Raw genomic sequence first — 113136 nt, 5'->3', positions numbered from 1 at the left:
AAATATGACGACAGCGAAACCACTTTCGCCGAGTTGCAAGCCTTGCTCACCAAGGTCCTCGCCTTTATCGACAGCATTCGTCCCGAGCAGATCGACGGCAAGGAAAACATCGAAATCGTGACCCGTCCGGGCACGCCCAAGGAAAAGCGTTTCACCGGCCAGAACTACCTGCTGACCTACGGCCTGCCGCAGTTCTTCTTCCATGTCACCACCACTTATGCGCTGCTGCGCCACAACGGCGTGGAAATCGGCAAGCGCGACTACATGGGCGCGTTCTAAACCCGCCGATGTAAAAAAGCCCGGGACGGTGTGGGCCGTTCCGGGCTTTTTTTGCCTGTTGGGTCGTTGCTGGATGTGCCGCCGCTATCGCGAGCAGACTCGCTCCCATAGATCCAGGGCGGATGTATGTCCTGAGACCACTCCAGAGCCATGTGGGAGCGAGCCTGCTCGCGATGAGGCCCGTACAGCCGACCGCGTCTTATGCCGTACGCGCGAGCTTCTCTTCCTCACCCAGACAAGCCGCCGCCGTGAACAGCACGTCAGTGGACGAGTTCAGCGCCGTTTCCGCCGAGTCCTGCAATACGCCAATGATGAAGCCCACGGCTACCACCTGCATGGCGATCTCGCTGGGAATGCCGAACAGGCTGCACGCCAGAGGAATCAGCAGCAGCGATCCGCCGGCCACTCCAGACGCGCCACAGGCGCAAATGGCCGCGACGACGCTCAGCAGTACCGCAGTCGGCACGTCCACGACGATACCCAGGGTATGTACCGCCGCCAGGGTCAGTACGGTAATGGTGATGGCGGCGCCGGCCATGTTGATGGTGGCGCCCAGCGGGATCGAGACCGAGTACGTGTCTTCGTGCAGACCCAGGCGTTTGCTCAGTTCCAGGTTCACCGGGATATTCGCCGCCGAGCTGCGGGTGAAGAATGCGGTGATGCCGCTCTCGCGCAGGCAGGTAAACACCAGGGGGAAGGGGTTGCGACGCAGTTTCCAGAACACGATGAGCGGGTTGACCACCAGGGCGACGAACAACATGCAACCGATCAGCACAGTCAGCAGTTGCAGGTAGCCGAGCAGGGCACTGAAGCCGGAGGTGGCGAGGGTCGAGGCCACTAGGCCGAAGATCCCCAGTGGTGCGAAGCTGATTACCAGACGCACGATTACCGTTACGCCATTGGAGAGATCCTCCAGCACGTTGCGGGTGGTCTGGCCGGCATGGCGAATGGCGATGCCCATGCCAATGGCCCAGGCCAGGATACCGATGAAGTTGCCCTCCATCAGTGCCCGGACGGGATTGTCCACGACGCTGAGCAGCAGGCTCTGCAACACTTCGCCGATGCCGCCGGGAGCAGTGACAGCGACGTCCTGGGTGGACAGCACCAGGCTGGACGGAAACAGTGTGCTGGCCACGACCGCCACCACGGCTGCCGCAAAGGTCCCCAGCAGGTACAGGAACAGGATCGGGCGGATATGGGTTTCCTGGCCGTGCTTGTGGTTGGCGATCGACGCCATGACCAGCACGAACACTAGGATGGGAGCCACCGCTTTGAGAGCGGACACGAAGACCTTGCCAATGAAGGCCGTGGACTTCGCCACGTCGGGCGCGAGCCAGGCCAGGGCAATACCGGCAATCAGACCAATGATGATCTGTGTCACCAGGCTGGTGCGTTTCAAGCGTTGCAACAGGGAAGGGGATAAAGCAGTCATAACGACCATCCGTTTGTTTTTTTGAGTAACGGTCGACGATCAGGGCGACAAGCGGGCAGGCCACATGAGCGGGACCGGAAGCGGTACAACAGTTGCGGGGCGCGGACTTTAGCACAGCCCGCTGAAGAATCTGACGGACCTGTGACGATCCGCCACCCATGTTTCAATCGGCGTTTGTCTGCCACGTACATTCTGTTAGGCTTTGAACCTCTCACTTCTCTATTCCTCCAGCGGGCCCTTGGGTTCACGCTGGTGTCGTTGTTTTGCCGGAGTCATGCATGTTGTTACCCATTTTCCTGTTGTCGGCCGCCGGCTTCACGGTACTGACCACGGAATTCATCATCGTCGGCCTGCTGCCTTCCATCGCCCGTGACCTGGACGTCAGCATCTCCCAAGCCGGGTTACTGGTGACGTTGTTCGCGTTTACGGTGGCAGCGTTCGGGCCGTTCCTGACAGCCTGGTTCGCCCGTTTCGAGCGGCGCAGGCTGTTCATCAGCGTACTGATGATGTTCGGCCTGGCCAACACATTGGCGGCCGTTGCCCCGGATATCTGGGTCATGGCCATTGCCCGTTTGATTCCGGCGCTGGGCTTGCCGGTGTTCTGGGCATTGGCGAGTGAAACGGCGGTGGACATTGTCGGGCCACAATATGCCGGGCGCGCCATTGCCCGGATCGGCTTCGGCATTGTCTGCGCCACGGTGTTCGGTATTCCGGTGGGCACGCTGATTTCCGATGCGTTCGGCTGGCGCAGCGCTTTTGCGATCCTGGCAGTCATTGCGTTTGCCAAGGCGTTGTTACTGTTCATCTACTTGCCAAAGACCGCCCTGCACCTGCAGCAGGTGAGTTTGCGTTCGCAGTTCAAGATCCTGCGCAGCCCGTTGATGCAGGGGCACGTGCTGTTGTCGATCCTGGTGTTCAGTGGCATGTTCACCGCCTACACCTATCTGGCCGATATCCTCGAGCGTCTGGCCGGGTTCGATGGCACGTTGGTAGGTTGGTGCCTAATGGGCTTCGGCGCTGTGGGATTGGTGGGCAACTCGCTGGGTGGTCGTGCGGTGGACCGGCATCCGCTGATCGCGTCGATGGTGTTCTGCCTGTTCATGATCGGCGGCATGGTGGCGCTGGTGCCGAGCATTCATTCAGCCCTGGGCCTGGCTGCGGCGATGGGGATCTGGGGCGTGACCCAGGCTGCCCTGTTCCTGGTCAGCCATGTGCGCCTGATGAAGGCTGCCCCCGAGGCGCCTGCTTTCGCTGCCTCTCTGAACATCGCGGGTGCCAACCTAGGGATTGGCCTGGGGGCGATGATCGGTGGGCGGGTCATCGACACCCTGGGCCTGGGCAGCGTCGGATTCGCGGCGGCCGGATTCATCCTGGTGTCGATCCTGCTGGCGATGCTGTTGATGACGTTTAAGCCTCGCACCACTTGCGCAGGCCGTTAGGCTCTGTCTGAAAAGCCTTGATACTCGTTCATGCTGCGTTGAAAACCGGCTCGGAATGCTCATTTACTCCAGTAAACTGCGCTTCCTCGCCGGTTTTCGCCTTGCCTGACCTTCGTCTCAAGACTTTTCAAACAGAGCCTAAGCGCTGAACAGCTCGCGCCGCGCCCCTTCGGCAATGGCGACAATCCCCGGATGGCTGACTTTGCGTTCCACGGAAATGGCATAGAACGACTCGCTCACCGCGTCGGTCTGGCCGATTTCCCGCACGCCGTACTGGCGTTTGACCTCATCGGCAATCACGCTCGGGCCGATGAAGATCCCGCTGCCTGACTGACCGAAGGCCTGCATCAATGCGCTGTCGTCGAACTCGCCGACGATGCGTGGCTGGATCTGCTGTTCGGCGAACCAGCGTTGCAGGCGACTGCGCACCACGGTTTCCGGGCCGGGAATCAGCAGCGGCGCGTCATGCAGGCTGCGGGGGAAATCCTGCCCGTAATGCTCGGCCAGCGCGGCGGTGGCGAAGAAACTGATACCGCATTCTCCCAGCTTCTGACTGTAGCCCTTGATGTCCAGGTGAGTCGGCATCGGGCTGTCGGAAATCACCAGGTCCAGGCGTTGGATCGCCAGGTCGGCCAGCAGCCGTTCGAGTTTGTCTTCGCGGCAGGTGATGCGCAGGGGCTCGCTCAGCTCCATGGTGGGCGCCAGCAACCGATAGACGATGGATTTGGGCACCACATCTGCCACGCCGACCCGGAACAGTGTCTGTTGTTCATTGGGCTGGGCCCGCAGCATGAGCTCCAGTTCGCCACCCAACTGAAACATATGTTCGGCGTAGGGCAGCGTCTGGCGTCCGGCTTCCGTCAGCTCCAGTTGGCGTCCGACGCGACGAAACAATTTGATGTTATACGTCTGCTCGAACAGGGAGATCTGCCCGCTGATGGTTTGTGGGGTCAGGTTCAGTTGCTCGCAGGCCCGCACGATGCTGCCGGTCTTGGCCACTACCCAGAAGTAATGCAGTTGTCGGTAATTGAGCATGGAATGACTTCGGTTCGTAAAAAACGAAGTATAACCGCTGAAAATACGAATTTTCCTGAAGTATCCGCGTCCCTAGAATGCTGAGCCATTGGTGAGCCATCTTCGCGCTCTGTCCATTTCGAGAGGCATTTTATCCATGACATACAAAAACTTGGGGCTTGCTGCCTTGCTGGCTGTGTCGGTCCTGACATTGTCAGGTTGCGAACAGGCCGAAAAAAGCGCTCAGCACTTGGCCGAGCAATTGAAGGAACAAGCGGTCGAAACCGCCAAAAAAGCGATCGATGACACCCACAAGGCTGCCGAGAAAGCGTTGAGCGAGGCAACGGGCGGTTTGATCAGCCCCGAGAAAGAACCGGCGCCCGACGCCGACGAATCCAAGCCTTCCACCCAAACCCTCTAACCCCGTCATATCGAGTCAGGACTGACCCATGGATTATCTTTTACAACTTGTCGCCAGCCCCACCGCCTGGATCGCCCTGGCGACCCTCGTCGTCATGGAAATCGTGCTCGGCATCGATAACCTGATCTTCATTTCGATCCTGACCAACAAGCTGCCCGAACAACATCGTGCCAAGGCACGTCGGATCGGTATCGGCATGGCGTTGATCCTGCGCCTGGGCTTGCTGAGCACCATCGCGTTCATCGTGCAGTTGACCGAGCCGGTCATCGAGATCCTGGGCCAGGCGTTCTCCTGGAAGGACATGATCCTGATCGCCGGTGGTCTGTTCCTGCTGTGGAAGGCGACGACCGAGATCCATCACAGCATGGACCCCGCGCCGGATGATCCCAAGACAGCCACATCTGGCGTGACCCTCGGATTTGCCGCCGCGATCGGTCAGATCCTGATGCTGGACCTGGTGTTCTCCATCGACAGCATTATCACGGCTGTGGGCATGACCGAGCACTTGCCGATCATGATCATTGCCGTGGTGGTCTCGGTACTGGTGATGCTGCTGGCAGCCGAGCCGCTGGCCAAGTTCATCCATGACAACCCGACGGTGGTCATGCTGGCCCTGGGCTTCCTGATCATGATCGGCATGACGCTGATTGCTGAAGGTTTCGGTGCCCATGTGCCCAAGGGCTACGTCTACGCGGCCATGGCGTTCTCTGCCGCGATTGAAGTGCTGAACATGATGGCCCGTCGCGCCCGGCAAAAGGCGTTGGGTCGCGAGGCCTGATAACAGGCAGGAAGAAGCCGCCCGGGTTCAGGCCCGGGCGGTTTTTTTGGTGGGGAATCAGTGCGCGGTGGCGGGGCGCCTTGTGGTTTTTGTGTTTTTCTGCGTTTGCGCCGGTGTCACATGATGATGGCGGCGGGTGATCCGCAGGACCCCCCAGAGCATGGCGGTCGCTACACTCAGCCAGCCGAATATCAGCATCACAATAGTCGTCGTCAGGCTCATCAGGGCCTCCCTCTGCCCCGGTCCGGGGCAACACACTCAGTTCAATTGACAGTCTAGTCGTTCAAGTGTTGCAGGCAGTCGATCGAAGCGCTCGGCCACGCAACAGTTGGTTCTATCGCGGCGTCGCAACTGCAGTTCAGGCTATACCCGGACCGGTGGGCGCTTTATGATCGACGGCCCCAACCCGACCCGAACATCGGGTATCTGAAATAGAGAGTCATCATGTTGCCGGTCATTCCCTCTTTTCGATCACTGGTATTGGCCACTGCTTGCCTTGTCGCCCTGGTCGGTTGCGCAGGCAGCGTGTCGCCGCAAATCCAGCGCCTGCCCGAACGGGTGGAGCTCAACGGCGTGCCGTTCTATCGGGGAGATCTCTACCAGGGCGCTCCGCAGTCACTGGCCGCCCTGCTGACGTTGCAAGGTACGGTGATCACGCCGGGGTTGCTGGAGAAGCCACTGCATCTGCCGGGCGGCGAAGCCAAACTGCAGCAGAATATGCAGACGGCGGCGCGTGAATACGGGTTGGTGGTGTATCCGCTCGACAGCCGGCTGGACGCGCTGCTGACGCAGGTCGGGGCGGGTAACCCGGTGTTGCTGCGTTACACCGAAGGCGCCGCCTTCTGGTCCGGGCCCCGATACGCGATTCTTGCCGGTTATGACCGGCAGAAGCAGACGGTCTTGCTGCGCTCGGGCATGAACCGGCGGCTGTCGATGAGCTTCAGTGGGTTCGAATCGGCTTTCAAGGATGCGGGGGGCTGGGCCGTATTGCTCCAGCGCCCGACGCAGCTTCCTGCCAACGTCGACTCGCAGCGTTGGCTGAAGGCCGCCGACGAACTGGCCGGGGCAGGACGGGAGCAGGCGGCGGCGCGGGCCATCAAGGCCCTGGATACGGCGCATTGATGGTCTGCCCCGTTCGTCACTTGCCGGGCACGACCTGACTCTCCCGAGGCTCTTATCGTCAGGGTCCATTGTCCGGGCCCTGATTCGAGGAGGCAGGTATGGCACAGTCGAAAACACCCACGGGACCCCATTCATCCGAGCACTCGTCCGCCGATGACGACTTGGGATTCGATCCGGATTCGCCGGACCTCGATGACCCGCAAGTTGACCCGATAGGGCCGGCCAAGGCCCCACGGGACGAGAAACGCGAGCAGGATCCGCCATCTTCCAAGGCCTATGATCCGCTGGGCAAGCTCAAGCCCTGAACGCAAACAGCCCCGAATGATCGGGGCTGTCGATTTATTTAACGAGCGCTTATTGAGAGGCTTCCACCACGCCGCTCTGGCGGCTCTTGAGATTTTTCGCGGCCTTGTACTGCAGGGCCACGGCCGGAGCACGGGTACTCTTGCCGGTTTCAACCCAACTGCGAATTCGGCTGGCATCAGCGAAATGTGTGTATTTGCCGAAGGCGTCGAGGATGACCAGCGCCATCGGACGATTGCCCATCCGGGTTACCAACACCAGGCAATGTCCGGCCTGGTTGGTGAAGCCGGTCTTGGTCAGCTGAATATCCCAGTTGCCCCTGTGGATCAGATGATCGGTATTGCGAAAGCCCAGGCTGTAGACCGGTTTGCGGAACGTGACGGTCTTTTCCTTGGTAGTGCTCAGCTCACTGAGCAACGGGTACTTGCGCGCGGCGATCAGCAGTTTCGTCAGGTCCCTGGCAGTGGACACGTTATGGATCGACAGGCCGGTAGGCTCGACGTAATGGGTGCTGGTCATCCCCAGTGCCTTGGCCTTGGCGTTCATCGCGGCGATAAAGGCCGCGTAACCGCCCGGGTAATGATGGGCGAGGGTGGCGGCGGCGCGGTTCTCCGAAGACATCAGGGCAATCAGCAGCACGTCGCGGCGCGACAGCTCGCTGTTGAGCTTGACCCTGGAAAACACACCTTTCATCTCCGGCGTATTGGCGATGGTGATCGGGATGTACTCATTCAGGTTCTGCTTGGCATCCAGCACGATCAGCCCGGTCATGAGTTTCGTGACCGAAGCGATCGGCACTACGACGTCCGGGTTGCTGGAATAAACGACTTTATCCGTCTGCAGGTCCAACAGCATCGCGCTGCCCGAGGCCACCTGCAGTTTTGACGTGTCTCGTGGGGTCGCGATGGTTTCCTGTGCGTTGACATCCTGCGTGATAAGAGCGCCCGAGAAAGCGAAGAACAGGCTGAGGATCGAAAGACGGATTTTCACGCGAGTAGACTCGATAGTATTGAAGGTACCGTTGAGCAACGGTTTTAAAAAAAGCGCTGCATTTTAGGAGTATGGGTGACAACGGCGCTACATGCCTGTGCCGTTGGGACGGGTGCATAAATAAAGTTTAATGCAGGGGGATAAATGCACCTGTGGGAGCGAGCAGGATCGCTCCCACAGGGCTTGCATGACTTGCGGTGCGGGTGAACGTATCAGCTATGCAGCGTCTCTGCGGCGTACAGCGTGTTCTCCAGCAGGCAGGCGCGGGTCATCGGGCCCACACCGCCTGGTACCGGAGTGATCCAGCTCGCGCGGGGCAGGGCGGTCTCGTACACCACATCGCCCACCAGCTTGCCGTCGTCCTGGCGGTTGATGCCCACGTCAATGACGATTGCGCCTTCCTTGATCCATTCGCCCTTCACCAGCCCGGGCTTGCCGGCAGCCACAACCACCAGGTCGGCGCGCCCGACATGGCCAGCCAGGTCCTTGGTGAACCGGTGGGTCACAGTGACCGTGCAGCCTGCCAGCAGCAGCTCCATGGCCATCGGCCGACCAACGATGTTGGATGCACCCACCACCACCGCGTCGAGGCCATAAAGGTCAACGCCAGTGCTTTCCAGCAGTGTCATGATCCCTTTGGGCGTGCAGGGGCGCAGCAGCGGGATGCGCTGGGCCAGGCGACCGACGTTATAAGGGTGGAAACCGTCGACGTCCTTGTCCGGGCGGATGCGCTCCAGCAGGCGGGAGGCGTCGAGGTGTTCAGGCAGGGGTAACTGAAGCAGGACCCCGTCGATGTTCGGGTCATCGTTAAGGCGATCGATCAGATCGGCCAACGCTTGCTGGGTGGTTTCGGAAGGCAGGTCGTAGGCTTGGGAGAGGAAGCCGACCTCTTCACAGTCTTTACGCTTGTGCGAGACATAAACCTGAGAGGCAGGATCGCTGCCGACCAGGATCACCGCGAGACCAGGCGTGCGCAAGCCTTGCTGGCGACGCTCGGTGACGCGTTGGGCGATCTGCTGGCGCAGGCTGGCGGCGATCGATTTGCCGTCGATAAGTTGTGCAGTCATTGCGCGTGGTTAACCATCGAGAGGGGAAAAAAAGAGAGCGCATTCTCGCATGCCAGGGCGTGAGGGCAAAGGCGCTTGGTCTGCAAATTCCCCTAACCCCTTTAATTAAATGAATTTTTTTTAGAAAAGAGTTGACGGCCTTTCGGGTCGTCTATAAGATTCGTCGCACTTGTCGGGCACAGCCTAGCACTGGTTAAGAAGGTTGAGCGGAGTTGGCAGTTTCAATTCGGCAAAACTGAAAGCACTTAGTTTGTAATCGTCAAAGAATACAGATTAAAAAGGCGCCCGTAGCTCAGCTGGATAGAGCATCCGCCTTCTAAGCGGATGGTCGCAGGTTCGAGTCCTGCCGGGTGCGCCATTAGGCAGCTTTGGCACAAGTAACGCAGTAAGGCAATATGGTGGGCGTAGCTCAGTTGGTAGAGCACGGGATTGTGACTCCCGTTGTCGTGGGTTCGATCCCCATCGTCCACCCCATATTCTAGAAAGGCGCCAGATTTAACGGTCTGGCGCCTTTGCTTTAAAAGCTTGGCGGATGTGGTGGAATTGGTAGACACACTGGATTTAGGTTCCAGCGCCGCAAGGTGTGAGAGTTCGAGTCTCTCCGTCCGCACCAAACAAGTCGCTATTTAAATAGCAGAAAACGGCGCAGTACCTGAAAGGGGCTGCGCCGTTTTTGTTTTCAAGGTTTTTATTTGATCGCCAATTGCCCGTTCCGTTTGTGGGAGGGCGTGCACGGTTGCTTCGTCGTCATTGTGTTTCTTGATGATGCGCGATATGCCGTCTGTCCCCTGGTGGGGGCGTCTGTCCTGCGCTCGGAAATGGCGCTTCTTATATAAGGAAGCGTTGATGCAGAGCCTTGGGTTGATCGACTGTTTTTGCAATCCGGTAAGGGGCGGGTCCATGTGCCCTGCCTTTGAATTCGGCGCTTATTTTCCGGCTGTTTTCAGTAGGGTGACTTCTTGAGTTTGACCTACTAGAATGCATGCCCTTGATTCTGGGGTCGGAAACGCCGGCCAACGTCTGTGCAACGAGGAATATCCATGCAAGTTTCTGTTGAAAATACTTCTGCTCTTGAGCGCCGCATGAGCATCACCGTGCCGGCTGAGCGCATCGAGACCCAGGTCAACAAGCGTCTGCAGCAGACTGCCCAAAAGGCCAAAATCCCAGGTTTCCGCCCAGGCAAAGTGCCAATGAGCGTGATCCGTCAGCGTTACGAGGCTGACGCACGTCAGGAAGCCGTGGGCGACGTTATCCAGTCTTCGTTCTACGAAGCTGTGGTCGAGCAGAAACTGAACCCGGCCGGCGCACCGTCCGTCGAGCCTAAAGTACTTGAAAAAGGCAAGGACCTGGAATACGTCGCCACGTTCGAAGTGTTCCCTGAGTTCACCGTTGCCGGCTTCGAGTCCATCGCCGTCGAGCGCCTGAGCGCCGAGGTGTCGGATGCCGACCTGGACAAGATGCTGGACATCCTGCGCAAGCAGAACACCCGTTTCGAAGTGGCCGATCGCGCCGCCCAGAACGAAGATCAACTGAACATCGACTTCGTTGGCAAGGTTGACGGTGAAGTGTTCGCCGGTGGTTCCGCCAAGGCTACCCAGCTGGTGCTGGGCTCCGGTCGCATGATTCCAGGTTTCGAAGATGGCCTGGTCGGCGCCAAGGCCGGCGAAGAGCGCGTCCTGAACGTGACCTTCCCGGAGGACTATCAGAACCTGGACCTGGCCGGTAAGCCTGCCGAGTTCACCGTGACCGTCAACAGCGTTTCCGAGCCGAAGCTGCCTGAGCTGAACGAAGAGTTCTTTGCCCAGTTCGGTATCAAGGAAGCCGGTCTCGATGGCTTCCGCGCCGAAGTTCGCAAGAACATGGAGCGCGAGCTGCGTCAGGCCATCAAGTCCAAGATCAAGAATCAGGTCATGGACGGTCTGCTGGCCTCCAACCCGATCGAAGTGCCAAAGGCCCTGCTGGACAACGAAGTGAACCGTCTGCGCGTGCAGGCTGTCCAGCAGTTCGGCGGTAACATCAAGCCGGACCAACTGCCAGCCGAGCTGTTCGAAGAGCAAGCCAAGCGCCGTGTCGTGCTGGGTCTGATCGTGGCTGAAGTGGTCAAGCAGTATGAGCTCAAGCCTGATGATGCCCGCGTCCGCGAACTGATCCAGGAAATGGCCTCGGCCTATCAGGAGCCTGAGCAAGTCGTGTCCTGGTACTACAAGAACGAGCAGCAACTGAACGAAGTCCGTTCGGTTGTGCTTGAAGAACAAGTTGTGGATACTGTTCTGCAGAAAGCTAGCGTGACCGATAAAGCGGTCTCTTACGAAGAAGCGGTCAAGCCGGTGGAAGCTCCACAAGCCGATTGATTGTTCTGCGGTAAGAAATACACACCATAAGCCAGCCTTCGCGCTGGCTTATGCGTATTCAAGACATAACTATTTGGGAGTGACTGCGAGACATGTCCCGCAATTCTTTTTATCAGCAGAGCTCTGACATCCAGGCCGCAGGCGGCCTGGTCCCGATGGTTATCGAGCAGTCCGCTCGTGGCGAGCGTGCCTATGACATCTACTCGCGTCTGCTCAAGGAACGCGTCATTTTCCTGATCGGCCCCGTTGAAGACTACATGGCCAATCTCGTGGCGGCACAACTGCTGTTCCTTGAAGCGGAAAACCCGGACAAGGATATCCATCTTTACATCAACTCACCTGGCGGTTCGGTGACTGCAGGCATGTCGATCTACGACACCATGCAATTCATCAAGCCGGACGTTTCCACCATCTGCATCGGCCAGGCCTGCAGCATGGGCGCCTTCCTGCTCGCCGGTGGCGCCGCAGGCAAGCGTCACTGCCTGCCTAACTCGCGCATGATGATCCACCAGCCATTGGGTGGCTTCCAGGGCCAGGCGTCGGACATCGACATCCATGCCAAGGAAATCCTCCATATTCGTTCGCGCCTGAACTCGCTGCTGGCCCATCACACCGGTCAAAGCCTCGAAACCATTGAGCGAGACACCGAGCGTGACAACTTCATGAGCGCCGAGCGTGCGGCCGAATACGGCCTGATCGACTCCGTGATCAACAAGCGTCAAATGCCTGCCTGAGGCCCTCAAAATGCAGGTGGTTGGGATGACCGGCCGCCTGCGGGCTTGAAAAAGCCCGCAATTGCCTTCATCTTGTGTTGCAAGCCTATCGGATTTGGATCGATCGAATGACTGACACCCGCAACGGCGAGGACAACGGCAAACTGCTTTATTGCTCCTTCTGTGGCAAAAGCCAGCATGAAGTACGCAAATTGATTGCCGGCCCCTCGGTCTTCATTTGCGACGAGTGCGTCGACCTGTGCAATGACATCATCCGCGAGGAGGTGCAGGAAGCCCAGGCCGAAAGCAGCGCGCATAAGTTGCCTTCGCCTAAAGAAATCAGCGGCATCCTCGACCAGTATGTAATTGGTCAGGAGCGTGCGAAAAAGGTACTGGCCGTAGCGGTATACAACCACTACAAGCGCCTGAACCAGCGTGACAAAAAGAATGACGAGGTCGAACTCGGCAAGAGCAACATCCTGCTGATCGGCCCGACAGGCTCGGGTAAGACCCTGCTTGCCGAAACCCTGGCTCGTTTGCTGAACGTTCCGTTCACCATCGCCGACGCAACCACGCTGACCGAGGCAGGTTATGTCGGTGAGGATGTCGAGAACATTATTCAGAAGTTGTTGCAGAAGTGCGACTACGATGTGGAAAAGGCCCAGATGGGCATTGTCTACATCGACGAAATCGACAAGATTTCCCGCAAGTCCGACAACCCGTCCATCACCCGGGATGTTTCCGGCGAGGGCGTGCAGCAGGCCTTGCTCAAGTTGATCGAAGGCACGGTCGCTTCGGTTCCACCTCAGGGTGGTCGCAAGCATCCGCAGCAGGAATTCCTGCAGGTCGACACCCGTAACATCCTGTTCATCTGTGGCGGTGCGTTCTCGGGCCTGGAAAAGGTCATCCAGAATCGCTCTACCCGCGGGGGCATCGGCTTCAACGCCGAGGTCCGCAGCAAGGAAGAGGGCAAGAAGGTCGGTGAATCCCTGCGTGAAGTCGAGCCTGACGATCTGGTCAAGTTCGGTCTGATCCCGGAATTCGTCGGTCGTTTGCCGGTCCTGGCGACACTTGACGAACTGGATGAGGCTGCACTGGTGCAGATCCTGACCGAGCCGAAGAACGCCCTGACCAAGCAGTATGCCAAGCTGTTCGAAATGGAAGGTGTAGACCTGGAGTTCCGTTCCGACGCGCTGAAATCAGTAGCCAAGCGTGCCCTGGAGCGTAAGACGGGGGCTCGTGGGTTGCGTTCGATTCTCGAAGGCGTATTGCTCGACACGATGTATGAGATTCCCTCGCAGTCCGATGTGAGTAAAGTCGTGATCGATGAAAGCGTTATAGAAGGCAAGTCCAAGCCACTGTATATCTACGAAAACAGTGAGCCGGCTGCCAAGGCTGCCCCGGACGCCTGAGCGTCCGGTCGCCGGAATAAAGGAGGGGCCTTCGGGCCCCTTTGCTTTTAGCGTGATTTAGACGTGTCTTAGCGCTTGTTTTTTTTCAAGGCTGCCCCCATCTTGGTTTCAAGCTTACATTCATCTGTTTCCGGCCTTAGTGCCGCCGTAGAGGCGAAATCATGAAGACAACCATCGAATTGCCTCTCCTGCCATTGCGCGATGTCGTGGTGTATCCGCACATGGTTATCCCGCTGTTCGTGGGGCGCGAGAAGTCCATCGAAGCCCTCGAGGCTGCGATGACGGGTGACAAGCAGATCCTTCTGCTGGCTCAGAGAAATCCTGCAGACGATGATCCCGGCGAAGACGCACTTTATCGCGTAGGTACGATTGCAACGGTTCTGCAACTGCTCAAGCTGCCTGACGGCACGGTGAAGGTTCTGGTCGAAGGCGAGCAGCGCGGAGCGGTCGAGCGCTTCAGCGAAGTGAACGGTCATTGCCGGGCCGAGGTATCGCTGATCGACGAAGCCGACGTACCCGAACGTGAATCCGAAGTATTTGTCCGCAGTCTGCTGTCTCAGTTCGAGCAGTACGTGCAATTGGGCAAAAAGGTACCCGCAGAGGTCCTGTCGTCGCTTAACAGCATCGATGAACCTGGACGCCTGGTGGATACCATGGCGGCGCACATGGCGCTGAAGATCGAGCAGAAGCAGGAGATCCTCGAGATCATTGACCTGTCTGCCCGTGTCGAGCACGTGTTGGCGTTGCTCGACGGCGAAATCGACCTGCTGCAGGTCGAAAAACGCATCCGCGGCCGCGTCAAGAAACAGATGGAGCGCAGCCAGCGCGAGTACTACCTGAATGAGCAAATGAAGGCCATTCAGAAAGAGCTGGGCGACGGCGACGAAGGCCACAACGAGATCGAAGAGCTGAAGAAGCGCATCGATGCCGCAGGCCTGCCGAAGGATGCGCTTGCCAAGGCTCAGGCCGAGCTCAACAAGCTCAAGCAGATGTCGCCGATGTCCGCCGAGGCCACCGTGGTGCGTTCCTATATCGATTGGCTGGTCCAGGTGCCATGGAAAGCCCAGAGCAAGGTTCGTCTGGACCTGGCTCGTGCCGAAGACATTCTCGATGCCGACCATTACGGTCTGGAAGAGGTCAAGGAGCGCATCCTCGAATACCTCGCCGTGCAGAAGCGCGTGAAAAAAATCCGTGGACCGGTGTTGTGCCTCGTGGGGCCTCCTGGTGTCGGTAAAACGTCTCTGGCTGAATCGATCGCCCATGCGACCAATCGCAAGTTCGTCCGGATGGCGCTGGGTGGCGTGCGTGACGAGGCGGAAATCCGTGGCCATCGCCGTACTTACATCGGGTCGATGCCAGGAAGATTGATTCAAAAGATGACAAAGGTTGGCGTGCGCAACCCACTGTTCCTTTTGGACGAAATCGACAAGATGGGCAGCGATATGCGAGGCGATCCAGCTTCCGCATTGCTCGAAGTTCTCGATCCCGAGCAGAATCATAATTTCAACGATCACTACCTGGAAGTCGACTACGACCTCTCGGACGTGATGTTCCTGTGCACCTCCAACTCCATGAACATTCCACCGGCCTTGCTGGATCGGATGGAGGTGATTCGTCTGCCCGGTTACACCGAGGACGAGAAGATCAACATCGCCGTCAAATACCTTTCGCCCAAGCAGATCCAGGCCAACGGCCTGAAAAAAGGCGAGCTGGAATTTGACGAGGAAGCGATTCGCGACATCATTCGCTACTACACCCGCGAAGCAGGTGTGCGTGGCCTGGAGCGGCAGATTGCCAAGGTCTGCCGTAAAGCGGTCAAGGAACATGCGCTGGAAAAACGCTTCTCGGTCAAGGTCACTTCGGACCTGCTGGAGCACTTCCTGGGCGTGCGCAAGTTCCGCTATGGCCTGGCCGAGCAGCAGGATCAGATCGGCCAGGTGACTGGTCTGGCATGGACTCAGGTCGGCGGCGAGCTGCTGACCATCGAAGCCGCCGTGGTACCGGGTAAGGGGCAATTGATCAAGACCGGTTCGCTGGGCGATGTGATGGTCGAATCGATCACCGCGGCCCAGACGGTCGTGCGCAGCCGCGCCCGCAGCCTGGGTATTCCCGCCGACTTTCATGAGAAGCGCGACACGCATATCCACATGCCGGAAGGGGCCACGCCCAAGGACGGCCCTAGCGCCGGCGTAGGCATGTGCACGGCCCTGGTTTCGGCATTGACCGGCATCCCGGTTCGAGCCGATGTTGCCATGACCGGCGAAATCACCCTGCGTGGTCAGGTACTGGCTATCGGTGGGTTGAAGGAAAAACTGCTGGCGGCTCATCGTGGCGGGATCAAGATCGTGATCATTCCCGAAGAGAATGTGCGCGACCTGAAGGAAATTCCCGACAACATTAAGCAGGATCTTCAGATCAAACCGGTTAAATGGATTGACGAAGTCCTGCAAATTGCGCTGCAATACGCGCCGGAGCCCTTGCCGGATGTGGCTCCGGAGATCGTCGCGAAGGATGAAAAGCGAGAGTCTGACTCTAAGGAAAGAATTAGCACGCATTAATACGCATTTGCCTGGGGGGCTTCCTTGACAGTTTTTTAGAGCCCTTGTTATAAAGCGGCTCTTAAGTGTCTGTAGGCCATTCAGCACTCGTTTTTTGCTTTCACCAAAAAAAACTTAGAATCATCTCAAATAGATATAAGGGGACTTAGAGTGAACAAGTCGGAACTGATTGATGCTATCGCTGCATCCGCTGATATCCCGAAAGCTGCTGCTGGCCGTGCGCTGGACGCTGTAATCGAATCCGTCACTGGCGCTCTCAAGGCTGGCGACTCCGTTGTTCTGGTTGGTTTCGGCACCTTCTCCGTGACTGATCGTCCGGCTCGTACCGGTCGCAACCCGCAAACTGGCGAGGCGCTGCAAATCAAGGCCGCCAAGAAGCCGAACTTCAAGGCCGGTAAAGCACTGAAAGACGCCGTCAACTAAGGTTTCATCGAGTTTATCCGGGTCGGGGTCATGCCTGGCTTGGCAGCGGAGCGGTAGTACGGCCGGTTGTAGCCGGCCTGTCGTGCCAGGGCTCGCGGGTTCGAGCCCGGTCCGCTCTGCCAGTTACGAGAAGGCGCATCCTCGGATGCGCCTTTCTTCTATCCGGATTCTACCCACGCTCCACGGTTGCCTAATTTTTGAAGTTCAACCGTTTCTGGGGGACGCATGCTGCAGAATATCAGGGACAATTCACAGGGCTGGATTGCCAAGACCATCATCGGAGTCATCGTCGCACTGATGGCGTTGACCGGTTTCGATGCCATTTTTCAAGCCACCAGGAACAGCGACGAAGCGGCCAAGGTGAACGGCGAGAAAATCAGCCAGAACGAGCTGAGTCAGGCAGTCGATATGCAACGTCGCCAGCTCATGCAACAGCTGGGCAAGGATTTCGACGCCTCCTTGCTGGACGAAAAGATGCTGCGTGATTCGGCGCTCAAGGGCCTGATCGATCGCAAGTTGCTGTTGCAGGGCGCACAGGATGCGAAGTTCGCCTTTTCTGATGCCGCGCTGGACCAGGTCATCCTGCAAACCCCTGAGTTTCAGGTCGATGGCAAGTTCAGCCCCGAGCGCTTCGACCAGGTGATCCGCCAGCTGGGCTACAGCCGTATGCAGTTCCGCCAGATGCTGGCCCAGGAAATGCTGATCGGCCAATTGCGCGCTGGCCTGGCCGGCAGTGGCTTTGTCACCGATTCTCAGGTCCTGGCGTTTGCTCGCCTGGAAAAACAGACCCGTGATTTTGCCACCCTCACCATCAAGAGCGATGCGTCGGCAGTGAAACTGACCGATGACGAGGTCAAGGCTTATTACGACAAGCACGCCAAGGAGTTCATGACGCCGGATCAGGTGGTGATCGATTACCTTGAGCTGAAAAAAGCCTCTTTCTTTGATCAGGTCAGCGTCAAGGATGAGGACTTGCAGGCGGCGTATCAGAAAGAAATCGCCAACCTGTCCGAACAACGACGGGCAGCGCATATCCTGATCGAGGTAAACGACAAGGTCTCCGAGGCCCAGGCCAAGGCCAGGATCGAGGAAGTCCAGGCTCGCCTGGCCAAGGGCGAGTCGTTCGAAGCCCTGGCGAAGGAGTTTTCCCAGGACCCAGGTTCGGCGAACAATGGCGGTGACCTCGGCTTCGCCGGTCCAGGCGTCTATGATCCGGCTTTCGAAAAGGCACTGTACGCCTTGAACAAGGATCAGGTGTCGACACCGGTGCGTACCGATTTCGGCTTCCACCTGATCAAGCTGCTGGGTGTCGAGGCGCCGGAGGTGCCTACTTTTGCCAGCCTCAAGGACAAGCTGACCCGTGAGCTGAAGACCCAGCAAGTGGAACAGCGTTTCGTAGAAGCGACCAAGCAACTGGAAGATGCCTCTTTCGAAGCTTCCGACCTGGCACAACCTGCCCAGGACCTGAAACTGACCGTCCATACGTCGGCTCCGTTCGGTCGCGAGGGTGGAGAGGGCATCGCGGCCAACCGTGCCGTTGTCACGGCTGCGTTCAGCCCGGAAGTACTGGACGAAGGCGCCAACAGCACCGCCATCGAGCTGGATCCGGAAACTGTCGTGGTGCTGCGCGCCAAGGAACACCGCAAGCCTGAGCAATTGCCGCTGGAAAGCGTGTCTGCGGCCATTCGTGCCCAGTTGACGAAGGAGCACGCCAGTGCGGCTGCCAAGACCCGGGCCGAAGAGTTGATCGCCAGCCTGCGCGAGGGCAAGACTGAATTGGACAAGCCTGTCGACGGCCAGAGCTGGAAGGCCACCGAGGCGGCGACGCGCAGCCAGGAAGGTGTCGAGCCGGCGGTATTGCAGGCGATTTTCCGCATGCCCAAGCCAGAGTCCAAAGACAAACCGACCTTCACCAGTGTGACCTTGCCAGACGGAAGCCTGATGGTAGTGCGCCTGAACGGTGTGAACGAAGGTGCGGCGCCGACTGAGGAAGAGAAGGCCGAATACCGTCGCTACCTGGCGTCCCGTGCCGGGCAACAGGACTTCGCCGCCTATCGCAAACAACTGGAAAGCGCGGCGGACATCAAGCGTTATTGATGGTTTGACGTTTGCCGAACAAAAGACCCCGACCGCAAAGTCGGGGTCTTTTGTTTCTGGGCATTGCGATTAACAGGATGTTCATCGATCTGCCTGGTTTGCGTCTTTTTCCGGCAACCATCCCCCGGTAGACTTGTAACCCCTTTGAGACAGCAATCCCTACGTTGCCGGAATGCGTTCTGCTGCACAACGCGCCCCGGACCGTTTTCTTCAGGATGTTCAATGTTCAGATCATTTCACATGCGCACCGTCGGGCTGGTACTGATGCTGGCCGTCGCAGCCGGTTGCTCGTCGAAGAAAGCCGCCATTTACGAGCATGAGAACTTCGACGACTCCGGGACGTTTTCCCGTACGTATCCCGTGAGCGATGTGGCGACCTGCGAAGCCGGCCGCCGTGCCTTGCTCAGCCAGGGCTACATCATTACCAGTAGCGATCCGAAGCTGGTCAGTGGCCACAAGAGTTTCCAGCAGGCCGGTGATACCCACATGGAGATCAGCTTCAATCTGGTCTGCGCCGAGGACAGCGGCACCGGACACCGTTCGACGATGTTCGCCAACGCTCTTCAGGACCGTTATGCGCTGAAGAAAATCAACAACTCCGCCAGCCTTGGCGTGGGCGTGTTGGGGTCGGTGTCGATGCCGATCGGTTCGTCGGACGATTCCATGGTCAAGGTCGCCAGCGAAACCGTGTCGGCTGCCAAGTTCTATGAGCGTTTCTTCGCCTTGGTGGAGGCATTCCTGCCAGCCCCAGCGAAGACGGGCACCGAGAGCGCCGATAAACCCAAGACTGAACTGGGCGTTCCGGACACCAAGGGCGAGCCGGCCACGCTGACGCCCATGCAAACGCCGGAGCCCGTGGCACCTGCACCTGTCGCGCCCACTCAGGAAACGGCGCCAGTGCCTGCCGAAACTGCCCCCGCCGCCTCGGAGCCGGTCGTGCCACCGGCGGAGCCGGCACCGATTGCGCCCAGTGAGCCGGCACCGTCAGGGGAGACCGAGCCGACGGCTGAACCGGTGCAGGAAGTCATTACGCCACCTCCGCCCAGTGATCTGCCAGCCCCGACTGCGCCCATCCAGCCACTGCCTGCCTCCTGAGCATCGTGTGGTGAGGTGGAAATACCTTGCCACAGATCAGTCTTTAATTTTCCGCCCCTGTGCTACGTTTAAAACATGAAGTCTTTACTTCATGTTTTATTCATAAAGCAGCTTTATGCTGATACCAGCGCCATCAGGCATCGGTTTCAACGATAGGGGAAGGACTCGCAATGGATGATTATCAGGAAGAGCTGCTGGAATACCAGGCATACGAGCTGGACCCGCTGGAACCCGCCGAGGACGCAACCGAGTTGTAGGGGCGGGCGGCAGCGGTGGGCTCGAGGCTCATTTGTGTCTGTGACCGCGACGGAACTCCCCCGGCGTCTGGCCGTTCCACCGCTTGAAAGCACGTTGGAACGCTTCGGCTGAAGCGAACCCCAGCAAGTAGGCTATTTCACCGAAGGCCAGTTCAGTGTCGCGAATGTAGGTCATCGCCAGGTCGCGGCGAGTGTCGTTCAGGATGGCGCGAAATTGCGTGCCTTCTTCCGCCAGTTTTCGCCGCAGCGTCCAGCTCGGTAGTTTCAGGCGTGCCGCTACTTCCTCCAGGCCAGGCTCCCGGCCACCGCTGAGCAATGGCCCCAGCAACTGAATAATGCGCTCGCGCAGGCTACGGGTGCGGGTGAGTTGCTCCAGCTCCCGCTCACACAATTGCAGCAGGTGCCGCCAGGTGCTGGGACAATGCTGCGGGTTACGTTGGGCGAGGCTTCCCAGTCCCAGGCGCAGTTGATTCTGTTCGGCGCCGAACAGGATCGGGCAATCACCCAGGGTCCGGTAGTCTTCCGGGTAGGCCGGTTCCTCGAACTCGATGTCTATGCGCTCGGCTCGCAGTACGGTGCCGCTTACGCTGGATAATTGATGGAGCCAGCCGGCAATGATCGAATCCACGACGAAGCGGTTATAGGCGTTATACGGGCTGATGGAATAGAACCGTAGCCACGCCCCCTGGGCGTCTTCGTGAAAACTCGATTGACCTCGGTAGTTGGAGCCATAGAGTGGTTCGAAGCGAACCAGGCAGCGTGCGGCTTCGCGCACGGTCGGTGCCTGGGCTGCGGTGATGCCGGCCAGTCCGGCCTGGCTCAGGCGGCTGATTCGCCCCATGCGCAACCCCAGGGCCGGATCTCCGGTCTGTTGGATCGCTGCGTGACCCAGGCGCATGTAGCGTGGAATCGACAACCGGGCGCCGGGTTCGGCCAGGCGTGCGGCATCGAGGCCGTATTGTTCGAGCAAGGGTTGGGGGTCCTGTCCGTGGCTGGCAATCGCATCGGCCAGGCTATGGACGAAGCCCACGGACAGATCGCCCAGGCGCATCGGCTGCGGTTTCATGTCACAACCACAGGTTCAGCAGGCGCGCACCACGGGCTTCGCCGTCAGGGTAGTGCTGGCCGTCGTGGCTGATGAAACTCTGGCCGGCGCTGCCGTTATCCCAGAACTGTCCACGCAAGAACACGCTGACGCCGCCCTTGGCCTGGCTGACGGGAGCCCGGCTCGTCAGTGTCAGCCGATGCCAGGCCTGGCCTTCACTCACTTCACCTGGCTTGAGACTCACCTCGCTGGGGGTGGACAGGCCCTTATACCCGCCCCAGGGTTCGTTCCAGGTGTTTCGACCGAGGACGAAGGCGGGGACGGCGATCAGTTGCGCGCCCTGTTCGTTGAGTTGGCGGTAGTAGAGCGGGTACCAGCTGTCGCTGCCGATCAGGATGCCCAGGCGTCCGGCCGGGGTATCGAAGACGTGGGTTGCGCCAGTACGGTCGGCCCCGAGTACGTCGTGCTGGCCGAATACCGGGTGCTGTTGACGCTGGGGCTGCCCGAGGGGGAGGCCATCACGGCCGAATACCAGGCTGCTGTTGTACAGCGCGCCAGGGCCCACCTTCAGTTCGCCTTCGCTGACGCTGGGTTCGGGCAATACGATGGACCCGGCCACCAGGGTCACGCCAAACTCCTTTGCCAACCCGCCGAACAAAGCCTGGTAGTCATGGGCCATTGTGTCGGCTTTCATGCGCAGGTACGCATCGTCCAGTCGATTATCGCCCCGTGCGCTGACCAAGGCGCGAATAAACGCCAGCGGGTTGCTGACGGCTAGCCAGTTCATGGCCTCCTTCAGCGTACCGGCCTGATACAGCTCATCTTTTTCACCGCTGATCATCAACCAGGTGCCGATGTGCTCGGGCAGGACCACGACAGTCTTATCACTGAGAAAGCCCTGGTCGCGGGCGGCTTGCAGGTAGGCAGCCAGTTTACGATGCAGGCGGTCCGCGTTCTGGTAGTCAGTGGGGAACAATTCTGGCTGGATGCCCAGCAAGTTGCCTTGGTCGGCGGGCGTGCCCTGGTCAACTGCCAGGTTGATGCGCAGGTCCGACAGGTAATGGCCTGCGGGACGATCCGCCGTCCACAGTGCGTAGGTGGTCAGGGCGGCAATCAGGGCCAGTGAAAACAGCAGGTACAGAACTTTGCGCATAAGGAAAACAGTCAGCGGCCGTGTGTGATTCAGGTGCTTTATCGGTGTCACGGCAGGGTACGGTAAAACCCGGGATTCGCAAAAGAATGCGTGTCTTCTCTGTTCATTGTGGGGACAAAGCTTACTCGCGAAGGAAGCTATCCAGGATCAGAACGCCTCATTTTGCCAATTCTGCGCCCAACCCGGCATGTCGTTGCGACCCCTGATCCGCGGCTCGTAGTGGCAAAGGAATGATGCTAGATTCTTCGCGTTTGACCTGTACGCTGGGGGGCTTGTCGGCCGATGACCCAAAAGCAGGTCCAGGCGATTTCTCAGCAAATCATCAGTGATATCAAGCGCGCAAAAGCCGAGTAGTGCACGCTCTTGCGGCGCCTCTATCGAAATTGGATCAGTCAATGCCAAGCAAACCCCAGGAAAGCGCACCGGTGACGGCTGCTGACATCGAGCGCTCTATCCTGGCACTCAACAAAATGGCTGAACGCCTCTGGGGCGACGGTCGGGAAGCTGAGGCAAAAGCTTTGCTGGATGCCCTGGATGCGTTGAACAGAGCACTCGACAGAATCAGGATCGGGGAGAGCCGCAGGGTACTTCATTGAGGCGTGAAGAAGTATTTCGAACACAAGCGGCAGAGTAGAAAACGGGCGACTGATGAGTCGCCCGTTTCGTTGCGCTGGGGTAAATTTGCCGAACGTTGCGTGACCCCTGTCCGTAGTGTTGGAGTGACTGCATGAAATTTTTCCTGGGTGCATCGGCCGTTGTGCTGCTGACAGGGTGTTCGACGCTTTCCGAAACCTTCGACGATCACCCGCGCTGTGGTCCACATCCCTATTGTGGGTCCGCCAGCGACATTGAGCTGATCAAGGCGGCAACGGAGGAAGACGCCGGGATCTTGCGAGCCCTGGTGCCTGTAGCCGTGATTGACCTGCCATTCAGTCTGGTTGCCGATACGTTATTGCTGCCCTATACCGCGTTTGCCGCAGAGCCTGTTCGGGACTGATCCTTGACATGCCCATGCGCGAACACCCTTACTCGAAAATCCGAGGAGCCTGAACGTGAAAGGTAAAGTGGTCGCGGGTACATGTTGTCTGTTGATCGCCCTGGCTGCCCCATTCGCCTATGGCAGCGCAGCGGATGAGTCCGAGGAGAGTGCCTCGACGCTCTGCAAAATACTGGATGGCCTGGATGCCTTGACCCAGGCTTGCGAGTTTTCGACAAAGAACCGGACCGTCAACATTGTCATCGACGGGGCGCCAACGGATGCCGAAAAGCTCTGCCCGGAAATCAACGCGCTTGTCGAGCAGAACGACTTGGCTTTTACCGAAGGCTGGGCGGTCGAGATCGTCTCATCCCGCCCCGACTACGCCGTCATCGGCACTTGTCCGCTGTAGTGGGGCGATGATTATCGTTGTTGCTTCGTCAGATGACTGCGTTCACTACGTTCATAATTCTTGAGCGAGGGCTGGGTGGCTTCCCCTGACGTCGACCAATCCTATGAAGTCGAAGTGCAGCGATAGGTCCTGTCTCGCTTCACTGGCCGGCATTTCAAAGCCACCCACAATTTGTCCATGAAGCTCGCTCAACCGAATCGACTCCTCTTCCTTTGCCTTTGCCAGTCTCGCGTGGTTCGCTGCGATTTCGTTGAGGGTTGACACGGTACATCTCCAGTGGCTGACCAAGCATTGATAATTGTGCCGCCGCGTCAGGATCACGTCGTCCTGAGGCTACAGGGATCAATGGTGCAAACCCTGAGCCAGGCGTGGCGCTGCCATGAACACCACGTTCTGCAGGTGACGAATGGCGAAACGAAGTCCGCGTGGCGTTCATTCGGCGTCCGTGACGTCGGCAACGTGTCAACCATGCCTCAACAATAAGTCACTGATAATACAGACCGACCCGTCCATGGCCGTCGTGGTGTCGGCCGCTTTGTGCATGACTTGAAATGCACCCACGGCGCGCAGTGTGATATGGAACTAATATCACTCTTGACCTCTATATGAGCAGGGGATATCCCCTTTTTAAGTGAGAACCATCATGCTCAAATCGCGCTCGTTGATTGCAGCGGTTACCTGCTTCGCCCTGGTGGTGGGTGCCGAGACGGTTGTAGCGGATCCGGGTAACGGCAAAGGAAACGCTCAGTTCGACCAAGGGCCGGGTCAAGGACAAGGCAAGGGCGGACCGGGCAACAAGGGTGGCCAGGGTAACCCCGGCAACAAGGGTAACCAGGGCGGCAAAGGTGGTGGCGGTGGGGGCGGCGATTGGCATAACGGCCCCAGCATTGACCGGAGCGGCATTATCGGCGTGATCGGCGGTTACCGTGATTATTGGAGCCCCGGTCCGGCACTGCCGCCGGGTATCCAGAAAAACCTCGCCCGGGGCAAGCCGCTGCCTCCGGGGATTGCCAAGAAGCTGGACGGGCGGCTGCTGGGGCGCCTGCCGCATTACGATGGTTACGAATGGCGGCAGGCGGGCACTGACCTGATTCTGGTAGCGATCGCCACCGGCATTATCTACGAGGTACTCAACGGCGCGTTCGATTGATACGCTGTGGGCCGGCGTCGGTCACTCCGGATCGACGCCGTAGGCCGCTGGTGCGGGTGTCGTTTTTTTAAACGCGACCACCACGGCCATGCCGATCAGGCTGGTGGCGAAGGCCAGTAGCAGGATCACATGTTGTGTACCAATGGGGGCGGCCAGCACGGCGACCAACAATCCCGCCAGCGGTTGGGACAGGTTGTTGAGCAGCGTGATGACGCCAACGGTCTTGCCGAAATCCTGGGGCGGAATGACTTGTTGGCGGATGCTGCGCATGTACACGTTGAACATCTTGTCGAAGCCGACGACTAGCAGGAAACCCACCACATAGCCCCATGCGCTGGGGCTGAATGCCGTGACGAATGCGCCTGCGGCGATGAGCGTGTACGACAGGGCTCCCAGTACCTTCAAGGGCAGCGTAACCCGTGCCAGGAAGAACAGGATAACGATGGTGGTCAGGGCACCGGCCGCTTGCACACCGGCGTAATAATCCTTGCCGGCATCGTACTGGCCGATGACCATGGCCGCCGATGTAGCGAGGGTCACGCCTATGATCAGGTTGACGCCCACGGCGAGGCTGATGACCTTCTTCAATTCCGCCAAATCGCGGATATGACCGAAAGCGATGCGCAACGGGTTCCACCAGAGATCGTGATGTTGTTCGAACGTTTCCAGGGTGACCGAGCTGCTGCGTTGCCAATACAGCATGGCAAGGTCCGCCAGCAGAAACAGCCCGGCAATCGCCAGCACCACCCAGTGCCATGCCCACACTTCAAGCATCAGCGCGGCGAGCAACGGGCCCAGCACCAGCCCCGTCTGGTCGGCGATCTGTGAATAGGACAGGGTCTTGGTGTAGGTGTAGTGCTTGAATATGTAGGGCATCACCACTTCGCGGGCCATGATGCCTTGGGTCGTGAGTACACCGCACAGCGCCGAAAGCGCCACGATCCAGTAGATACCACCCAACAGCGCATACAGAATCACTGCCGCGACACACGCCACGGCGCGGTAGACCTGGCTGATGTGCAGGATTCGGATGGGTGGGAATTTGTCGCACAGGGCACCGCAGATCGGGAACGACAGATACCGCGGCAGGGATTCGACAAAGAAAGCCAGGCCTGCCCAGGAGACGCTGTTGGTGGTCTGAAACACAATCAGCGGGACGATGAAGAGCAGTATCTGGTCGGCCAGCCGGGAGAGGAACATCGAGGTGAAAAAGGCCAGGTAATCCTTGCGCATGGTGTTCTCGTGTCGAGGAGCGGGGGAGCTGGTTGCAGCTCAATAGGCAGAGCCGGACGCGTCATTGAGATTATGTCGCTCGTCGCCCTTGAGAGGCGGATTGAAGACGCTGACCAGGATCAGATCCTGGTCTTTGCCGCCACGCAGGTAATGGCGGTCATGCTGGTCGAGTACGTAGATGTCGCCTGGGCGAATCGGGTACACGTTGCCCTCCATGTCTTCGACTTCACCCTCACCGGCAATGCAGTAGCACGCTTCGAGATGGTTACGATACTGGAGCAACGATTCTGTCCCGGCGCGCACGACGGTATGGCACACGGTGTAGCCCATGCCGTCTTTTTCGGTCAGCAACCGATGGCTGGTGCCGGCGCCCCACTCGACAAAGTGAGCGGTTTTTTCGATATCGGATTTATTGCGAACAAACATACCTGTCTCCTTGGTGAGTGTTACGGCGTGTTCAGTGGCTGGGCACAGGCCGGCGTATCGACGGCAAAGTCGGCGAAGGCCTGCATGGCGCTGTCCCAATGGAGGTCTCGGTGTGCCACCATGGCCTGCAGGTCGCGCCAATGGCGATGGAGCGTGTTGTCACGGGTCATGGACGAGGCGCCCGCATGTTCGACCAGGCGCTGGATCGCTTGAAGGCAAAGCCTTGCCACATAGGCGCGATCGCGCTTGAGTCGCAGCAGCTCATCCATGGATAACGACCGTCGTGCCTGACCGGATTCATGCAGCAGGGTCACCAGTGTCGTGTACAAGGTCGTTGCCGCCGACAGTTGCGCGGCGCTGTGAGCCAGCCGTTCCTTTGCCGGGGCGGACGCAGGCACTTTCTGCTGTCTCAGCGATTCGACATACGCGGCATAAGCCCCTTCGGCGCAGCCCAGCACAGGCCCGAGAATGGAGGTTGTTATGAAAGGAACGATGGGCACGCTGTACAGATAGTCGCCGGACAACTCGTTCGTCCGGTGCGCGAAAACATCTTCCAGGCGGAACACCTGTTCGGCGGGCACCAGGACATTCTGCAACAACACATCATGCGAACCCGTGGCAGCCATGCCGCAGGTGTCCCACGTGTCCAATATCTCCACGTCGCGGGTCGACACCACCAGCAGCATCCGTTCTGTGCCGGGAGTACCGCTGTGATCGGTCACAGGGCCGTTGAGCAATAGCCAGGTGCCTTGCTCGATCCCTGAACTGAAGCGCCAGGTGCCGTTAACCCGAATACCGTCCGAGTCAGCCGATAGCCGGCTGTGGGGACCGACCGATGCGGAGGCAAACAATTGTGGCCGATCATCCTGATACAACCTGTGTTGGCAGGCGTGGCTCAAACGACCCGCAATCGCAGCATGTCCGCCCACCAGACTGATCATCCAAGCCGTCGAAGCGCATGCAGTGGCGGCAAGTCGTGAAGCTTCCATCAACGTGGGCCAGCCGGGAGCGTCCAAGGGCTTACGACGAGGGGAGACCAGTTCAAGCAACCCATCGCTGAATAATTCGTCAAAGGTGGCTTGGCTCAACTTTCGGTTTTTCTCGGCGTCGGCCGCGCGCTGGTGCCAGCCTGCCAAGCGTTGCCGGACCCGTTCCACTGGCGTTGGCCGGAACGCTGCATCGAGGCTATGCGTGTGGTTTTCACCCATTGGCGCGTTCCTCTTCGCACGGTTGCGGGCGACTCACATAGCCGATGGCGCGAGCCTCGAAACAGAACCCTTCCGGCTGGTTGATCGGGCCCAATAAGCTGAGGAACTGCTCAAGTCGGGGCCCATCGTCCGTGGCAACGAATTCGTAAAAATTCGTGCTGTTCCACAGCAGGTAGACGTATTTGAAATGACTGGACAACGCGTCGACGAGTTCGTGCATCAACACTTGGCCGTTTTGCATTTGCTCCAGCATCTGTTGACGTTTCCAGTCAATTTCCTCTTCAGAGAAATAGCGTGTCTTGAAGCCGCTGTCCTTTACCCGCTCACGCTCCAGGTATTGCCCGAGGTCCTCGTGATTGAGCTTTTCAAGAAAGAACACCAGGGCGCCGGGTTTCAGCAAGGGCTTTATGTGATTGATCTGAGCTTTGCGGTCGCGGGTATAAAACTGGAAGGCCGCCGTTTCATAGACGTAATCGAACCCCTCGTTGAACCGTTCGTAGGGCTCCTCAGCGAACAATCTGGGGTGCAGGGTCAGGAACGACTGGGGGTAGAACAGCGAGCGCGCCGGGTCGGCATGTCGGTCGAAGTGAGGTTGATTCGCCTGGTTGGGTGAGGTGGTGAAGGTGCTGATCAAGCCCTGTGAATGCGCGGCGAGTGCGCGTCCGTTGCTGCCGTCAAACGCGTCGATCTCGAAAAAACCGAAGGTTCGGGGTTCGGTGGCCTGCCGGGCCTGGGAGAGTCGTGAGAGGGCAACGCCGACTCTTGCCATCTCCTCGAGGATATACGGGACACTGGCCAGGAAGTGCAGGAACAATGGGCCGGCGTCCTCCACCAGACGGTCGTGATAGGCCACTACGTCGGCATCGGCAATGGAGTGCCTGATATGGCTGGTCAGCGATTGCGCCGGCACCTGGGTCGCGCCAGTGGCCAAACGGTGGAAGTGATCGGCGAGCTGCAGCATTGAGCTGCTTTTCAAGTCCTGTTCCGGGCTGAACGAGGAGATCGGTTGTGCGGTGTCCATTTTATCGCTCCCTGATATCAGATCAGTCCTTTGGCCGTGATCTTTCCCGAGTCGGTTTTCGGCAACGTATCCATGAATGCCCACTGGGCAGGCACCATGTGCCAATCCAGCAAGGCCTGGCAGTGATCCAGCAGCATCTGCTCCGTTGTGTCCTGGCAATCGGCTTCCAGTACGACGCAGGCCTTGGGGACGAAGCCGGCGGCCTCGTCCGCAACGGGGACCACCACGACCTGAGCTACCGAAGGATGGGAGGCCAGGCATTGTTCGATTTCTCGAGGATTCACTTTCCAGAGATGACGGGCAAACAGATCGTCTTTCCGGCACACGTAATAGAGATATCCTTGAGCATCCTTTCGGAAGAAGTCGCCGGTACGGTAAAACCTGTCGCGACCGAAACTGTTGTATTTGAACGCCCTGGTTGTTTCTTCAGGCATCTTCCAATATTCCAGCATCAGATAGTTGCTGCTCACCAGAAGTTCGCCGACGACTTCCGGCTCTGTAATGGGCTCGTCCTGTTCGTTAACAATCAAGGCGTGAACGCCTTTGAGTGGCTTTCCTACCGAGCCCGGGCGCAGTGCAATGTCGGATGGAGGCAGATAACTGACTCGCTTGCACTCGGTAAGGCCGTAGTTGGAATAGATATCGACATTGGGCAGTGCTTCTCTTATTTGTTGGATGTGCCGTGGGTAAAGCGGTTGGCCACTGCTGGATATATAACGAAGTGAAGGTAATTGTCCTTGCCAATGCTCGCCCATGCTTGCCAAGAGGAAAAATACCGGTGGAAAAACATGCAGGCCGGTCACGTGTTCTCGCTTGATGACTTCGAGTACATCGTCGGCACAATTTGCTGTTCGGCTTTCGATCACCGCGGTACCGCCAAAGAACAACGGCATCATGATGTTGTAGACGCCGTAATCGGAGGCCAGGGTGGAATAGCTGAGGATGACATCACTGGCGGTATTGCCCAGGTAATCGATCACGCTGGTCGCGGCCGCAATCATGATGGGGTGATTCACCACCACGCCTTTGGGGTTGAAGGTGGATCCGGAGGTGTAGAAGATTGAAGTTGGCAGGTGTTCGTCGATGTCGGGAAGGGCTCTTTCCAGGTCTTGCGGCGTCAGGGTATCCAGGGCTTTCCCAAGGCTGGGCGCTTCTGCCGGAAGGTCTTGCTTTGTGCTGAAGACCAGGATCGTCTCCAGACTGGTCTGCGAGACCAGCGCCTCCGGATCCTCGTAGCGATCGGTGAATAACACCCGGGCATCGGTGTGCTTGAGTTGATAAAGCAGTTTGCTTCGGCTGTAGGTGGGGTGCGTCGCTGCAGTGATTGCACCGACTTTCAATACTGCCAGAAAAGCCGCGATCAAGTCCGCGCTGATACCGGAATACAAGGCCACACGGTCGCCACATTTGACGCCGCACTTGATTAACAAAGCGGCGATCTGTGTGGCACGCGTCTCCAGGACATCATACGGTGTGTGGACACCGTCGATGACCAGCGCTGACTTGTCAGGCGTACGACGGGCATTGTTCTCAATGAATTGATGAAAAAGAGGCATCAGCGTTCCCTTGCGTTAACTGCCTAATGTTTCGGTTAGATCGTTAATTCACCGGAGCGGTGACATCTATATGAGCGGGAAACGGGCGAGAAGAAGGACGCGCCTGTGAAGGGCTGAGGGACGTTTCAAGAAAGAATAGAACGACATAAGCTTGATCTCCTTGTTGTTTTTATTGCAATCCCTGGTGAAGCTTAAGCGTGAAGTTGCCCTGATAGTTCCATCCTGAAGTTTGAGTGTCAAGCTGGCGAGTGCTGGCCGATGCAGGGTTTTTGTCACCGTGTCGTGACAAACTCAGCCATTTGAAGAACGGTGTGGATTTGACAGCGTATTAATCTTCAAAACAAGCAAAGATGTTCTAAAGGTATGCATTCGTACAAAGCCTGAGCCTCCGCGCAGGCTGCTGGCTTATCAGTTTTCCAATTGCCTCAGACGCTTGTATAACGTGTTGCGGCTGACCCCCAGCCGTCGCGCCAGATGGGAGATATTGCCGCCCACTGCTTGCAGCTGTCTGTTCAAATCCTCCGCATCGTTCAAGTCCACCATCAGCGGCTCCGGTGCTTCCACCGGTTCCATTTCCAGGTCCACGAAGAAGTCATCCGGCAGGTGTTCCGGGCGGATGGGCTGTTCCTCGGCCATGGCAAGCGCCACTTGCAGCACGCTGCTGACCTGCCGCAGGTTGCCCGGCCAGGGATGGCGCTCGAACAGTTCCAGGACTTCGCGGCTCAAGCCGGCCCATTGGGTGGGCTCGCGGTGGTGTTCCCAGATCCGTTTGAACAGCGTTTGTTTGTCGCTGCGTTCGCGCAGGGGGGGCAGTTCCAGGGTCAGGCCGCCGATGCGGTAGTAGAGGTCTTCGCGGAAGCGCCCCAGTTGCACCTGTTCGCGCAGCGAGCGGTTGGTGGCGGAGATGATGCGGATGTCCACCGGGAACAGCTCGGCGCTGCCCACCGGTTGAACGCAACGCTCTTGCAGTACCCGTAGCAGGCGGGCCTGGGTTGGCAGTGGCATGTCGCCGATTTCGTCGAGGAACAGCGTGCCGCGGTCGGCTTTGCGGATCAGGCCGATGCTGCCTTTCTGGTTGGCCCCGGTAAAGGCGCCTTTTTCGTAACCGAACAATTCCGACTCCACCAGCTCGGCGGGGATCGCCGCGCAGTTCACGGCAATGAACGGTTGTTTGCAGCGGGAACTGGCCTGGTGCAAGGCTTTGACGAACACCTCCTTGCCGACGCCGGTCTCGCCGTGGATCAGCAGCGGGATGTCTTTCTCCAGCAAACGCTCGGCCTGGCGTACCGCTTTTTCCACGCGGCTGTCGCCGAAGTGCAGGGTATCGAGGCTAATGGCGCTACTGGCGGGGGGCGGCGCTGGCGCGGGTGTCGGCTCGGCAAACACGCGAGGCTTGATCGACACCTGGCTGGGGCGCTTGAGCATGCACTGGAAGCGGTTGCGTCCTGCTGCTTGCAACGAGAACGGCAAGCCATCGGGTTGGTTCAAAAGGTCCAGTAACGAAACCTTGAACAGGCTTTCGATGCTGACCCGCGACAGGCTCAGGCCCAACAGATTGTCGGCCCGGCGATTGGCGGACAATACCTGGCCGGTTTCATCGAAGATCAACAGTCCGGCCCACTGGCTGTCGAGGTTGTTCAATCCGGTATTGAAGGTCAGCTGGAAGTGTTCACCGCGAAACAGGTTGAGGATCAACCGGTTCTCCACGGTCTGGCTCATCATCTTGACCATGCCCAGCGTGTGGGAGGGTGGCAGGTAGCTGTCACTGGAGACATCCAGTACGGCGATGACCTTGCGCTCGGCGTCGAAGATCGGGGCGGCGGAGCCGGTCATGAAGCGGTTGGCCTTGAGAAAATGTTCATCGTGCTCGATGTGTACTGCCTGTTCACAGGCCAACGCCGTGCCGATGGCGTTGGTGCCGGTGCAGCGTTCCATCCAGCTCGCCCCGGCGCTGAAGCCGTGGGCCAGTTTCGGCTCGATGAAGCGCTGGGTCCCCCACGAGGTGAGCACCTGGCCCTGGTTGTCGGCCAGCATGATCAGGCAATTGGAATTGCTCAGGATGTTCTCGTAATACGGCAGGACTTCCTGGTGGGTGGTCTGCACCAGTGAATGCTGGCTCTCCAGTAACTGGGCGACGCCTTCGGCGGGCAGCGGTTCGAAGGAGGGCACGCTCTGATGGTCAAGGCCAAAGGCGCGGCAACGGGACCAGGAGGCCTGGATGATGGCGTCATGGGACAAGGCTGGGGCAGGTGCGGCCATGGGCACTCTCGCAGGAGCTGTTTTTATTGTTGGGCTGAGTCTCGCACATCCTCCTTGTGCTGGGGCAGGTCTGGATGACACTTAATACACATCCATTTGTGGTAGCGAGCAAGCCCGCTACCACAGGAGATCCGCGTCCGGCCCGGTTATAGCATTCCTTCAGTGTTGTTCAGATTTGTTCATTGTCAACGCTCGGACTGTTCAGTTGTTCAACCTGAATTGTTCACTTTCGTTCATCAACGAACACTTTTTTCTGAAAAATTTCAAGCAAACATAGTCAGATCAAGGACTTGCGATTTCTGGCACGGCTTTCGCTTTTAAACTCCAGTCGCTTGACTCCAAAAATAAAAAAGGCCGAGCCATGTCATTAACGCTTGAGCACATCTGTCGCACCGTCGAGGGCCAGACCTGGATCGACGATGCCAACCTGAATTTCGAACCCGGATCCTTCAACGTTCTGTTGGGCCGTACGCTGTCCGGCAAGACCAGCCTCATGCGCTTGATGGCTGGCCTGGACAAGCCCGACAGCGGTCGCATCCTGATGAACGGCGTCGACGTGACCAACCGCCCGGTGCGCTTGCGCAATGTGTCGATGGTTTATCAGCAGTTCATCAACTACCCGACCATGACCGTTTTCGAAAACATCGCTTCGCCCCTGCGCCAGGCCGGTGTGTCCGATGAAGTGATCCAGGCGAAGGTGCTGGAAACCGCCAGGATGCTGCGCATCGAGAAGTTTCTCAAGCGCCATCCGCTGGAGTTGTCCGGCGGCCAGCAGCAGCGCACCGCCATGGCCCGCGCGTTGGTCAAGGACGCCGAACTGATCCTGTTCGACGAGCCCCTGGTGAACCTGGACTACAAGCTGCGCGAAGAGCTTCGCCAGGAGATGCGCGAACTGTTCCAGGCCCGCCACACCATCGCCGTCTACGCCACCACCGAGCCCAACGAAGCGTTGGCCCTGGGGGGCACGACCACGATTCTCCACGAAGGGCGGGTGATCCAGAGCGGCAAGTCGTCCTCGGTCTATCACCAACCACAAAGCGTACTGGCCGCCGAGCTGTTCTCCGAACCGCCGATCAACCTCATGCCGGGTCGCATTGCCGGCAATGAAGTGAGCTTCGCCAATTTTGTGCACTTCCCGCTGAACGTCGACCTGCGTCCGGTGGGCGAGGGCGAGTTCCGCTTCGGCGTGCGCCCTAGCCACATTTCCCTGGTGCCGAGCAACGACGACGACCTGGAACTGGCGGTGACCGTCGAGGTGGCCGAGATCAGTGGCTCGGAAACCTTCCTGCATGTGCGCAACGAGCACTTCCTGTTAGTGCTGCACCTGCCCGGCGTGCACGAGTACGACGTGGACGCGCCGATCCGCATCTACATCCCGACCCACAAACTGTTTGTCTTCGACGCCCAGGGCAAGTTAGTCCAGGCTCCGGGCCAGCGTATTGCGAGGGTTGCCTGATGGCTGAAATACATTTGCAGAACCTCGCCCACAGCTACACCAGCACCCCGGCGGGCCCCGAGGACTACGCGATCCGCGAGATGAACCACATCTGGGAGCAGGGCGGCGCCTATGCGTTGCTGGGGCCATCGGGTTGCGGTAAATCCACCTTGCTCAACATCATTTCCGGACTGCTCAGCCCCTCCGAGGGCCAGGTGAAATTCGATGGCAAAGTCGTCAACGACCTGAGCCCTGAGCGTCGCAACATCGCCCAGGTCTTCCAGTTCCCGGTGGTGTACGACACCATGACGGTGTTCGACAACCTGGCGTTCCCGCTGCGCAACCAAGGCATGGCCGAGCCGAAAGTCCACACCAAGGTGCAGGAAATCGCCGAAGTCCTCGACCTGCAGAATCTGCTGAACAAGAAGGCCCGCAACCTCACCGCCGACGAGAAACAGAAGGTTTCCATGGGCCGCGGACTGGTGCGCGACGACGTATCGGCGATCCTGTTCGATGAACCATTGACGGTGATCGACCCGCACCTGAAATGGAAGCTGCGGCGCAAGCTCAAGCAGATCCATGAGCAGTTCAACATCACCATGGTCTACGTCACCCACGATCAGTTGGAGGCGTCCACCTTCGCCGACAAGATCGCGGTGATGTACGGCGGCCAGATCGTGCAGTTCGGCACGCCTCGGGAGTTGTTCGAGCGTCCCGGCCATACCTTTGTCGGCTATTTCATAGGCAGTCCGGGGATGAACCTGATCGACGTCACGGCGCAGCCCGGTGGCGTCGGGTTCGCGTCGACCCACTTGCCGCTCTCCGACACCCTGCAGCAACGTGTCGCCGAGGCGCAAGGCAAATTCCTGAAAGTCGGCATCCGCCCGGAATTCGTCCATGTCTGGGACGGACCCTACGACGACGCCATGCGCGCCGAGGTGGTCCATGTCGAAGACCTCGGCACCTACAAGATCCTGACCCTCAACCTCGATGGCGCGCCGCTGAAAGTGCGCCTGGCCGAAGACAAACCGGTGCCGGAAGGCACGGCGTACATCAGTTTCCCGGCGCAATGGCTGATGGTCTATGCCGATGAATACCTGCTGGAACCGATGAGCGAGGTGCAGCCATGAACAAGGTGCAGAACAACAAGGCCTGGTGGCTGGTGTTGCCGGTGTTCCTGCTGGTGGCGTTCAGTGCCGTGATCCCGATGATGACCGTGGTCAACTATTCGGTGCAGGACATCTTCGACCAGTCCAGTCGCTACTTCGTCGGCGCCGACTGGTACAAGCAGGTGCTGATGGATCCTCGGCTGCACGACTCGCTGCTGCGCCAGTTCATCTATTCGGCGTGCGTGTTGTTGATCGAAATTCCCCTGGGCATCGCCATCGCATTGACGATGCCGACCAAGGGCAAATGGTCTTCGCTGGTGTTGATCATCCTGGCGATTCCGTTGCTGATCCCGTGGAACGTGGTCGGCACCATCTGGCAGATCTTCGGCCGGGCCGACATCGGTCTGCTGGGCTCCGCTCTCAATAACCTGGGCATCAACTACAACTACGCGGCCAACACCATGGACGCCTGGGTCACGGTGCTGGTGATGGACGTGTGGCACTGGACCTCGTTGGTGGCGCTGCTGTGCTATTCGGGGTTGCGGGCGATTCCGGACGTGTATTACCAGGCCGCACGGATCGACCGGGCGTCCAACTGGGCGGTCTTCCGGCACATCCAGTTGCCGAAGATGAAGAGCGTGCTGCTGATCGCGGTGATGCTGCGCTTCATGGACAGCTTCATGATCTACACCGAGCCCTTCGTGCTGACTGGCGGCGGGCCGGGCAACGCCACCACGTTCCTCAGCCAGACCTTGACGCAAATGGCCATCGGCCAATTCGACCTGGGCCCGGCGGCGGCGTTTTCCCTGGTCTACTTCCTGATCATTCTGTTGGTGTCGTGGCTGTTCTATACCGCCATGACTCACTCCGACGCCAACCGTTGAGGCCCGCTCCATGAACAAGAGAAAGCTGATTGCACTGCTGATCTACATCCTGTTCCTGCTGGTGCCCATTTACTGGCTGCTGAACATGTCGTTCAAGAGCAACACCGAGATCCTCGGCAGCCTGACCCTCTGGCCGCAGGACTTCACGTTCCATAACTACAAGGTGATCTTCACCGACCCGAGCTGGTACACCGGTTATCTGAACTCGCTCTACTACGTGAGCCTGAACACGGTGATCTCCCTGAGCGTGGCGTTGCCGGCCGCCTATGCGTTCTCGCGCTACCGGTTTCTGGGGGACAAGCACCTGTTTTTCTGGCTGCTCACCAACCGCATGGCGCCACCGGCGGTGTTCCTGTTGCCGTTCTTCCAGCTGTATTCGTCCATCGGCCTGTTCGACACCCACATTGCGGTGGCCCTGGCCCATTGCCTGTTCAACGTGCCGCTGGCGGTATGGATCCTCGAAGGCTTCATGTCCGGGGTGCCGAAAGAAATTGACGAGACGGCCTACATTGACGGCTACAGTTTCCCCAAGTTCTTCGCCAAGATCTTCATTCCGTTGATCGGCTCCGGCATCGGCGTCACGGCGTTCTTCTGCTTCATGTTTTCCTGGGTCGAACTGTTGCTGGCCCGTACGCTGACTTCGGTGAATGCCAAGCCCATCGCGGCGGTGATGACCCGCACGGTGTCGGCCTCCGGTATTGACTGGGGCGTGCTGGCGGCGGCGGGGGTGTTGACCATCCTGCCGGGCATGTTGGTGATCTGGTTCGTTCGCAACCACGTGGCCAAGGGCTTTGCCCTGGGCCGGGTCTGAGGAGTCGATGATGGAATGGATGAACTGGACCGTCCCCACGGCGGCCTTCTTTGGTGTCATTGCCTTGCTGCTGGCAGGCATGACCACGTGGGAAATGCGTTCGCCGAGTGTACCCCGGCGTGGTTTCCTGCCGATTGCCACCACCCGTGGCGATCGGTTGTTTATCGGTCTTCTCGGTAGCGCCTACCTGCACCTGATGGTGATCGGCGCGACCGACTGGAGCATCTGGATAGCGTTCGCGTTGTCTTTGGTGTGGCTGTTGGCAGTGATGCGGTGGGGCTGAAGTGGCTCTTAAACCCAAACAGGAGGTCTCTATGTTCGATAAAAACAATAAGCTGCGACATAGCGTTTCATTGGCAGCCATGCTGGCACTCAGCGGGCTGAGTGCTGCGGCCTGGGCCGACGCCTATGAAGACGCCGCAAAAAAATGGATCGGCAGCGAATTCAAGCCGTCAACCCTGACAGCCGAGCAACAACTTGAAGAGCTCAAGTGGTTCATCAAGGCGTCCGAGCCGTTTCGTGGCATGAAGATCAACGTGGTGTCGGAAACCATCGCCACCCACGAGTATGAATCCAAGGTACTGGCCAAGGCCTTCAGCGAGATCACCGGGATCCAGCTGACCCACGACCTGCTGCAGGAAGGCGACGTGGTGGAGAAGCTGCAGACCCAGATGCAGTCGGACAAGAACATCTACGATGGCTGGGTCAACGACTCGGACCTGATCGGTACGCACTTTCGCTACGGCAAGACCGAAGCGATCACCGACATGATGGCCAACGAAGGCAAGAACTTCACCTCGCCGACCCTGGACCTGAAGGATTTCATCGGGACCTCGTTCACCACCGCGCCGGACGGCAAGCTTTATCAACTGCCCGACCAGCAATTCGCCAACCTGTACTGGTTCCGCGCCGACTGGTTCGAGCGGCCGGACCTGAAAGCCAAGTTCAAGGAAATATACGGCTACGAGCTGGGCGTACCGGTGAACTGGTCAGCTTATGAAGACATTGCCAAGTTCTTCTCCGAAGACGTCAAGGAAATCGACGGCAAGCGTGTCTACGGCCACATGGACTACGGCAAGAAAGACCCGTCCCTGGGCTGGCGCTTCACCGATGCCTGGTTCTCCATGGCCGGTGGCGGCGACAAGGGCTTGCCCAACGGCTTGCCGGTGGACGAGTGGGGCATCCGCGTCGAAAACTGCCATCCGGTCGGCTCCAGCGTGACCCGCGGCGGCGATACCAACGGCCCGGCGGCCGTGTTCGCGACGACCAAGTACGTGGACTGGATGAAGAAATACGCACCACCGGAAGCGGCGGGCATGACCTTCTCCGAATCCGGCCCGGTGCCGTCCCAAGGCAACATCGCCCAGCAGATTTTCTGGTACACCGCTTTTACCGCCGACATGACCAAGCCGGGCCTGCCGGTGATGAATGCCGATGGCACGCCGAAATGGCGCATGGCACCTTCGCCGCGCGGTCCGTACTGGGAAGAGGGCATGAAGCTGGGGTATCAGGACGTGGGTTCCTGGACCTTCATGAAGTCCACGCCTGAGAAGCAGCGCCTCGCTGCCTGGCTGTATGCGCAGTTCGTAACTTCGAAAACCGTGTCGCTGAAGAAAACCATCGTCGGTCTGACGCCGATTCGTGAGTCGGACATCAACTCCCAGGCGATGACCGACCTGGCGCCGAAGCTGGGTGGCCTTGTGGAGTTCTACCGCAGCCCGGCCCGTGTGCAGTGGACCCCGACCGGGACCAACGTGCCGGATTATCCGCGTCTGGCGCAACTGTGGTGGAGCCACATCGCCGAAGCGGCCAGTGGCGAGAAGACTCCGCAGCAGGCACTCGACGGTCTGGCCAAGGATCAGGACGCGATCATGACCCGTCTGGAACGCTCCAAGGCCCAAGCTACCTGCGCCCCGAAAATGAACCCCGAGCGCGACGCGCAATACTGGTTCGACCAGCCGGGCGCACCGAAGCCGAAACTGGCGAACGAGAAGCCAAAAGGCGAAACGGTGAGCTACAGCGAACTGCTGAAGTCCTGGGAGGCGGCCCGCAAGTAAACCTCTGGCAGCGAAACACGAACGGCATCGAAAGGTGCCGTTTTTTTTCATCCAGCGAGACGTGCAGCTGGCGAGAACCCTGTGGGAGCGAGCCTGCTCGCGATGACGGCGGCACATTCAACATCCATGCAATCTGACCCACCGCCATCGCGAGCAGGCTCGCTCCCACAGTTGATTTGGGGGGGATTTGAGACTCGCGACTGGCGCGGGCACTGTGGGAGCGAACTAGCCAGCCTTGGCTGAGGTCGCTCGGGGTTGTACCGCCACGGGCGCCGGTTTGGCAATCATCAGTGCATCAAGTGCCTGGCGATAGCTTCGGCCCGCCAGGCTCATGCTGTTGTTATGAGTGGCCCCCGGCACCATCAGCAGGCGCTTGGGCTCTCGGGCTGCGTTGAACAGTTGTTCGCTGAAGCGCGGTGGCACGTAACGGTCGGCCGCGCCGTGGACGACCAGCAACGGCATGTTGATCTCGGGAATCTTGTCGATGGAGTCGAACTTCTGCGACAGCAACCAGCGTACCGGCAAGGAGGTGTCCGCCATGGCGGTTGCCACATCACCCAGCGAGGTGAAGGTGGACTCGATGATCAAGCCCCGGGCCGGCACGACACGGCCTTCCCTGACGGCCTTTTGCCCCAACTCGGCCGCAAGATCCACCGCGATGGCACCACCCAATGAATGCCCGTAGATCAACCGCAGCGCCGGGTCCGGTTGCAACACTTCAAGGCGTTCCCAGGCGATTCTTGCATCTTCGTAGACGCTGGCCTCCGAGGGTAGATCGCCATGACTCTTGCCAAAGCCCCGGTAATCGATGGCCAGCACCGAAAACCCCATCGCGTTCAACTGCTGGATACGAAACAACTGCCCGGTCAGGTTCCAGCGCACCCCGTGCAGATACAGGATCGCTGGGGCGTTTTTGCGCGTGGCCGGCCACCACCACCCATGGATGTTTTCCCCGGCCTTGAAATTCGCGGGCTTGAGATCGAACTCTTGCAGGCCGTTGGGAATGCCACTGAACCAGGTCGCGGTCCCCGGTTCGATGCGAAACACCAGCTCGCGTTCCTTGTGCTGCAGCACACCGCAGCCCACCGGTAGACCGATCAGCATCGCGGCCATGAAAGAAAATGCCAGCCAGCGCCGTTTAAGAACAGAAAGGGAAAATAAAGACATCGACGCGATTCGCTACCGGGAACAGAAGATGCGTTTTAGCAGATTCCTCCACGGGATGGAGGGTCTTTTGGCTCAGAGGTCGAAGCTTTTCAATCCAATCGAACTCCTGCGTCGCACGCCTACTCGAAAACTCAATACCACAGATAGCGAGGGCGATTTCATGACGACTCAACATTCGGATAAAAAGGCGGGGGCCATGCCTGCCAAGGATGCGAGCGGTGAGCCGGTCCCGGTGGTGGAGCGGAATATCCGCCGGCCCGATCCGGACACTGACAAGGTCGACAAGGCTATTACCCCCAAGTCGATCAAGAGTCATGAGCAGGATGCTGAAAAACTGCAAGACAAGGTCACGGACGTAGAGAAAAAGCTCGACCGATAACAAGGGTATGCAGGTGTCACTACGCATCTTCGAGCTGAACCAGTTCGAACGACCGTTCAGTTCTGCCATACCCTACTCTGGGTACCCCCGCCAGGCGCTGATGCAGCACCTGGGTCAACGAGCAGCCAGGAGGCAGGTAGCTATCGCCGAAATCCCCATCCAGTTGCGTCGGATGCGCGATCACTTCCAACAAGCCGTGTTCCGGTGCCGCGGCGTATTGCAAGTCAGCTGGTGTGCACACATAGTCAGCCGTCGCTGCGCATAAACGACGCAGGCGGCGGTTGAGTAAGGTCTTGAAGATGCGCTTGGGTACATTCAGGTTTGCTCCGAGGTTGCGCGCCAGGCGAATGGGCACCTCTTGCCGCACAGCGAAGCGCGCCACCAATTCGCCGATGGGCCAGATGTTGTGTACGTGCTGATGGGAGTCCAGGTGGCTTGGATGCAAGCCGTGATCCAGGCAGCGTTGCCATTGCGCCTGAAGTTCGTCCTCGATTGCGGCAAGGTCTTTCGAGCCCAGGCGCAGGCAGTAGCGGGACAGGCTGAAATCGAACTGGCCGTGCACATTGCAAAATGCCCGCCGCGACTTTATGGCCTCGCTCAACGGCCACCCATGGCTGAGATTGAAGTGCAGGCCGATGCGTCCTTTGAGCCGGGGCTGTCGGGACATGACACAGGCCTGTTTGAAGCCTGGCGTATTGGCCATTACGGTAGCGGAACTGACCAGACCTGCCTGGAAGGCTCGAACGATTATCGCGTTTTCGCTGGCGCACAGTCCGAAGTCGTCAGCGTTGACGATCACTTGGCGGGGCATGGGGAATCTCCTTTTCCTTGGGAATGGAAGGTGAACCTGTCGCTTTGGTTTTTTGGGGTGAGTGTTTACGAAGCCAGGGTTTGAGGCTTTTCCAGAGACGCAAGGCCAGCCCGAGGATCAGGCCATCGGGTTGCCAGGAATAAAAGCTCCAACGCCAATGCTCCAGTTGTCCGGTCATGCGTTCGTGCAGTTGATGGCTGGAATTATCGAGACTGACCCGTGACGCATCGATCCACCGCCAGTTTTCCTCCAGCCCCCAGCGGATCCATTCTTCAAGCAATACCCGGCCACTGCCCAAGTCCGAGTACTGTGGCAGGAACGCCAGGTTGTAATCGTACAGCCGGCCTTGATCCAACAGACCGAGGCGATAGCTGATGCACTCGCCGTTCAGCTCCAGCATCACCACTCGCACCAGGCCCTGGGCGGCAAGGGCGGTGAAAGCATGATTCATCCATTGCCGACCCATGGCGTCAGCGAAGATGCCGACACCTTCCTCGCCTTTCCAACTGGCATCCTCGACACTGGCAATTGCCCGCAACACCTGTCCCATGCTGATGGCATCCGGTGTCACTCGACGGATTTGGGCACCGCAAGCGGCGATCCGCTTGCGCGCCCGGCGCAACTTGTAGCGTGGATCACCGGAGATTTCCTGATGATCACTGTCGCTGATCAGGTGCACCGGAACCCGGCAACTGAGCCGCCGCTCCCCGGTGGAACTCAGCGCCATCCAGGCACTGAGGACGCTTTGTTCGCCGACTGGCTCGATCACTTCATTGAGCTGCAGCAACGCATGAGGTAAGTGCTGACGGATCTGCATCAGCGCCTGGCCCATGCCCTCGGCGTCCAGGCGCACCAGCACCGCAATGCGGTCAGCCAATGGATATCCCAAATGATGCAACACCCGGAACCGCAGCCCGCCGATACGCTCAAGCCCTGATATCAGTGGCAGGCAAAGGCACAAGGTCTGATCCTGCCAGCCCAGCAGCACATGCAGTTGCTGCTCGGGCGATAGGGCGAATTCCGCCGCTTGCAGCCAGGCCAGGGTATTGAACGGTGTCGCGTCGGCCACCTGGGTTCGCAGCTGTTCATAAGCTGTCGCGGGGAAATCCGCTGCGCCCAGGGAGCGACACCATTGGAACCGGATCGTCATGGAAGTCAGGCCGCCGCAGTGGATGCAACCGGCTTGGCCGGTTTACGAAAAGAGTCCAGGATCGAACCGGTGTAGAACGTGTCATGGAAAAACCGCCAGCGGCCGAACAAACAATGCATATGAGTGATCTGGCCGCGCTCTTGATAGTCCATGCGCAGGTGCAGCTTGGCGGCGGGAACGTTGCGCAGTTCGAAAACATCGACCACTTTGTTGCAACCCCGCTCGGCCATGGCTTTCCACAGATCCAGTTGAATATCCACCGATAGCCGGGTCCCCCAGTAAGCGCGGTACAGCTCACCGCCGAACTCGAAGAATTCGCCCGGTTTGACCGGGAACCAGCAGCGAAAGAAATGGCGGTCGAAATAGTCCCGTGTACTGCCCCAGATGAAAGCGACGGTGTCGCCCTTGTCGTCCAGGTACATGAGTCCGGTGTGGCCTTCGGCGGCCAGTTCGCGCATGGTCTCGACACGGTCGCCAAAGTACGTGGCGAAGGCATCGGCATTAACGGTAGTAATGATTTCCCGGCGCAACGGTGCATAGGGCCTGAGGTTGTTGGGCCGTATCGGGCTGACCAGATCGCGTTCCATCCACACCAGTTGTTCGTGGAAGTACACGTAGTGTTTGCATAGTTGTTTCAGAACGGCGCGCAGACCTTTTGTCCGAATGCGATCACGCAGTTTTTGCAGAACGTTCATGGTGCCTCCTGGCGAGGAGCCGGTTTGGGTAAATCCCATCGCGAGCTTGCTCGCGATGGGGGGAAGCGCCATGGGCATCAGGCCGGCGCGGTCGATGCAAGCGGTGGGGCCGGTTTACGAAAGGCGTCCAGTGCCGAGCCGCGGTAGAACGTGTCGCGGAAAAAACGCCAGCGACCGAACAGGCGATACACGTGGGTGATCTTGCCGCGCTCCTGAAAGCCCATGCGCAGGTGCATCTTGATCGCCGGAATGTTTTGCAAGTCGCAGACATCGACCATCGTTTGGCAACCTTTGCCTGCCATGACTTTCCATACCTCCAACTGCATGTCCGCCGACATATTGGAACCCCAGTAGGCGCGGATCATCTCGCCACCGAACTGAAAGTACTCGCCAGGCTTGATCGGAAAGTTGCACCGATAGAAATGGCGGTCGAAATAGTCTTTTGTGCTGGCCCAGGCGAAACCCACGGTGTCGCCCTGAGCATCCAGGTACATCAAGCCGGTGTAGCCTTCGGCCGCCAGCTCGCGCATGGTTTCGACGCGGTCGCCGAAGTGCCGGGCAAAGGCATCGGCATTGCTGACCGTGATGAACTCCAGGCGCATGGGTGGGTAGGGCTTGAGGTTATGCGCAGGAAGCGGGGTCCGCACATCGTGCTCCAGCCACACCAGCCGAGTGTGGAAATACACGTAGTGCTTGATCAGTTTTTTAAAGACTGCGCGCAGGCCCTTTTGCTGAACGTGACGACGACATTTCTGTAGAACGCTCATGGTGCCTCCTGATGGATGGCCGGTGGTGGGGGAGCGGAAGCAGTCCAGCCCAGGGCGAACAGGGTTTCTGCAGGCAGGAGAAACCGGATCTGCTCGGCCTCGCAATTGAACGGGGCGCTGCGGATATGACTGTCGGGGCCGAAATACGCCAGTTCTGCTTTAGCCTGGGAACAGGTAACGCCGTCCAGGCTGACCTGATGAGCGCGTGTGCTTTTGTTCACGCCCAGCAGGCTGCGTTGTTTCCCTGTGGCCATGGCCAGGGCGTCGACTTCGAAGGCGTCGTTATCCAGGCGCAGCACCTGATCGAGCCAGTGCTGCTGAATGAACTGCTGGGCCAGCCCCACTGGCTTGAGTTCGAAGCGCTGGTTGTCCAGCACCCGCACCATGCCTTTGGGGTACTCGGGTTCATCAGCGAGCATGAACCAGTTGAGCATGTCCAGCCAGCCGTCGGCCGAGGCGTTGATGACCACGGATGTCCACCACAGGGCGGCGTAATGGGTTTCCTGGTCATAAGGGCTCAGGCTCGAGCCGCTGGACATGTTGGTCTGGTCCAACAGCAAGGCTTTGCGCGGGCGCCCCTGGCTATCCAATCCCACCAGACGAGCAGCCTGGCGTACGCTGTTGCGATAGGCCCGCGTCGCCAGCAGGTCGCGGATCATCCATTCGTGCCAGGCCAGGGCATCTACCTGGTCGCCGTACTTATCCAGCAAGCGTCGTGCCCAGTCGAGACCACGCTTGTCGGCAGCGTTCTCGGCCAGCGGACCGTTGGTGAAGCGTGAACTGGCCGGTATGGCGATGCGAACACCGGCGCGTGCGTTGGCGGGGTCGGCGCGGACCTGGGCCGCCATGCTCTGGAAAATTTGCTGGAAGCTGGCGAAGTCTGGGTAGTTGAGGTTCGGCTCATCGGCAAAGCTGAGGTAATGGAGGCCTTTGCCGCCCAAAGCGCGGGTTGCGGTGAGCCAGGCTTGCAAGCCGCTCTGACTGGTCCGGTCGGCCTGCAGGTCGGCCCGACGTTGGCTGCCGGCCAGCAAGGTGATGTCCCGGTCGATGCCGAAGCGATCCTGATACAGGCGCCGGAATGCGTCTTCATGACTGGCCTTGGCCGCCATGACATCGACCAGGCTGTAGAAGCTGGCCGCTTGGGGTTTGATCGCATTGAGCAAGGGGTAGCTGGACGGCGGTGGCAACACGTAGGGCAGATACATGCCCAGCTTGGGGGTTGGGCCGAGCGCTTCGTGGTGCAGCATCAGATGGGTTTGCCCAGGACTCTGGCGCAGGGGCTGTAAGTGCGTCGGATTCTGGGCGAACAGGTTGGCGGTGCCATCCAGCCAGAACGCAGCCTTGCCGTTGCCTTGTAAGTGCAGGCGCCAGACCTGTTCGACATCGGCAATCGGCAGTGCCACCTGGTCGAACTGCCAATAGGCGCGGTACGGCTTGAGGTTCAATTGCAGCTGCTTGCCGTCTGCGGCGCGGCGGGCTTGCAGCCCACGAACGCCCCCGTGGAACTTGCCTGCCAGAACTGCCTGCTCGCCGGCTGCGACCTTGAAATACAGCTCGTCGCCATCGTGGGTTTCGGTGCTGAAATGCACCTTGGCCGGGGCGAACAGGGCCTGTGTGCGCCCATCGAGTTCAACGTTATAACGGCGAAAACTGTAGCCAGGGATTTCCAATCGATAACTGGCGGCGCCCGGCCGCAACGGCCACTGTTGCTCGCCACGCTCCTGGGCCGCTTCGATCAGTCGCTCGCCCGCCAGGCGGCCCTGGCCGTCCAGCAGATACAGACGTTCTTCGTTGGCATCGGCCTGCCACGCCGGTACCCAGCGGACGGTCACCTGGGTTGGGCGGTCGGTTTGCAAATAGAGGCTACCGTCGCGGATACCGGTCCACTCCATGGATCCACCCTGGGCCGATAGCGCCATGGCCCAGAGGCCGATCGTCCACCACCGTGTCGACCCCATCGCGAGCGGGCTCGCTCCCACATTGGATCTGTGTGGTTCTCCGGTGCTGTGACCTCCGCCCAGCCCCTGTGGGAGCGGGCAGTCATCGCCCACTGTGGGAGCGAGCCTGCTCGCGATGGCGGACTGGCAGGCGACGAAGAATTTCATGCCGATTTCCCCATCAGCATCTGGCGCATCGGCAGCAAATCGCTGGGCAGGATGAGCAAGGTCTGCCACAACGCTACTCCGCTGAGGCGGCAGTACATCGCCAGCAGGGCCAAGGTCACGCCCAGGTAGGCGATTGACGACGCGGCGGCCGCGCCGACGATGCCATAGTGCGGAATCAGCACCACGTTCAGCGCCAGGTTCAACACCGCGCCCAACCCCATCAGCAGCGAAACCGTACCAGGCCGGTCCTTGCCCAGCAGGTCCAGGCGCAGGATGCTCGCATAGCACAGCCCGAACAGCCCCGGCAGCAATGCCAGCAAGGCTGGATAAGCTGGCTGATAAGCGACGCCGAACAGGGTGACGATCAACCATTGGCCAATCAATGCCATGCCCAGGCAGGCGCCGAGCATGACGGTGGCGGTCAGGCGCAGGGCGAAGGGGGTCAGGCGCTGCATGTCGGTGTCCTGCTGCAGCAGGCGTTTCATCAGTGGCGTGGTCACCGCTTCCGGCACGATCAGCAGCAGTTCGGCGGCAGCGCTGGCCATTGCGTAATGCCCCAGGGCCGTGCTGCCCAGCAGGGCGCCGATGAACAGGAAATCCGAGCGCAACACCACCTGCTGGAACAGCAGGTCCGGGTGGCTGCGGGCGCCGTAGCGCAACAGTTCGTGCTGGCTGGCGCGGTCCCATTGCAACGACACGTCGTGATCCCGTCGCAGCCACACCCAGCCAGCCAGCACTACCAGGCCCAGACCCGTCAGCCAGCTGATCAGGGCTGCTTCCAGGGCAGCGTCCTGCCACATCCAGAACAACACCAAGAACAGCACCAGCGGCGCCAGGGATTCCGTCAGGCGCAGGGCATTGAAGGCACCCACGCCACCGGATGCGTTGTGCAACGTCAGCAAACCGCTTTTCAGAACGGTCAACGGCACGGCCAGCAACAGCAACCATGCCAGCAGCCCCAACTGCGTGGTGATGTCCAGTTCGCCGCCGAATTCGCGCACCAGCGCCACCACCAGCAATGTCAGTAACCCGGCCAGCAGACAACCGAAGACCAGCACCTGACTGAGCAGCAGTCCTATTGAGCGTTGCTGGGCCGCCTGATAGCCCACGGCGGAATTCAAGCCACCGCTGGTGATTGCGCTGATCAGGTCGGGCAGGGTACTGAGCAGGGCGAACAGCCCGCGTTCGCTGGGCCCCAGAATCCGGGCCAACAACACGTTGCGCAGCAGGCGCAGGCCGATCATCGCCAGGCGCGTGCCCATGCTCAGCGCCAGATGCTTGAGGTAATGGCCGCGGCTCATGAGCGAGCCCCTCGACGGATACGCCAGGCCAGCAGTTCGGGATGATGAGCGTTACGCTGACTGACGCCAAAACGCGGCAGATTCAACGGATCGCCATCGTGGCGATACAGCCCGGTCTCGGTGCCCAGGCCGAATGCAAAGCCGTGGGCCGCCACCTGCCGGCGCACTCGCTCATCGTTATCGCCATTGGGATAGCAGTACACCGGCAATGGCTGGGCACACCCGTTTTCCAGGGCTATGCGGCTACGGCACAGTTCTTCGTGCAGGCGCTGGTCGTCCAGTCCGGTGAGGATCGCGTGGCTGGCGCCATGGGGGCCGAAGCGGATCAGGCCGGAGTCTTCGAGCATTCGCACCTGCGTCCAGTCCAGTGCCTGGGGCAGGGCACCCTGCGGGCAGGCCTGGGTAAGGGCGTCCAGCTCTCGTGGGGTGAGGGTCTTCAGGTTTTGCAGGTAATGCATGAGCGACAGGCTGCGGCGTTCGTCATCCAGGTCATCGAGCATCACCGGCAAGGGGCGGCCGACATCCTGCAGGTGTTCAATCAGCACATGCCGCGCCACCTGCCCATGACTGCCCCACAAGGTTTCGCCGATGCTTTCCCACCAGAAATGCTGGCGACTGCCGATGAAATCGGTGGACAGGAAAATACTCGCCGGCACCTGATACTGGCGCAGTAGGGGAAAGGCGTTCATGGCGTTGTCGCGCCAGCCATCGTCGAAGGTCAGGGCGACCCGTGGACGGTCCGGTACGCTGGCGGGATCGGCCAGTAGCAGAGACATCAGCGGCACGCATTCGAAGTATCGTTGCAGCCAGATCAACAGATGTTCGAAGGCTTCCGGTCCCACGCACAGTTCGTTGCGATGGGGCAGTTCGGCGGCGCGATCATTGCTTAGCACGCGGTGCAGCATCAGGATCACGCCGGCGCCCCGCAGCGGGCCGCGTCCCAGGGACGTGTTCAGGTACAGCCAGCCGCCGGTGCGCTTGAAGACTTGTTTGATCGACATCGGCCATGCTCCTCAGCGGTTCTGCTCGGGGTTCCATTGGCTGTAGCGTTGGCCTCGCAGGAACTGCCACAGGCCCAGGCTCATGCCCGTCATTGTCACCAGCACGAACGCGGCCAGACGAAAGGGCCGGGGCAAGCGATGACGCCGGTCCAACAGGCCGATCATCGCCATGGCATAGCCGAACAGTTGTCCCGCCAGTGTCAGGCGATAGAACAGATGGTCGTCCCACAGCCAGGCGTTGCTGAGCAACAGCGGCAGCAGTAGCACGGGGGCCAGGCGTCGGATCAGTTTGTGGCTCATCAGTGCGATGGCGTAAAGCCCATGACGCAGCGGGTTGAGCAGCGCCCGGCGATGGGCCAGGCTCAGCAGGCCGCCGACGGTGACTCGCTGGCGCCGACGAAACTGCTTGTCGGCCTCGTCCACGCCCTGGTCGGTCACCCGCGCCTGGGGCACGTAGACGATGGACTTGCCGGCTGCCGGTGCGCAGGTACTGAGGAAGAAATCGTCGTTGACCTGGGCCGGTATGGGCTCGAACAGTTCCCGACGCAAGGCCAACAGCGCGCCGTCGGCCGAGACCATGCAGTCGGTGCGACTTTCCACCCGGCGCAGCCAGCCTTCGTAATGACGGTACAGACTGTCGCCCAGGCTCAGGCCTGCGCCCGGTATCGGGATTTCCATGTGGCCGGCGCAGGCGCCGACTTCCGGATCGCCCAGCGGCGCCAGCAAATGGCGGAGGGTGTCGTAGGACCATTGGTTGTCGGCATCGGTGAACACCAGGATCTCGCCGCTGCTGTGGGCCACGCCGGCATTGAGGGCGGCGGCCTTGCCCTGGCGTGGCAGGTCGAGCACGCTGATGCGCGGATCGACGACCCGATGCGCGCGGGCCACGGTGTCGTCGGTGGAGCCGTCGCTGACGAGGATGATTCGCAGCGAATGCGCCCGATAATCCTGGGCCAGCAAGGTGCGCAGTTTGTCTTCGATGTGCCGTGCTTCGTTGTGAGCGGCGATGACGATGCTGACATCCATCGGCAATGCCCGGCCGTAGTGGCGGACAGGAAACAGTGGCACCAGCAGGCTCAACATCAGCGGATAGCCGAGGTAGGCGTACACCGGCAGCAACAGACAAGTCCAGTAAATGAGTTCAGCCACGGGCAGGTCTCCTGGCGTTCCAATGACACAGGTTGAGCAGCAATGCGGCGCCGGTGAGGTGCAGGCGTATGCCATGCAGGGCCCATAGCTGCAGCGTCAGGCGCAGATCGCGGCGGCTCTGGCGCAGGCTGAGCAGCAGCGTTGGCAACGAGGAAACCAGCAGGATCATCAGTGCCAGACCCAGCTGGCCCTGTAGCAGCGCGACCAGTGCCAGCAGATCCAGCCCCCAGATGCCGATGGACAGGGCCGGGAAACGCAGCAGGCGCAGACTCGGGCCATGGCTGCGCAGCAGTTGCACGTGACTGCCCTGGCGCCAGAGTTCCTTGCTCATCCACTCGCGCCAACTGCCTTCATAGCCCCAGTGCAGGGCCACGCTTTCGTTGACCAGTAACAACTGCGCGCCGGCCTGGCGCAGGCGCAAGGAGAAATCCTTGTCCTCGCCGGTGCGCAGTGTTTCATCGAAACCATCGACCCGTTCGAACCATGAACGACGCATCAACAGGTTGGCACTGGGCAGCCACTGCACTCGATGCAGGCGATGGGCGCCGGGGCGCTGGCTGCGGCGTTGCCAGGCTTCGGCAAACCATGGCGCCTGGCGTGGGGTGTCCAGGTCCAGTCCCAGCACATCGCCCTGGCGGCTTTCCAGTTCCAGCAGCGACGTGAGCCAGTTGGCGGGCATCTCGATGTCAGCGTCGATGAACGCCAGCCACTCGCCGCTGGCAACAGCGGCACCGCGATTACGTAGCGCGCCGATGTGTACGTCGGGCACGATCAACACGCGCGCGCCCAGCTCGTTGGCGATGCGCGGGCCATGGTCGTCGGAGCCGTTGTCCACCACGATCAATTCGCACTCCAGCGCTGCCTGGCGAGCCGCTTCCCGGGCTGCCAATAGCGTGCGCTCGATGTGCCGGGCTTCGTTGTACATCGGAATCACGATGCTGACCCGGCTCATGGGCGAGCCTCTCGTGGCGGGGCCTGTTCAGCGTCGTAGCGCAGCACGCTGGTGAGGGCGAGCATGATCCACAGCAATTTATGGTTCGGGGCGCTGAGGAACATCAGGAACAGCATCAGCGACAGGAAGCTCGTGCCCAGGTGCGTCAGCAAGTCCGCCTGCGCCCAGTCCCGGCGCGCCAGCCAGAGCCGGCGGGCGTGCCACAGGTTGTACAGGCCCAGGCCGAGCATGCCGACGAACATCAACCCGCCCGGAATGCCGATTTCGCTGAAGATCTCCAGATAGGTGTTATGGGCCCGGCGATACAGGTCACCGAGCTTGCGGTTGGCCGAGAACGCCTTGGCGTAGCCGGTGGGTGCGTAATGCAGCGGGAAGGTGCCGGGGCCCGAGCCCAGCACGGGGTTCTCCCGGATCATCTGACTGCCGACGACGATGTACGAGGCGCGGCGCCCCAGGGATTCGTCCTGGTGGGCGCGGGCGCCGTTACTGAGGATGCTCAATGACTGGATGCGTGCCACGTAACCGTCCGGCATCACGGCGATTGCCACGGGTATCAGAATGGCCAGCCCGAGCATGGCGAACCCCAGGTGTCGTGGGCGGACGCGTGGCAATTGTGCGCGATAGTGGTAGAGGCCGATCATCAGGCTGAGCATCAACACCACCAGCCCCGAGCGCGACTCGGTCTTGGTCATGCCCCCCAGTAACAGGATGAAGCAGCCGCCCCAGAACAAGCGATGTAGCAGGCTCGGGCCGCGCATCACCAGCAGCAACGCCAGGGGCACGGTGAAGGCGATCAGCAGAGCAAAGACGTTCGGGTCTGCCAGCAGCCCCGAGGCGCGCCCCTGTTCCTGGTACCGGGCGGAAAACATCGCCATCACGCAGGTCGTGGCAACGCTCAGGGTCACCACTCGGCAGAACAGGTCCAGGTTCAGTTCGCGGCCAATCAACAGTGTTATCACGAACAGGACCAGACCCACCCCCAGGTCGCGAAAATGCGTCAGGGACAGGTCCATGTTTTCCGACAGCAACAGGCTCAGGCCGTACAGCATCATGAAACCGACCAGTGGCCGCCAGATATTGCTGCGCAGGCGCGTCTCCGGAATCTGACGCAGGGCCAATTGCAGCATCAGAATCAACACCAGCGCCAGGCCGAGGAACTTGGTGCCGGAAAAGGCGTTGTCCTTGAACAGCCCTTCGAACGGCACCAGTGCGGCGATGCCCAGCAAACCCCAGACGGGCCTGCGGTACAGCACGGCGACACCCACCAGACCCAGCACGGCGCCGGGCGCCAGGAACGGATAGGGACTGGCCAGCAACGCCAGGCAAACCAGGGCCAGCAGGCTGACAATCGAAAGCGGGACAATCATGAGCGAGCCTCCCGTGCCGTGCGGACGTAGAGCTGTGACCAGCGTTCGGCCAGCGTGCGCAGGTCATAGCGGTCCTGTTGGGTACGACGGGCGTTGTCAGCAAGAATCCGGGCCAATGGCGGCTCGCTGTACAACGTTTCGATCTGTCGGGCCAGTTCGGCGCTGTCGGCGGGTGTGGCGAGCAGGCCGTTGTGGCGGTCCTGCAGTACGTCGGGAATGCCGCCAACGCTGAAGGCCACCACTGGCACACCGGCCTGCATCGCTTCGAGCAGAATCATCGGTGTGCCTTCGGTGCGTGAACTGATCACCAGGGCGTCGAGGCGACTCCACCAGGTATTCATGTCGGTCTGATAGCCCGGCAGCTCGATGCGTTTGGGCAGGCCGGCGTCGGTGATGCGCCTGAGCAGGGCCTGACGTTCCGGGCCGTCGCCGAGCATCACTGCGTGCAATGACGGATGTCGCTGGCACAGAGGGATCATGGCGTCGAGGAACAGGTCCGGGCCTTTCTCGATGCTCAAGCGGCCCACATAGCCGACCCGCCAGCGCTGCCTGTCGTCGCGGTGAGCCAGCGGCGCGCTGACGGCCGGCAATCCGTTGGGAATCACGTCGAGCTTTTCCGCCCGAACGCTGGCCTCGCGGTGCAGCGTGGCGATGCTTTCGGCCACGCAGACCACTCGCTTGACCGAGGCGGTGCGACACAGTTGCAAACTCAACCAGGTGTAAAAGCGCTGCTTGGGACTGCGCGGCGTGAACCCGTGCTGGGTAATCACCAGTGGCAGGCGCAACAGCGTGGCGGCGGCCCAGCCGAACAACAACCCCTTGAAATTGTGGGTGTTGAGCAGCGGCTGTTCGCTGCGCCGTTGACGCAGATGCTGCAGCAGCTCGCCCCAGGAGCCGCACTGGAGGCAATCGACACCGGCCTGGCGAAAGCGCGTGATCAAGGTCGGCGGCGCCGCCAGGAACACGACCTGGTGCTGCCCAGGCGTGGCCAGGCAATGATCGAGCAGCATCCGCTCGGCCCCGTAGAAGCCGCCGCTGTCGAGCAAATGAATGATCGGCAGGGGGCCGCTGCGGTGGGCCGGCGCAAAGGGCGCGTTCAATTGCGCACCCAATGGACGAGGCTGGGCAGGCTCCAGTTGCGATGCGGATTGATCGGGTCGGGGGATTGCTCGTTGATCACCAGCAGCACGGGCACGTCCAGTTGCTGGCTGATCTGTGCCGGATGTTTGAACCGATGGTCGAAGAACTCACGCACATAGACCAGGGCGATGGCCAGCAGCAGTCCACTGAACAGGCCGAAGGCAATGATCAGCGCCGGTTTCGGGAAGGCCGGGGCGGTCGGTTCGAACGGTGGGCTCAGCACCCGGGCGTTGGACAGGTCGTTGTCCAGCGAGCGGGCGGTGCTGGCCTCGGCAAACCGCTGGGCGTAGGTGGAGAACGCCGCATGCAGGGCGTTGATCTCGGTGTCCATTTGCTGCAGCTTGGTCTGGGTTGTCTGCAACTGATGGATGCGCTCCTTGAAGGCGGCGATACGCTCCTGCTTCTGGTCGATCACTGAGCTGACCACCGCCAGGTCAGTGGTACGTTCCTGGATCCGGTTGCTCACTACTTTCAGGAATTGCTGGCGGGTCCGCACGATCTGTTCCCGGGCCAGCAGCATCGGTTCGCTGCCGGGCTGGAAGATCGCCAAGTCATTCATGTAGCGGCTGACCTGGCCGGTCAGTTGCTCACCCAGTTGCTTGATTTCCCGGTCTTCGAAGGCAATGTTGTCCACGGTGGTGGTGAAGGTGAATGGGAACGTGTAGTCGTTGAACCGCGAACTGTTGGCCGATGCCAGGCTGGTCTTGAGGTAATCGAGCCAGCGTTGGCTTTGCAGCAAGCGGTCCTGGTACAGGTTCAGGGCCTGCTCTTCGGTGTTGATGGCGTTCAGGCGGAAAGTAATTTCCTCTTTGGGATCGGCCGAGCCGATTTTCTCCAGCAATGCCAACCGGTTGCCTTCCAGGCCGTCGAGGCGTGTCTGGTATTGAGTTCTCTTCTGTTCATAAAAGGTTTGCGGCAGCTCGATCGACTGCAGGTCTTGGCGGCTGCTGAGGTAGTTTTGCAGCAGTTGCGCGACGAACCGGGTGCCCTCGGCCGGATCGCCGAAGCTGTAAGTGATGGAGATCACGTTAGAGCCGGGCAGGGTTTCGATCTTCAGGTTTTCGATGGCGTCGTCGGTAAGCGTGTCGAGCACGGTGTCGCGCACCGGGTCGACTTCCAGACCCAAGCCATCACGCAACGGGTTGACCACGAGTTCGCGCAGTGGCGTGGTGATGTAGCGTTTGAACGGCTCGCTCACCCATTTGTTGAAAATGCCTGGGCTGGGGGTGTACTCGCCACGGTCGCGCAGGGTGCTGATGGTCTGCCGGATCAGGGCCGGCGAGCGCAGGATGTTGCTCTCAGTTTCCATGTCCGCCAGGGACGGTGGAATGAACGTAGCGTTTTCCTGGTTCAGCGATGTGGTCGCATCGCCCTGGGAGAGTTTTTTCGACTGCACAATCACCTGGGCGGTGATATCGAAGCTCTGCTTGAGCATCAGTGGCAGCGCCAGGGCGATCACGGCGAAAATCAGGAAAATGCGCTTCACCCACTGCTTGTTGGCGAAGAAGATCCTGAAGAACTCGTGCAGATAGTTTTCCTTGGGATTCATGATCGGTCACCTGCGATTCAGTTGTCGCTGCCTTTGTTGTCGACGCGGTAGCCGAAGCTGAACCCCACGCCCTGGAACAGCACCACGTCGGCCAGTTGCCTGGCCAGTTCGCCGGCGCTGGCCAGCTTGGTCTTGGGCACGTAGAGCATGTCCTCCGGTTGCAGGTAGGCGATTTGTGTCGCATCCCCGCTCAGGGCTCTTTCCACGTCGTAGTGGCGGGCTTCGACCTGATTACCGTTACGGCGCATGATCACCACCGAATCGAGACGTGCCTTGACGTTCGTTCCGCGGGCCAGGGTCAGCGCCTCGAGCACCGAGATCGGACGGCGAATCGGGTAGGAGCCGGGCTGGGCCACTTCACCGAGGACGTAGATCTCGTTGCCGGCGGTGGACTTGAGCAGCACATCGACGGTCATGTGCCCCGGCAGTTGGGCGTAACGCTCATTGAGAAAGGTTTCCAGTTGATTGACCGTCATGCCCTGCAGAGGCACCGAGCCGATTTCCGGAAAGCTTGCATAGCCATCCCTGCCCACGGTGATTTCCCGGCTCATGCCGGTACCGGGGTGGGTCAGGGTGTTCTTGAGGTTGACCTCGCTGGTCAGAGGGTTGGTCACCATCACGGTCAACTGGTTGCGATTGGGCTGGAACAGCATTTTCTGGTCATAGGCACGCTGCACCGCCAGGCGGGCTTCGTCGGTGGTCAGTCCGGCGATCTTCACCGAGGTGTTGGCTCCCGGCAGTTCGATAGTGCCGTCGGGCATCACCAGTTGCGAACCATTGAGCTGGCTGGCGGCGGTGAAGTTCAGCGCAACCTGGTCGCCCGGTTGTACGCGATAGGCCTGGGTGCCGGTGGTGCCGATGTGGAAAATCACATCCAGCACGTCCTGGGGCCGCAGGGTCTGTTCGACCTTGGGCATGTCGGTGGCCTGGGCATTGGCCGGCGGGGCCGTGAGGATCTGCACCGGCATCGATCGGGTATCGGAAGTACTGGAGCAACCGGCCAGCGGCAGCAACAGCAGGACAAGCATCTTGGCGTTCATCTCGTCATCCTTCTGCACGCTTAAAGGTTGTTGTAGAGCCACTTGGGCATGTAGTACTTGCGGCGGTTGAAGACGCTGCCCACCACTTTCGCGCCGGCCTGGGCCAGGCGCTGGCGGGCGGCCTGGGCCACCTCCCAGCGGGTGTCCTCGCCGCGGACCACCAGCACCACGCCGTCGACCTGGGCACTCATGACCAGGGTGTCGGTGGCCGAATACACTGCGTCGGTGTCGATCACCACGAAGCGGTACTGCGCCGCCAGGTGCCTGAACAAATGGCGCAGTTGCTCGGGGTTCAGGCGTTCGGCACTGCGTCCGAGGCGGCCGAGGGGCAGCACGTCGAACGGCAGGCTGGACACCTGCACCACGCAGTCCTGTAACAAGGGCGGGGCGAGGGTGTTGAACAGCAGGTCGCTGAAGCCGCGCTCTTTGTGCAGCGACAGTTGCTGGCTGAGGTTGCGAGGGGACTGGCTGGCATCCACCAGCAGCACGCGCCCGCTGCTCATCTGCGCCAGTTGAGCCGCCAGCGCCATGGCACTGGTGCTGGTTCCGGTGCCGGTGTTGGCGGCCGTCAGAAGCAGGATCCGCAAGGAAGGATCGAGCACGGTCGAGGTCAGGTTGGTCTCGCTCGGGCTTGCGATGGTCAGGATATTCGTTGAACCGTCCATTTAACTCGCTCCGTGGCCGCTGAACACTTTGAAGGGGGTAATCATCAGGATCTTCAAATCCAGCAACAGGCTCTGCTCGGCGATGTAGCTGAGGTCCAGTTCCACGCGCTGGTCGAAGTCGATATTGCTGCGTCCGGAGATCTGCCAGAGGCCAGTGAGGCCGGGGTAGATGCTCAGACGAGCGAGATGGTTGTCCTTGTAGCGATAGGCATTGAACGAGGTCGGCCGTGGGCCCACCAGACGCATGTCGCCGGTCACTACATTGATCAGGTTCGGCAGTTCGTCGAGGCTGCTGCGACGCAGGAACCGGCCGATGGGGGTGACGCGCGGATCGTTGTCGATCTTGAAGTCGATGGCGTCGGCACCGTGCTTGTTGAGGTGGCGCAGCGACTCCTTGAGGGCCTCGGCGTCAGCGATCATGGTGCGAAACTTGTACATGCCGAAGACACGGCCGCGGTAGCCGGTGCGTTTTTGCACGAACAGCACCGGGCCGGGACTGGAAACCTTGACCAGCACCGCCAGGCCAAGCAGCAACGGGCATAACAGTACCAGCAGGGTCAGCGCGCCGAGGCAGGCCACCACCCGATTGGTCCGCGAGACGGTCCAGGGCCGCCCGCCGGGGCGGCCGGTCAGCCAGCCACGGCCCTGCCGGTGGATGGCGGCGTCCATTCGCCGGCGATGCTCGGGGTCGACACGTTTGTCATCGGGGGTGATGAGAATGGCTTGCTCATGTCGGGTCATAGACTCCTCCGCTGAAGTTCGGCCACAACGGGCGCATGGGCAACAGGCAGCGCGTAGTAATCGAGGAACCACCGGACGAAGCGGCCCAGGCCTTCGTCCAGTTCGATGCCAGGCTGAAAACCGGTGGCTTGCGCCAGGTCGCTGGCATCGGCGCAGGTGTTGAGCACATCCCCCGCCTGCAAGGGCAGCAGTTCGATGCGGGCGGTTCGGCCCAGGTGTTTTTCCAGCAGCGCGACATAGGTGCGCAGCGTCACCGGGTGCTGCCCGCCAATGTTGTAGATCCGCCAGGGAGCCCGGCTGGTGGCCGGGTCCGGCTGCGCGTGATCCCACTGGGGAGTGACGTGAGGGGGACGTGCAATGAGCCGGGAGATGCTTTCGATGATGTCGTCGATGTAGGTGAAATCGCGCTGATGCTCACCGTGGTTGAACAGCTTCAGCACCTGGCCCTCGGCAATGGCGCGGGCGAACTGGATGGGCGACATGTCGGGCCGCCCCCAGGGACCATAGACGGTAAAAAAGCGCAGGCCCGTGCAGGGAATGCCGAACAGGTGGCTGTAGCTGTGGGCCATCAGCTCGTTGGCCTTTTTGCTCGCCGCGTACAGCGACAGCGGATGGTCCACGCCGTCCTGCACCGAATAAGGCGTGCGCTCGTTGGCGCCGTATACCGAACTGGACGAGGCGTAGATCAGGTGCTTGACCGGGTAGCGCCGGCAGTTTTCAAGGATGTTGAGGAAGCCGGTGATGTTGCTGTCGACGTACGCCTGGGGGTGCTCCAGGGAATAACGCACGCCGGCCTGGGCGGCGAGGTGGATGACCACCTCGGGGCGGCGGTGTTGGAACAATGCGTCGATGCCGGCGGCGTCCGTCAGGTCCACCCGGGCCAGGGGAAACTCGCCGGCCTCGTCTTTTATCCAGGCCACGCGGTCATGCTTGAGCTGCGGGTCGTAGTAGTCATTGAAGTTGTCCAGCCCGCACACCCGATGGCCGTCGCGCATCAGCCGCAGCACGCAATGGGCACCGATGAAACCGGCCGCGCCGGTCACCAGGATATTCATGCTTGCGGCCCCGTGATCGGCGCTGCGTGCCTGAGGCCGATGCCGCGATACAGCAGCCCGGCGGCGGCCAGTTGTTCCGGGTTGTACAGGTTGCGACCGTCGATGATGACGCGGGCGCGCAACTTGCTGGCCAGCAGGTCGAAATCCACCACGCGGAAGTTCTTCCATTCGGTGCAGATCACCAGGGCGTCGGCGTCTTCCAGGGTATCGTCACGGGTCGCGCACAGGTTCAGGTCCTTGCGATAGCCGTAGAGACGCCGGCATTCGGCCATGGCTTCCGGGTCATAGGCCTGGACCCGGGCACCTTCGCGCCACAGCGCTTCCATCAGGTAGCGGCTGGGCGCCTCACGCATATCATCGGTGTTGGGTTTGAACGCCAGCCCCCAAATGGCAATCGACTTGCCCGCCAGTCCGTCGGGGAACTGCTGGGCGAGTTTCTCGAACAGGATGTGCCGCTGGCGATCATTGACGTCCGTAACACTGCGCAGCAGACGCAGGGGCATGCCGCTCTGCTCGGCAGTGTGCAGCAGGGCGCGCAGGTCCTTGGGGAAGCAGGAGCCGCCGAAACCGCAACCGGGATAAATGAAGTGATAGCCGATGCGTGGGTCCGAACCGATGCCTTTGCGCACCGCTTCGATGTCGGCGCCCAGCCGCTCGGTGAGGTTGGCCAGTTCGTTCATGAAACTGATGCGCGTGGCAAGCATGGCGTTGGCGGCGTACTTGGTCAGCTCCGCGCTGCGGTTGTCCATGAACATCAGCTTTTCGTGGTTGCGGCAGAAGGGCGCGTAGAGTTCGCTCATCTGATCGCGGGCCAGCGGGTCGGCGGTGCCGATGATGATGCGATCCGGCCGCATGCAATCGGCCAGGGCGCTGCCTTCCTTGAGAAATTCGGGATTGGACACCACGCGCACGTTGAGCGTTTTCAGGCCGCGTCGGGCCAGGGCCTGGCGGGCGCATTCGGCGACTTTGTCGGCCGTGCCCACCGGTACCGTGGACTTGATGATCAGGGTGCGGTCGCTGTCCATGAAATCGGCGATTTGCCGGGTGACCGCCAGCACATGGCTCAGGTCGGCCGAGCCGTCTTCATCGGCGGGGGTACCCACGGCGATGAAAATCAGTTCGCCGTGATTGACCGCGTCGCTGGCCTGGGAACTGAACGACAAGCGACCGGCCTTGATGGTGTCCTCGAGCAACCCGGACAGCCCCGGTTCGCTGATGGGAGGCACTGCTTGTTGCAGTTGCCGGATCTTGTTCGGGTCAATGTCGATGCACAACACACGGTGCCCGACGTCGGCCAGCGCTGCCGCCTGAATCAGCCCAACGTACCCCGTTCCAAATACGCTCACGTCCATCTTTGGCGCGCCTCGTAACCCGGATGATGTAACTCGGATGAAACTGTTAGAGGGGGTATAGCGCAGCCTCAGAAAAAGCGTGTCAGCAAAATGACAGTTGTCACTGTTGGCAAAACTCGAAAGAGTCGGGCCTTTTGATATCAAGTTATTGACTGTCTTGAGAAAGTGCCGGTTTTAAAGGCCAATATTGGGTTTTAAGAAAGCGATGAACGGTATTTATCCATAGTTTTTCATGTTTTTTAGCGTCTCCAGGTGTCATTTTTGGGGTAACTATTTTTTGACGCGATCGCCGTTCGTCACCTTTCTTGCGCTTTGAAACACCGCTGCTAGTGTGCAGGAACGGACCCCCTTTCCGAGGCCGAGGAAGACATGGCGCGATACCTCAAGGAGTTGTTGCTGGTGCTGTACCTGATCCGGGGGTATGACTATTACCTGGACCGTCTGGCGGCGCTGGGCATTGGCCTGGCGACGGTGCTGTTCGCCTTGATGTTCGTGGCGTTGTTGGTGGCGCTGTGGATGACTGCGTACATCCGCCAGACCCTGGTGCGGCATCTGTTCGCGTTGGCGATGTTCGTTTCGGCGGTGTTCTTCGAGGTGTACGTGCGGGTGACCGACAGTTACCTCACCTACAGCCAGTTCGTGTCACTGGTATATTCCGGTGGCTTCATCCAGGAAGCGGCCTGGCAGTATCGCGAGGTGATTGTCAGTTCGGTGGCGGCGGGCTTGTTGCTATTGCTGGGCATCGGTCTCAAGCCGCGACATCCGCTCTCGCTGCCCGGCTACCTGCCCATCACCGCGCCCGTATCGGGCGTGCTGCTGCTCAGTGCGGTGCTGTTCATGCGGGCGGGCGAAGGCGCCCGTGGCTTGCCGACGATGTACACGCCATTGGCCTATCTGAACCTGTTCGTCTACGAGACTCTGCACAACACCGTCGGCCCCAGGGAACCGGTGCGTCTGGTGCGACGAACGCCGGAGATCGCCTATGACATCGTGCTGATCATCGACGAAAGCGTTTCAGGCAACTACCTGGACATCAACACCCCGTCGGGCGTACGCACCGGACTGAAAATGCCGCCTCCCGGCGTCGACATTTTCAATTACGGCTACGCGGCCTCCATCGCCAATTGCAGTGCCGACACCAATGTCACCCTGCGCTACGGCGGCACCCGCGCCGACTACATGCGCATCAACAGCACGCAGCCATCGATCTGGCAGTATGCCAAGGCCGCAGGGCTGCGCACCGTTTACGTCGATGCCCAGCGCACCGGTGGGCACCTGCAGAATCTGATGACCGATGTTGAGAAAAAGGACATCGATGAATTTGTCCAGTTCGACCAGACCCGGGTGCGAGACCGCGACATGGCGGCCGCGGATAAATTGATCGGGTTGCTGGGCAATGATCGGCCCGAACTGATTTTGATCAACAAGGTGGGGGCGCACTTTCCAGTGCATGACAAATACCCCGACGACTTCATGAACTACCGACCGGCGTTGCCACGGGGGCAGTTCCAGGAGTTGGCGGATACGGGGCGGCGTGAAGGCTTCAACGGTCAGGAGAATGACTGGGTGCTGTATCGCAATGCCTACCAGAACACCTTGCTGTGGAATGTCGGCGAGTTTTTCCGACGGATTTTCCAAAAGGCCAACCTGGACAGCGCCGTGCTGATCTACACCTCCGACCACGGCCAGGACCTGCATGAGCGTGGCAACCCTGGCCTCAACACTCACTGCGGCGGCGACCCGGTGGAGGAGGAGGGCCTGGTGCCGCTGGTGGTGATCCAGGGCAGTCAGTTGGACACCCTCGATTGGCGTCGGACGCTGACGCAGAACAAGGACCGCTCAAGCCATTACAACCTCTTCCCGACGCTGCTGCAGTTGATGGGTTATGACCTGGCTGGGGTCGAGGCGATGTATGGAAAACCTTTGAGCCAACCGACCGAAGACGATTTCACTTTCAACTACCGCTTCAACGCACGATTGGGCGCGAAACCGGCGTGGAAGCACATCGATCTGGGCAGCATTGTCACACCAAGGCCGGCCCGGACTGAAATGGCGGCGGGGCCTTGAACGACACAGGAGCAAAGCTTGCTCCCTGGGTGTTCATCGCTGTTGTGTCCACCACCAATCCCCTGTGGGAGCGAGCCTGCTCGCGATAGCGGTGGGCCAGCTTACATCGACGCCGAATGTGCCGACGCCTCTTCCCCGACTCCGCTATCCTGACCCCACGTTTATCCATTGAGCTTCTTCATGCTTGAAGTCCGCGATGTATTCAAAAGCTACGCAACGCCTCAGGGGCCACTGCCGGTGTTGCAGGGCGTCGACCTGACGCTGCCCGCCGGCAGCAGCCTGGCGCTCATGGGAGAATCGGGCAGCGGCAAAAGCACCTTGCTGCACTTGGTGGCCGGGCTGGACAAAGTGGATGGTGGCAGCATTCGCAGCGGCGACTATCGCCTGGATGGCATGAACGAAAGCCAGTTGGCGAACTGGCGCCGCACGGAAATCGGTCTGGTGTTCCAGCAGTTCAACCTCATCAGCAGTTTGTCAGTGGAGGACAACCTGGCATTCCAGGCGCGGCTGTGCGGGCGTCATGACGTGAGCTGGCAGGCGCATCTGGTACAACGACTGGGTTTGCAGGATTTGCTGCGGCGTTACCCCGAGCAGCTGTCCGGCGGGCAGCAACAGCGCGTCGCGCTGGGGAGGGCACTGGCTTCGCGACCACCACTGTTGCTGGCCGACGAACCCACTGGCAGCCTCGACGAAGCCACCAGCGATGAGGTGTTGCACTTGCTCCTGGAACTGCTGGAAGGCAGCTCCACCAGCCTGCTGATGGTCACCCACAGCCCCCGGGTGGCGGCGCGGCTGGCTCATCGGGTGGTGTTGCAGGGCGGGCGGTTGGCGCAGGCGGCCCAAGGGTGATGATTCTGCGCCAGACCCTCAAGGCCTTGCTCAGCCACTGGCGCCAGCATCCGGTACAGTTCTTCAGCGTGCTGACCGGGCTCTGGCTCGCCACCAGCCTGCTTACCGGTGTCCAGGCCCTTAACAGTCAGGCGCGGGACAGCTATGCGCGGGCCAGCCAGCTCATTGGCGGCGAGCCCCAGGCCAGCCTCAGTGCTCCCGGTGGCGGGACCTTTCCCCAGCAATGGTTCGTCGACTTGCGTCGTGACGGCTGGCCGGTGTCGCCGGTATTGCAAGGCCGGGTCGTGCTCGACGGCCATGAGGACCAGCGCCTGCAATTGATGGGCATCGATCCGGTGTCGTTGCCGCCCGGTGCAGCCGTGGCGGGACAGGCCCGGGACATGAGCGAAGTGGTGGCGTTCTTTACCGAGCCCGGTCGCACCTGGATCGCTCCACAGACCTTGCAAACCCTGGGATTGGCGGAAGGTGACAGGCCTCGAACCATTGACGGACGCCTGCTCCCCCCGCTGCACACCCAGGAGAACATGGCGCCGGGTGTATTGCTGATGGACATCGGGTTTGCCCAGCAAGTGTTGGGATTGCCGGACCAGCTGTCGCGGTTGCTGCTGCCCGCCACGTTCCGCGTCGAGCTGCCGCAAGCATTCATTGGCCGGTTGCAGCTCAAGCACGCCGATGAAGAAAACAACCTGTCGCGCCTGACCGAGAGCTTCCACCTGAACCTCGATGCCCTGGGTTTCCTCTCCTTCGTGGTGGGACTGTTTATCGTCCACGCCGCCATCGGCCTGGCCCTGGAGCAGCGCCGTGGCTTGCTGAGAACCCTGCGGGCCTGCGGAGTCAGCGCCCGCCTGCTGATCACCGGCCTGGCCCTGGAGTTGGGCGCGCTGGCCTTGTTGGGTGGAGTCGCCGGCGTACTCAGTGGCTATTGGCTGGCGAGCCTTTTGTTGCCTGACGTCGCGGCGAGCCTGCGAGGCTTGTACGGTGCCGAAGTGGCCGGACAACTGAACCTCAGCCCGGCGTGGTGGCTTAGCGGTGTGGGCCTGAGCCTGCTCGGTGCGTTGTTGGCCGGGGCCGACAGTCTGCTGCGGGCGGCGCGCCTGCCGCTGTTGGCCCTGGCCAACCCCCAGGCCTGGCACCAGGCTCATGAGCGATGGCTCAGGCGCCAAGGCGGCGTGGCGACATTGGCTGCGCTGCTGGCGGTGTCGGCGCTGATCTGGGGCGACAGCCTGGTCAGCGGTTTCGTGCTGATGGCGGGCCTGTTATTGGGCGCTGCCCTGGCCCTGCCAGTGTTGCTCAACGGCGCATTGAACCTGCTGTTGCAGCGCAGTCGCTCGGTGCTCGGCCAGTGGTTTCTCGCGGATTGCCGCCAGCAATTGCCAACGTTGAGCTTGGCGCTGATGGCTTTGCTGTTGGCGCTTGCGGCGAACATCGGTGCCGGCAGCATGACCTCCGGTTTCCGCCAGACGTTCAGCGACTGGCTCGAACAGCGGCTGACCGCCGAGCTGTACATCAGTCCCCAGACCCCGGCCCAGGCCGGTGAGATGCAGGCCTGGCTCAAGCAGCAACCGGCCATCACCGCCGTTCTGCCGAACTGGCAGGTATCGATTCCGTTGCAAGGCTGGCCGGCGGACCTTTTCGGCATTATCGATCACCCCACCTATCGCCAGCATTGGCCGTTGCTGGCGTCCGCCGGCGATAAACCCTGGGAGCAACTGGCGGCCGGCGACACGCTGATGCTCAGTGAACAATTGGCCCGACGCCTCAAGGTGAGCATAGGCGACCGGTTGACGCTTGCGACGCCACAAGGGCCGTGGACGCCCAGAATCGTCGGTATCTACGCTGACTATGGCAATCCCAAGGGGCACATGCTGGTTAATGCCGAGCACTTGCTGGCGCACTGGCCGCAGCTGACACCGTACCGCTTCAACCTGCGCATCGAGCCGGCGGCGATTGGGGCGTTTTTGACGGCTTTGCAAGGTCGATTCAGCCTGGACGAGAGTCGGATCGTCGACCAGGCGCGGCTCAAGGGCTGGTCGACCCAGGTCTTCGAACGCACCTTCGCCGCCACTGCCGCGCTGAATGGCCTGACGCTGGCCGTGGCCGGGGTGGCGTTGTTCATCAGCCTGCTGACCCAGAGCCAGAGTCGCCTGGGTCAGTTGGCGCCGCTGTGGGCATTGGGCGTCACACGTCGGCAACTGATGTTGCTCAACCTCGGCCAGACCTGGCTGCTGGCGTTGCTGACACTGGTGCTGGCCTTGCCGTTGGGCGTCGCCCTGGCCTGGTGCCTGGACGCGGTGATCAACGTGCAGGCGTTCGGCTGGCGGCTGCCGTTGCGGGTGTTTCCGCTGCAACTGGCACAGTTGCTGGCCCTGGCGATGTTCGCCACGCTGCTCGCATCGGCCTGGCCGTTGTATGCGCTGCATCGCACGCAACCGGCGGATTTGCTCAGGAGCTTTGCCCATGAAGACTAAGTCTTGTACGAAACGTCGCGCAGGCATGTTTCGTACAGACATCGGAGCCGGTCTGTTGCTACTGGCCGTGCTCACGGGTTGCGATAACGCCCAGCCGCCGCAAAAAGGTTTTGCAGGCCTCGGCGACCAGGCTGTCGACTTCACGCCGGTCGTGCCGGGACGGGTATTCAGTTTCCCGGCCGACCATGGCGCCCATGAGGGGTTTCGCATCGAATGGTGGTATGTCACCGCCAACCTCAAGGATGCCCAGGGCCGCGATTTCGGTGTGCAGTGGACGTTGTTTCGTAGCGCCCTGGACGCCGGGTCCCAAGCCGGCGGCTGGCGTAACCAGACCATCTGGCTCGGACATGCGGCGGTCACATCGGCGACTGTGCATCATGCGGCGGAGCGCTATGCACGGGGCGGGGTAGGGCAGGCCGGCGTTCGGACCGTACCGTTCGAGGCCTGGATCGACGATTGGCGCTTCGGCACCCAGGCTCCGCAAGCCGATCCATTGGCGGATATGCAATTGAAAGCCCGCGGGCCGAACTTCGGTTATGCGCTACGGCTCACATCGACCCGCCCACTGGTGTTGCAGGGCGACCAGGGTTTCAGTCAGAAATCCGAACAAGGCCAGGCGTCCTATTACTACAGCCAGCCCTTTTTCCAGGCCAGCGGGCAGCTCGAAATCGATGGCCAGCGCTATCAGGTCAGCGGCCCGGCCTGGCTCGACCGTGAGTGGAGCAGCCAGCCGCTGACCGCCAACCAGACCGGATGGGACTGGTTTTCCCTGCACCTGGACAGCGGCGAGCATGTGATGCTTTATCGCATGCGCCACAAAAACGGGGCACCGTACCTCACGGGCAGTTGGATCGACGCCCGGGGCCAGTCGCAAACCCTGCACGCCGGGGAAATCGAGCTGGTGCCCCTGGACACCGCCAAGGTCGCCGGGCGTTCGATGCCGGTGCGCTGGTCGATCAGGATTCCCGGCAAGCAGCTCGACCTCATCACCCACGCCCTGAACCCCAACGCCTGGATGAACCTGCGCATTCCCTACTGGGAGGGGCCGATTCAATTGAGCGGCAGCCATGGCGGCAACGGTTATCTGGAAATGACCGGTTACTGAGAATCACCGGAACTCCTCGCGAAGGCCAGCCCTCATACCCTTATGAGTGGCAGACACGACACCCTCGGGAGCCCGTCATGAGCGATGACCTCAAACCGCCTTCTGTGGCCGATTGGCAGCGACTGTTCGACGACAAGGCCTACTGGCAGCAGTCCCCCGATGCGCATTTCAGCGAGTTGATGCGAGTGGCCAATGACTTGTTCGGCCAAGGGGCTATCGACCTGGCGCAGTGGCAAGACCTCAAGGCCCGCGCCGAGCAACTGCACCAACGCTCGCCGGATGCCAATGTTGCCGAAGAAGTCGCCGATCCCGAAGCCTGAGCAGATAGGAGGTCCCATGAACCACACGACACAGAACCCCGACGAACCGGCGATGCCCGGTGAAGTGGAGCGCGATAACGACGCGTTACGCCCCAATGACCCGGCCAAACGCAAAGAGCAACAGGGCGAGCCCGGCGCGGGAGACACCGATGCGCAGAAAACCGGACGGCACGATCCAGGGCGTCGCCCGTAATAAATTTGATTCGCTAGTTGCGGCTCCAACTTGGCAGGATCGGGCAATAGTCGAATGAATTTGTACTGAGTCTGGTTATTTGTATAACTGTTTGTATAACAAAAAGAGTGGAAGTCTGTGGATGAGTAAACAAGTTAAATAATTATTTAAGCGAACGTCCGGACATCTTTCCGCAGTTCCTCTATTATTACGCCCGTTCGCCCAGTGTCTGGCTCTTTACCAGTGCATGGAATGCCGAGGCCGTCGCACTGGGCGAACACCGTCCGGATTTCTTTTTGTTTATTGTTATCGCACATCGGCCAGCGTGACTGGCCGATGCGGGGCCGGTTGTTTAACCGGCCACCGGCGAGCGCCAGTCATCGGAGCCCGAAGTACCGCTGACTTCGTGGGTCCAGGTTATCTTGCGGTAGGTAAAGTGCACATCCTCCAAGTGAGTGAAGTGCGCGTTCGCCGGGTCCTGGCAGTTGAGCATGTAGTCCTTGATGTCGACGATGATCGCGTCTTCCAGTGTGGTGGTGTAGTAGTGCTCCTGGGTACCGGCCGCGGACGTGCGATACCACTGGATTTCGACTTTGGTCAGGCGTTCGCCGCAGGTCAGGGCTGCCAGCAGCAATGGCGAGGCCTTGTCGAAGACCTTGGTGATGACCAGGGGCTTGTGTACGCGCTGGCCGGTGGGCTGACCGGACTGAGGGTCACGCGGGATGATGACCTGGTGCTGGAAGCCCTGCACCATGACTTGGTCTTCATGACCTTCCTGATAGGTGTTGCCCACCGAATCGGCAGTAAACGCGCCGGCGGTGATCAGGCCTTGCTTGGTGCCTTCGATGGACATATACGCGGGGGTAGCCAATGGATGCTCTCCTTGCTGGATAACGAAAGGGCCTCGGTAAGATATCTTTCCGAGGTGGCCTGAGCGTTATCAAGAGCTATGCCATATAAATAAAATCCTTATATTTCAATAATTTATGGTTCTGTTGAGAGGCCGTGAGCGGTTTTTTCACCCAATCAGGCCGTGGCATGCGCAACGGCTTGCGCAGTGCCGCGCAGTTCGTTGCGCAGGCCACGGCGGACGGGCCGGACCTGCGAGTTGAGCTGTTCCGTGGCCAAAGAAGTGCGCAGCTTTTTGCCCGCGCCGATTGTTCGCCCCGCCAATTTTTTCATACGCCCAGTGCAGCCTTGCACTCGTCGATGGAACGCTGTTGCGTCTCGGCATACAGGCGCAGCTCATCGATCGTCGCGCGTCCCAGGGCCTGCTCGAAGGCCTGGCGATTGGACTGGCCGGCATAGTGGCTCTGAGCATCGTCGCCGAGGTTCGACTGGAAGATGCCGGCGGCGCTGACCGGCAGGAAATCTTCGTACACCAACGGCTCGGCGCGCAGGTATTGCTGCTCGACCAAGTGTTCAAGTGGCGTTGACTCCTCAAGCATACCCTTGGTGGCGAGGCCTTTTGGCGTCACGAAATAGCGGAAGTACGCCAGTGCCTGCCGACGCAGCTCCTCCTGAGTGTCCGGGAACTGGACAAAGTGTTCGGCCATCAGCGTGTTGTAGCGCTCGGCATTGGCCTCATTGGGAAACGCCCCCAGGGCGTCCCGCGCCGCGTTCAGCAACTGGTCATAGAGCGCACGACCCTTGGGTGTAAGGGCGGCGCCCCGTTGTTCGATCTCACCGAAGCGGGCGCTGTGGCTGCCCTGGGGCTGGTCGGTGAAGGCAACCGGTTCGTCCAGCGCCTTGAAACTGGTCTGGCGCAACAGGATCGGACACTGGCGACGGGGTGGACCTTCGATAACGGCCTTGGGGGTGATGCCGTGGACGGGCATCTGTGCCTGGACGATGTCGATGTCCAGGGTACGGGGTGTCAGGTGGTTGATGTGTGGGCCCTTGAACGCGACTACGTCGGCGACCAAGCGATGTTGGGCGCTGAGTTGTCGGTATTGGTCTGCCGTGACGGTCGCGTTGTGGTGCCAGCGAAACGTTTCCAGGGCCTGCGAGACGAAATCTTCGGCCTGTGGTTCCGTCAGGCCACCCTGGCGTTCGGCGAGGTCGATGAGTTGAAGCGCCTGCGGGGTGAAAATCTGCCGTTTATCCAGCACCGCCTGGGCAAAGGCCCGCAGCTCGGAATCTTCGATCAGTTCCAGGCGCAGCAACGAGGTGAACACCCGGAACGGGCTGACTTGCAACGCGGCTTCATGCACGGCGCGGAACGCGGTGGAGTGCACCGGTACCCCGGCTGGCGTCAGGTCGTAATAGCCCACCGGCTGCATGCCCATGACCGCGAACAGCCGGCACAGGGTCGCCAGCTCCGCGGCGGTGCCGACGCGGATCGCACCATGGCGCTCAAGGTCCAGGCGCTGGCGCTCGCCGGTGCTGTCCAAATGCTCGGCCAGCTGCGGAGCGTTGAGCAACACCTGGGCATTGGTCTGCTCCACCAGGTTCATCAGCGCGCCGTACAACGGCACCTCGTCGCGGTACATGTCGGACATCGCCCTGGAGAAGCGTTGGCGGATCAGGTCGGGACTGACGAAGCTCATGTGAAAGTTCCTGGTTCGGCTGTGAAAATGAGGAGGGGAAGTGCAATGAAAGATCGCAGCCTTCATCGGCCCTCGCAAACGAAGAATCTTCAGGACTTCATTCTGCCAGCGACTGATCCACCAGTTCGATCCAGTGCCGCACGGGTGTGCGACCAGCGCTATCGAGGTGGCTTTGGCACCCGACGTTGGCAGTGACGATCAATTCCGGCTGGCCGCTTTCCAGCGCATTGAGGCGGTTGTCCCGCAGTTGTCGCGCCAGGGCCGGTTGGGTCAGGGAATAAGTGCCGGCCGAGCCGCAGCACAGATGGCCGTCGGGCACCTCGGTGAGATTGAAACCCAGCCGCGTCAGCAGGGCCTCTACGGCGCCGCCGAGTTTCTGCCCATGCTGCAACGTGCAGGGGCAATGAACCGCAATGCGTTGGTTCCTGGCGGCGCAGATGCGCTCCAGTGGTTCGTTGCCGAGCACTTGTACCAGGTCCAGGGCCCGTTCGCTCACCCGCTTCGCCTTGGCAGCGTAGGCGGGGTCGTGTGCCAACAGGTGTCCGTAATCCTTGATGAAGGCACCACAGCCGCTGGCAGTCTGGACGATGGCTTCGACGCCGTTATCCAGGTGCGGCCACCAGGCATCGATGTTGCGCCGGGCGCGCTCCAGTCCGGCTGCCTGTGCATCCAGGTGGTAATCCAGCGCGCCGCAGCAGCCTGCCTCGGCGCAAGGGATGACACTGATGCCAAGACGGTCCAGCACGCGGGCGGCGGCCGCATTGGTGTTGGGCGACAGACCCGGTTGTACGCAGCCTTCGAGCATCAGTACCTTGCGGGCGTGACGCGGGGCGGGGCGCACGGTGATCGCCGCTGATGCCCGGGGCAACTTGGCGGCCAGGTTCGTCGGCAACCATGGCCGGAACACCGTGCCCAGGCTCAGCAAGGCCTTGAAACGCTCGGGGCTGGCGGCCAGGCTTCGCAGCCCCAGGCGCAGTGCGCGCTGGCTGGCCGGGCGCGGTACGGCTCGATCCACCACTGATCGACCGATGTCCAGCAGGTTGTGATAATCGACGCCGGACGGGCAGGTGCTCTCGCAATTGCGACACGACAGGCAGCGATCCAGGTGCAATTGGGTGCTGGCGGTGGCCGGTTGGCCTTCGAGCACTTGCTTGATCAAGTAGATGCGCCCGCGTGGGCCATCCAATTCATCACCCAGCAATTGGTAGGTGGGGCAGGTGGCATTGCAAAAGCCGCAATGCACGCAACTGCGCAGGATCCGTTCGGCTTCTTCGGCGCGGGGCAGTTGTCTGGCTTCGTCGCTGAAACGGGTTTGCATTAGAACTCCGGGTACATCCGGCCGGGGTTGAACAGCCCGAGTGGATCGAGCTGGGCCTTGAGCCGGCGATGGTAGCGCAGCAGCGCCGGCGCCAGCGGCTGGAACGGCGTGTCGATGACGCCATGACTGTAGCAGGTGGCATGGCCGCCCACTTCATGGGCCAAGGCTTGCAGGGTCTTGGCGTCGGTTTTCAACCAGCGTTGCGAGCCGGCCCAATCGATCAGTTGCGCACCCGGCAGGTCGAGCGGGCCGATGTGGTTGGGCAGTGACAGACGCCACAGGGGCTGGCCTTCATCGAAGAACGCCAGGCGATGTTCATTCAGGTCCGACCAATACTGGCCGTCGATCACTTCGCCGCCGAACCGCTGTCGAGCCGCGTTGACGGAGCCTTCGCCACCTTCGAGGCGCAAACCAAGGCAATCGCCGTCATGGCAGGCGGCACTGATGGGCAAAGGCTGGCGCCCCCATTCGGCAAGTTTCTCCAATGCTTCGGCGCTGGTCATTTCCAGGCGGATGCTCAGGCTGTGACGGGGCTTGGGCAGCACCTTGAGGGACACTTCGGTGATCACCCCAAGGCACCCGAAGCTGCCGGCCAGCAGGCGTGACAGGTCGTACCCGGCAACGTTTTTCATCACCTCGCCGCCAAACCGCAACAGCGTGCCGTGGCCGCTGATCATGCGGGTGCCGAGGACGAAGTCGCGCACCGAGCCGGCCCAGGGGCGGCGTGGGCCCGACAGCCCAGCGGCGATCATCCCGCCGACGGTGGCGTCCTCGCCGAACGCCGGTGGTTCGCACGGTAAATGCTGCCCGGCGGCGTCCAGGGTCGCGAGCAGTTCCCGCAGCGGCGTGCCGGCGCGGGCAGTTATGACCAGTTCGGTGGGGTCGTAGTGGACGATGCCGCGGTGTTCGCGGGTATCCAGCACCTCGCCGGCCACTTCCCGCCCCAGGAAGGCCTTGCTATTGGAACCCTGGATGCGCAGCGGCGTGGCGTTGGCCCGGGCGCGGTTGACCTGTTCCAGGAGCCGGTCGCTGGCGTCGCGGTCGAGATCGAGGCTGCCGCTCATCAGAAACGCTCCAGTTCAGGAAAAGGCAATTGCCCGCCATGGATGTGCATCGCACCGAACTCGGCGCAGCGGTGCAGGGTGGGGATGTTCTTGCCGGGGTTCAGTAGCCCCTCCGGATCGAAAGCTGTTTTTACGGCGTGGAACAAGTTCAGCTCATCGCTGTTGAACTGGGCACACATCTGGTTGATCTTTTCCCGGCCCACGCCATGTTCACCGGTGATGCTGCCACCCACCTGGACACACAGTTCCAGGATCTTGCCCCCCAGGGATTCGGCGCGCTCCAGCTCGCCGGGCTGGTTGGCGTCAAACAGGATCAGCGGATGCATGTTGCCATCGCCGGCATGAAACACGTTGGCGACGCGCAGGCCATATTCGGCGCCAAGACTGGCAATGCGTTGCAACACTTCGGGCAGGGCGCGACGGGGAATTGTGCCGTCCATGCAGTAATAGTCCGGCGCCAGGCGACCCACCGCCGGAAAGGCGTTCTTGCGGCCTGCCCAGAACCGCAGGCGTTCGGCTTCGTCCTGCGCCTGGCGCACCTCGATGGCGCCAGCCTGTTGCAACACCTGGCGGACCCGTTCGCAGTCGTCCTGGACATCGGCCTCGACCCCGTCCAGTTCGCATAACAGGATGGCCTCGGCGTCCACCGGGTAACCGGCGTGGATGAAATCCTCGGCGGCGCGGATCGCCAGGTTGTCCATCATTTCCAGGCCGCCGGGTATGATGCCGGCGCCGATGATCTCGGCCACTGCCCGCCCGGCCTTGTCCACCGAATCGAAACTGGCCAGCAGCACCCTGGCGACCTGGGGCCGTGGCAGCAGTTTGACCGTGACTTCGGTGATCACGCCGAGCAGGCCTTCGGAACCGATGAACAGAGCCAGCAGGTCCAGGCCCGGCGAGTCCAGCGCCTCGCTGCCCAGGACCAGACGTTCGCCTTCCATGGTGAGCACTTCCAGTTGCAGCACGTTGTGCACCGTCAGCCCATATTTCAGGCAATGCACGCCACCGGCATTTTCCGCGACGTTCCCCCCGATGGAGCAGGCGATCTGCGAGGACGGATCCGGCGCGTAGTACAGCCCGAACGGCGCCGCCGCCTGGGAGATCGCCAGGTTGCGCACGCCGGGTTGCAGGCGCGCGGTGCGGGCGTCGGGGTCGATGCGCAGGATCTGGTTGAAACGCGCCATGACCAGCAGCACGCCGCTTTCCAAGGGCAGGGCACCGCCGGACAAACCGGTCCCGGCGCCCCGGGCCACCACCGGAACGTGGCGCTCATGGCACAGCTTGAGCAACGCCTGGACCTGTTCGACCCGCCGTGGCAACACCACCAGCATCGGCGTGGTGCGATAGGCCGAGAGCCCGTCGCATTCGTAGGGCTTGAGGTCTTCCTGGCGATGGAGAATCTCCAGATTCGGGATCTCGGCCCGCATGGCCGTGAGCAGGGCCTGTCTGTCCACCTTGGGCAGGGGGCCGTCGAGGTGTTCGTCGTAGAGGATGTTCATATGTGTTCCTCGGCAGATGATAAGCCGTGGCGAGGGAGTACTCCGTGCAGGATGGTCACTGTCCCAATCCCTTCAGGAACTCCCGATACAGCGCCGCGGTTTTTCCTGGTTTTTCAAGCGGCGGCAGATGCCCGACCCCCTCCCAGATTTCCACCCGCAGATCCGCGATGCCCTTACTCCACACCGGCACGCTGCTGACGTCGATCATTCGGTCCTGACGGCCCCAGAGCAGTAAGGATGGCGCACGGATATCGACCAGGCGTGGCTCCATCGGCGGGCTGCTGGTGAAGTCTTTGTAGATCTCCGCCAGTTCATCGCGGCGCTGTACATACTGTTGCGCCACCGCCGCCAATACCACCCCCGGCACCCAGGGCGGCGAGGCCATGGTCAACGCATAGAACGGTGCGAAATCACTGCGTGAATGCATAAGGGAAGGATTCCTGTCCGCGGCCACCAGGCGATCCATATCGCTGGGCTGGGGTGAGGTGACGCCGGCCGGATTGAGCAGTGCCAGGGTCAAGACGCGTTCGGGCGAAGTGGCCGCCAACCATGCGGCAAGATAGCCGCCCATGGAATTGCCGATCACATGGACCTTGTCCAGGCCGCAGGCGTCGAGCAACTCGATCACCCGTCGGGCCTGGGTCGGGATGTCGTAGCCGCCACCGGCCTTGAAACCGGTTTCGCCATGGCCGGCCAGGTCCGGGATCACCACCCGGTAATCATTGACAAAGGGGCGGGCCATGCGCAGCCAGAGGCCCTTGTCGGCACTGTAGCCATGCAGCATCAATATGCTGCTGGACGCTTCGTAGGGCCCGCCCTGCAGCGTCGATACCGTCATCTCGCTGATGGGCACCGTGATCTTGCGCAACCGGGAGAAACGCGTTTCCAGGGCCATGCTCAAGTCGAACAGCACTTGACCGATGCCGGGATAGGTCAGCCAGCTCCAGACGATAAATACGGCAAGGATCACCCACAACAACAGCATGTCTTCTCTCCATGAGTCACGACAGAATGTGATCGGCCAGCCTGAGCCGACGGGTCAGAAAGTGATAAGTGAAGCTGAACCCCGGCACCAAGTGCCGATGATCAACACGCGATAACTGCCCATGGAGCTCCTTCATGGTGATGTTTGCTTTGTCATGTATAGCCAATCTACGCAGTCAGGCAGGAATAAATACTATCGGCACCTTGGGAGCCTTCGGTCTGGAGCCTCGGCGCAGAGTCGGGTAGGGTGCCTGGGCACGCTTTCGATACGGAACAAGGATGAAATCATGACGATTACCTCGCTTCGCTCCCGTCTGGCCGTCAGTCTCGGCTTGAGCCTGGCCCTCGGCGCCTTCGCCCCCGTTGCCTTCGCGCAGCCTCATCAACCGGTATTGACTCAAGCTGAACAGTACAAGGGCGAGGCCCTGAAATTGCTCGAACGGCTGGTGAACATCGATTCCGGTTCCGGCTATGTACCGGGGTTGACTCAGGTCGGTGACATCGCCATCGATGAGCTGAAGAAGCTCGGCTTCAGCGTCGAAAAGGTGCCGAATTCGGATGGCACCCAGCATGTTCTGGCAACCCTCAAGGGCACAGGCAAGGCGAAGATTCTGCTGATGGCTCACATGGACACGGTGTTCAAGGAAGGCTCCGCCGCCGAGCGGCCTTTTCACATCAAGGACGGGCGCGCCTATGGGCCGGGGGTGATGGATGACAAGGGCGGCATCGTCGCCGGGATTTATGCGCTGAACGTGCTGAAGAATCTCGACTTCAAGAACTACGCGCAGATCACTTTCCTGCTTGATGCCAGCGAAGAGACCGGCTCGGACGCCGCCACCGACCTGATCAAGAAAACCGCCAAGGCCCACGACGTGACGCTGAACCTTGAACCGGGGCGCCCGGCAGATGGACTGGTGGTATGGCGCAAGGGCAGTGCAACGGCGCTGGTGGAGGTCAAGGGCAAGGCCTCCCACGCCGGCGTGGCGCCGGAACTGGGGCGAAATGCAGCGATGGAAGCGGCGCACCAGATTTTGCAATTGGGCAAGCTGGGCGATACGGAAAAGAAGACCACCATCAATTTCACGGTGCTCAACGCGGGTGATCGGACCAATGTCATTCCCGACAAGGCCAGCGCCAAAGCCGACGTTCGGGCAGCGGTGCCGGAAGAATTCGACCGTATCGAGAAAGACCTGGCCCGCGTCTCCCAGGACAAACTGATCGCCGACACCGAAGTCACTACCAGCCTCAAGCGCGGCCTGCCGCCGATGCCGCAAACGGCCGAGTCGGATCGCTTGATGGCAATGGCCCAGGGTATCTATGGCGAGCTTGGCCGCAAACTGACCGAAGAAGGCAGCGGCGGCGCGGCGGACGCCAGCCTGTCCGCCGGCGTCGGCACGCCGACGCTGGATGGCTTCGGCATCGTCGGCGGCAATATCCACACGCCAGAGGAATATGCCGAGGTGGAGAGCGTCGTGCCCAGGATCTATCTGCTGTCGCGGATGATCATGGAGTTGGCAGGGCGTTAGGTTGCGCCCGATGGCATGATCGGCCCTATACCCTGTGGGAGCGGGCTTGCTCGCGAAGGCGGACTGTCAGCCAAAGAGTCGGCTGACCCACCGCAATCGCGAGCAGGCTCGCTCCCACAAGGGATTGAGGGTGTACGCTCGATCGGCGAACAACTCAGTTCAAACTGTGGGAGCGAGCCTGCTCGCGATTGCGGTGGGTCAATTAAACAAGGGTTGATTGATACAAAACTTTCGCGAGCAAGCCCGCTCCCACAAGGGGTATGTGGCGCGTCGGCTAGCGTACTTCGACGTTATCCAGTGCCCGGTTCGCCAGCAAACCGCCCAGTTCGATCAGTTGCTGGATGCCCGGCGACACATGTCGCCTGGAGCCTTCCAGGCCGAACGCCAGGTGGGGCTGCTACGCAGCCCAGCGGGGATAAATCCCCTCGCCACAGGGGAGTGTCGTCCAATGGATTTCAGTACACCCAAACCTCCACCCGCCGATTCTTGATCCGTCCTTCATCCTCACTGTTGGCCGCCACGGGCATCAGGGCGCCGAAGCCGCGTACTTCCCGCAGCGTGACTCCGTATTTGACCAGCTCGCGCCGCACCGCCATGGCCCGCAATTTGGACAGCAGATCCGCCCGCGCCGGGTCGTCCTTGGCGTCGCCGAAACCTACCAGTGTCACGCGGCGGTCGGTCTTGCCGTGTTGCTTGATGTAGGCGAGCACACGGCCCAGGTCCTGATGGGCCTTGCTGTCCAGGTTTGCACTGCCTTCTTCGAAGCGGAAATTCACGCTCAGGCGCTGGGCATGGCGACTCAGGGACTGATAACCCTCCGGCATCAGCGCATTGGGCGTGACGGCCATGGCCTGGACCGTTTGCGAGATGAACCCGCTGGCGGCGACGATGGTTTGGCCCTTGTCGCTTTGGGCAAACGCCACCAACGCTTCGGCCCAAGGGTTGTCCGGTCGGGGCGGAAGATAAAAGAACAACCGGCGCGACAAGGGGTAGTCCTCGGTGGCAATCAGGCTGTTCAACGGCAACATGGGCTGGGAGTCGCCATCGACAATCGCCACAGGCTTGGCCTGGCGAACGTAGGGCAAACCAATGAAGCCGATGCCTTGCGGGTCCTGGCTGACGGCGTCGGACAACTGTTCGCTGGATTCGAAGCGCCGGGCTGCAGGATCCAGCCGTTTGCCCTGTCGGCTGAGTACCAATTCCTTGAAGGTATCGTAGGTGCCGGATTGTTCATCCCGGGCGTACAGATGAATCGGACCGCCAACGCCCCCCAGCGCTTCCCAGGTTTTCGCCTCGCCGCTGAATATTCGTGCGAGCTGCACGGTGTCGAGCTGACGCAACGGGTTCTGGGGATGAAGAATAATCGCTAGGCCATCGATGGCGATGACCTGCTCGGCGGCGGGACTTTTCAGATCACCGAGGGACGATAATTCCTTCAGCTCGTTGTCTTTGATCGGTCGGGATGAGGCGGCCAGGTCGGCGCCGGCCTGCTTGAGGGCGGTAAACCCGGTGCTGGAGCCGTGGGCCGCGATGTCGATTTCCACGCGCCGTCCATCGCTGGTCTGACCGATGACACGTTGCTCGTTGTCACGCCCGGTGATTTCAGTGCTGACCTTGAGCAAGCCCTGTTCTTCCAGCAGCCCTTTGACCAGGGCAGGGCCGAGCGCCGCACCGATGGTATTGGAGCCTTGCAGGCGCAGGGCCGGGCCCTGTTCGGGCAGGGGCAGCGTGCCGGCCCAGGCGGCGAGGGGCAGCCAGAGGCCTATGAATAAACCAACGCTCAGCCGCATGCGGCACCTTTGGAACCCAGGAAAGTGCGTGGAGATTAAGTCAGTCAGATGACTGATAGATGACAGGGGTGCTACCTGACACTGCTCCCGCAAAGGATTGAGGGTGCATGCCGCATCGGCGAACAACTCGGGAAACTGTGGGAGCGAGCCTGCTCGCGATGGCGGTGGGTCATTTAACCAAGGGCTGACTGACACACCGCTATCGCGAGCAGGCTCGCTCCCACAGAGAACTGTATGTACCGATCAGGCCAGTTCCAGCCAGATTGGCGCATGGTCCGATGGTTTTTCCATACCCCGCAGGTCATAGTCCACCCCCGCATCCTTGACCCGTGGCAACAGGCCATGGGAGGTAAGGATCAGGTCGATGCGCAGGCCGCGCTTGGGTTCGTCCTCGAAGCCGCGGCTGCGGTAGTCGAACCAGCTGAAACGGTCGGTGACGTGCGGGTTCAGGTGACGGAAGCTGTCCACCAGGCCCCAGTTCTTCAGGCGGGCCATCCATTCGCGTTCTTCCGGCAGGAAGCTGCATTTGCCGGTTTTCAGCCAGCGCTTCATGTTGTCCGGGCCGATGCCGATGTCACAGTCTTCCGGGGAAATGTTCACGTCGCCCATGACCACCACAGGCTGGTCGTTGCTGAAGCGGCTTTCCAGCAGTTGCTGCAAATCGCTGTAGAAACGTTCCTTGGCCGGGAATTTGGTCGGGTGATCGCGGCTTTCACCTTGTGGGAAATAGCCGTTCATGATGGTCACCGGCACGCCGTTGGTATCGGCGAAAGTGCCCCAGATAAAACGTCGCTGAGCGTCTTCGTCGTCACCTTCGAAGCCTTTGTACAAGCTCAACGGCGCCTGGCGGGAGAGCAGGGCGACACCGTAGTGACCTTTTTGTCCGTGGTAATGCACGTGGTAACCCAAGGCTTGCACTTCGTCCACCGGGAACTGTTCGTCGTGGACCTTGGTTTCCTGCAGGCCGATCACGTCCGGCTGATGCTTCTCGATCAGCGCCGCCAGCTGATGGGGGCGGGCGCGCAGCCCGTTGATGTTGAAGGAGACGATCTTCATGGTCGGCTTTCCTGGCAAAACAGCGATGCTAGCTGACATGTAGGGCGCGGGCCAGCGTGGCAGTAGGACAAATGCGCTGCTAATGTCCTGTGCATGTAGGAACGATCGTAACCCTATTGGGTTCGTACTCAATAAGAGCAGGGCCTCCCAAGCCCGCCCAGGAGATTTTCCGCCATGCCTGAAACCGCCATCGCCGATATCCATATGCTCGACAGCGGTTATTCCCGCGAAGCCCGTTCATTGTTGTACCAGGCATATCGTCATGAACCGACGTTCAGCTACCTGTTCGAGTCCGAGCGTCCCGGTTATGAACAACGGGTGCGGGCGACAGTGCGGGAATTGGTCAAACAGCATTTTCTCCAGGAGTTGCCCGCCATCGGGCTGTTGGTCAACGACCGGTTGATCGGTATCGCTCTGGTCGCTCCGCCTCAGCGACGGTTGGGAATCACCGAAAGCTGGGCCTGGCGCCTGCGCATGGTCCTGAGTACCGGGTTTCGTTGCACCCGGCGGTATCTGGAATACCACGCAGCGGTGACGGCCTGCCTGCCGTCGGATTCGGTGCATGTTTTGCCGCTGTTGGGTATTCACCCGCAGTTCCAGGGCCAGCATTTTGGCGAACAGTTGCTGACCGCCGTGCATAACTGGTGCGCGGTGGATGAACATTCCCAGGGCGTGGTGCTGGATACGGGCAACCCACGTTACCTCGAGTTCTACAAGCGCCAGGGCTACCAGGAAATTGGCGAGGTGGCGGTAGGGCCCATCCGCGAGCATGTGTTTTTCCACCCCAACCCGCAGGTGCTGCAAAGCGCAACGGCGTAGCCCGACGAACTTTTGGGAAATGTCCGGCTCTATCAAGCACCTACGCTCGTGATAGCATCCGCGCCATGAAACTCCCAGGAAGAATGACCAGCGGCGCGCTCATGCTGTCTCTCAGCTGCGTGGCCCTGGCACAAAGCGAATTGGATGTACGGGTCAAACCATCCAATGACGCACTCAAGGCCAACGTGGAAGGTTATATCGGTGGGCTGGGCGATCGTGACGAAGAGGCGTTGCTGCGCTTCAGCCGTGGCGCCGAGGAGCAGGCCCGCAAGGCCGCCCAGGCGCTGGGTTATTACCAGCCGCAGATCGACAGCGAGGTCAAGGGTGGCAAGGACCCGCGCCTGATCCTGACCATCGACCCCGGCGAACCCGTGCATCTGCGCAATGTCACCGTGCGCGTCGATGGCCCGGCGGCCTCCCTCAAGCGTTTTCGCGTACCGGCCGACGATGCCCTCAAGCCGGGTGCGGTGCTCAACCATGGTCACTACGAGGATGCCAAGCGGCTGATCCAGAACCAGGCTTCGCGCTATGGTTTCTTCAGCGGACGTTTCACCCGTCAGAAACTGTCGGTGGACCCACAGGCCGGTGTCGCCGACATCGAGTTGGTCTACGACAGCGGCCCGCGTTACAGCCTGGGTCCGGTGAGTTTTGAAGGCGACACGCCGTTCGACGAAGACCTGTTGCGGCGCATGGTGCCGTTCAAGGCCGGCACCGCCTACGATTCCGAACTGATTGCCGAATTGAACCAGGCCCTGCAATCGAGTGGCTATTTCGAAGGCGTTCGGGTGGATGCCGCGCCCACCGCAGCCATCGACAACGTGATCCCGGTGGCGGTCAAGCTCGACACCCGCAAGCCGCGCACCATGGGCTTGGGCCTGGGGTTTTCCACGGACGTCGGCCCGCGGGCCAAGGCCAACTGGACGCGCCACTGGGTCAACCCACAGGGGCACAGCTACGGTTGGGAAGCCGAAGTCTCCGCGCCCCGGCAGAACGTCGGATTGTGGTATGACGTGCCGCTGGATCCGCCGCTGACCGACAAGTTGCGTTATGCCGGCGGCTATCAATACGAAGAACTGGCGGGCACCGACACCCTCAGTAAACTGCTGACCGTTGGCCCGGAATGGCACAGCAAGTTGCCCAGCGGCTGGCAGCGGGTGGTGTCGCTCAAATGGCAGCGCGAGGAGTATCGCCTCGGCGACGATGAAGGCCTCAGTACGCTGCTGATGCCCGGGGTCAGTTATTCCTTCCTGCGCAGCGACAACCGCATCGATCCGCACAACGGTTATCGCTTGCAGTTCGAGACCAGAGTCGCGAAGGAAGGGCTGGGCTCGGACAACAACCTTTTATATGGCACTGCCATGGTCAAAGGCCTGACCACCGTATTCGACAAGCACCGTTTCCTGGCCCGGGCCCAAGTCGGCGGCAGCGCCACCAACGGCTACAAATCCATTCCGCCGTCCCTGCGCTTTTTTGCCGGTGGCGACCAGAGTGTGCGCGGCTACGACTACCAGAGCCTGTCGCCGGAAAACTCCGAGGGTGATCGCATCGGTGGGCGTTACATGGTGGCGGGCAGTCTGGAGTATCAGTATTCCATTGCCGAGAAATGGCGGGTGGCGACCTTCGTCGACCAGGGCAACGCCTTTAACAACCTTGAATTGCCCAGCCTCAAGACGGGCGTCGGCGTCGGCGTGCGTTGGGTGTCGCCAGTAGGCCCGATCCGCCTCGACCTGGCCCATGCCATGGACGACGAGGGCGGCATTCGATTGCACTTTTCCATGGGGCCCGAGCTGTGAGTCGTGGTTTGAAGAGAACGCTGCTGACGCTCGCCGGGTTGCTGGTGGTGATCGTGCTGGCGTTGAGTGCGGTGCTGGGTACCGCGTTCGGCAGTCGTTGGGCCCTGGGCCTGGTGCCAGGGCTGACCGTAGAGAATTTCCAGGGTCGCCTGGGGGGGCAGTGGAGCGCCGATCATCTGCTGTGGCAGCAGGACAGCAGCCGGTTGGAGGCCGATGGGGTGATCTTCGGTTGGTCGCCCGCCTGCCTGCTGCGCATGACCCTGTGCATCGAACAGCTCAAGGCCGACACGGTCAGCCTGCAATTGCCACCCTCCACCGATGCGCCGAGCGATGGCCCGGTGACGTTGCCGGACCTGGACGTGCCGTTTGCCATTGAGCTGGGCGACGTCCAGGTCGGTCGTCTGCTGTTCAACGGCAGTGAGCAGCTCAAGGGGCTGCAACTGGCCGCCCACTGGACCGCCCAGGGCTTGCAGATCGATTCGGTGCAATTGCAGCGTGACGAACTGAGCCTGAAGCTGTCCGGCCTGCTCAAGCCGGGCGGCGACTGGCCGTTGAAGGCCCAAGGCCGACTGACGCTGCCCGCGCCGGGCGCCACGCCCTGGGCATTGGACCTGAACATCGACGGCGATTTGCTCAAGACCCTCAACCTCAGCGCCGACAGCAGCGGTTACCTGCAAGGTCGGTTGGTCGGCGAGTTGCAACCTCTGGCCGACAACCTGCCGGCCAAGGTGCGCATCACTGCCGATGGCTTCCGGGCCAGCGCTGATCTGCCGGACACCCTGTTGCTCAACCAGCTGGAACTGACCGGCGAAGGTGATCTGAAAAACGGTTATCAACTGCTCGGCAATGCAACGCTACCCGCCGAGAAAGGCCCGGTGGCGCTGCGACTGCAAGGCACCGTCGATGCCCGCGGAGCGAAGATCGCCGCCCTGGACCTGGAGGCCGGCGAACAGCAAAGCCTGACACTCACCGGTCAACTGGACTGGCGTGAAGGCCTGAGCGCCGACGCGAAAGTCGCCTGGCTGGACTTCCCCTGGCATCGACTCTATCCGCTGATCGACGAACCACAGGTGACGCTGCGCAGTTTCAATGGCGAAGTCTCCTACACGGATGGCCAGTACCTGGGCAATTTCCAGGCGGCGCTGGATGGGCCCGCCGGTGCCTTCAGTCTGGGCAGTCCCTTCAGTGGCGACCTGACGCAAATCCATCTACCCGAACTCAAACTCGCCGCCGGACAGGGCAAGGCCGAAGGGCACCTGGACTTGCAGTTTGCCGAGGGCATCGCATGGGACACGGCGTTGGAACTGTCGGCTATCGACCCGGCGTACTGGCTTGGCGAGTTGCCCGGCACCCTGGCCGGGCCGTTGCGCAGCAAAGGCGCGATGAACAACGGCAATCTCAGCCTCGATGCAGACCTGGACCTCAAGGGCAAATTGCGCGGCCAAGCGGCGATATTCCAAGCCAAGGCCAGCGGCGGGGGCGAGCAGTGGAACCTCAGTGCGCTGGATATCCGCCTGGGTGACAACCGCATCAACGGCAGTGGCAGCCTGCAACAGACACTTGTTGGCAAGATCGACATCAAACTATCGCGCCTGGCCCAGCTCTGGCCCCACCTGCGCGGCGAGGTCGTGGGGCGTGTCGATATGGCGGGGACCCTCAAGGCGCCTCAAGGCAAGCTTGGTTTGCAAGGCACGCAACTGGCCTTTCAGGACAACCGCCTGCAAAGCCTGAGCCTGGACGCGACCCTGGACAGTGCGCAACGGGGCAAGATCGACCTCAAGGCCAGCGGCATCCGGGCTGGCGAGACATCCCTGGGCGCGCTGACGATCAGCGGCCAGGGCGACATTAAGCAACAGAAACTCGATCTGGACCTGCAAGGGCCGCAGCTCGACACGACCCTGGCGTTCAGCGGCGCGCTCGACCAGGGCAACTGGCGTGGGCGTCTGCTCAGCGGCGACATTCAGGCCGGCGGCCAGGCCTGGCGCCTGCAAGCCCCGGCGAAGCTGGAGCGCCTGGCCGACGGCACCCTCAACTTCGGCGCCCATTGCTGGCGGTCCGGGCAGGCCAGCCTGTGTGGCGAAGACCAGCGCCTGATGCCGGAACCGAAGTTGCGCTATCACCTCAAGCAATTCCCCATCGAAAGTCTGGCCCAATGGATGCCCAAGGACTTTGCCTGGCAGGGCCAGCTCAACGCGGACCTGCAGTTGGACTTGCCTGCCAGTGGCCCGAACGGCCGTATTCAAGTCGACGCCGGTGGCGGCACGCTGCGAATCCGTGACAAGGACCGCGACAACGGACAGTGGCTCGATTTTCCCTACCAGACTTTGAGCCTGAACAGTCGCCTGACCCCCAAGCGTATCGACACCGAGCTGAATTTCGCCGGTGCCCGACTCGGCGAGTTGGCGCTCCAGGCGCAGATCAACCCGTTGCCCGCCAACAAGCCCCTCAGCGGCTCGTTCCGCCTGACCGGCCTGGACCTGTCGGTGGCCCGACCGTTCGTGCCAATGGTCGAAACGCTCACCGGGCACCTGAACGGCAGCGGCACGCTGTCGGGCGGTTTGCTGGCGCCCCAGGTGAACGGCAACCTGGTGCTCAGCGAGGGTGAAGTGTCCGGTACGGAACTGCCGGTCAGCCTTGAGGCCTTGCAGGTCCGGGCCATGATTGCCGGTAACACGGTGCGCCTGGACGGCCATTGGAAAAGTGGCAAGAACGGCCGGGGCAGCCTCAGCGGTGATATCGGCTGGGGAGAGGCCTTGAGCATGAACCTGGCCCTCAAGGGCTCGCAATTGCCGGTCACCGTCGAACCCTATGCGCAGCTGGAGATGGCACCGGACCTCGACATTACTCTGCAAGGGGAGCGGTTTTCCGTAGCGGGCAAGGTGCTGGTGCCCAAGGGCGAAATCACCATTCGTGAATTGCCGCCGTCCACCGTCAAGGTGTCGGATGACACGGTGATCGTCGGCCACCAGACCGAAGAGGGCAAAGCGCCGATTGCCATGACGATGGACATCGACGTGGTCGTGGGCCAGGAAAAACTCGCGTTCTCCGGGTTCGGGCTGACGGCCAATGTGCAGGGCCAGGTGCACATCGGCGACAACATGGACACCCGGGGCGAACTCTGGCTCAACGACGGCCGTTACCGGGCCTACGGGCAACGGCTGACGGTGCGCCGGGCGCGGCTGTTGTTCGCCGGCCCCATCGACCAGCCTTACCTGGACATCGAGGCGATCCGCCAGACCGACGACGTCATCGCCGGTATTCGCTTGAGTGGCAGTGCCGAACAGCCGACCACGCAAATCTTCTCCGAGCCGGCCATGAGCCAGGAACAGGCCCTGTCGTATCTTGTGCTGGGCCGTCCGCTGAGCACCACCGGCGAGGACAACAACATGCTCGCCCAGGCGGCGCTGGGCCTGGGCTTGATGGGCAGCTCGGGGGTGACCACCAGCCTTGCCAGTAACCTGGGCATCGAGGACTTCCAGCTCGACACCCAGGGCAGTGGCAACGAGACCAGTGTGGTCGCCAGCGGCAATCTGTCGGAAAAACTCAGCCTGCGCTACGGCGTCGGTGTGTTCGAACCGGCCAATACCATTGCCTTGCGCTACAAACTCAGCAAGAAGGTCTACCTCGAAGCCGCCAGCGGCGTCGCCAGTTCGCTGGATATCTTCTACAAGCGCGATTTCTAACCCTTCCCCCAATCATTGTGGGAGCGGGCTTGCTCGCGAATGCTGTGTGTCATTCAACAGATAAGTTGACTGATCCAACGCCTTCGCGAGCAAGCCCGCTCCCACATTTTTATCCGCGTTCGTCCGCTTATGTGTAGTTGACTAACTATTTGTTTGACATTCGCTGCCTAAGCAGTAATATCTCGACATACATTCCCTGCCTAGGCAGCAATCGGTGTCCAGATGAAGCATTTCACCCCAGACGATTTCCACAACTGCCATCTCGGCATGCTGCTCGGCCGTGCCGCGCTGCTCAAGGACCGGATCATCGACACCCACATGGAGCCCGTCGGCATTACCGCCGCGCAGTTCAAGGTGTTGATCATCATGGCCCAGCACGGTATCGACACGCCGGCCGAGCTGTGTCGCTACCTGTCCCTGGACAGCGGTTCGATGACCCGCATGCTCGATCGTCTGGAACAGAAAGGCTTTCTGGTCCGCCAACGTTCGGCGCAGGACCGCAGGCAAGTGCAACTGGTGCTCACCGAAGCCGGCCAGGCCCTCGCCGATCGCCTGCCGTATATCGGCGCCGACGCCATGAACCAGTTGGCCGGCGCCATCAGCCGCGAGGAGCTGGAAACCCTCGAACACATCCTCAAGAAAATTCTGCTCGCTGCCGGTGACCCCATCACCGTGCTGCGATTGGGGGACAAATGAAGCGTAAAACCTTGCGTACCCGACTGAGCCTGGTGCTGCTGGCGATGAGTCTCGCCGGTTGTGCCAGCTACAGCGGCCTCAAGACCGAAGGCGTCAGCCTCGATGCCCAGAGCCTCAAGGTCGGGCAGTCGTTGAACGGCGTGACCTTATCGCCCGCCGCGTGGCCGAAAAGCGATTGGTGGAAAAGCCTGGGGGATCCGCAACTCGACGGTCTGATCCGTGAGGCCTTGCGCGACAGCCCGGACATGCAGATCGCCAGTGCCCGTGTTCATCAGGCCAGCGCCGCCGCCTACGCCGCCAACGCGGCGCGTATGCCCACTCTGGATGCCAGCGGCAGCGTCAGTCGCTCGCGGCTGGCCCGTGATCAGGACCCGGCGGGGCAGGGCGGTGCCTACAGCACCTTGCGTTCGCTGAGCGTCGATTTCAATTACAACTTCGACCTCTGGGGTGGTCAGCGTGCTGCCTGGGAAGCGGCCCTGGGCCAGGCCCGCGCGGCCGAAATCGACCGTCAGGCCGCGCAGCTGACCCTGGCCGCCGATGTGGCTCGGGCCTATAGCGACCTCGGCCAGGCCCACATCATTTATGACCTGGCCTCGGAAGACCTCAAGCGCACCCGACAAATGCTCGACTTGAGCAAGCGCCGTCTCAGCGCCGGGATCGACAGCGAGTATCAGTTCCAGCAGACCGAAAGCCTGGAAGCCAGTGCCGACGCCACCCTTATCGATGCGGAGAAACGCCTGCAAAGCGCCAGGATCGCCCTGGCGGTACTGCTGGGCAAGGGCCCGGACCGTGGCAATGAAATCGCCCGACCCAATGTGCTGAAAGCCAGCGCGGTGGCCTTGCCGTCGAACCTGCCGGCGGAGCTGCTGGGTCGTCGTCCGGACCTGGTGGCGGCACGTTGGCGAGTGGAGGCGGCCAGCAAGGACATCGAGGCCGGCAAGACCAACTTCTACCCCAACCTCAACCTGAGCGCGGCGGCCGGGGTGCAGTCGTTGCTGGGGGACGCGATGTTCGGTTCGGCCAGTCGCTTCTTCAACGTGGCGCCGACGGTTTCTCTGCCGATCTTCGACGGTGGGCGGTTGCGGGCAGACCTGGACGCCCGCGACGCTGACTACGACCTGGCGGTGGCGCAATACAACAAGAGCCTGGTCAAGGCCCTTGGGGATGTCAGCGACACCATCAATCAATTGCGTGACATCGCACGGCAGATCGGTGCCCAGCAACATGCCACCGACATTGCGCAAAGCTCCTACGACACCGTGGTCCAGCGCTACGGCTCCGGCATCGGGAATTACCTGGACGTGCTGAGCATCGAGCAGCAATTGCTCCAGGCCCAGCGTCAACTGGCGAACCTGAATGCCGAGCAGATCGACTTGTCGATCCAGCTGATGCAGGCACTGGGCGGTGGTTTCGAGGCCCAGACCCTGGCTTCAGCCACGCCGGCCTCCACCACGCTGAATAACTGATTCGAGGTATTTGTCATGGCCACTGCAGAAAATACTCAAGCGTCCGAACATTCACAGAACAACAACCCGCGCAAGCGCAAGGTGATGCTGCTGGCGCTGACGGTGATCGTCATTCTCGGCGGCCTGGGCGTCTGGGGCTGGCACGAGTTGTATGGCCGGTGGAACGAGAGCACCGACGATGCCTATGTGAACGGCAACGTGGTGGAAATCACTCCGCAGGTCACCGGCACGGTGGTGAGCATCGGTGCTGATGACGGCGATCTGGTGCGCGAAGGCCAAGTGCTGGTGCAATTCGACCCGAACGATGCCGAAGTCGGCTTGCAAAGTGCCCAGGCCAATCTGGCGCGTACCGTGCGCCAGGTACGTGGCTTATACAGCAACGTCGACGGTATGCGGGCGCAGGTCAATGCCCAGGAGGCCGAGGTGCAGAAAGCCCAGGAAAACTACAACCGGCGCCGGAACCTGGCCGCCGGTGGGGCGATTTCCCAGGAAGAACTGTCCCACGCCCGGGATGACCTGACCTCGGCACAGAACGCACTCGCCAACGCCCGCCAACAGCTCAAGACCACCAGCGCCCTGGTGGACGATACGGTGGTGTCGTCCCATCCCGACGTGCAGGCCGCGGCCGCGCAACTGCGCCAGGCTTACCTGGCCAATGCTCGCAGCACTTTGATTGCGCCGGTCACCGGTTACGTCGCCAAGCGCACCGTCCAGTTGGGCCAGCGAGTACAACCGGGCACGGCGCTGATGGCGGTGATCCCGCTGGATCAGCTGTGGATCGACGCCAACTTCAAGGAAACCCAACTGCGTGACATGCGCATCGGCCAGCCGGTGGAGATCGAGACCGACCTCTATGGCAGCGATGTGAAATACAGCGGCACCGTCGATAGCCTCGGCGCGGGCACGGGCAGCGCGTTTGCCTTGCTGCCGGCGCAGAACGCCACCGGTAACTGGATCAAGATCGTCCAACGGGTGCCCGTGCGTATTCATGTCAACGCCGAGGAATTGGTCAGGCATCCGCTGCGAGTCGGGCTGTCCACCGAGGTCAATGTCAACCTGCGGGACCAGAGCGGCCCGGTCCTGGCCCAGCAGCCACCGCAGAAAGCTACGTTCAGCACCCAGGTCTACGACCGGCAACTGGCTGATGCCGACGCGATGATCACCCGGCTGATCCATGAGAACAGCGCCGCCACCAGCAAGACTGCACAGCGTTAGCCCGCTGCAGCGTGAACCTGTGGGAGCGAGCCTGCTCGCGATAAGCCGGCATCGATGGCGCCTGACACACCGCCATCGCGAGCAGGCTCGCTCCCACAGGTTTTGTGTCCTGACCTGGACGATTCTGCCTCCTTCGCTTCATAGGATTTCGCAATGAGCAATAACGCGTCCTTCACGCCGCCCAGCCTGTTGCTCAGCACCATCGGGCTGTCCCTGGCGACGTTCATGCAGGTACTCGACACCACCATCGCCAACGTCGCCTTGCCGACCATCTCCGGCAACCTGGGGGTCAGTTCGGAGCAGGGCACCTGGGTCATTACTTCATTCGCGGTGAGCAACGCCATCGCGCTCCCGCTGACCGGCTGGTTGAGCCGTCGGTTTGGTGAGGTGAAGCTGTTCTTGTGGGCGACGATGCTGTTCGTGCTCGCTTCGTTTCTCTGCGGCATCTCTACCTCGATGCCGGAACTGATCGGTTTTCGCGTGCTCCAGGGGCTGGTGGCCGGACCGTTGTACCCGATGACCCAGACGTTATTGATCGCCGTGTATCCACCCGCGAGGCGAGGCATGGCCCTGGCGTTGCTGGCGATGGTCACGGTGGTGGCGCCGATTGCCGGGCCGATCCTCGGCGGCTGGATCACCGACAGCTATAGCTGGCCGTGGATCTTCTTCATCAACGTACCCATTGGCGTGTTCGCGGTGATGGTGGTGCGCCAGCAACTCAAGGCACGACCGGTAGTGACCAGCCACCAGCCGATGGATTACGTCGGTCTGATCACGCTGATCATCGGCGTCGGCGCGCTCCAGGTGATCCTCGACAAGGGTAATGACCTGGACTGGTTCGAATCCAACTTCATCATCATTGGCGCGCTGATTTCCGTCATCGCCCTGGCGGTGTTCGTGATCTGGGAAATGACCGACCGGCATCCGGTGGTGAATCTGCGATTGTTCGCCTACCGCAACTTTCGCATCGGCACCATCGTGCTGGTGGGCGGTTACGCCGGGTTCTTCGGCATCAACCTGATCCTGCCGCAGTGGTTGCAGACCCAGATGGGCTACACCGCCACCTGGGCCGGGCTGGCCGTGGCACCCATCGGTATCCTGCCGGTGCTGATGTCGCCCTTCGTCGGCAAATACGCCCACAAGTTCGACCTGCGCCTGCTGGCCGGGCTGGCGTTCCTCGCCATCGGCCTGAGCTGCTTCATGCGCGCCGGGTTCACCAATGAAGTGGATTTCCAGCACATTGCCCTGGTGCAGCTGTTCATGGGTATTGGTGTGGCGCTGTTCTTCATGCCGACCTTGAGCATCCTGATGTCGGACCTTCCGCCGCAGCAGATCGCTGACGGCGCCGGGCTGGCAACGTTCCTGCGGACCCTGGGCGGCAGCTTCGCCGCGTCCCTGACCACCTGGATCTGGATCCGCCGGGCCGACCAGCACCATGCGTACCTGAGCGAAAACATCAGCACATTCGACCCGGCCACCCGTGAAGCGCTCAACCAACTCGGCGGTCCAAGTGCGCCGGCCTATGCGCAGCTCGACCATATCCTGACCAGCCAGGCGTACATGCTCTCCACCGTGGATTACTTCACGCTGCTGGGATGGGCATTCATGGGCTTGATTCTGTTGGTGTGGCTGGCCAAACCGCCGTTCGCTGCGAAGGCGGGGCCGGCGGCGAGCGGCCACTGATCAAGCATTGAAATGCAATCCCCTGTGGGAGCGGGCTTGCTCGCGAAAGCAATGTGTCAGTCGATATCGAAGTGACTGTCAGGCCGCCTTCGCGAGCAAGCCCGCTCCCACAGGGGCGGCGTATGCTTTAAGTGCTTGGCAATGCTAATTGCGAATTGCCAAACCCAAACGGCGCCAGCGCAAACCCTTGCTCATCCACCTGCAACGCCCATCCCTGCTTGTCCCAATCCCCCAGTACGATGCGTCGGGCGGCGTGATCGCCCAGTTGCAGCTTGTGGATGGCGGGGCGGTGGGTGTGGCCGTGGATCAGGGTTTTTACCCCGTACTGTTGCATGACCCGCGGCACTTCCTCGGGGGTGACGTCGACGATGTCGTTGGCTTTCATCCGCGTTTGCGCACGGCTTTCGCTGCGCAGTTTGCGCGCCAGCTTCTGGCGGCTGCCCAATGGCAGGTGGCGCAGGATGAACAGCGTGACCGGGTTGCGCAGCCAGCGCCGAAGCTTCATGTAGCCTTCATCGCGGGTGCAGAGGCTGTCGCCGTGCATCAGCAGCACCGGCTCGCCATTGAATTGCACGACGCTCGGGTCCTTGATCAGGGTGCAGCCGGCCGCTTTACAGAAGGCCTGGCCCAACATGAAGTCGCGATTGCCGTGCATCAGGAATATAGCCGTGCCGCTGTCGCTCAAGGCGCGCAGGGCCTGGCAGATGGAGCGTTGGAACGGGGTCATGGCATCGTCGCCGATCCAGGCTTCGAAAAAGTCCCCCAGGATGTACAGCGCTTGCGCCGAACGGGCGCGGGTGGCGAGCAGATCCAGAAACGCCCGGGTGATGTCCGGGCGCTCCTCTTCCAGATGCAAATCTGAAATCAGTAGGATCACTCAACGATCTCGGCTTTCTCGATGATCACGTCTTCCGCCGGGACGTCCTGGTGGCCGGCCTTGGAGGTGGTGGAGACGCCTTTGATGCTGTCGACCACATCGGTGCCCTCGATCACTTCACCGAACACGGCGTAGCCCCAGCCCTGGACGGTCTTGGCGCTGTGGTTCAGGAAGCTGTTGTCGGCCACGTTGATGAAGAACTGCGCGGAGGCCGAATGCGGCTCCATGGTGCGGGCCATGGCGATGCTGTACTTCTTGTTCGGCAGGCCGTTGTCGGCTTCGTTCTGGATGCTTGGGCGCTTGTCTTTCTTTTCCTTCATACCCGGCTCGAAACCGCCGCCCTGGATCATGAAGTTGCCGATGACGCGGTGGAAAATGGTGTTGGTGTAGTGGCCAGCGTTGACGTATTCGACGAAGTTCGCAACGGTCAGCGGTGCCTTTTCGGCATTCAGTTGCAGAACGATGTCGCCGTGGTTGGTGGTCAGCTTGACTTTGGTCATGATTACTACTCTTTCAAGAAATTCGTGGGTTTCGGGGCCCGCAAGCCCGCAACCGGTCTGGCTGCAAACGGCCAGGCTGGGCAGTTTAGCGTGCCGGGCACGAAATTCGAGGCTGTTTTTCGTCCGGCAGCCGAATAAATTCAATCGTTTGCCGGACCTGGCCTGTCAGGTGCTTGACAGCATCGGCTATGATACGGGTTTTGATTTATCAGGCCGCACCCGGCCGCGCACTTGTCTGTTCAAGGATCCTATGAGCAAGCCCACTGTCGACCCTACCTCGAATTCCAAGACCGGCCCGGCCGTGCCGGTCAACTTCCTGCGCCCGATCATCCAGGCGGACCTGGATTCGGGTAAGCACACGCAGATCGTCACTCGCTTCCCGCCAGAGCCCAACGGCTACCTGCACATCGGCCATGCCAAGTCGATCTGTGTGAACTTCGGCCTGGCCGAGGAGTTCGGCGGCGTCACGCACCTGCGTTTCGACGACACCAACCCGGCCAAGGAAGACCAGGAATACATCGACGCGATCGAAAGCGACGTCAAGTGGCTGGGTTTCCAGTGGTCCGGTGAGGTGCGCTACGCCTCGCAGTATTTCGACCAGTTGCACGACTGGGCGGTGGAACTGATCAAGGCGGGCAAGGCCTACGTCTGCGACCTGACCCCCGAGCAAGCCAAGGAATACCGCGGCAGCCTGACCGAGCCAGGTCGCAACAGCCCGTTCCGTGACCGCAGCGTCGAGGAAAACCTGGACCTGTTCGCCCGCATGCGTGCCGGTGAGTTCCCGGACGGCGCACGGGTGCTGCGGGCCAAGATCGACATGGCCTCGCCGAACATGAACCTGCGCGACCCGATCATGTACCGCATCCGTCACGCCCATCACCACCAGACCGGTGACAAGTGGTGCATCTACCCCAACTATGACTTCACCCACGGCCAGTCGGACGCCATCGAGGGCATCACCCACTCGATCTGCACCCTGGAATTCGAAAGCCACCGTCCGTTGTATGAGTGGTTCCTGGAGCACCTGCCGGTACCGGCCAGGCCGCGCCAGTACGAATTCAGCCGCCTGAACCTGAACTACACCATCACCAGCAAGCGCAAGCTTAAGCAGCTGGTGGACGAGAAGCACGTCAATGGCTGGGACGACCCGCGTATGTCGACCCTGTCGGGCTTCCGCCGCCGTGGCTACACGCCTAAGTCGATCCGCAACTTCTGCGAGATGGTCGGCACCAACCGTTCCGACGGCGTGGTGGACTTCGGCATGCTGGAGTTCAGCATCCGGGACGACCTCGACCAGAGCGCCCCGCGTGCCATGTGCGTGCTGCGTCCGCTGAAAGTGGTCATTACCAACTACCCGGAAGGGCAGGTCGAGAACCTTGAGCTGCCGCGTCACCCGAAGGAAGACATGGGCGTGCGCGTCCTGCCATTCGCCCGGGAAATCTACATCGACCGCGACGACTTCATGGAAGAGCCGCCCAAAGGCTACAAGCGCCTGGAGCCTGCCGGTGAAGTGCGCCTGCGCGGCAGTTACGTGATCCGCGCCGACGAAGCCATCAAGGACGCCGATGGCAACATCGTCGAGCTGCGTTGCTCGTACGACCCCGACACTTTGGGCAAGAACCCGGAAGGTCGCAAGGTCAAGGGCGTGATCCACTGGGTGCCGGCCGCCGCCAGCGTCGAGTGCGAAGTGCGCCTGTACGATCGCCTGTTCCGTTCGCCGAACCCGGAGAAGGCCGAAGACAGCGCCAGCTTCCTGGACAACATCAACCCTGACTCCCTGCAAGTGCTCACTGGTTGTCGTGCCGAACCCTCGCTGGGCAACGCACAACCGGAAGACCGTTTCCAGTTCGAACGCGAAGGCTACTTCTGCGCGGATATCAAGGACTCGAAACCCGGTGCTCCGGTGTTCAACCGTACCGTGACCTTGCGTGATTCCTGGGGTCAGTGATCAAGTCTTAAGGGAAACCCTGTGCTTACGATCTACAACACGCTCACCAAGAGCAAAGAAGTCTTCAAGCCGCTGGATGGCAACAAGGTACGCATGTACGTCTGCGGCATGACCGTGTACGACTACTGCCACCTGGGTCATGGCCGCAGCATGGTCGCCTTCGACCTGGTGACCCGCTGGTTGCGTTTCAGTGGTTATGACCTGACCTACGTGCGCAACATCACCGACATCGACGACAAGATCATCAACCGCGCCAACGAGAACGGCGAGTCGTTCGAGGCCCTGACCGAGCGCATGATCGCGGCGATGCACGAGGACGAGGCGCGCCTCAATATCCTCAAGCCGGACATGGAGCCACGGGCCACCGACCATATCCCCGGCATGCATGCGATGATTCAGACCCTGATCGACAAGGGCTATGCCTACGCGCCAGGCAATGGCGATGTTTATTACCGCGTCGGCAAGTTCATGGGGTACGGCAAGCTGTCGCGCAAGAAGATCGAAGACCTGCGCATCGGTGCGCGCATCGAGGTCGGCGAATCGAAGCAGGACCCGCTGGATTTCGTCCTGTGGAAAGCCGCCAAGCCGGGCGAGCCGAGCTGGGATTCGCCGTGGGGCAAGGGCCGTCCGGGCTGGCACATCGAATGCTCGGTGATGTCCACCTGCTGCCTGGGCGAGACCTTCGACATTCATGGTGGCGGTAGCGACCTGGAATTCCCGCACCACGAAAACGAAATCGCCCAGAGCGAAGCCGCCACCGGCAAGACCTACGCCAATGCGTGGATGCATTGCGGCATGATCCGGATCAACGGCGAGAAGATGTCCAAGTCCTTGAACAACTTCTTCACCATCCGCGACGTGCTGGATAAATATCATCCCGAGGTGGTGCGTTATCTGTTGGTGTCGAGCCACTATCGCAGCGCGATCAACTATTCGGAAGACAACCTCAAGGACGCCAAGGGTGCCCTGGAGCGCTTCTACCATGCGTTGAAAGGGTTACCGACTGTACCGGCCGCCGGTGGCGAAGCGTTCGTGGCGCGCTTCACCGAAGTGATGAACGACGACTTCGGCACGCCTGAGGCATGCGCGGTGCTGTTCGAGATGGTGCGCGAAATCAACCGCCTGCGCGAGAGCGATCTCAATGCAGCGGCGGGCCTGGCGGCGCGCCTGAAGGAACTGGCCGGAGTGCTCGGAGTATTGCAGCTCGAGGCGGATGAGTTTCTTCAGGCCGGTGCCGAAGGTCGCGTGGACGCCGCCGAGGTCGAAGCGCTGATCCAGGCGCGGTTGACAGCTCGCGCCAACAAGGACTGGGCCGAGTCCGACCGCATCCGCGACCAGCTCACCGCCATGGGCGTGGTGCTGGAAGACGGCAAGGGCGGGACGACATGGCGTTTGGCTGACTGATCCAGCAACGCACAACACCCTGTGGGAGCGGGCAAGCCCGCTCCCACAGTTTTTTACACTCCAATCCTACCGATCCTTCTTTTATGAGCTAGTACTGTCAGGTCGATTCGACGTTCTCTCTGGCAGGTATCTTCCATGTTGGCTCATTGGTCTCTGGCAGCAATTCATCTCCTGGCCTTTGCCCTCGGTTTTTGGGCGGTGCTGGCGCGGGGCTCGGCCTTGCGGCGGTTGGCGGGCGGTGTGGATGCGGTTCGCGGGGTGTTGATCGCCGATAATGTGTGGGGCCTGTCGGCCCTGGTCCTGCTGGTGACTGGTGGGATGCGGGCTTTCGGCGGGTACGAAAAAGGCTCGGACTATTACCTGCACCAGCCTCTGTTTCATCTCAAGATGACCTTGTTCCTGCTGATCCTGTTGCTTGAGCTCGCGCCCATGATCACGTTGATCAAATGGCGAATGGCACTGGGCAAAGGGGTTGCGATCGATCCTTCCAAAGCCGGCCGGTTCGCCCGGATCAGCCACATCGAAGCCTTGTTATTGATGTTGATGGTGATCGCTGCCACAGGCATGGCCCGTGGGCTGAGCTGGAGCTGACCGGCACGAACACCCGCTTCGTCGCCATTAAAACGAAATGTCCGACAGCCATGCGACGAGTCATGGCATTAATATCGGTTTTCAGGGGGCGGGACGGAAATCAGAAGCGGGGTGGAGCAGGGGGCGTGAATCTTTAGCCAGCCACTGCGGCGATGCAAACGGGCTGGCTGCGGACTGCTGCAAGGCTCAGGGAGTTTGCGGCTTGTCAGGGGCGGTCAGGCCAGCCTGAATGCGCTGGTAAATCTCTTCGCGATGCACCGCAACGTTTTTCGGGGCATTGATGCCGATCCGGACCTGTTGGCCGCTAACGCCCAGAATGGTGATCGTGATGTCGTCACCAATGTTTATGCTTTCACCGACTTTGCGGGTGAGTATCAGCATGGTGTTCTCCTTGATTGCTTTATAGGGCACCTGATTGACAGTGCAGATGTCGGTACTGCTTATAGATTAGTGCTAAGTGTCACAATTTGGGTGCCTCTTTCTGACGTGCAGACGCTGCATTAATTCCCAGGGTGCGACTATACAGAGACGCCGGGCAGGATTCTCGTGTTTTGAGTGCTGTTTGCGGGGTTCTTGGTGCGCACGGGTGCTAAAATCCGCGCCTCATGTCTTCCAGAGGAAACGTTGTGCGCAAATTGGCTTGGGTTATTGCGGTATTGATGCTGGCAGGATGCGGTGAGGGACGTGACGCGCAAGCGCCGAAGCCAAAGCCGCCCGCGGCCTCCGTACCGGCAGCAGCCACCGCGCCACAGTGGGGTGTGGAGGTTCGAGGTGAGACGCCGCAGGCTGTCAGCGACCTGACTGGCTGGCTCATCGAGCACAGCTTCATGTCCACTGTGATCAAAGAGGGTGGCAAGGACCGGGTCCTGGTGGGACCTTTCAGCTCCAAGGCCGACGCCGAAGCCGGGCAGGAAAAAATTACCGCCGCCCTGGTCCGTGCAAAAAAGCGCAACATCGAGACGCAGGTGGTGGATTTTCCAACGGCTCAATGATCGGTAGGGCAAAGCCTGTGGAAGCGAGCGGGCTCGCTCCCACAGTTGATTTGTGCTGTTCACAAATGCGAGGTCAGCCGCAGGCTTTCAGATCCACCGGTCCCACGAACTCGTTGCCACGCCCCATGACACAGGCCACGCTCTGGTTTCGCTGGCGTTCCCAGTTCTCTACCGGGTAGGTCTTGTCCCAGGCTTCGAACAGGCGGCGGTCCTGCTTCGAAAGGCGCAGGCCGTATTGTTTGCTCATGTAGAAATACGTTCGGGCGATCATCCCTCGGATGGATGGGCGGGGCATGACTTTCTTGGCCTGGAAGTCCACCTGGGTCAGGCATGAGCCGTACTGGCCCTTCTGCACAGGCAGCCAGCCGAAGCTGAAATTGCTCCGATCACCGTTCACTTCCCCGATGCTGGGCACCAGGTTGTGAAGGTCGGCCTCGGCGCGCTGATAGACCGGGTCATAACGGGTGCAGTTCTTGCGACCGCCTTGTTGCCAGCATTGGCGTTGATGACCGATCTGCCACGCTGGAACGATATGCTCCCACTCGATCCGGGCGGCGCGACTGGCATTCTTGCGAGGTACGTAGCCGCAAGCCGACAGATTCACGCGATTGCCGGTGTACTTGCAGCCGCAATAAAACTCCGTGGATTGCGGAGCGTAGAGTTTCCAGGCGATTTTCTTGGCTTCGTTGAAGGTGCGAGGGGCGGCGGCCTGGGCACCTGTGGCGATGAATACAAGCAGTAATGCAAGACAGCGAACGATCATCAGGCTCAATCTTCCTTTGGCACAACCCAGAAAACCTGCACGCCACCGTCGTCGCGATAGGCGAGGGTGACGTTGTCGTTCTCGTCGATTTCTTCCAGCAGGCGCTCCCATTCCTCCACGGGTTCGTCGGGAAGACGAAAGATCAGCGCTGCCTTGGCATTTTGGGCGATGGGGGAATTGATGATTTTCGAGACCCGCAGGCCGAGTCGCGTATAGGAATCTAAGGGGGTAGTTGCAGCGGAAGGCGTAGCCACAGGATTATCCTTATTAAGCTGTACGTGCATACAGTATTTAACCGTAGGCATTTACGCAACTGCTTAAAATTCAAGAAAATCGTCTGACAGCGCTTTTTCAAATTTGGTGTAGGAAAAAAGATCTTTTTTGTCGACCCGTGTAAAAGAGCGGTAGTCCGTGATTTGGGACGTTGACAAATCATCGAAGCATTACCATAGTTCACTTCACGCAAACGTTTGCGCGACCTTCGCGCGATGCTTTTGCTCACAATAATCATAAGATCGGAGTGAATCCATGAAGCTGCCCTTTGCTGGACGCTTTCTCGCTGTCGCCATGCTCGCAGCCACGTCCGCTGCGCTGCCTTTCTCCTCGACACTCGCCCAGGCTGCCGAAAAACCCAAGGTCGCCCTGGTGATGAAATCCCTGGCCAATGAGTTCTTCCTGACCATGGAAGACGGTGCCAAGGCCTATCAGAAGGAACACTCCGCCGATTTCGACCTGATCTCCAACGGAATCAAGGATGAAACCGACACCGCCAACCAGATCCGTATCGTCGAGCAGATGATCGTCTCCAAGGTCGACGCCCTCATCATTGCGCCAGCCGACTCCAAGGCCATGGTGCCGGTGATCAAGAAGGCCGTCGATGCCGGCATCACCGTGGTCAACATCGACAACCAGCTCGATCCGGCCGTGGTCAAGAGCAAGAACATCAACGTACCGTTCGTAGGTCCCGACAACCGCAAGGGTGCGCGACTGGTAGGTGAATACCTGGCCAAGCAGCTCAAGGCCGGTGACGAAGTCGGCATCATCGAAGGCGTATCCACCACCACCAACGCCCAGGCCCGTACAGCCGGTTTCAAGGATGCCATGGAGGCGGCGCAGATCAAGGTGGTATCTCTGCAGTCCGGTGACTGGGAAATCAACAAGGGCAACCAGGTTGCCGCGTCGATGCTCAGCGAATACCCGAACATCAAGGCGCTGCTGGCCGGCAACGACAGCATGGCGGTCGGAGCGGTGTCGGCGGTACGGGCAGCCGGCAAGGCAGGCAAAGTGCAGGTCGTCGGCTACGACAACATCAATGCCATCAAGCCGATGCTCAAGGACGGCCGCGTCCTGGCGACCGCCGACCAGTTTGCGGCCAGGCAGGCAGTCTTCGGCATCGAGACTGCCTTGAAAATCCTCAAGAAGGAAAAAGTCGAGATCGGCGACAACGGCGTTATCGAAACTCCAGTCGAGCTGGTGACCAAGCAGTAATCCTGGCGACACAACGGCGCTCGCCCATCCGGGCGGGCGCATGGAGAGTTTTTTATGTCCGTTTTCGACCCGAACGCTGTCCTTTCCGTCAGCGGTATCGGCAAGACTTATGCCCAGCCGGTGCTGGCCGGCATCGACCTGACGCTGATGCGCGGCGAAGTGTTGGCGCTGACCGGTGAGAATGGCGCCGGTAAGAGCACCCTGTCCAAGATCATCGGTGGGCTGGTGACGCCCACCACCGGGCAGATGCAGTTCCAAGGGCAGGATTATCGCCCCGGTAGCCGTACCCAGGCCGAAGAGCTTGGCGTGCGCATGGTGATGCAGGAACTCAACCTGTTGCCGACCCTGTCCGTGGCCGAGAACCTGTTTCTCGACAACCTGCCCAACCGCTGCGGCTGGATCGACCGCAAGCAACTGCGCAAGGCGGCGATCGAAGCCATGGCCCAGGTGGGGCTCGATGCGATTGATCCCGACACGTTGGTGGGCGAGCTGGGCATCGGTCACCAGCAGATGGTCGAGATCGCCCGCAACCTGATCGGCGATTGCCATGTGCTGATCCTCGATGAGCCGACCGCCATGCTGACGGCTCGTGAAGTCGAGATGCTTTTCGAACAGATCACCCGCTTGCAGGCTCGGGGCGTGTCGATCATCTACATTTCCCATCGCCTCGAAGAACTGGCACGGGTGGCCCAGCGCATTGCGGTACTGCGCGACGGCAATCTGGTCTGCGTCGAGCCGATGGCCAACTACAACAGCGACCAGCTGGTGACGTTGATGGTCGGCCGGGAGCTGGGCGAGCACATCGACCTGGGCCCGCGCCAGATCGGCGCGCCGGCGTTGACGGTCAAGGGCCTGACCCGTTCCGACAAGGTTCGCGACGTTTCCTTCGAAGTGCGCGCTGGCGAGATATTCGGTATCTCCGGACTGATCGGGGCAGGGCGCACCGAGCTGATGCGCTTGATCTTCGGCGCCGATACGCCCGACAGCGGCACCGTGGCGCTGGGGTCGCCGGCCAAGGTTGTTCACATCCGTTCACCCGCCGATGCAGTGGCCAATGGCATTGCGCTGATCACCGAGGACCGCAAGGGCGAAGGCCTGCTGCTGACCCAGTCGATCGCGGCCAACATTGCCTTGGGCAACATGCCTGAGATTTCCAGTGCCGGCATCGTCAATGGCAAAGAGGAACATGCGCTGGCCCGTCGACAAATCGACGCCATGCGAATTCGTAGCTCCAGCCCGACGCAGTTGGTGTCCGAGCTTTCGGGCGGCAATCAGCAGAAGGTCGTGATCGGGCGCTGGCTCGAACGCGATTGTTCGGTGTTGCTGTTCGATGAGCCGACCCGTGGCATCGACGTGGGCGCCAAGTTCGACATCTATGCGCTGCTTGGCGAGCTGACCCGCCAAGGCAAGGCGCTGGTGGTGGTCTCCAGCGATCTGCGGGAATTGATGCTGATCTGTGACCGGATCGGTGTGTTGTCCGCCGGGCGCCTGATCGACACATTCGAGCGCGACAGTTGGACCCAGGATGACTTGCTTGCTGCCGCATTCGCCGGCTATCAAAAACGTGATGCGTTGCTCAACGAAGCAGCGCCTAGGGAATTTTCATGAAAACCGCATCTGCCGTCGGTAAACCGAGTGGACACTTCTTCGGGCTCGGCACCTACCTGGGCTTGGCTGGCGCGCTGCTGGCCATGATCGCGCTGTTCTCGGTCCTGAGCAGCCATTTCCTTTCCTACGACACCTTCAGCACCCTGGCGAACCAGATTCCGGACCTCATGGTGCTGGCGGTCGGCATGACGTTCATCCTGATCATCGGCGGCATCGACCTGTCGGTGGGCTCAGTGCTGGCGCTGGCGGCGTCGACGGTAAGCGTGGCGGTGCTTGGTTGGGGCTGGAGCGTCTGGCCATCGGCATTGCTGGGCATGGCCGTGGCGGCACTGGCGGGGAGCGTGACGGGTTCGATTACCGTGGCTTGGCGGATTCCATCGTTCATCGTCTCACTGGGCGTGCTGGAAATGGCCCGGGGCCTGGCCTACCAGATGACCGGTTCCCGGACGGCCTACATCGGCGACTCCTTCGCCTGGTTGTCCAATCCGATTGCCTTCGGTATTTCACCATCGTTCATCATTGCCTTGTTGGTGATCTTCATTGCCCAGGCCGTGCTGACCCGCACTGTGTTCGGTCGTTACCTGATCGGCATCGGCACCAATGAGGAAGCGGTGCGCCTGGCGGGGATCAATCCGAGACCCTACAAGATTCTGGTGTTCAGCCTGATGGGGTTGCTGGCCGGTGTGGCGGCGCTGTTCCAGATTTCCCGCCTGGAAGCAGCCGATCCGAACGCCGGCTCCGGCCTTGAATTGCAGGTCATTGCCGCCGTGGTGATCGGTGGCACCAGCCTGATGGGCGGACGCGGTTCGGTCATCAGTACGTTCTTCGGCGTGCTGATCATCTCCGTGCTGGCCGCCGGCCTGGCGCAGATCGGCGCCACCGAGCCGACCAAGCGGATCATTACTGGCGCGGTGATCGTGATTGCGGTGGTGCTGGATACCTATCGCAGCCAGCGCGCCAGCCGGCGGACCTGATCCATGGCGACGATCAAAGATGTCGCGGCGCTCGCGGGGATTTCCTACACCACTGTGTCCCATGTCGTGAACAAGACCCGGCCGGTCAGCGAAGAGGTGCGGCGCAAGGTCGAGGCAGCCATCGAACGCCTCGACTATGTGCCCAGCGCCGTGGCCCGCTCGCTCAAGGCCAAGACCACGGCCACCATCGGTCTGTTGGTGCCCAACAGCCTCAACCCGTACTTCGCCGAGTTGGCCCGGGGAATCGAGGATTATTGTGAACGCAATGGTTATTGCGTGATCCTGTGCAACTCCGACGACAACCCGGACAAGCAGCGCAGCTACCTGCGAGTGCTGCTGGAAAAACGCATCGATGGATTGATCGTCGCTTCCGCCGGCGGTGACGTCGGCCTGGTCGAGGGGTTGGCCGGCGTGCGTACGCCGATGGTCATCGTCGACCGTGGCCTGGACGGCGTCGATGCGGACCTGGTGCGCATCGATCACGAATACGGCGCGTACCTGGCGACCCGGCACCTGTTGGAGCTGGGGCATCGGGACATTGCGTTTATCGGTGGTCCTGCAGACACCAGCGTGGCCCAGATGCGTCTGGCCGGTTACTGCCGGGCGCTGGAGGAGGCGGGTGTCGAGCTGCCGGTGGAGCGCATGCTCGAAAGCGATTTCACCAGCACCGGTGGCTATCGTGCCGCGGCCACGCTGCTTGAGCATCAGCCACCCAGTGCGATCTTCGCGGCCAACGATATGATCGGCATCGGCGTACTGCGGGCCGCCGCCGAACGCAATGTGCGGGTACCCGGCGAGCTGTCGGTGATCGGCTTCGACGATATCCAGATGAGTCGGTATGTCTATCCGGCGTTGACCACCGTGGGGCAGTCGATCCTGCAGCTTGGTGAAATGGCGGCCGAGGTGTTGTTGCGGCGGATCGCCACGCCCACGCTGGCCACCGACCAGCGGATCGTCACGCCGAGCATTGTCCTGCGAGAGTCGACTGCGCCGCTGTCCGGTACCTTCGCCCAATACCGCTGAACCGAATGGAATGAGTAGTGACGTATGTCTGCAAAAGTAGTGGTAATAGGCAGCCTGAACATGGACCTGGTGACTCGCGCACCGCGCCTGCCCCGGGGCGGCGAAACGCTGATCGGTGAGTCGTTTTCCACCATCCCGGGCGGCAAGGGAGCCAACCAGGCCGTGGCCGTCGCACGCCTCGGGGCGCAGGTGTCCATGGTCGGGTGCGTGGGCAATGATGCCTATGGTCAACAGTTGCGAGGCGCGCTGCTCGCCGAAGGCATCGATTGCCGGGCCGTCAGCGTCGTGGAAGGCTCCAGCGGCGTGGCCCTGATCGTGGTCGATGACAACAGCCAGAATGCGATCGTTATCGTGGCCGGTGCCAATGGCGTGCTCACCCCTGATGTCCTGGACGGAGTCGACGAGGTGCTGCAGAGCGCCGATGTCATCATCTGCCAGCTCGAAGTACCGGATGCCACCGTCGGCCATGCGCTCAAGCGCGGTCGCGAGCTGGGCAAAACCGTCATACTGAATCCGGCGCCGGCTTCCCATGCCTTGCCGACCGATTGGTACGCCAGCGTCGACTACCTGATCCCCAACGAAAGCGAAGCTGCGATGCTGAGCGGGCTGGCGGTCGACTCCCTGGAAAGCGCCGAAGCGGCTGCCGCACAGTTGATGGCCGCGGGCGCTGGCAAGGTGATCGTGACGTTGGGCAGCCAAGGGTTGATGTTCGCCAACGGATCGAGCTTCGAGCATTTCCCGGCGCCCAGAGTCAAGGCCGTGGATACCACGGCGGCAGGGGACACCTTCGTCGGTGGGTTTGCCGCGGCCCTGGCCAATGGAAAAAGCGAGGTCGAGGCAATTCGTTTCGGTCAGGTGGCTGCCGCGTTGTCGGTCACCCGTGTCGGGGCGCAGCCGTCCATTCCCACGTTGCTTGAAGTACAGGCGTTCAAATCATGAAGAAGACTCCGTTGTTGAATATCGCCCTGTCGCGACTGATCGCTTCCCTTGGTCATGGCGACAAGGTGGTCATTGGCGATGCCGGCCTGCCCGTACCGCCACAGGTCGAACTGATCGACCTGGCCCTGACCCCTGGCATCCCTGATTTCGTCAGCACGCTCAACGCGGTGCTCAGTGAAATGCAGGTGGAAAGTCATGTGCTGGCCGAGGAGATATTCGATAAACAGCCGTCGGCCCTGACGAGCCTTGAGACGCTTCATGCCCGGCATGCGCTGGGGGCGCGGGAGTTGGTCAGCCATGAACAATTCAAAGTCCTCAGCCGACAGGCTCGGGCGATCATTCGCACAGGAGAATGTTCTCCGTACTGCAACATTGTGCTCATTGCTGGAGTCACCTTCTAACCTGTCAACCCTGCACAAGGAGTGCGCCATGCACCGCTATGCTCAAAAAATGCATCAACTGCTTCGGAGTCTGCTGCTGTTGTCACTGATCACTGCTACGAGCGCCCAGGCGGCGGAAAAGATCGATCTGATCATCGACACCGATCCGGGGGCCGATGATGTGGTTGCCCTGTTGTTCGCCCTGGCGTCCCCCGATGAGCTGAACATCCGCGCCCTGACCACCGTGGCGGGCAATGTGCGCCTGGACAAGACCTCCCGCAACGCTCGCCTGGCCCGGGAGTGGGCAGGGCGCGAGGACGTGCCGGTTTACGCCGGTGCGCCCAAGCCAATGATGCGCACGCCCATCTATGCGGAAAACATCCATGGCAAGGAAGGCCTGTCGGGTGTCACCGTGCATGAGCCGAAGAAAGGGCTGGCCAAGGGCAATGCGGTCAACTACCTGATCGATACCCTCAAGGCCGCCAAGCCCCACAGCATTACCATCGCCATGCTGGGCCCGCAGACCAACCTGGCCCTGGCGCTGATCCAGGAGCCGGACATCGTCCAGGGCATCAAGGAAGTGGTGATCATGGGCGGCGCGCACTTCAACGGCGGCAACATCACACCGGTGGCCGAATTCAACCTGTTCGCCGATCCGCAAGCGGCCGAGGTAGTGGCCAAAAGCGGTGTGAAGCTGACTTACCTGCCGCTGGACGTCACCCACAAGATCCTCACCAGCGAAGCGCGCCTCAAGCAGATCGCGGCTGTGAACAACAATGCCAGCAAGCTGGTGGGCGATATTCTCAATGAGTACGTCAAGGGCGACATGGAGCACTATGGCATGACAGGCGGGCCGGTGCATGACGCTACGGTGATTGCCTACCTGCTCAAGCCGCAGTTATTTACCGGCCGCTCTGTCAATGTGGTGGTGGACAGTCGCGAAGGCCCGACGTTCGGGCAGACCATCGTCGACTGGTATGACGGCTTGAAGGCACCCAAGAATGCATTCTGGGTGGAAAACGGCGATGCCCAGGGCTTCTTCGACCTGCTGACCGAGCGCCTGGCACGCCTCAAATAATTCAATGTGGGGATCGAGCTTGCTCGCGATGGTAGAGCATCAGTCAACGATGATGCTGGCGGGGCCTCCGCTATCGCGAGCAAGTCCGGCTCCTACAATTCGTTGCGTCGCTTCAATCTACCTTGTCGACAAGACTCGGATAGCGCTCGAATGCCTGCTGGATGAAGTTCCGGGCGACCTCTGTCCCCAGTTCCCGTACCAATAACTCGATGCCGATGATTGCCAGTTCCTCGGGGCTGCCGGGGCTATAGGAGCTGTGGCCCTCCAGCCATTTGGCATTGATGGTGGCTTCGATGCTGACGATGCTCATGATGGGGCCCGCGAGGTGGGAGACAGGTAGACTGAGTTAACCATTTTTACGCCGGGTTTTGCACTGCGACTTAGGCATCAGGAAAGGGCTGTGCCACACTTGCCCCAGGCACCCTTGGACTCTATTGACGTGACCGAACTCGTTCATATTCAGTCACGATTGATCTCTGAACAGCGGCCTTCGGCTCAGGCAAACTGCGGTTCCCGGATGAAGGCATGCTGATAACTTCCTCGTGCGAAACCAAGTTTCGTTTGGGTTGTCGCACGCTCTCTCTTCAACATAAAAAAGGAGGCTTCATGCCTTGGAAGCTCGCTTCATTGTGCATTGTACTGGCTGTCGTATCGTTGAGTGGTTGCAGCAGCACCGCTGAAACTACCTCAGGACCAGTGGCAAGCGAGGCGGGGGATGGGCGCTGCGAAGCGAAGGCTGCCGAGTTCGCCATTGGCAAACAGGCCTCGCCGCAGTTGCTGGAACAGGCTCGCACCCGTTCCGGCGCGCAGATTGCCCGGATCCTCAAGCCCAACGACATGGTAACGCTCGAGTACCGCTCTGATCGGCTGAATCTCAATACCGACGCCAACCTGGTGGTCAATCGGGTGAATTGCGGCTGAGCTGCAGGTTTCGACTGTCCATAAAAAACCCCGTCACATGGACGGGGTTTTTTTAGCGCGCCGAGAAATTACTCTGGGCGAACCTGTGCAGCTTGCATACCCTTTTGGCCTTTCTCAGCCACGAAGGAAACGGACTGGCCTTCTTTCAGGCTTTTGAAACCGTCAGCTTCGATAGCTTTGAAGTGTACGAACAGGTCGTCACCGCCACCTTGAGGAGTGATGAAGCCGAAGCCTTTTTCATCGTTGAACCATTTAACGGTGCCGGTTTGGCGATTAGACATGGTGTATCTCCAAGAAACATATATTTTCAGTAGTGCTGTGCTGCTCAGGCCAACTGGGCACACCGGAGTATCATAGTCGAAATGTTCGGTTTGGGAGCCCCCCGGACGTACGGTTTGCCAATCAGTCGCGTTTTCACTCTCCCTTGAATTGACTGGAGGCCCCGGTTTTAAAGGCTTTCAGCCGAAAGTAAAGACGACAAAAAAAGCTGTAAAACCTGAAAAAAACGTCGGAAAAAGGGAGTTTTCCAGCTTTTTTAACGTCGCCGGGACGCTTCAAAGGACTCGTTCAGTCATTTTTTTGCCGGCGTATTGGCCTTGCATTTTGCGATCTGGCCAAGGGCTTTCTGTTGCAGTTCCGGAGTCGCCTTGTTGTCCATCAGTGCCTGGATGTCTCTCGCCGGATAGGATTTGATAGCGTCGGCGCCACAGGCGCAGTGGGATTTGGCTGCCGCCGCGCCGATCTGTGGCGTTGCGGCCTGGGTGCACTGGGCCATGTATTTCTCACGCTCGCCCTTGGGCCAGTCGGCATGGGCGGTCAACGGAAGCAGAAGGGCGAGGGGGGCGACTACTGCGAATAAAGTATTCAGACGCATGCTGGGATGCTCCTTTTACGGTCGATAACGTGTCATCTGAGGCGTTTTTGAGCGCTTCAGTTCAGCACTCTGGCATAAAATCGCCGAATTTACGCCCGCCGCAATCCGGCGCGGCGGCGACCGTTCATCTGTGCTAGCATGCCGGGCTCGGGTATTTTCAGGCGCCGGATGGCAGCAGCTTCCGGTGGCGGCAAATGTTCGAATAACCCTGATTTGAATCCCAGTCACTCTGGTTCGGTTTCCCGGTTGGCCGAAAGGCTCCTGCCGCTGTAAGGCAGGCGTTCATCGTTGAATGGCCTGGACTGGATCTTGTACTGGCTCATCCCAACCCACGTGACCTTTGGTAGGGGTCACCACTAGGAGAGGAGGCGCCATGCCAACTATTACTCTTCCCGACGGCAGTCAACGCTCATTCGATCATCCGGTCTCCGTTGCCGAGGTCGCCGCATCCATCGGCGCAGGCCTGGCGAAAGCCACCCTGGCTGGCAAGGTCAACGGCAAGCTGGTTGACGCCAGCGATGTCATCGACGGCGATGCTACGCTGCAAATCATCACGCCCAAGGACGAAGAGGGGCTGGAAATCATTCGCCACTCTTGCGCGCACCTGGTCGGCCACGCGGTCAAACAGTTGTACCCGAGCGCGAAAATGGTCATCGGGCCGGTCATCGATGAAGGCTTCTATTACGATATCGCCTTCGAGCGTCCTTTCACGCCGGACGACATGGCTGCCATCGAGCAGCGCATGCAGCAGTTGATCGATAAAGACTACGACGTCATCAAGAAAGTGACCCCGCGCGCCGAAGTCATCGAAGTTTTCAAGGCCCGTGGCGAAGATTACAAGCTGCGTCTGGTGGAAGACATGCCGGACGAGCAGGCCATGGGCCTGTATTACCACGAAGAATACGTCGACATGTGCCGCGGTCCGCACGTGCCGAACACCCGCTTCCTGAAGTCCTTCAAGCTGACCAAGCTGTCCGGCGCCTACTGGCGTGGCGATGCGAAGAACGAGCAGCTTCAGCGGGTCTACGGCACCGCCTGGGCTGACAAGAAGCAACTGGCGGCTTACATCCAGCGCATCGAAGAAGCCGAGAAGCGCGATCACCGCAAGATCGGCAAGCGCCTGGGCCTGTTCCACACCCAGGAAGAGTCGCCGGGCATGGTGTTCTGGCACCCGAACGGCTGGACGATGTACCAGGTGCTCGAGCAGTACATGCGTCAGGTCCAGCGTGAAAACGGCTACCTGGAAATCAAGACACCGCAAGTGGTGGACCGCAGCCTGTGGGAGAAATCCGGGCACTGGGCCAACTACGCCGACAACATGTTCACCACCCAGTCGGAAAACCGCGACTACGCCATCAAGCCCATGAACTGCCCTTGCCACGTGCAGGTGTTCAACCAGGGCTTGAAAAGCTACCGCGAGCTGCCAATGCGCCTGGCCGAGTTCGGTGCATGCCATCGTAACGAGCCGTCGGGGGCCTTGCATGGCATCATGCGCGTGCGTGCGTTCACCCAGGATGACGCGCATATCTTCTGCACCGAAGAGCAGATGCAGGCCGAATCCGCCGCGTTCATCAAGCTGACCATGGACGTCTATCGCGACTTTGGCTTCACCGAGGTCGAGATGAAGCTGTCCACTCGTCCGGAAAAACGCGTCGGCTCCGACGAGCTGTGGGATCGCGCCGAAGCTGCGTTGGCCGCTGCCCTTGACAGCGCGGGCCTTGCGTACGACTTGCAGCCAGGCGAAGGGGCTTTCTACGGTCCGAAGATCGAGTTCTCGTTGAAGGATTGTCTCGGTCGGGTCTGGCAGTGTGGTACCTTGCAGCTCGATTTCAACTTGCCGATCCGTCTGGGCGCCGAATACGTGTCCGAAGACAACAGCCGCAAGCACCCGGTCATGCTTCACCGTGCGATCCTCGGTTCCTTCGAGCGTTTCGTCGGAATTCTGATCGAGCATTACGAGGGCGCGTTCCCCGCATGGCTGGCGCCGACCCAGGCAGTGATCATGAATATCACTGATAAACAGGCAGATTTTGCGGCTGAAGTCGAAAAAACTCTCAACCAAAGCGGATTTCGTGCCAAGTCCGACTTGAGAAATGAAAAGATCGGCTTTAAAATCCGCGAGCATACCTTGCTCAAGGTTCCCTATCTTCTGGTTATTGGAGATCGGGAAGTCGAGATGCAGACTGTCGCTGTGCGTACTCGTGAAGGTGCTGACCTGGGCTCGATGCCTGTCGCCCAATTCGCCGAGTTTCTCGCGCAAGCGGTTTCCCGGCGTGGTCGCCCAGATTCGGAGTAATTATTATTAAGCGTGATATGAGACAAGATAAACGAGCTGCACCGAAAGCCCCGATCAACGAGAATATCTCGGCACGCGAGGTTCGGTTAATTGGCGCTGACGGCGAGCAGATTGGCATCGTCTCGATTGATGAAGCGCTTCGAATTGCTGAAGAAGCCAAGCTTGATCTGGTAGAAATTTCCGCAGATGCAGTCCCTCCGGTTTGCCGGGTGATGGACTACGGCAAGTCGATCTTCGAGAAGAAGAAGCAGATTGCCGCGGCGAAGAAAAACCAGAAGCAGATTCAGGTAAAAGAAATCAAGTTTCGTCCAGGGACGGAGGAAGGGGATTACCAGGTAAAACTGCGCAACCTGGTACGTTTCCTGAGTGACGGGGACAGGGCCAAGGTATCCTTGCGATTCCGCGGCCGTGAGATGGCCCACCAGGAGCTGGGGATGGAACTCCTCAAGCGGGTTGAACAAGACCTGCTCGAGTACGGTTCGGTCGAACAGCATCCTAAGATGGAAGGACGCCAGCTGATCATGGTCATCGCCCCGAAAAAGAAGAAGTAATCACCAGGGCACGGCAGGCCTTGCGATTATGTTTATCAACTGAATGCGGAGTATCCGAACATGCCAAAGATGAAAACCAAAAGTGGTGCTGCCAAGCGGTTTCTGAAAACTGCTAACGGCATCAAGCACAAGCACGCTTTCAAGAGCCACATCCTGACCAAAATGTCGACCAAGCGTAAGCGTCAACTGCGCGGTAGCAGCTTGCTGCATCCGTCTGACGTGGCAAAAGTCGAGCGCATGCTGCGCCTTCGTTAATTTTTGGATCAAGAATAGAGGAAGTAACTCATGGCTCGTGTAAAGCGTGGCGTCATTGCCCGTAAGCGTCACAAGAAAATTATGAAACTTGCTAAAGGCTACTACGGTGCGCGTTCCCGCGTATTCCGTGTTGCCAAGCAAGCCGTAATCAAGGCAGGCCAATACGCCTACCGTGACCGTCGTCAGAAAAAACGTCAGTTCCGCGCTCTGTGGATCGCTCGTATCAACGCTGGTGCGCGTACCAACGGTCTGTCCTACAGCCGTCTGATCGCTGGCCTGAAAAAAGCGTCGATCGAGATCGACCGTAAGGTTCTGGCTGATCTGGCAGTGAACGAAAAAGCGGCGTTTGCTGCGATTGTCGAGAAAGCTAAAGCCATCCTGGCTTAAGTACCCCCGACAGTCACCTGGGTCCACCTCTGTGGGCTCTGGTGCCAAACGTCTTAAATAGGGGAAGAGCCTTAAAGCTCTTCCCCTATTTTGTATCTGGAGTCTGTACATGGAAAACCTGGATGCGCTGGTCTCTCAAGCACTAGAGGCTGTGCAAAGCGCTGAAGATATCAATGCCCTGGAGCAAATCCGGGTTCACTACCTTGGCAAGAAGGGCGAGTTGACTCAGGTGATGAAGACCCTGGGGAACCTGCCGGCCGAAGAGCGTCCGCAGGTCGGTGCGCTGATCAACGTTGCCAAGGAGCGTGTCACAGAGGTCCTTAATGCGCGCAAGGCGTTGTTCGAGGAGGCGGATCTGGCCGCCAAGCTCGCCGCCGAGTCCATTGACGTGACCCTGCCTGGCCGTGGCCAGACTTCCGGCGGCCTGCATCCGGTTACCCGGACCCTGGAACGCATCGAGCAATTCTTCACCCACATTGGCTACGGCATCGCCGAGGGCCCTGAGGTCGAAGACGACTATCACAACTTCGAGGCGCTCAACATCCCTGGCCATCACCCGGCCCGGTCGATGCACGACACCTTCTATTTCAACGCCAACATGCTGTTGCGCACCCATACCTCGCCGGTACAGGTCCGCACCATGGAGTCGAAGCGGCCGCCGATACGCATTGTCTGCCCTGGCCGTGTGTACCGTAGCGACTCGGATATCACTCACTCGCCGATGTTCCACCAGGTCGAGGGCCTGCTGGTGGATCGCGACATCAATTTCGCCGACCTGAAAGGCACCATCGAAGAGTTCCTGCGGGTGTTCTTCGAGAAAGAGCTGGCGGTGCGTTTCCGTCCTTCGTACTTCCCGTTCACCGAGCCTTCGGCGGAAGTCGACATGGAATGCGTGATGTGCAGTGGCAAGGGCTGCCGCGTCTGCAAGCAGACCGGCTGGCTGGAAGTCATGGGCTGCGGCATGGTTCATCCGAACGTGCTGCGCATGTCCGGGATCGATCCGGAAGAGTTCTCGGGCTTTGCCTTCGGCATGGGCGTCGAGCGCCTGGCGATGCTGCGTTACGGTGTGAATGACTTGCGCCTGTTCTTCGACAACGACTTGCGGTTCCTTGCGCAATTTCGCTAGCCGTCACGAACTTTTTAGGAGAACAGGATGAAATTCAGTGAACAATGGCTGCGCGGCTGGGTAAGCCCGCAGGTAAGCCAGGACGAGCTGGTGGCTCGCTTGTCGATGGCCGGTCTCGAGGTCGATAGCGTAACGCCGGTCGCGGGTGAATTCAGCGGCGTGGTGGTGGGCGAGGTGCTGAGCACCGAGCAGCATCCGGATGCCGATAAACTGCGGGTCTGCCAGGTCAGCAATGGCACGGAAACCTTCCAGGTGGTGTGCGGCGCGCCAAACGTGCGCCCGGGCCTGAAGATCCCGTTCGCCATGATCGGCGCCGAGCTGCCGGGCGACTTCAAGATCAAGAAAGCCAAGCTGCGTGGCGTCGAGTCCAACGGTATGTTGTGCTCCCAGGCCGAACTGCAGATCGGCGAAGGCAACGACGGCCTGATGGAGCTTCCGGCTGATGCGCCGGTTGGTCAGGACATTCGTGAATACCTGAACCTGGATGACGCCAGCATCGAGGTCGACCTGACACCGAACCGTGGCGACTGCCTGTCCCTGGCCGGTCTGGCCCGTGAAGTCGGCGCCCTGTATGACGCCCCGGTAAGCCGTCCTGTGGTCGCGCCGGTCCCGGCCGTGCACGATGAAGTACGGTCGGTTGAAGTGTTGGCGCCAGCAGCATGCCCGCGGTACCTGGGTCGGGTGATCCGTAATGTCGATCTGTCGAAGCCGACGCCGCTGTGGATGGTCGAGCGCCTGCGTCGCGCCGACGTACGCAGCATCGATGCCGCCGTCGACATCACCAACTACGTCATGCTGGAGTTGGGTCAGCCGCTGCACGCGTTCGACCTTGCCGAAATCAACGGCGGTATCCGCGTACGCATGGCCGAAGAGGACGAGAAGCTGGTCCTGCTCGACGGCCAGGAAGTCACCCTGCGCAGCGATACGCTGGTGATCGCCGATCATTCCCGCGCACTGGCCATTGCCGGCGTGATGGGTGGCGAGCACAGCGGTGTCTCCGATTCGACTCGCGACGTGTTCCTTGAAAGTGCCTTCTTCGACCAGATCGCCGTGGCAGGCAAGGCCCGTTCGTACGGCCTGCACACCGACGCTTCGCATCGCTACGAGCGTGGCGTGGACTGGCAACTGGCCCGTGAAGCCATGGAACGCGCCACTGGCCTGCTGCTGGACATCACCGGTGGCGAAGCCGGTCCGATCATCGAAACCGTCAACGAGCAGCATCTGCCCAAGGTGAAGCCGATCACCCTGCGTGCCCAACGTATTTCCCAGATGCTCGGCATGGACATGGACGCTGCCGAAGTCGAACGCCTGCTGGGCGCCCTGGGCCTGAACATCAGCGCCGATGGGGCAGGGCAGTGGCGTGTCGAAGTGCCAAGTCATCGCTTCGATATCAGCCTGGAAGTCGACCTGATCGAAGAACTGGCCCGTCTGTACGGCTACAACCGCCTGCCGGTTCGCTACCCGCAAGCTCGCCTGGCCCCGCAAGCCAAGGCCGAAGCCCGTAGCGAGCTGCCCGAGCTGCGTCGCTTGCTGGTGGCTCGTGGCTACCAGGAAGCAATCACCTATAGCTTCATCGATCCGCGTCAGTTCGAGCTGTTCAACCCGGGCGTCGAGCCGTTGCTGCTGGCCAACCCGATTTCCAACGACATGGCGGCCATGCGCTCGTCCCTGTGGCCAGGGCTGGTCAAGGTGCTCCAGCACAACCTGAACCGCCAGCAGGATCGCGTGCGTCTGTTCGAAAGTGGCCTGCGTTTTGTCGGTCAACTGGAAGGCCTGAAGCAGGAGCCAATGCTGGCCGGCGTCGTCTGCGGCAGCCGTCTTCCGGAAGGTTGGGCGCAAGGTCGCGATGGTGTGGACTTCTTCGACGTCAAGGCTGACGTGGAGGCAGTGCTGGGCTTCGCCGGTGCGCTCGACGCGTTCACCTTCGTGCCAGGCAAACATCCTGCCCTGCACCCGGGCCAAACCGCGCGCATCGAACGAGACGGGCGTGAAGTCGGTTATGTCGGTGCGATTCACCCGGAACTGGCGAAAGCATTGGGGCTGGATCGTCCGGTCTTCGTTTTCGAGCTGGTCCTGAGCGAAGTGGCCCAAGGGAAAATGCCGAAATTCCAGGAGTTATCGCGCTTTCCTGAAGTGCGTCGTGACCTTGCCTTGCTGGCTGATCGCGAGGTTGCCGCCAGCGCCGTACTGGACGTAATCCGTGAAAATGCAGGCGAGTGGCTGACGGACCTCAGGCTATTTGACGTGTATCAGGGTAAAGGTATTGATCCGCATAGAAAAAGTCTTGCAGTCGGCTTGACCTGGCAGCATCCATCGCGCACTCTTAATGACGATGAGGTGAATACCGCAACGCAGAATATCCTCACCTCGCTAGAAACCAGGTTAAACGCCACGTTAAGGAAGTGACGTATGGGGGCTCTGACGAAAGCTGAGATGGCGGAACGTCTGTATGAAGAGCTGGGCCTGAATAAACGGGAAGCCAAAGAATTGGTGGAACTGTTTTTCGAGGAAATCCGCCACGCTCTCGAAGACAACGAGCAGGTCAAATTGTCCGGTTTCGGCAATTTTGACCTTCGGGACAAACGCCAGCGGCCTGGCCGCAATCCGAAAACGGGTGAAGAAATCCCGATCACCGCTCGCCGCGTGGTCACCTTTCGTCCAGGGCAGAAGTTGAAGGCCCGAGTTGAGGCTTATGCTGGAACCAAGTCATAACGACGAGCTACCCGTCATCCCGGGCAAACGCTACTTCACCATTGGTGAAGTCAGCGAGCTGTGTGCGGTCAAGCCGCACGTGCTGCGCTATTGGGAGCAGGAGTTTCCTCAGCTCAACCCGGTCAAGCGCCGCGGAAACCGCCGGTATTATCAGCGCCAGGACGTGCTGATGATCCGGCAGATCCGCGCGCTGCTGTATGACCAGGGGTTTACCATCGGTGGCGCACGCCTGCGCCTCTCCGGTGACGAGGCCAAGGACGACACAACCCAGTACAAACAGATGATCCGCCAGATGATCGCTGAGCTTGAAGATGTGCTGGTGGTGCTCAAGAAATAAAATTCTGCTTTAAATACTTCCAGTTTTCAAAAGCTTGCGTTATATTCCTGAGCGTTCCGCTGAGAAGCGAAACAAGATTCACGCCTAGTCGGGGCGTAGCGCAGTCCGGTAGCGCACT

Annotated in this window: 108 protein-coding genes, 3 tRNA genes and 1 pseudogene (1 of these 112 only partly in view); 61 read left to right on the top strand and 51 right to left on the bottom strand. The window is 60.6% G+C overall.

Going from position 1 to position 113136, the window contains the following annotated elements:
• Positions 1-279, top strand: the 3' portion of a protein-coding gene (locus LCU97_RS00555; protein WP_232775297.1) for a DUF1993 domain-containing protein. 231 nt of this gene lie to the left of the window's left edge; 279 of the gene's 510 nt are visible here — the last part of the coding sequence; the start codon falls outside the window, past its left edge; it ends in the stop codon at positions 277-279.
• Positions 280-478: 199 nt separating this feature from the next.
• On the opposite strand, the gene sstT is transcribed toward LCU97_RS00555, so the two are convergent.
• A complete protein-coding gene (gene sstT, locus LCU97_RS00550) occupies positions 479-1711 on the bottom strand; it encodes a serine/threonine transporter SstT (RefSeq protein WP_053158540.1) in 1233 nt (410 codons plus the stop codon).
• 278 nt (positions 1712-1989) lie between these two features.
• On the opposite strand from sstT, the gene LCU97_RS00545 reads away from it, so the two are divergent.
• The gene (locus tag LCU97_RS00545; RefSeq protein WP_232775296.1) at positions 1990-3150 is read left to right on the top strand and encodes an MFS transporter; all 1161 of its coding nucleotides are present in this window, start codon (positions 1990-1992) and stop codon (positions 3148-3150) included.
• A gap of 138 nt (positions 3151-3288) precedes the next feature.
• Here LCU97_RS00545 and nhaR read toward each other — a convergent pair whose 3' ends face one another.
• Positions 3289-4185, bottom strand: a complete 897-nt coding sequence (gene nhaR, locus LCU97_RS00540) for a transcriptional activator NhaR (RefSeq protein ID WP_053158534.1) — start codon at positions 4183-4185, stop codon at positions 3289-3291.
• 136 nt (positions 4186-4321) lie between these two features.
• Here nhaR and LCU97_RS00535 point away from each other — a divergent pair, with 136 nt between their 5' ends.
• Both LCU97_RS00535 and LCU97_RS00530 read left to right on the top strand, forming a co-directional pair.
• Positions 4322-4585 (top strand): hypothetical protein, encoded by a 264-nt coding sequence (locus LCU97_RS00535; protein ID WP_232775295.1) that lies wholly within the window; start codon positions 4322-4324, stop codon positions 4583-4585.
• Positions 4586-4613: 28 nt separating this feature from the next.
• The gene (locus tag LCU97_RS00530; protein ID WP_232775294.1) at positions 4614-5363 is read left to right on the top strand and encodes a TerC family protein; all 750 of its coding nucleotides are present in this window, start codon (positions 4614-4616) and stop codon (positions 5361-5363) included.
• 57 nt (positions 5364-5420) lie between these two features.
• Here LCU97_RS00530 and LCU97_RS00525 read toward each other — a convergent pair whose 3' ends face one another.
• Complete coding sequence (locus tag LCU97_RS00525) at positions 5421-5585, bottom strand: hypothetical protein (RefSeq protein ID WP_172679670.1); 165 nt, start codon at positions 5583-5585, stop codon at positions 5421-5423.
• A gap of 222 nt (positions 5586-5807) precedes the next feature.
• Between LCU97_RS00525 and LCU97_RS00520 the strand changes: the two genes are divergently transcribed.
• Complete coding sequence (locus tag LCU97_RS00520) at positions 5808-6485, top strand: peptidase C39 family protein (RefSeq protein WP_053158525.1); 678 nt, start codon at positions 5808-5810, stop codon at positions 6483-6485.
• A 98-nt stretch (positions 6486-6583) separates the two neighbouring features.
• Positions 6584-6790, top strand: a complete 207-nt coding sequence (locus tag LCU97_RS00515) for a DUF6021 family protein (RefSeq protein ID WP_053158522.1) — start codon at positions 6584-6586, stop codon at positions 6788-6790.
• A gap of 49 nt (positions 6791-6839) precedes the next feature.
• Here LCU97_RS00515 and pbpG read toward each other — a convergent pair whose 3' ends face one another.
• Together pbpG and folD are read right to left on the bottom strand one after the other, a co-directional pair.
• Complete coding sequence (gene pbpG, locus LCU97_RS00510) at positions 6840-7778, bottom strand: D-alanyl-D-alanine endopeptidase (protein ID WP_053158519.1); 939 nt, start codon at positions 7776-7778, stop codon at positions 6840-6842.
• A gap of 212 nt (positions 7779-7990) precedes the next feature.
• Positions 7991-8845 (bottom strand): bifunctional methylenetetrahydrofolate dehydrogenase/methenyltetrahydrofolate cyclohydrolase FolD, encoded by an 855-nt coding sequence (gene folD, locus LCU97_RS00505; RefSeq protein ID WP_053158517.1) that lies wholly within the window; start codon positions 8843-8845, stop codon positions 7991-7993.
• 281 nt (positions 8846-9126) lie between these two features.
• On the opposite strand from folD, the gene LCU97_RS00500 reads away from it, so the two are divergent.
• The 3 genes from LCU97_RS00500 (at position 9127) to LCU97_RS00490 (ending at position 9458) form a co-directional block, all read left to right on the top strand.
• Positions 9127-9203 (top strand) — tRNA-Arg (locus tag LCU97_RS00500).
• A 40-nt stretch (positions 9204-9243) separates the two neighbouring features.
• Positions 9244-9319 (top strand) — tRNA-His (locus LCU97_RS00495).
• Positions 9320-9373: 54 nt separating this feature from the next.
• Positions 9374-9458, top strand: a tRNA-Leu gene (locus LCU97_RS00490).
• Between the two features lie 13 nt (positions 9459-9471).
• Here LCU97_RS00490 and LCU97_RS00485 read toward each other — a convergent pair.
• Positions 9472-9747 carry a hypothetical protein gene (locus LCU97_RS00485; protein ID WP_232775293.1) on the bottom strand — a complete coding sequence of 92 codons (276 nt, stop codon included), beginning with the start codon at positions 9745-9747 and terminating at the stop codon, positions 9472-9474.
• 138 nt (positions 9748-9885) lie between these two features.
• On the opposite strand from LCU97_RS00485, the gene tig reads away from it, so the two are divergent.
• From tig to LCU97_RS00450, 7 genes are all read left to right on the top strand, one after another.
• The gene (gene tig / locus LCU97_RS00480) at positions 9886-11196 is read left to right on the top strand and encodes a trigger factor (protein ID WP_232775292.1); all 1311 of its coding nucleotides are present in this window, start codon (positions 9886-9888) and stop codon (positions 11194-11196) included.
• Between the two features lie 92 nt (positions 11197-11288).
• Positions 11289-11930, top strand: a complete 642-nt coding sequence (gene clpP / locus LCU97_RS00475; protein ID WP_003183177.1) for an ATP-dependent Clp endopeptidase proteolytic subunit ClpP — start codon at positions 11289-11291, stop codon at positions 11928-11930.
• Between the two features lie 107 nt (positions 11931-12037).
• On the top strand, positions 12038-13321 hold the full coding sequence (gene clpX, locus LCU97_RS00470; protein WP_053158511.1) for an ATP-dependent Clp protease ATP-binding subunit ClpX: 1284 nt from the start codon (positions 12038-12040) through the stop codon (positions 13319-13321).
• A gap of 161 nt (positions 13322-13482) precedes the next feature.
• The gene (gene lon, locus LCU97_RS00465) at positions 13483-15879 is read left to right on the top strand and encodes an endopeptidase La (protein WP_053158508.1); all 2397 of its coding nucleotides are present in this window, start codon (positions 13483-13485) and stop codon (positions 15877-15879) included.
• 150 nt (positions 15880-16029) lie between these two features.
• Positions 16030-16302, top strand: a complete 273-nt coding sequence (locus tag LCU97_RS00460; RefSeq protein WP_053158505.1) for an HU family DNA-binding protein — start codon at positions 16030-16032, stop codon at positions 16300-16302.
• 225 nt (positions 16303-16527) lie between these two features.
• A complete protein-coding gene (locus LCU97_RS00455; RefSeq protein ID WP_053158503.1) occupies positions 16528-18399 on the top strand; it encodes a SurA N-terminal domain-containing protein in 1872 nt (623 codons plus the stop codon).
• Positions 18400-18621: 222 nt separating this feature from the next.
• On the top strand, positions 18622-19494 hold the full coding sequence (locus LCU97_RS00450) for a DUF2242 domain-containing protein (protein ID WP_232775291.1): 873 nt from the start codon (positions 18622-18624) through the stop codon (positions 19492-19494).
• Between the two features lie 285 nt (positions 19495-19779).
• Here the strand turns inward: LCU97_RS00450 and LCU97_RS00445 are convergent, their stop codons facing one another.
• Together LCU97_RS00445 and LCU97_RS00440 are read right to left on the bottom strand one after the other, a co-directional pair.
• A complete protein-coding gene (locus LCU97_RS00445; protein WP_232775290.1) occupies positions 19780-20817 on the bottom strand; it encodes an AraC family transcriptional regulator in 1038 nt (345 codons plus the stop codon).
• A gap of 1 nt (position 20818) precedes the next feature.
• On the bottom strand, positions 20819-21949 hold the full coding sequence (locus tag LCU97_RS00440) for a carbon-nitrogen hydrolase family protein (protein WP_232775289.1): 1131 nt from the start codon (positions 21947-21949) through the stop codon (positions 20819-20821).
• A gap of 395 nt (positions 21950-22344) precedes the next feature.
• Here LCU97_RS00440 and LCU97_RS00435 point away from each other — a divergent pair, with 395 nt between their 5' ends.
• The 3 genes from LCU97_RS00435 to LCU97_RS00425 all read left to right on the top strand — a co-directional run bounded on the left by LCU97_RS00435 (position 22345) and on the right by LCU97_RS00425 (position 23337).
• Entirely contained in the window at positions 22345-22545 is a 201-nt protein-coding gene (locus tag LCU97_RS00435) for a hypothetical protein (protein ID WP_053158490.1), read from the top strand.
• Positions 22546-22676: 131 nt separating this feature from the next.
• The gene (locus LCU97_RS00430; protein ID WP_053158487.1) at positions 22677-22946 is read left to right on the top strand and encodes a YceK/YidQ family lipoprotein; all 270 of its coding nucleotides are present in this window, start codon (positions 22677-22679) and stop codon (positions 22944-22946) included.
• 55 nt (positions 22947-23001) lie between these two features.
• A complete protein-coding gene (locus LCU97_RS00425) occupies positions 23002-23337 on the top strand; it encodes a hypothetical protein (RefSeq protein ID WP_232775288.1) in 336 nt (111 codons plus the stop codon).
• Positions 23338-23388: 51 nt separating this feature from the next.
• Here LCU97_RS00425 and LCU97_RS00420 read toward each other — a convergent pair whose 3' ends face one another.
• Complete coding sequence (locus LCU97_RS00420) at positions 23389-23601, bottom strand: hypothetical protein (RefSeq protein ID WP_053158482.1); 213 nt, start codon at positions 23599-23601, stop codon at positions 23389-23391.
• Between the two features lie 379 nt (positions 23602-23980).
• Here LCU97_RS00420 and LCU97_RS00415 point away from each other — a divergent pair, with 379 nt between their 5' ends.
• Entirely contained in the window at positions 23981-24487 is a 507-nt protein-coding gene (locus LCU97_RS00415; protein ID WP_053158479.1) for an anti-virulence regulator CigR family protein, read from the top strand.
• Positions 24488-24508: 21 nt separating this feature from the next.
• Here the strand turns inward: LCU97_RS00415 and LCU97_RS00410 are convergent, their stop codons facing one another.
• The 6 genes from LCU97_RS00410 to LCU97_RS00385 all read right to left on the bottom strand — a co-directional run bounded on the left by LCU97_RS00410 (position 24509) and on the right by LCU97_RS00385 (position 32190).
• Complete coding sequence (locus LCU97_RS00410) at positions 24509-25720, bottom strand: MFS transporter (RefSeq protein ID WP_053158476.1); 1212 nt, start codon at positions 25718-25720, stop codon at positions 24509-24511.
• Between the two features lie 39 nt (positions 25721-25759).
• Entirely contained in the window at positions 25760-26146 is a 387-nt protein-coding gene (locus LCU97_RS00405) for an ectoine synthase (RefSeq protein WP_053158473.1), read from the bottom strand.
• 20 nt (positions 26147-26166) lie between these two features.
• Positions 26167-27354 carry an acyl-CoA dehydrogenase family protein gene (locus tag LCU97_RS00400; protein WP_232775287.1) on the bottom strand — a complete coding sequence of 396 codons (1188 nt, stop codon included), beginning with the start codon at positions 27352-27354 and terminating at the stop codon, positions 26167-26169.
• Positions 27347-28375, bottom strand: a complete 1029-nt coding sequence (locus LCU97_RS00395; RefSeq protein WP_232775286.1) for a class I SAM-dependent methyltransferase — start codon at positions 28373-28375, stop codon at positions 27347-27349. Before LCU97_RS00395 ends, LCU97_RS00400 begins: the two co-directional genes overlap by 8 nt.
• 17 nt (positions 28376-28392) lie before the next feature.
• Positions 28393-29931: a class I adenylate-forming enzyme family protein gene (locus LCU97_RS00390; protein WP_232775285.1), complete on the bottom strand. Its 1539-nt coding sequence runs from the start codon at positions 29929-29931 to the stop codon at positions 28393-28395.
• A 408-nt stretch (positions 29932-30339) separates the two neighbouring features.
• Positions 30340-32190: a sigma-54-dependent Fis family transcriptional regulator gene (locus LCU97_RS00385; protein ID WP_232775284.1), complete on the bottom strand. Its 1851-nt coding sequence runs from the start codon at positions 32188-32190 to the stop codon at positions 30340-30342.
• A gap of 361 nt (positions 32191-32551) precedes the next feature.
• On the opposite strand from LCU97_RS00385, the gene LCU97_RS00380 reads away from it, so the two are divergent.
• The 6 genes from LCU97_RS00380 to LCU97_RS00355 are packed head-to-tail and all read left to right on the top strand — an operon-like array spanning position 32552 to position 38486.
• Positions 32552-33646, top strand: a complete 1095-nt coding sequence (locus LCU97_RS00380) for an ABC transporter ATP-binding protein (RefSeq protein ID WP_053158462.1) — start codon at positions 32552-32554, stop codon at positions 33644-33646.
• Complete coding sequence (locus LCU97_RS00375) at positions 33646-34755, top strand: ABC transporter ATP-binding protein (RefSeq protein WP_232775283.1); 1110 nt, start codon at positions 33646-33648, stop codon at positions 34753-34755. Before LCU97_RS00380 ends, LCU97_RS00375 begins: the two co-directional genes overlap by 1 nt.
• Positions 34752-35618 (top strand): carbohydrate ABC transporter permease, encoded by an 867-nt coding sequence (locus tag LCU97_RS00370; protein ID WP_053158456.1) that lies wholly within the window; start codon positions 34752-34754, stop codon positions 35616-35618. The genes LCU97_RS00375 and LCU97_RS00370 overlap by 4 nt, the downstream gene beginning before the upstream one ends.
• A gap of 10 nt (positions 35619-35628) precedes the next feature.
• Positions 35629-36429 (top strand): carbohydrate ABC transporter permease, encoded by an 801-nt coding sequence (locus tag LCU97_RS00365; protein WP_053158453.1) that lies wholly within the window; start codon positions 35629-35631, stop codon positions 36427-36429.
• A gap of 10 nt (positions 36430-36439) precedes the next feature.
• On the top strand, positions 36440-36712 hold the full coding sequence (locus LCU97_RS00360) for a DUF2160 domain-containing protein (RefSeq protein WP_053158450.1): 273 nt from the start codon (positions 36440-36442) through the stop codon (positions 36710-36712).
• A gap of 31 nt (positions 36713-36743) precedes the next feature.
• Positions 36744-38486 (top strand): ABC transporter substrate-binding protein, encoded by a 1743-nt coding sequence (locus LCU97_RS00355; protein ID WP_053158447.1) that lies wholly within the window; start codon positions 36744-36746, stop codon positions 38484-38486.
• Between the two features lie 225 nt (positions 38487-38711).
• On the opposite strand, the gene LCU97_RS00350 is transcribed toward LCU97_RS00355, so the two are convergent.
• On the bottom strand, positions 38712-39653 hold the full coding sequence (locus LCU97_RS00350) for an alpha/beta hydrolase (RefSeq protein WP_232775282.1): 942 nt from the start codon (positions 39651-39653) through the stop codon (positions 38712-38714).
• Between LCU97_RS00350 and LCU97_RS26660 the strand changes: the two genes are divergently transcribed.
• Entirely contained in the window at positions 39598-40032 is a 435-nt protein-coding gene (locus tag LCU97_RS26660; protein WP_332875332.1) for a hypothetical protein, read from the top strand. The two genes, LCU97_RS00350 and LCU97_RS26660, sit on opposite strands and share 56 nt — an antisense overlap.
• Before the next feature lie 19 nt (positions 40033-40051).
• Here the strand turns inward: LCU97_RS26660 and LCU97_RS00340 are convergent, their stop codons facing one another.
• From LCU97_RS00340 to LCU97_RS00260, 17 genes are all read right to left on the bottom strand, one after another.
• Complete coding sequence (locus LCU97_RS00340) at positions 40052-40843, bottom strand: ChbG/HpnK family deacetylase (protein ID WP_232775281.1); 792 nt, start codon at positions 40841-40843, stop codon at positions 40052-40054.
• On the bottom strand, positions 40815-41993 hold the full coding sequence (locus LCU97_RS00335) for a GNAT family N-acetyltransferase (protein WP_053158437.1): 1179 nt from the start codon (positions 41991-41993) through the stop codon (positions 40815-40817). The genes LCU97_RS00340 and LCU97_RS00335 overlap by 29 nt, the downstream gene beginning before the upstream one ends.
• 5 nt (positions 41994-41998) lie before the next feature.
• A complete protein-coding gene (locus tag LCU97_RS00330) occupies positions 41999-42688 on the bottom strand; it encodes an N-acetyltransferase (protein ID WP_232775280.1) in 690 nt (229 codons plus the stop codon).
• 77 nt (positions 42689-42765) lie between these two features.
• Positions 42766-43455: a GNAT family N-acetyltransferase gene (locus tag LCU97_RS00325; protein ID WP_053158421.1), complete on the bottom strand. Its 690-nt coding sequence runs from the start codon at positions 43453-43455 to the stop codon at positions 42766-42768.
• Positions 43452-45413 (bottom strand): hypothetical protein, encoded by a 1962-nt coding sequence (locus LCU97_RS00320; protein ID WP_232775279.1) that lies wholly within the window; start codon positions 45411-45413, stop codon positions 43452-43454. The genes LCU97_RS00325 and LCU97_RS00320 overlap by 4 nt, the downstream gene beginning before the upstream one ends.
• Before the next feature lie 143 nt (positions 45414-45556).
• On the bottom strand, positions 45557-46861 hold the full coding sequence (locus tag LCU97_RS00315) for an oligosaccharide flippase family protein (RefSeq protein WP_053158418.1): 1305 nt from the start codon (positions 46859-46861) through the stop codon (positions 45557-45559).
• Positions 46858-47862, bottom strand: coding sequence for a polysaccharide deacetylase family protein (locus LCU97_RS00310; RefSeq protein ID WP_232775278.1), 1005 nt, complete (start codon positions 47860-47862; stop codon positions 46858-46860). The genes LCU97_RS00315 and LCU97_RS00310 overlap by 4 nt, the downstream gene beginning before the upstream one ends.
• A gap of 12 nt (positions 47863-47874) precedes the next feature.
• Positions 47875-49011 carry a glycosyltransferase family 2 protein gene (locus LCU97_RS00305; protein WP_232775277.1) on the bottom strand — a complete coding sequence of 379 codons (1137 nt, stop codon included), beginning with the start codon at positions 49009-49011 and terminating at the stop codon, positions 47875-47877.
• Entirely contained in the window at positions 49004-49963 is a 960-nt protein-coding gene (locus LCU97_RS00300; protein ID WP_232775276.1) for a glycosyltransferase, read from the bottom strand. The genes LCU97_RS00305 and LCU97_RS00300 overlap by 8 nt, the downstream gene beginning before the upstream one ends.
• Positions 49960-51330 (bottom strand): O-antigen ligase family protein, encoded by a 1371-nt coding sequence (locus tag LCU97_RS00295; RefSeq protein WP_232775275.1) that lies wholly within the window; start codon positions 51328-51330, stop codon positions 49960-49962. The genes LCU97_RS00300 and LCU97_RS00295 overlap by 4 nt, the downstream gene beginning before the upstream one ends.
• Positions 51327-52430, bottom strand: a complete 1104-nt coding sequence (locus LCU97_RS00290; RefSeq protein ID WP_053158885.1) for a glycosyltransferase family 4 protein — start codon at positions 52428-52430, stop codon at positions 51327-51329. The genes LCU97_RS00295 and LCU97_RS00290 overlap by 4 nt, the downstream gene beginning before the upstream one ends.
• Positions 52427-54019: a GumC family protein gene (locus tag LCU97_RS00285; protein ID WP_232775274.1), complete on the bottom strand. Its 1593-nt coding sequence runs from the start codon at positions 54017-54019 to the stop codon at positions 52427-52429. The genes LCU97_RS00290 and LCU97_RS00285 overlap by 4 nt, the downstream gene beginning before the upstream one ends.
• A gap of 17 nt (positions 54020-54036) precedes the next feature.
• Positions 54037-55059 (bottom strand): polysaccharide biosynthesis/export family protein, encoded by a 1023-nt coding sequence (locus LCU97_RS00280; protein ID WP_053158399.1) that lies wholly within the window; start codon positions 55057-55059, stop codon positions 54037-54039.
• Positions 55060-55079: 20 nt separating this feature from the next.
• On the bottom strand, positions 55080-55724 hold the full coding sequence (locus LCU97_RS00275; protein WP_053158396.1) for a CpsD/CapB family tyrosine-protein kinase: 645 nt from the start codon (positions 55722-55724) through the stop codon (positions 55080-55082).
• Positions 55725-56465, bottom strand: a complete 741-nt coding sequence (locus LCU97_RS00270) for a sugar transferase (RefSeq protein WP_053158393.1) — start codon at positions 56463-56465, stop codon at positions 55725-55727.
• Positions 56462-57520, bottom strand: a complete 1059-nt coding sequence (locus LCU97_RS00265; protein ID WP_053158388.1) for an NAD-dependent epimerase — start codon at positions 57518-57520, stop codon at positions 56462-56464. The genes LCU97_RS00270 and LCU97_RS00265 overlap by 4 nt, the downstream gene beginning before the upstream one ends.
• Positions 57517-58872 (bottom strand): UDP-glucose dehydrogenase family protein, encoded by a 1356-nt coding sequence (locus tag LCU97_RS00260; RefSeq protein ID WP_053158386.1) that lies wholly within the window; start codon positions 58870-58872, stop codon positions 57517-57519. Before LCU97_RS00260 ends, LCU97_RS00265 begins: the two co-directional genes overlap by 4 nt.
• A gap of 369 nt (positions 58873-59241) precedes the next feature.
• On the opposite strand from LCU97_RS00260, the gene LCU97_RS00255 reads away from it, so the two are divergent.
• The 6 genes from LCU97_RS00255 to LCU97_RS00230 all read left to right on the top strand — a co-directional run bounded on the left by LCU97_RS00255 (position 59242) and on the right by LCU97_RS00230 (position 65874).
• Positions 59242-60939: a sulfatase-like hydrolase/transferase gene (locus tag LCU97_RS00255; protein ID WP_232775273.1), complete on the top strand. Its 1698-nt coding sequence runs from the start codon at positions 59242-59244 to the stop codon at positions 60937-60939.
• Between the two features lie 180 nt (positions 60940-61119).
• A complete protein-coding gene (locus LCU97_RS00250) occupies positions 61120-61788 on the top strand; it encodes an ABC transporter ATP-binding protein (protein WP_053158379.1) in 669 nt (222 codons plus the stop codon).
• Positions 61788-64256 (top strand): ABC transporter permease, encoded by a 2469-nt coding sequence (locus LCU97_RS00245; protein WP_269802780.1) that lies wholly within the window; start codon positions 61788-61790, stop codon positions 64254-64256. The genes LCU97_RS00250 and LCU97_RS00245 overlap by 1 nt, the downstream gene beginning before the upstream one ends.
• 25 nt (positions 64257-64281) lie before the next feature.
• On the top strand, positions 64282-65361 hold the full coding sequence (locus tag LCU97_RS00240; RefSeq protein WP_232775557.1) for a lipocalin-like domain-containing protein: 1080 nt from the start codon (positions 64282-64284) through the stop codon (positions 65359-65361).
• Between the two features lie 77 nt (positions 65362-65438).
• A complete protein-coding gene (locus LCU97_RS00235; RefSeq protein ID WP_053158370.1) occupies positions 65439-65681 on the top strand; it encodes a hypothetical protein in 243 nt (80 codons plus the stop codon).
• A 16-nt stretch (positions 65682-65697) separates the two neighbouring features.
• Entirely contained in the window at positions 65698-65874 is a 177-nt protein-coding gene (locus LCU97_RS00230; RefSeq protein WP_232775271.1) for a hypothetical protein, read from the top strand.
• A 331-nt stretch (positions 65875-66205) separates the two neighbouring features.
• Here the strand turns inward: LCU97_RS00230 and LCU97_RS00225 are convergent, their stop codons facing one another.
• The 7 genes from LCU97_RS00225 to LCU97_RS00195 form a co-directional block, all read right to left on the bottom strand.
• Positions 66206-66724 (bottom strand): Hcp family type VI secretion system effector, encoded by a 519-nt coding sequence (locus tag LCU97_RS00225; protein WP_041022074.1) that lies wholly within the window; start codon positions 66722-66724, stop codon positions 66206-66208.
• A 155-nt stretch (positions 66725-66879) separates the two neighbouring features.
• Positions 66880-67035, bottom strand: a complete 156-nt coding sequence (locus tag LCU97_RS00220; RefSeq protein ID WP_156315992.1) for a hypothetical protein — start codon at positions 67033-67035, stop codon at positions 66880-66882.
• The gene (gene hglS / locus LCU97_RS00215) at positions 67032-68402 is read right to left on the bottom strand and encodes a 2-oxoadipate dioxygenase/decarboxylase HglS (RefSeq protein ID WP_232775270.1); all 1371 of its coding nucleotides are present in this window, start codon (positions 68400-68402) and stop codon (positions 67032-67034) included. Before hglS ends, LCU97_RS00220 begins: the two co-directional genes overlap by 4 nt.
• Before the next feature lie 97 nt (positions 68403-68499).
• Positions 68500-69720 (bottom strand): glycolate oxidase subunit GlcF, encoded by a 1221-nt coding sequence (gene glcF / locus LCU97_RS00210; protein WP_053158364.1) that lies wholly within the window; start codon positions 69718-69720, stop codon positions 68500-68502.
• Positions 69720-70784 carry a glycolate oxidase subunit GlcE gene (glcE, locus tag LCU97_RS00205; protein WP_232775269.1) on the bottom strand — a complete coding sequence of 355 codons (1065 nt, stop codon included), beginning with the start codon at positions 70782-70784 and terminating at the stop codon, positions 69720-69722. The genes glcF and glcE overlap by 1 nt, the downstream gene beginning before the upstream one ends.
• The gene (gene glcD, locus LCU97_RS00200) at positions 70784-72283 is read right to left on the bottom strand and encodes a glycolate oxidase subunit GlcD (RefSeq protein ID WP_232775268.1); all 1500 of its coding nucleotides are present in this window, start codon (positions 72281-72283) and stop codon (positions 70784-70786) included. Before glcD ends, glcE begins: the two co-directional genes overlap by 1 nt.
• 55 nt (positions 72284-72338) lie before the next feature.
• Positions 72339-73268, bottom strand: coding sequence for an alpha/beta fold hydrolase (locus LCU97_RS00195; protein ID WP_232775267.1), 930 nt, complete (start codon positions 73266-73268; stop codon positions 72339-72341).
• 286 nt (positions 73269-73554) lie between these two features.
• Here LCU97_RS00195 and LCU97_RS00190 point away from each other — a divergent pair, with 286 nt between their 5' ends.
• Entirely contained in the window at positions 73555-74793 is a 1239-nt protein-coding gene (locus tag LCU97_RS00190) for a M20/M25/M40 family metallo-hydrolase (protein WP_232775266.1), read from the top strand.
• Between the two features lie 274 nt (positions 74794-75067).
• On the opposite strand, the pseudogene LCU97_RS26710 reads toward LCU97_RS00190, so the two are convergent.
• The 3 genes and pseudogenes from LCU97_RS26710 to xthA all read right to left on the bottom strand — a co-directional run.
• Positions 75068-75181: pseudogene (locus tag LCU97_RS26710) on the bottom strand (DUF6124 family protein); the annotation flags it as partial.
• Between the two features lie 67 nt (positions 75182-75248).
• A complete protein-coding gene (locus LCU97_RS00185) occupies positions 75249-76583 on the bottom strand; it encodes a substrate-binding domain-containing protein (RefSeq protein WP_232775265.1) in 1335 nt (444 codons plus the stop codon).
• Between the two features lie 243 nt (positions 76584-76826).
• Entirely contained in the window at positions 76827-77639 is an 813-nt protein-coding gene (gene xthA / locus LCU97_RS00180) for an exodeoxyribonuclease III (protein ID WP_053158347.1), read from the bottom strand.
• A gap of 174 nt (positions 77640-77813) precedes the next feature.
• Between xthA and LCU97_RS00175 the strand changes: the two genes are divergently transcribed.
• The 7 genes from LCU97_RS00175 (at position 77814) to LCU97_RS00145 (ending at position 88994) form a co-directional block, all read left to right on the top strand.
• Positions 77814-78458: a GNAT family N-acetyltransferase gene (locus LCU97_RS00175; protein WP_053158344.1), complete on the top strand. Its 645-nt coding sequence runs from the start codon at positions 77814-77816 to the stop codon at positions 78456-78458.
• A 65-nt stretch (positions 78459-78523) separates the two neighbouring features.
• Complete coding sequence (locus LCU97_RS00170) at positions 78524-80251, top strand: autotransporter assembly complex protein TamA (RefSeq protein ID WP_232775264.1); 1728 nt, start codon at positions 78524-78526, stop codon at positions 80249-80251.
• Positions 80248-83934: a translocation/assembly module TamB domain-containing protein gene (locus LCU97_RS00165; protein WP_232775263.1), complete on the top strand. Its 3687-nt coding sequence runs from the start codon at positions 80248-80250 to the stop codon at positions 83932-83934. The genes LCU97_RS00170 and LCU97_RS00165 overlap by 4 nt, the downstream gene beginning before the upstream one ends.
• Positions 83935-84156: 222 nt before the next feature.
• Positions 84157-84630, top strand: coding sequence for a MarR family winged helix-turn-helix transcriptional regulator (locus tag LCU97_RS00160; RefSeq protein WP_053158330.1), 474 nt, complete (start codon positions 84157-84159; stop codon positions 84628-84630).
• A complete protein-coding gene (locus LCU97_RS00155) occupies positions 84627-86096 on the top strand; it encodes an efflux transporter outer membrane subunit (protein ID WP_232775262.1) in 1470 nt (489 codons plus the stop codon). Before LCU97_RS00160 ends, LCU97_RS00155 begins: the two co-directional genes overlap by 4 nt.
• 15 nt (positions 86097-86111) lie before the next feature.
• Entirely contained in the window at positions 86112-87311 is a 1200-nt protein-coding gene (locus LCU97_RS00150) for an efflux RND transporter periplasmic adaptor subunit (RefSeq protein WP_053158324.1), read from the top strand.
• A gap of 153 nt (positions 87312-87464) precedes the next feature.
• On the top strand, positions 87465-88994 hold the full coding sequence (locus LCU97_RS00145) for a DHA2 family efflux MFS transporter permease subunit (protein ID WP_053158321.1): 1530 nt from the start codon (positions 87465-87467) through the stop codon (positions 88992-88994).
• 127 nt (positions 88995-89121) lie between these two features.
• On the opposite strand, the gene lpxH is transcribed toward LCU97_RS00145, so the two are convergent.
• Together lpxH and LCU97_RS00135 are read right to left on the bottom strand one after the other, a co-directional pair.
• Positions 89122-89871 (bottom strand): UDP-2,3-diacylglucosamine diphosphatase, encoded by a 750-nt coding sequence (lpxH, locus tag LCU97_RS00140; protein WP_232775261.1) that lies wholly within the window; start codon positions 89869-89871, stop codon positions 89122-89124.
• Positions 89868-90371 carry a peptidylprolyl isomerase gene (locus tag LCU97_RS00135; protein ID WP_232775260.1) on the bottom strand — a complete coding sequence of 168 codons (504 nt, stop codon included), beginning with the start codon at positions 90369-90371 and terminating at the stop codon, positions 89868-89870. Before LCU97_RS00135 ends, lpxH begins: the two co-directional genes overlap by 4 nt.
• A gap of 250 nt (positions 90372-90621) precedes the next feature.
• Between LCU97_RS00135 and LCU97_RS00130 the strand changes: the two genes are divergently transcribed.
• The 3 genes from LCU97_RS00130 to LCU97_RS00120 all read left to right on the top strand — a co-directional run bounded on the left by LCU97_RS00130 (position 90622) and on the right by LCU97_RS00120 (position 94314).
• Positions 90622-92319, top strand: coding sequence for a glutamine--tRNA ligase/YqeY domain fusion protein (locus LCU97_RS00130; RefSeq protein WP_053158313.1), 1698 nt, complete (start codon positions 90622-90624; stop codon positions 92317-92319).
• A gap of 21 nt (positions 92320-92340) precedes the next feature.
• Complete coding sequence (cysS, locus tag LCU97_RS00125) at positions 92341-93723, top strand: cysteine--tRNA ligase (RefSeq protein ID WP_232775259.1); 1383 nt, start codon at positions 92341-92343, stop codon at positions 93721-93723.
• A gap of 135 nt (positions 93724-93858) precedes the next feature.
• Positions 93859-94314, top strand: a complete 456-nt coding sequence (locus LCU97_RS00120; protein WP_053158307.1) for a DUF2214 family protein — start codon at positions 93859-93861, stop codon at positions 94312-94314.
• Positions 94315-94500: 186 nt separating this feature from the next.
• Here the strand turns inward: LCU97_RS00120 and csrA are convergent, their stop codons facing one another.
• Positions 94501-94695 carry a carbon storage regulator CsrA gene (csrA, locus tag LCU97_RS00115; RefSeq protein WP_003179932.1) on the bottom strand — a complete coding sequence of 65 codons (195 nt, stop codon included), beginning with the start codon at positions 94693-94695 and terminating at the stop codon, positions 94501-94503.
• Positions 94696-94940: 245 nt separating this feature from the next.
• On the opposite strand from csrA, the gene LCU97_RS00110 reads away from it, so the two are divergent.
• Entirely contained in the window at positions 94941-95306 is a 366-nt protein-coding gene (locus tag LCU97_RS00110; RefSeq protein ID WP_232775258.1) for an SPOR domain-containing protein, read from the top strand.
• Positions 95307-95379: 73 nt separating this feature from the next.
• Here LCU97_RS00110 and LCU97_RS00105 read toward each other — a convergent pair whose 3' ends face one another.
• Together LCU97_RS00105 and LCU97_RS00100 are read right to left on the bottom strand one after the other, a co-directional pair.
• Positions 95380-96069, bottom strand: coding sequence for an endonuclease (locus LCU97_RS00105; RefSeq protein ID WP_053158302.1), 690 nt, complete (start codon positions 96067-96069; stop codon positions 95380-95382).
• 5 nt (positions 96070-96074) lie between these two features.
• Entirely contained in the window at positions 96075-96374 is a 300-nt protein-coding gene (locus LCU97_RS00100; RefSeq protein WP_232775257.1) for a DUF1654 domain-containing protein, read from the bottom strand.
• A 223-nt stretch (positions 96375-96597) separates the two neighbouring features.
• Between LCU97_RS00100 and LCU97_RS00095 the strand changes: the two genes are divergently transcribed.
• From LCU97_RS00095 to LCU97_RS00065, 7 genes are read left to right on the top strand one after another with little or no spacing between them, the layout of a single operon-like run.
• On the top strand, positions 96598-97557 hold the full coding sequence (locus LCU97_RS00095) for a sugar ABC transporter substrate-binding protein (RefSeq protein WP_053158296.1): 960 nt from the start codon (positions 96598-96600) through the stop codon (positions 97555-97557).
• A 54-nt stretch (positions 97558-97611) separates the two neighbouring features.
• The gene (locus LCU97_RS00090; protein ID WP_053158293.1) at positions 97612-99165 is read left to right on the top strand and encodes a sugar ABC transporter ATP-binding protein; all 1554 of its coding nucleotides are present in this window, start codon (positions 97612-97614) and stop codon (positions 99163-99165) included.
• Complete coding sequence (locus LCU97_RS00085) at positions 99162-100139, top strand: ABC transporter permease (RefSeq protein ID WP_232775256.1); 978 nt, start codon at positions 99162-99164, stop codon at positions 100137-100139. The genes LCU97_RS00090 and LCU97_RS00085 overlap by 4 nt, the downstream gene beginning before the upstream one ends.
• 3 nt (positions 100140-100142) lie before the next feature.
• Entirely contained in the window at positions 100143-101162 is a 1020-nt protein-coding gene (locus LCU97_RS00080; protein WP_053158288.1) for a LacI family DNA-binding transcriptional regulator, read from the top strand.
• Between the two features lie 24 nt (positions 101163-101186).
• A complete protein-coding gene (gene rbsK / locus LCU97_RS00075) occupies positions 101187-102101 on the top strand; it encodes a ribokinase (protein WP_053158285.1) in 915 nt (304 codons plus the stop codon).
• Positions 102098-102502 carry a D-ribose pyranase gene (gene rbsD, locus LCU97_RS00070; RefSeq protein ID WP_232775255.1) on the top strand — a complete coding sequence of 135 codons (405 nt, stop codon included), beginning with the start codon at positions 102098-102100 and terminating at the stop codon, positions 102500-102502. Before rbsK ends, rbsD begins: the two co-directional genes overlap by 4 nt.
• Before the next feature lie 28 nt (positions 102503-102530).
• Positions 102531-103559, top strand: coding sequence for a nucleoside hydrolase (locus LCU97_RS00065; RefSeq protein ID WP_053158279.1), 1029 nt, complete (start codon positions 102531-102533; stop codon positions 103557-103559).
• Between the two features lie 112 nt (positions 103560-103671).
• Here LCU97_RS00065 and LCU97_RS00060 read toward each other — a convergent pair whose 3' ends face one another.
• The gene (locus LCU97_RS00060; RefSeq protein ID WP_053158277.1) at positions 103672-103869 is read right to left on the bottom strand and encodes a hypothetical protein; all 198 of its coding nucleotides are present in this window, start codon (positions 103867-103869) and stop codon (positions 103672-103674) included.
• 296 nt (positions 103870-104165) lie between these two features.
• Here LCU97_RS00060 and LCU97_RS00055 point away from each other — a divergent pair, with 296 nt between their 5' ends.
• Positions 104166-104480, top strand: coding sequence for an I78 family peptidase inhibitor (locus tag LCU97_RS00055; RefSeq protein ID WP_053158274.1), 315 nt, complete (start codon positions 104166-104168; stop codon positions 104478-104480).
• 68 nt (positions 104481-104548) lie between these two features.
• Here the strand turns inward: LCU97_RS00055 and LCU97_RS00050 are convergent, their stop codons facing one another.
• A complete protein-coding gene (locus LCU97_RS00050; RefSeq protein WP_053158271.1) occupies positions 104549-104761 on the bottom strand; it encodes a cold-shock protein in 213 nt (70 codons plus the stop codon).
• Between the two features lie 290 nt (positions 104762-105051).
• Positions 105052-105354, bottom strand: a complete 303-nt coding sequence (locus LCU97_RS00045; RefSeq protein ID WP_053158268.1) for a hypothetical protein — start codon at positions 105352-105354, stop codon at positions 105052-105054.
• A 373-nt stretch (positions 105355-105727) separates the two neighbouring features.
• Here LCU97_RS00045 and thrS point away from each other — a divergent pair, with 373 nt between their 5' ends.
• The 8 genes from thrS (at position 105728) to LCU97_RS00005 (ending at position 113018) form a co-directional block, all read left to right on the top strand.
• The gene (gene thrS, locus LCU97_RS00040; RefSeq protein ID WP_053158265.1) at positions 105728-107650 is read left to right on the top strand and encodes a threonine--tRNA ligase; all 1923 of its coding nucleotides are present in this window, start codon (positions 105728-105730) and stop codon (positions 107648-107650) included.
• Positions 107650-108201 carry a translation initiation factor IF-3 gene (gene infC / locus LCU97_RS00035; protein WP_172679675.1) on the top strand — a complete coding sequence of 184 codons (552 nt, stop codon included), beginning with the start codon at positions 107650-107652 and terminating at the stop codon, positions 108199-108201. The genes thrS and infC overlap by 1 nt, the downstream gene beginning before the upstream one ends.
• Before the next feature lie 60 nt (positions 108202-108261).
• On the top strand, positions 108262-108456 hold the full coding sequence (rpmI, locus tag LCU97_RS00030) for a 50S ribosomal protein L35 (RefSeq protein ID WP_002553160.1): 195 nt from the start codon (positions 108262-108264) through the stop codon (positions 108454-108456).
• A gap of 30 nt (positions 108457-108486) precedes the next feature.
• Positions 108487-108843, top strand: a complete 357-nt coding sequence (gene rplT / locus LCU97_RS00025; RefSeq protein ID WP_053158263.1) for a 50S ribosomal protein L20 — start codon at positions 108487-108489, stop codon at positions 108841-108843.
• Positions 108844-108952: 109 nt separating this feature from the next.
• A complete protein-coding gene (gene pheS / locus LCU97_RS00020) occupies positions 108953-109969 on the top strand; it encodes a phenylalanine--tRNA ligase subunit alpha (protein ID WP_053158261.1) in 1017 nt (338 codons plus the stop codon).
• Between the two features lie 27 nt (positions 109970-109996).
• Entirely contained in the window at positions 109997-112375 is a 2379-nt protein-coding gene (gene pheT / locus LCU97_RS00015; protein ID WP_232775254.1) for a phenylalanine--tRNA ligase subunit beta, read from the top strand.
• 3 nt (positions 112376-112378) lie between these two features.
• Entirely contained in the window at positions 112379-112681 is a 303-nt protein-coding gene (ihfA, locus tag LCU97_RS00010) for an integration host factor subunit alpha (RefSeq protein ID WP_002553164.1), read from the top strand.
• Positions 112662-113018 (top strand): MerR family transcriptional regulator, encoded by a 357-nt coding sequence (locus LCU97_RS00005; RefSeq protein ID WP_003179985.1) that lies wholly within the window; start codon positions 112662-112664, stop codon positions 113016-113018. The genes ihfA and LCU97_RS00005 overlap by 20 nt, the downstream gene beginning before the upstream one ends.
• Positions 113019-113136: the final 118 nt, after the last annotated feature.

Origin of the sequence: Pseudomonas uvaldensis (assembly GCF_021271205.1) — a bacterium.
Classification (GTDB): Bacteria; Pseudomonadota; Gammaproteobacteria; order Pseudomonadales; family Pseudomonadaceae; genus Aquipseudomonas; species Aquipseudomonas uvaldensis.
This window is presented reverse-complemented; position numbering and strand designations above follow the sequence as displayed.

Excerpts from the sequence above, each read along its gene's own strand:
- sstT (WP_053158540.1), bottom strand. The coding sequence starts at position 1,711 with ATGACTGCTTTATCCCCTTCCCTGTTGCAACGCTTGAAACGCACCAGC.
- LCU97_RS00545 (WP_232775296.1), top strand. The coding sequence starts at position 1,990 with ATGTTGTTACCCATTTTCCTGTTGTCGGCCGCCGGCTTCACGGTACTG.
- nhaR (WP_053158534.1), bottom strand. The coding sequence starts at position 4,185 with ATGCTCAATTACCGACAACTGCATTACTTCTGGGTAGTGGCCAAGACC.
- LCU97_RS00535 (WP_232775295.1), top strand. The coding sequence starts at position 4,322 with ATGACATACAAAAACTTGGGGCTTGCTGCCTTGCTGGCTGTGTCGGTC.
- LCU97_RS00530 (WP_232775294.1), top strand. The coding sequence starts at position 4,614 with ATGGATTATCTTTTACAACTTGTCGCCAGCCCCACCGCCTGGATCGCC.
- LCU97_RS00525 (WP_172679670.1), bottom strand. The coding sequence starts at position 5,585 with ATGAGCCTGACGACGACTATTGTGATGCTGATATTCGGCTGGCTGAGT.
- LCU97_RS00520 (WP_053158525.1), top strand. The coding sequence starts at position 5,808 with ATGTTGCCGGTCATTCCCTCTTTTCGATCACTGGTATTGGCCACTGCT.
- LCU97_RS00515 (WP_053158522.1), top strand. The coding sequence starts at position 6,584 with ATGGCACAGTCGAAAACACCCACGGGACCCCATTCATCCGAGCACTCG.
- folD (WP_053158517.1), bottom strand. The coding sequence starts at position 8,845 with ATGACTGCACAACTTATCGACGGCAAATCGATCGCCGCCAGCCTGCGC.
- LCU97_RS00485 (WP_232775293.1), bottom strand. The coding sequence starts at position 9,747 with ATGGACCCGCCCCTTACCGGATTGCAAAAACAGTCGATCAACCCAAGG.
- tig (WP_232775292.1), top strand. The coding sequence starts at position 9,886 with ATGCAAGTTTCTGTTGAAAATACTTCTGCTCTTGAGCGCCGCATGAGC.
- clpP (WP_003183177.1), top strand. The coding sequence starts at position 11,289 with ATGTCCCGCAATTCTTTTTATCAGCAGAGCTCTGACATCCAGGCCGCA.
- clpX (WP_053158511.1), top strand. The coding sequence starts at position 12,038 with ATGACTGACACCCGCAACGGCGAGGACAACGGCAAACTGCTTTATTGC.
- lon (WP_053158508.1), top strand. The coding sequence starts at position 13,483 with ATGAAGACAACCATCGAATTGCCTCTCCTGCCATTGCGCGATGTCGTG.
- LCU97_RS00455 (WP_053158503.1), top strand. The coding sequence starts at position 16,528 with ATGCTGCAGAATATCAGGGACAATTCACAGGGCTGGATTGCCAAGACC.
- LCU97_RS00450 (WP_232775291.1), top strand. The coding sequence starts at position 18,622 with ATGTTCAGATCATTTCACATGCGCACCGTCGGGCTGGTACTGATGCTG.
- LCU97_RS00445 (WP_232775290.1), bottom strand. The coding sequence starts at position 20,817 with ATGAAACCGCAGCCGATGCGCCTGGGCGATCTGTCCGTGGGCTTCGTC.
- LCU97_RS00440 (WP_232775289.1), bottom strand. The coding sequence starts at position 21,949 with ATGCGCAAAGTTCTGTACCTGCTGTTTTCACTGGCCCTGATTGCCGCC.
- LCU97_RS00435 (WP_053158490.1), top strand. The coding sequence starts at position 22,345 with ATGCCAAGCAAACCCCAGGAAAGCGCACCGGTGACGGCTGCTGACATC.
- LCU97_RS00430 (WP_053158487.1), top strand. The coding sequence starts at position 22,677 with ATGAAATTTTTCCTGGGTGCATCGGCCGTTGTGCTGCTGACAGGGTGT.
- LCU97_RS00415 (WP_053158479.1), top strand. The coding sequence starts at position 23,981 with ATGCTCAAATCGCGCTCGTTGATTGCAGCGGTTACCTGCTTCGCCCTG.
- LCU97_RS00410 (WP_053158476.1), bottom strand. The coding sequence starts at position 25,720 with ATGCGCAAGGATTACCTGGCCTTTTTCACCTCGATGTTCCTCTCCCGG.
- LCU97_RS00405 (WP_053158473.1), bottom strand. The coding sequence starts at position 26,146 with ATGTTTGTTCGCAATAAATCCGATATCGAAAAAACCGCTCACTTTGTC.
- LCU97_RS00400 (WP_232775287.1), bottom strand. The coding sequence starts at position 27,354 with ATGGGTGAAAACCACACGCATAGCCTCGATGCAGCGTTCCGGCCAACG.
- LCU97_RS00395 (WP_232775286.1), bottom strand. The coding sequence starts at position 28,375 with ATGGACACCGCACAACCGATCTCCTCGTTCAGCCCGGAACAGGACTTG.
- LCU97_RS00390 (WP_232775285.1), bottom strand. The coding sequence starts at position 29,931 with ATGCCTCTTTTTCATCAATTCATTGAGAACAATGCCCGTCGTACGCCT.
- LCU97_RS00385 (WP_232775284.1), bottom strand. The coding sequence starts at position 32,190 with ATGGCCGCACCTGCCCCAGCCTTGTCCCATGACGCCATCATCCAGGCC.
- LCU97_RS00380 (WP_053158462.1), top strand. The coding sequence starts at position 32,552 with ATGTCATTAACGCTTGAGCACATCTGTCGCACCGTCGAGGGCCAGACC.
- LCU97_RS00375 (WP_232775283.1), top strand. The coding sequence starts at position 33,646 with ATGGCTGAAATACATTTGCAGAACCTCGCCCACAGCTACACCAGCACC.
- LCU97_RS00370 (WP_053158456.1), top strand. The coding sequence starts at position 34,752 with ATGAACAAGGTGCAGAACAACAAGGCCTGGTGGCTGGTGTTGCCGGTG.
- LCU97_RS00365 (WP_053158453.1), top strand. The coding sequence starts at position 35,629 with ATGAACAAGAGAAAGCTGATTGCACTGCTGATCTACATCCTGTTCCTG.
- LCU97_RS00360 (WP_053158450.1), top strand. The coding sequence starts at position 36,440 with ATGGAATGGATGAACTGGACCGTCCCCACGGCGGCCTTCTTTGGTGTC.
- LCU97_RS00355 (WP_053158447.1), top strand. The coding sequence starts at position 36,744 with ATGTTCGATAAAAACAATAAGCTGCGACATAGCGTTTCATTGGCAGCC.
- LCU97_RS26660 (WP_332875332.1), top strand. The coding sequence starts at position 39,598 with ATGAAAGAAAATGCCAGCCAGCGCCGTTTAAGAACAGAAAGGGAAAAT.
- LCU97_RS00350 (WP_232775282.1), bottom strand. The coding sequence starts at position 39,653 with ATGTCTTTATTTTCCCTTTCTGTTCTTAAACGGCGCTGGCTGGCATTT.
- LCU97_RS00340 (WP_232775281.1), bottom strand. The coding sequence starts at position 40,843 with ATGCCCCGCCAAGTGATCGTCAACGCTGACGACTTCGGACTGTGCGCC.
- LCU97_RS00335 (WP_053158437.1), bottom strand. The coding sequence starts at position 41,993 with ATGACGATCCGGTTCCAATGGTGTCGCTCCCTGGGCGCAGCGGATTTC.
- LCU97_RS00330 (WP_232775280.1), bottom strand. The coding sequence starts at position 42,688 with ATGAACGTTCTGCAAAAACTGCGTGATCGCATTCGGACAAAAGGTCTG.
- LCU97_RS00325 (WP_053158421.1), bottom strand. The coding sequence starts at position 43,455 with ATGAGCGTTCTACAGAAATGTCGTCGTCACGTTCAGCAAAAGGGCCTG.
- LCU97_RS00320 (WP_232775279.1), bottom strand. The coding sequence starts at position 45,413 with ATGGGGTCGACACGGTGGTGGACGATCGGCCTCTGGGCCATGGCGCTA.
- LCU97_RS00315 (WP_053158418.1), bottom strand. The coding sequence starts at position 46,861 with ATGAGCCGCGGCCATTACCTCAAGCATCTGGCGCTGAGCATGGGCACG.
- LCU97_RS00310 (WP_232775278.1), bottom strand. The coding sequence starts at position 47,862 with ATGTCGATCAAACAAGTCTTCAAGCGCACCGGCGGCTGGCTGTACCTG.
- LCU97_RS00300 (WP_232775276.1), bottom strand. The coding sequence starts at position 49,963 with ATGAGCCGGGTCAGCATCGTGATTCCGATGTACAACGAAGCCCGGCAC.
- LCU97_RS00295 (WP_232775275.1), bottom strand. The coding sequence starts at position 51,330 with ATGATTGTCCCGCTTTCGATTGTCAGCCTGCTGGCCCTGGTTTGCCTG.
- LCU97_RS00285 (WP_232775274.1), bottom strand. The coding sequence starts at position 54,019 with ATGAATCCCAAGGAAAACTATCTGCACGAGTTCTTCAGGATCTTCTTC.
- LCU97_RS00280 (WP_053158399.1), bottom strand. The coding sequence starts at position 55,059 with ATGAACGCCAAGATGCTTGTCCTGCTGTTGCTGCCGCTGGCCGGTTGC.
- LCU97_RS00275 (WP_053158396.1), bottom strand. The coding sequence starts at position 55,724 with ATGGACGGTTCAACGAATATCCTGACCATCGCAAGCCCGAGCGAGACC.
- LCU97_RS00270 (WP_053158393.1), bottom strand. The coding sequence starts at position 56,465 with ATGACCCGACATGAGCAAGCCATTCTCATCACCCCCGATGACAAACGT.
- LCU97_RS00265 (WP_053158388.1), bottom strand. The coding sequence starts at position 57,520 with ATGAATATCCTGGTGACCGGCGCGGCCGGTTTCATCGGTGCCCATTGC.
- LCU97_RS00260 (WP_053158386.1), bottom strand. The coding sequence starts at position 58,872 with ATGGACGTGAGCGTATTTGGAACGGGGTACGTTGGGCTGATTCAGGCG.
- LCU97_RS00255 (WP_232775273.1), top strand. The coding sequence starts at position 59,242 with ATGGCGCGATACCTCAAGGAGTTGTTGCTGGTGCTGTACCTGATCCGG.
- LCU97_RS00250 (WP_053158379.1), top strand. The coding sequence starts at position 61,120 with ATGCTTGAAGTCCGCGATGTATTCAAAAGCTACGCAACGCCTCAGGGG.
- LCU97_RS00245 (WP_269802780.1), top strand. The coding sequence starts at position 61,788 with ATGATTCTGCGCCAGACCCTCAAGGCCTTGCTCAGCCACTGGCGCCAG.
- LCU97_RS00240 (WP_232775557.1), top strand. The coding sequence starts at position 64,282 with ATGTTTCGTACAGACATCGGAGCCGGTCTGTTGCTACTGGCCGTGCTC.
- LCU97_RS00235 (WP_053158370.1), top strand. The coding sequence starts at position 65,439 with ATGAGCGATGACCTCAAACCGCCTTCTGTGGCCGATTGGCAGCGACTG.
- LCU97_RS00230 (WP_232775271.1), top strand. The coding sequence starts at position 65,698 with ATGAACCACACGACACAGAACCCCGACGAACCGGCGATGCCCGGTGAA.
- LCU97_RS00220 (WP_156315992.1), bottom strand. The coding sequence starts at position 67,035 with ATGAAAAAATTGGCGGGGCGAACAATCGGCGCGGGCAAAAAGCTGCGC.
- hglS (WP_232775270.1), bottom strand. The coding sequence starts at position 68,402 with ATGAGCTTCGTCAGTCCCGACCTGATCCGCCAACGCTTCTCCAGGGCG.
- glcF (WP_053158364.1), bottom strand. The coding sequence starts at position 69,720 with ATGCAAACCCGTTTCAGCGACGAAGCCAGACAACTGCCCCGCGCCGAA.
- glcE (WP_232775269.1), bottom strand. The coding sequence starts at position 70,784 with ATGAGCGGCAGCCTCGATCTCGACCGCGACGCCAGCGACCGGCTCCTG.
- glcD (WP_232775268.1), bottom strand. The coding sequence starts at position 72,283 with ATGAACATCCTCTACGACGAACACCTCGACGGCCCCCTGCCCAAGGTG.
- LCU97_RS00195 (WP_232775267.1), bottom strand. The coding sequence starts at position 73,268 with ATGCTGTTGTTGTGGGTGATCCTTGCCGTATTTATCGTCTGGAGCTGG.
- LCU97_RS00190 (WP_232775266.1), top strand. The coding sequence starts at position 73,555 with ATGACGATTACCTCGCTTCGCTCCCGTCTGGCCGTCAGTCTCGGCTTG.
- LCU97_RS00185 (WP_232775265.1), bottom strand. The coding sequence starts at position 76,583 with ATGCGGCTGAGCGTTGGTTTATTCATAGGCCTCTGGCTGCCCCTCGCC.
- xthA (WP_053158347.1), bottom strand. The coding sequence starts at position 77,639 with ATGAAGATCGTCTCCTTCAACATCAACGGGCTGCGCGCCCGCCCCCAT.
- LCU97_RS00175 (WP_053158344.1), top strand. The coding sequence starts at position 77,814 with ATGCCTGAAACCGCCATCGCCGATATCCATATGCTCGACAGCGGTTAT.
- LCU97_RS00170 (WP_232775264.1), top strand. The coding sequence starts at position 78,524 with ATGAAACTCCCAGGAAGAATGACCAGCGGCGCGCTCATGCTGTCTCTC.
- LCU97_RS00160 (WP_053158330.1), top strand. The coding sequence starts at position 84,157 with ATGAAGCATTTCACCCCAGACGATTTCCACAACTGCCATCTCGGCATG.
- LCU97_RS00155 (WP_232775262.1), top strand. The coding sequence starts at position 84,627 with ATGAAGCGTAAAACCTTGCGTACCCGACTGAGCCTGGTGCTGCTGGCG.
- LCU97_RS00150 (WP_053158324.1), top strand. The coding sequence starts at position 86,112 with ATGGCCACTGCAGAAAATACTCAAGCGTCCGAACATTCACAGAACAAC.
- LCU97_RS00145 (WP_053158321.1), top strand. The coding sequence starts at position 87,465 with ATGAGCAATAACGCGTCCTTCACGCCGCCCAGCCTGTTGCTCAGCACC.
- LCU97_RS00135 (WP_232775260.1), bottom strand. The coding sequence starts at position 90,371 with ATGACCAAAGTCAAGCTGACCACCAACCACGGCGACATCGTTCTGCAA.
- LCU97_RS00130 (WP_053158313.1), top strand. The coding sequence starts at position 90,622 with ATGAGCAAGCCCACTGTCGACCCTACCTCGAATTCCAAGACCGGCCCG.
- LCU97_RS00120 (WP_053158307.1), top strand. The coding sequence starts at position 93,859 with ATGTTGGCTCATTGGTCTCTGGCAGCAATTCATCTCCTGGCCTTTGCC.
- csrA (WP_003179932.1), bottom strand. The coding sequence starts at position 94,695 with ATGCTGATACTCACCCGCAAAGTCGGTGAAAGCATAAACATTGGTGAC.
- LCU97_RS00105 (WP_053158302.1), bottom strand. The coding sequence starts at position 96,069 with ATGATCGTTCGCTGTCTTGCATTACTGCTTGTATTCATCGCCACAGGT.
- LCU97_RS00100 (WP_232775257.1), bottom strand. The coding sequence starts at position 96,374 with ATGCCTACGGTTAAATACTGTATGCACGTACAGCTTAATAAGGATAAT.
- LCU97_RS00095 (WP_053158296.1), top strand. The coding sequence starts at position 96,598 with ATGAAGCTGCCCTTTGCTGGACGCTTTCTCGCTGTCGCCATGCTCGCA.
- LCU97_RS00090 (WP_053158293.1), top strand. The coding sequence starts at position 97,612 with ATGTCCGTTTTCGACCCGAACGCTGTCCTTTCCGTCAGCGGTATCGGC.
- LCU97_RS00085 (WP_232775256.1), top strand. The coding sequence starts at position 99,162 with ATGAAAACCGCATCTGCCGTCGGTAAACCGAGTGGACACTTCTTCGGG.
- LCU97_RS00080 (WP_053158288.1), top strand. The coding sequence starts at position 100,143 with ATGGCGACGATCAAAGATGTCGCGGCGCTCGCGGGGATTTCCTACACC.
- rbsK (WP_053158285.1), top strand. The coding sequence starts at position 101,187 with ATGTCTGCAAAAGTAGTGGTAATAGGCAGCCTGAACATGGACCTGGTG.
- rbsD (WP_232775255.1), top strand. The coding sequence starts at position 102,098 with ATGAAGAAGACTCCGTTGTTGAATATCGCCCTGTCGCGACTGATCGCT.
- LCU97_RS00065 (WP_053158279.1), top strand. The coding sequence starts at position 102,531 with ATGCACCGCTATGCTCAAAAAATGCATCAACTGCTTCGGAGTCTGCTG.
- LCU97_RS00060 (WP_053158277.1), bottom strand. The coding sequence starts at position 103,869 with ATGAGCATCGTCAGCATCGAAGCCACCATCAATGCCAAATGGCTGGAG.
- LCU97_RS00055 (WP_053158274.1), top strand. The coding sequence starts at position 104,166 with ATGCCTTGGAAGCTCGCTTCATTGTGCATTGTACTGGCTGTCGTATCG.
- LCU97_RS00050 (WP_053158271.1), bottom strand. The coding sequence starts at position 104,761 with ATGTCTAATCGCCAAACCGGCACCGTTAAATGGTTCAACGATGAAAAA.
- LCU97_RS00045 (WP_053158268.1), bottom strand. The coding sequence starts at position 105,354 with ATGCGTCTGAATACTTTATTCGCAGTAGTCGCCCCCCTCGCCCTTCTG.
- thrS (WP_053158265.1), top strand. The coding sequence starts at position 105,728 with ATGCCAACTATTACTCTTCCCGACGGCAGTCAACGCTCATTCGATCAT.
- rpmI (WP_002553160.1), top strand. The coding sequence starts at position 108,262 with ATGCCAAAGATGAAAACCAAAAGTGGTGCTGCCAAGCGGTTTCTGAAA.
- rplT (WP_053158263.1), top strand. The coding sequence starts at position 108,487 with ATGGCTCGTGTAAAGCGTGGCGTCATTGCCCGTAAGCGTCACAAGAAA.
- pheS (WP_053158261.1), top strand. The coding sequence starts at position 108,953 with ATGGAAAACCTGGATGCGCTGGTCTCTCAAGCACTAGAGGCTGTGCAA.
- pheT (WP_232775254.1), top strand. The coding sequence starts at position 109,997 with ATGAAATTCAGTGAACAATGGCTGCGCGGCTGGGTAAGCCCGCAGGTA.
- ihfA (WP_002553164.1), top strand. The coding sequence starts at position 112,379 with ATGGGGGCTCTGACGAAAGCTGAGATGGCGGAACGTCTGTATGAAGAG.
- LCU97_RS00005 (WP_003179985.1), top strand. The coding sequence starts at position 112,662 with ATGCTGGAACCAAGTCATAACGACGAGCTACCCGTCATCCCGGGCAAA.